This window comes from Metabacillus bambusae (genome assembly GCF_017497975.1).
Lineage (GTDB): Bacteria > Bacillota > Bacilli > Bacillales > Bacillaceae > Metabacillus > Metabacillus bambusae.
The window spans coordinates 230,686-325,895 of the sequence record NZ_JAGDEL010000005.1; the positions used below are offsets into that span (position 1 = coordinate 230,686).

Consider the following 95,210-nt stretch of genomic DNA (forward strand, 5'->3'; position numbering starts at 1 on the left):
CCTCCTTTGTGAGGCGGTGGTTTGGGTGGAGACATTGGTTTTGGGGACAGTCCCCTTACGTAATTTGGGGACTGTCCCCAAATTACTAATCACTCAAATCACTACTTAAGCTCTGCAGCGGCAGATATCATTTCTTTTGTGAATTGGTCTGTGTTTTGTTGGGTTACAAAGATGTTGATGTTTTGGTTTACTTTTGTTAGGAAGCCTTCGGATGCAGCTGATCCGTGGGCTAGGCTTGGTGCTAGTTTTGCTGCTTTGAAGTCTACCATTGTGTCTTTTCCGTATTGGTCGTATTTTGTTACGTCTGCATCAACACGTGCTGGGATTGAACCTTTTAATGGGTTGAATGCGTCTTGGCCTCCAACAGATGCTAATACGCTTAAGAATTTTTTGACTCCTTCAGGGTTGTCAACGCCTTTTGGTAAGCCGAATGTGTCGGTGATGACCATGAATAGTCCTTCAGTTCCTGGTGTTGGAACATAGCCAAAGTCTTCATTTACTGCTAGTTTTAAGTCATTTACTAAGTAACCTTTTGCCCAGTCGCCCATTACGTTCATTGCTGCTTCACCGTTTGCTACTAATTGCGAAGCGTCCTGCCAATTGCGGGAGCTGTGGTCATCGTTTATATATGACAGCATTTTTTTGAAGGTTTCTGTTGCTTCCACTACTTTTGCATCATCAAATGCTAGTTCACCTGTCCAAAGCTTGCCGTAGTCTTCAGTGCCAAGTACGCCTAAAAGGACTGTTTCATATAGATGTGTTGCTGTCCAAGGCTCTTTGTCACCAAGTGCTAACGGTGTAATGCCTTTTGCTTTTAATGCGTCCGCTACTTCAAAAAACTCATCAAATGTTGTTGGCGCTTCTAAGCCGTTATCTTCAAATACTTTTTTGTTGTACCATAGTACGTTTCCACGGTGAATATTTACTGGTACAGAGTAGATGTCGCCATCTTTACTTACCATGTCAATTAAGTCTTGTGGGAATTTATCGTTTAAGCCTTCTGCTTCATAGAAGTCATTAAGCGTTTCCATTTTTCCTGCTGCTACCCAGCCTTCATTAAGCTCGGCACCACCATGAACTTGGAATGTTGCTGGAGGATCGTCACCTTGCATACGGCTTGCGAGTACTGCCTTTGCATTTGTCCCTGCTCCACCAGCGACTGCTGCGTTTTCGATTGGTACATCTGGGTATTTCTCTTCAAATAATGCCAATAATGCTTTTAGTCCATCTTCTTCACCGGCACCTGTCCACCAGCTAAAGATATCTAATGGTGCTGATGTGTCACCGCCACCTTCTTCGTTGTTACCTTCTGGTTTTTCTTCTGTGCTCGAATTTGAGCTACATGCAGATACGATCAATGTGAAGAATAAAAATAATGATAAAAGGAAACTCTTTTTCATCTTGCATCCCCCTTGTTTATGTTGAAATCGCTTACCTTACCCATTATATAGGGCAATACAACTGTTTTTTCTAGAAAACTTCTGCACTATTTTATTTATTTCTGTATTATTTTGTGGTCGCACCATCGGGCTTGCGATATTGCTTTGGTGTCCGATTTGTCCACTTTTTAAACACACGACTAAAATAATTTGGGTCCTTGTAGCCAACTTCATAGGCGATTTCTTTTAAACTGAGCTTTGTTTGCAGCAATAGCCCCTTTGCTTTTTCGATTCGGTATGCTGTTACATAGTCGATAAAGGTAAGCTTTGTTTGTTCTTTGAACAGCTTTGTAAAATAAGTTGGTGTTAAATCTACGTATGCGGCCACATCCTCAAGGCTGAAGGATTCTTGATAATGGGCATGGATATAGTGTTTTGCCATAGTGATTGAGTCGTTTCCTTCTTTTTGAAGGGTGATTTTTTCACAAAATTGCCTGATGAGCTTAAGAAAGTCCTGCTTTGTTTGCGCTTCCAATATCGGGAGGTCACGTATCTTTATCCCTTGGCTCTCTAATGACTGTTTCAAACGAATTCCCCATTCTCCGAGTATATGGATCATGTTCTTTTCATCTGTTTCTTTGCTTAGAAAGTCGTAATATAAATGAAAATAGTCGTTTGCTTGCTCAAGTCTGCCTGCTTGAATTTCGTTGACTAGGGACTTTTCGAGCTTTATTAATGTCCCGTCCTCGACGTTTTCCTCTGTTAAGGGATAGCCGTAGGATACATTGGCCTCCTTTGTTAGTTGGGCAGAAGCCAATAATGCTTGCTGATAGGATATCGACAATTTTTCTAGCTGGGCAAATGGATTGCCAATGCCAATTGTTGTTAATGTGGGCAGGGCTTGGCTCATTGTGCGGGCTAGTGTAAGCGCATCAGCTTTTACGTGATGCGCTGACTTTTTATCAGTAATAAATAGTACAGCATGCTTGTCTCCTAATTCCTTTTCGATATATGGGAATAGTGCTTTTTCCTTTAGGAGGGTTGTGATGAGCTTAGATTTACTTTTTGTGAAAACTTGAAAAAATGCCAGGGATGCGTTTTGAAAATGGTTTTTGTACATTGTCTCGATTTCTGTTGTTTGTTCATTTTGAATAATCGCTGTGATGATGTGTTGTTTCGCTAGCTTTTGAGATTCAATCAGCAGTAGCTTTTCTTGGTTGATTTCCTTTTCAACTCTTAATATGGCTTCAAGGGTTTCTTGTTTGTTGCTTGGCTTTAGGATGTACTCTTTTACCCCCTGTTTCATTGCTTCCTTTGCGTATTCAAACGAGTTATAGGCAGAGACCATAATGAATTTTGTTTTTGGAAGTTCTTGTAGAATCTGTCTGATGGCTTCAAGACCATCGATTCCTGGCATGTTGATGTCCATGAACATGATGTCTGGTTTATGTGTTTTGGCTTGTTCGATGGCAAGTCTACCGTTTGCTGCTTCACCCACTACTTTGATGTGTGTGAAGCTTTCTTCGATAAATTTTCTCATCGCTTTTCGTTCGATGATTTCATCGTCGACAATGATGATGTTCATTGCTTTTCCCCCTTGTCTGCTTTATGTCTCTATAGTATTTGGAAGTTTGATTCGAATGGTTGTGCCCTTGTTTTTTTCTGAATGAATCTCTAATATGTCTGGTTTTTTGTATACTAGCTCTAGTCGCTTGATGACATTGCGCAGACCGATGCCTGTTGAGTGCCCACTATGTTCTTCATGTAATTCGGGTTGAGTTTTTGATAGGATTTGTTGTTTTCTTTGCTCATCCATTCCGATTCCATTGTCGCCTACCTCTATGATGACCTCGTCGTGCTTGCGGTAGATTGATAGACTGATCACGCCACCCTCTTCCAATTTCTCAACTCCATGTATGAAGGAGTTTTCAACCAATGGCTGTAGCGTTAGGCTTGGTATTTTTACGTCTAAGCAGCTTTCTTCAATTTGTGTTTCGAAGGAAATACGTTCTGCAAATCTGGTTTGTTGGATGTAAAAATACTCTTTGACGACGTTTGTTTCTGCTCTTAAGGTTACGGTTTTATTGATATCGTCTAGGCTTGAGCGTAATAGGGTTGAAACTGATTGAATTAGGCGTGATGTAACTGCTGCATCTTCTAGATACGCGGTTCTTGAGATTGTATTAAGCGTATTGAATAAGAAGTGCGGGTTGATTTGGTTTTGTAGTTGCTTTAGTTCGAGCTCCTTTAGTAATTGATCGAGCTCTGATTTTTCCTTTATTTCATCAATTAGTCGTTTGATATTTTCGCGCATGTGTTGAAAGGAATCACTGAGTACCTTGACCTCGTCATTTGTTTTCACCTTGATCGGCGGGCCATCGAAGTTTCCTTCTGAGATTTCCTTTGCTGCTTTTGATAAACTGCGAAGTGGCCTTGTTAGTCCGCGCGAAAACCAAACGGCTACTAAAAGCGCAAAAAGTAGGGTTGAGCTGAATAGATTGATCGTGAACCATTTGAATGCATGCCTGCGCTCCTCCATTTCCTGATAAAACATTTGATAATCTGCTAGCTCTAGGTTTAAGAGCTGTAGGGTGGATTCGAGTATGTAGGATGAGATGTTGCGCACTTCTTTTGCATGTGTTGTGTATTGGTCAAGGTTGCCAAAGCGCACTGCTGCAATTGTGACGTCACTTTCAAAGATTAGATTTTTAATCATTCGTTGGTATTTTTCGAGCTCTTCCTTATTAATACCTGTCATCGCTTCTTCTGCTAGTTTTTCATTGTTTTTTTGTAGGCGCTTTTTTATATCTTCATATTCATCGATAAACACCTGGTCCTTTTCGACAACATAGGCATTGATTTTTTCATAAATTTGCGTTGATTGCTGAGTGATTTCGTTGAACAGTAAAAAGCGCTCAAAGCTGCCGTGATATTCGGAAACGATTTGTGAGCTGCTTAAGTAAATTGAATAGGATACGATGTTAAATAAAACAACAAATGCGAGAAAGTATAGTAATATTTTGTTTCGAATTCTAGTCATGGCTGTTGTCCTCCGCCTATTGATGCAGGTGAAATTGGTAGATCCTCTTTATGGATTACCTTTGTATCTGTATGCTGGAGTGGTTCAAGTTCCTCTCCTTTGTTGAGTGCGATCATCTTTTCAACTGCCTCATAGCCCATTTGATATGGGAATTGGACAACTGTTGCTTCAATTGTTCCTTCTTCAATGTATTCAAGTGTTTCAGGAAGGATGTCGAAGCCAATGATGTATAGGTCTTTTTCTGCTTTTACGCTTTTCACGACCTGGGCAATGCCGATACCGTCGAGCGCACTTGTGCCGTAGAAGGCGGTAACTGATGGATGTGCTTTGAGTATTTTATGTGCTGCTTCCACAGCCCCGATTTCGGTAATATTTGACTCCTCAACGGTGATGACTTTTATCCGCTTTTCGGTTGCTACCGCGTCTTTGAAGCCTTGGACACGAAGCTTTTGATGTGAGGCATCGAGGCGGCCAGTGATGATGGCAACTTGTTGTGGGCCAGTTGTGTCATCGATGATTGCTTTTCCGGCGAGAAATCCAGAGTAATAATTGTCAGTGCCCACGTAGACAGCGCGGTCACTGTTAGGCGCATCTGTGTCAATCGTTACGACTGGGATGAGCTTTTCCTTTGCCTTTGTGACAAGCATTTCAAATTCCGCTTCTCCCCCTAAGCCTTGAGTGATCACACCATCAACGAGCCCTGCAATGGCCATGTCGATTGTTTTTAAGTGCTCATCATTGTTAGCTTGCTTTGGGCCTAAGTATTCTAAGTACACGTTATGATACTCGGCAGCATCGTGCGCCCCCGCTTCGACCAGACGCCAGTAGTCGTTGTCGAGTTCTTCTGGGATGAGGACGAAGTGGTAGTTTTTGGTGGGGGTGGGGTTGTTGGGGACAGTCCCCAATGCTTGAGTGGGGACTGTCCCCTCAGCAAAATGAAACGTTTCTTTGCCGTAATATAGTGTTAGAAAACCAGTTAGTAAGAATACTAGAAAGGTTGATATGTATAGGAAACGACGGAAATAGTGCATTTTATCCCACCTTTGGATATGAAAGCGTTTTTAGTTATTGTAGTCGATGTTGGTGGGAAATGGTAGAGGAAGTTGTTTGGGGGACAGTCCCTTTGATAGATGTGGGGACTGTCCCCCAAACAAGATTAAAGTTCGATTTCTTCCTTCGTTTCTTCGATGTATTCTTTATATAATTTTATATTTGAGTTTGAAAAGTATGAAAGAGTTTTGCTGGTTGTTACAAGAGGGTTTTTATTTGGGGTGATATATGTAGTGTAGCTACTCCATTTATAATCTTCTGGTTTTTTAACGATGTTTGCTTTGACTGGATTAAGATGGATGTATCGGTTAACTGTCATAAAGTAGGATGCGTTTAGGATTAGCTTTGAACCAAACCTTTCTTGAAACACATGACCTACTAGAGAGTACCTCTTGTTAAAGTACATTGCATATCTCATTTGGATTAGTTTCATAATTTTACTGATAGATTCTTGTGGTGTCTCAATTTGGAGGTGAAGATGATTGGGCATTAAACAATAGGAGTGAAGCAAGAAGGGGTATCTACTATTGGTTTCTTTTACATATTCCAAATACATGTAATAATCTCTCTCGTCATGAAATATTGTGTTTTTATTGTTTCCTCTTGCGGTAATATGGTAAGCGGCGCCAGGGAAACATATTCGATTTTGTCTTGCCATTGTTACACACCTTTCTTCTTTTTGATGGAATGATCTTTATTAGGATAGAGTTCGATACAAATTGAAAAACCCCTTTTTTGGGGGACTGTCCCTCAAATGGGGGTTTTTAAAATTTTATGCTGGATTTTCTATTTTTTAAGTAGGAAAGGTGGGGATTTTTACAAAGTTGGGGACAGTCCCTAATTAAGGTGTCCCCGTCTATGATCTTTCTTTTAACCAACTCGAAAGATAGTCTGGAATTTTTCCAGTGAGGGCGATTGAGGCGTGCCCACCTTCTATGCTTAGGTGGGTTTTGTCTTTGCTTGATACGTGTTTCATGATTGGTTTGATTTGTTCTTCTGGTACGAGTCGGTCATAGGTTGTTGAGATGGATAATAGATTGGCTTTGATATTTTTGAGTGAAGCGTGTTTGTTGTTAATTTTAAGTTTGTTGTTTATGAGCTTGTTTTCTTTTCCTAGGTCGTTTAATAGTTGCTTTAGTGTGGCACCTGGTAGTGGGATGTGCCCCTCTGCCCACATATTGAAGCGACGCCAGCGTTCTACAAAGTTGTCGTCATAGCTTTTTTGTAGCAATGATGCTTGTGGGCTGAAATAGAGCGGTGAGGTCACAAGGCGCATCCCTGCCCATATGACTGAAGCTGGTATGAGACCTAATGCGTCTATTGCAGGTTCAAGGTCTAATGAGCCGTCCTTGAGGGCCTCTGCCCATTTATCAAAGACAGGGACATTGCTAAAATCAACTGGTGTTGTTAGAAGAACAAGGTTCTTAATAGGTTCGTCAGCAATTGCCGCGTAAATCGCTGCGAGGGTTCCACCTAAGCAAAACCCCATAACTGTCAGGGCTTTTGCTTTTGAATGGGATAATGCTCGTTTTGCCCCGGGCTGGATATATCGTGTGAAGTAGTCATCCAATGTCATATCTTTATCTTCATAGCCTGGTATGCCAAAATCAATTAGGTATACGTCATAGCCTTCTTTTCCAAATGCTTCAATCATGCTCATGTTAGGACCGAGGTCAAGGATGTATGGTTCGTTTATGAGAGAGTAGATGAGGTAAAGTGGTGTTTTATATCGTTTATTGGATGAAGGATAGAACCAGAGTGTTGCTTTGTTTTTTCTCCAAATTGCTTCTTTTGGTGTTTGCCCCACTTTTGGCCTTTGATTATCCCATTGGCTTAAAAAGCCTTTCCAGCGTTTTGCTTCTTCTAGTTCTAGTTTGTATTTATCGTGGTTAGCCACGGTTTTTCAATCTCCGCTTTAATGCTGTAATTGGAGCTTCTTGGTTCAGGACATTTCCAACCATTTTTGTTGTACTTTCGTTTAATTTAATTTGTAACTGTTCTTTTAGAAATGCTAGTTTTTCTTCTTTTGAGCTTTTTAACTTTTTAGTTTGTCTTTCTTTTTCAGGCTCTATTTCTCTTAAACGATGTGAGAGACACTCTACTTTTTCGTTTAATTTGTCTAATGTATCTGCTAGAACCTGTGCCTTTTCTGCACAATTATTTCCTAAGGAATTTTGAAGCTTTTGAAATTTCTCTTCTATTAAATCTAGTTTATCTTCTGATTGAAGAACAAGCTTTGCAATATTCGCGATGTCATCTTTTGTTGGGATTTTTAGTGCCGTCGTTACGAGGTCTTGATATTTATGAAGTCGTTTTACGATTTCACCTGTCATGTTTGAGTTTTTCCCTACCAGACGAGTTAGTTCTTCTTGATTGAGCCACTTTTGAATGAATTCATTCAGCAGTGATTCTCCTCCTTGAGCCAGCTTTTTTAAGTCTTTATAAAATTCGTTTGCCTTTTCGTTTGACATGTTGGTTGATCACTCCTTTTAATTGGGGGACTTTTATTGGGGGGACTGTCCCCAATAATGTATTATTTACTCCTTATTTCTAATAGAATCCTTTATGCGTCGAGAGATTGTTGCGTTGGGGACAGTCCCCCAACGCTAGAGGACTCTCCACAATGCACAATGCAGCAGCTTTTTGGGGACTGTCCCCTCTAAGCTAGTGCTGTCATTCCACCATCAATTACTAGAGTATGACCGATAATATAGTTGGATGCTTGGGAGGCGAGGAATAGTGTGGCGCCTTTGATGTCGTTTGCTTCACCGATTCTACCTGCTGGTGTGCGTGCTAGGATGGGTTCGCTGAAGTGGTTGAGTACGGGTTTTGATAGTTGTGTTGGGAAGAAGCCTGGGGCGATTGCGTTGACTTGAATGTTGTTGGGTGCTAGTTTGACGGCTAAGTCCTTTGTGAATGTCATGACTGCGCCTTTACTTGTGTTATAGGCGGTTGTGTTCATGAAGGATTCTAGTGTGCCTCCAAAGCCTGATACGGAGGCAATGTTGATGATTTTTCCTGATTTTTGTTTTGCCATTACTTTTGCTACTGCTTGAGAAAATAAAAAAACACCTTTGACGTTTACAGCCATGACTTTGTCCCATTTGTCTGCTGGCATGTCGAGAATAGGTGAGATCCATGATGTACCGCTATTGTTGATTAGAATATCAATTGTTCCAAAGTGCTTCACTATTTCTTCCACTACATGTTCGATATCTTCTTTTACAGTTACATCACACTCATAGGCAAGCGAGTAAACACCTTTTTTTACCAAGGCATCACTTACAGCTTCACACGCCTTTAAGTCACGTGAGCAAACAACAACATTTGCACCTGCTTCAGCAAGAGCGTGGGCCATTATTTCACCTAAGCCTCTACCTCCACCTGTGACAATTGCTGTTTTATTTGATAAATCGAATAAATCTTTTACTTGCAAAATGTGCATTCCTCCTTGTTTTTATAGATTTTGGTCCGATTCATTAAATCTATTTTTTTGAACCGTAGTATAGTATAAACAGGTTGATAGAAAGATGTGAATGAAAATGGTATTTTTGTTTATGCCTGATTTTTTTGATAGATTTAGTTATAGAATAAAGAAACTTTCTTTAGTGCATTTACAGTGTGGGGGACTGTCCCTACTTTATCACGCTAACGGAGTGGGGGACTGTCCCCAATTCCCCAACTAACAAATAAAGCCAAAAAATGCGAGCACCCAGGGCGCTCGCATTTTTATGATGCATATACTTTTTTTATTTGAGAGATTAGATCCTCTAATAATTCGTTTGTTGTAATATTGTTTGTTTTTTCGCCTTTATCGTGAGCGCGTAACAGAATTTGCAGCAGCTCTTCTTGTTTTAGCTGACTATCTTTCATATTTTACAAATCCCTTTCTTTTTTTTACAATTTCAGACAATATGGGACTATTATACTCGCAAACGAAAAATCTTGCAAGAAAATAATAAATCTAGGTCATGCCTTTTTTAGGTAATACCTACCACTGTAAAATTTAGTATGTTTTTTTGTACGATTCTTACTCATCATTAACTCAACTTCTTCTCACGAACAAACAATTCGATTGTAGCTTCAATTTTATGTCCCCTGTTTAATCTCGCACTAAACCTTTTTGAACAAAACATTATGAGTTATAATAGAAGAATTAGGTTTTTTATTTAAAGAACAGTTTACATTCTTTGTACATAGATTTATGTCTAGCTCTAGCGCCTAGCCTCTCGAGTAAGCTCGAGATGTTTAAGTTCGGCCTGAGCTTTTCATATGAAAGGGGTTCATTGTATATGCTTGGTCGTGAACTTAGTAAAGAGCTTGTGCTTGGTGCCGGTGAACAAATTAAACAATTGCTTTCTCATAAGGATGAGGATGATCGGAATTTAATTAAAAAAGGACTCATCTTATTTCGACAAGGCAGTATTTATAATGTGAGCACAACTAGTCATACTGTTTCAGCAAGGGTTCAGGATGTTACAAGTGTTCAAGTTGAGCTGGATTTAGACGATTTTGTGATGAGTACTTGTACGTGTCCTTCGCATTCTATTTGCAGGCACCAGATAGCTACTTTCCTTTATGTATATGCAAGTGTTGACCGAGTCGGAACATTTGTAGACCTCTGGAAAGAGGATAAACCGGTCGATGATGTGCTTAAATCTGTTCGGAAGGCTAGCTCGTTTTTTAAGCCGGAAAAGGATTATGAAGATTCTTCCTTAGCAAGCTGGATTGCGTTTTTTGATCGTGAGTATGATGAATGGTATGAGCAGGTTCCTTCAGGACACCAGCTTTTTCAAAGTCTTTTTCATCTGTATTATTCTTCGCTTAAAAAGAAGGCACCTAAGTCTCCTGAAATGAAGCAATTTTTTATTGTGCAAGCATCGGTGACTGTGTTTTTAAAAATATTGCATCTTATTAATGAGACGAAGCCAACTGACTATATGTTACAACATATTATTTATCCATTTATTGATCAGCTGATCGATAATGTTCAAGTAGCGATCCGTGAGATGAAGCGTTACGCATTGCCTTTTGCGCTTGATCCACTTTTGGTTGATAGTGTTGAGCGTTTTAGAGAGCTGCTTTATACGAGCAAGCACTACCAGTATGAACGAGGAAACCTTTATCAATTGCTTTGGATTGAGCTATTAAGACGTGATAAGTTTATCTCGATTGAGCGCGAATGGCTTGAGGAGCGTCTTGAACAAGAGCTAAGGCTAGGATCAGAGTTTGCAGTGGAAATGGAAACGGCATTAATGCATATGGACTTTCTTCAATCCCGTGATGAGCAGATTTTCAGCAATTTGGGTAAACTGACTCCAGCTGCATTGCCATTTACATTTAACTGGGTTGAAGACATTTTGAAAAAGAAGAATTGGAAGCGCCTTTCAGGTTGGGTTTCATACATGATGAACAGTTCTACAGAATATATAAATAGTTCATTACATTTTGACGAAAAACGACAAACGATTCGCTATATGTTGCAATTAATTAAGGAGTATGGAAACGCAACAAAGGATGACCCACTTTTTGAAAAGGCATGTCGTAAAATGCTGCCATTTAGCTACGCAGAGTATCATGATTTTCTACTTGATAAAGAGCAGTATAGAACGTGGATTGAGCTCCAAACCTTATTAGGATTTTCGCTGAATGAAATGGATTCCTATGTTTTAAAGGACATTGAAAAAAGTGAGCCAGGTGTGCTTTTGCCGCTTTATGTGAAATCAGTTCAGGATGAAATTGGCATGAAAACACGGGAAAATTATAAAATGGCTGTTCGTTACTTAAAACGCATTAAAGCCCAGTATAAAAAGCTGAAAAAAGAAGAAGCGTGGGAAAATTATATCCAGCATCTTTCAGAGGAGCATAAGCGTCTTCGTGCCTTTAAAGAAGAACTTAAAAAGGGGAAGCTAATTCATGATTAATACGGTTAACATTGTCGTTCATGCGGAGCAAATTGAGGATTATCATTTTTATGTGTATTGTACATCAGAGCATGATGACAGCCCATTAGAAATTGCTGAATTTACCCGCTACCTTTTCACCTGGCATGAGTCCTCCTTTTATGGAACAAATTTAGAAGACATTAGCTATATTGGGATGCCCGCGGTGCAGCTGTCGCCATGGATGATGGTCGAGTTGCTTGGAAAAGAAACGTATAATTCGCTTGCGACAATCACGTTATCAGAGGATGCACAAAAACTAGCGAATGAGGCACACACCATCTATGAGCTGATTGCAAATGGGCAATATGCTCCTGATTTTGCAGGCTGGAAGCAAGGTGTGACGCGCTTTAAGGATACTGAAAACCAATTAGAGGGCTTCGCGTTAGAGTGGTTCTCAGCTGCACTTACTGACTTAATTAACAGGGATCGTGTTCTACATGATGCCTGGTCTGATATTGTCAATGCCTATCCAGTCTTAACAACCTTCCAAGGGCATTTTATTGATGAGACAGATTTCCACGAGAAAATTGGCTGGCATATCGATGATACACCATTTACTGTAGGCCTTCGGTTAAATGAACCAGAATTAGATGGGGATGAGTGGCAGCTTGAAATCCTTATTCGCAGCAAGGCGAATGAGGATGAAATTGTCCACTATCAAGGTGAGCTCCCGAAAAAATGGCTTCCTTATCAACACAAAATTGAACGTGAGCAGGAGCGCTTTTCCGAGATTGTGCCTTGGTTAAGCTTTCAAACCGGGACGACATTTGTTACAGAGGATGAGGCGTGGTTGTTTTTAACAGATGCTAGTGAAACACTCATTAATATGGGAGTGGAAATCTTGCTTCCATCATGGTGGCAGATTGTTAAGGAATCTCAGCTTATGCTTAAAGCAAAGGTCTCGTCTTCTCCACGTGGACAGTCCTTTGTTGGGATGAATTCACTGATTGATTTTAATTGGCGCTTTGCAACAAATGGTGTGGAAATGAGTGAAGAGGAATTTCTAGAGCTTGTTTCACAGCAGCGTCGCCTTGTTAATTTCAGAGGGCAATGGATTAAGCTTGATCCCGCATTTATTAAGCAGGTCCAGGCAATTTTGAAAAAGGCTGACCGGGAAGGCATGCATCTTTCAGATATTTTGCATCAGGAGCTAACTGCAAAGGATGTAAATGCTGATGACGATGAGGTGCTTGATACACGTGCCTTTGCCAATATTCAAATTGAGCTAAATCAGCAAATGAGAGGAATGCTTAAAAAGCTTACAGATACAAGTGAGCTGCCTACCCATGCTATTCCTGACGAATTCCTTGGCACATTACGTCCCTATCAGCAAAACGGTGTTGATTGGCTGTTATTTTTACGGAGTGTTTCCTTTGGAGCTTGTTTAGCAGATGATATGGGTCTTGGGAAAACGATTCAAATGATTGCGTATTTTTCATATGTATTGGATAAAGAGCAGCCTGAACAGCCTGCGCTCATCATTGCGCCAACATCTGTGCTCGGAAACTGGCAGAAGGAATTTGAGAAGTTTGCTCCACATCTACGTGTGAAGCTTCATTATGGAGCAAATCGTGCCAAGGGAGAAAGGTTTAATCCGTCAATCAAGGACGCAGATGTTGTATTAACCTCGTACGGATTGTCACATGCTGATTTTGAGGAGATTTCAGCGATTACATGGAGTACGATTTGTCTAGATGAAGCACAAAATATTAAAAATGCTCATACAAAGCAATCACGGGCAATTCGTAAGCTGCGTGGTCAGCATCATATCGCATTAACTGGTACACCTATGGAAAATCGCTTAACTGAGCTTTGGTCAATTTATGATTTCCTTAATCGCGGTTATTTAGGAAGCTTGCACAGCTTTCATAAACGCTATGTATTACCGATTGAAAAGGAACGTAATGTTGAACAAATTGAACAGCTGCAACGTTATATTAAACCATTTTTGCTTAGAAGAACGAAACGTGATGAACAGGTTGCATTAAATCTCCCTGAGAAGCAAGAGCAAAAGGAATATATCCCATTATCGATCGAGCAAGCCTCACTTTACGAGCAGCTTGTTAAAGATACATTTGAACAAGTAACAGCACTTGCAGGGATGCAGCGAAAGGCATTAATTCTAAAAATGCTTGGAAAGCTAAAGCAAATTTGTAATCACCCTGCATTATATTTAAAAGAGCAGCAGCCTAAGCAGCTTGTTACACGGTCCCATAAAATTGAGAAGCTCGTTGAATTAACGACAAATATTCGTGAACAGCAGGAAAGCTGTCTTATTTTCACTCAATACATTGGCATGGGTGAAATGATGAAAGGCTTGCTTGAAAAGGAATTTGGGGAAAAAGTGTTATTTTTAAACGGAAGTGTGATGAAGGCTGAACGTGATCGTATGGTTGAATCCTTTCAAAATAAGGACTATCCATTCTTAATTCTTTCATTAAAGGCTGGCGGAACCGGATTAAATTTAACAGCCGCTAATCATGTCATTCATTATGATCGCTGGTGGAATCCAGCCGTTGAAAACCAGGCAACAGACCGGGCTTATCGTATTGGTCAAGATCGATTTGTCCACGTCCATAAGCTCATTACAACTGGTACAATTGAAGAAAAAATTGATGAAATGCTAGAAAAAAAGCAATCTTTAAACGATGAAATTATCCAAAGTGAAAATTGGATCACTGAGCTTTCTGCTGATGAACTTGAAGAGCTCTTTACCTTGTCGATTTAGTCTTGTCGGAAAAACCAGAAAAATGTCGAATAGTCGATAAATTCGATAAATCGCAGATAAATTGATCATTATCGTTGATAAATCAGATTGTTTTATTAAAGGGGTACTTGCAATGGCAGCAAAGCAGAAAAAAGTAAAGAAAATAGAGGAAAAAAAAGCCCCACAATGGGAGAAGCTAGTTAAGCTAATTGAAAAGAAGGTTTCGAAGTAGAGCGGCAGTTTTGTAACTGTCGTTTTTTTATACTCTATACTTCGAGACGCTTTTCAATATTGTTAATTTTAGTATCGTGGATCCCTGTTTTCCCGCTTAGGAACTCAACATCTGTTTTGATTTTAAAGGCATCGCGATGCTGTTCAAGTTCTGATTCAATTTTCACGAAATGACTTCTGAATTCAGTAGCATTCTGTTTAACCGTAAGAACTAAGTTTTCTTGATTTTTTTCTAGTTTATCCATTCGTCCCTCTAAGCTATCCATTCGTCTTTCTAGGCTGTCCATTCTTCCATCTAAACTATCCTTTAGCTCGCCAATCCCCTTTGATAAAAGAGCAAATTGTTGGTTCATCTGACTCATAAATGATTCCAATAATTCTTCCATTTATGTCACCTCCTTTTATCTGTATTATATCATTCTCATCAAAAAAAATCGGCTGATTACTCTGGTCGATACGAGCAACCAGCCGCTAAACTGAGGATTTAAGGGGATACCATTGATTTTCTCTTATGCAGAAATAGGTGAAGCTTAACTTTCTTGTTCAACTAGTTCACGGGGTTTTCCACTCATAAAGCGAACGGAATCAGCCACAACTTCAGTAACGTATACACGAGTTCGTTCTGCATTTTCATAGCTTCGCGTCTGAATTCTTCCTGTTACACCTACAATTGAACCTTTACGGCAGTAATTTGCTGTGTTTTCTGCTGTTCGTCGCCAGACAGAGCAATTCACAAAATCTGTATCAATTTCTCCAGCAGCATTGCGAAATTGTCGACTTACAGCAAGGGTGATGTTTGCAACTGGCGCTCCATCTGCTGTATAACGAATTTCCGGATCTTTTGTTAGTCTGCCTACTAATATGACTTGGTTGATCACTTCGTTCCTCCTTTCATTTCATGTACAAGTGTATTGTAGTAGACTTTAATAGATTGGAAAAACGAGTAAAAATTCGTTTTGCATTTCAACTGATTAACGAAACGATTTTTCTTCTTAGCAGTTTTTGCATTTTTAAAAATATTTGCCTATTGTTTCAGCAATTTTCAACCTTTTTCCGTTAATTTTGTATGTCAGTTAATGGCTGAAGAGAATTCACAATGTATGATAAATGATTATCATTAGAGAAGCTTATGCTTTGTAGAATTGCTTGAAAGGATAGAGAATGTATGACCTCATTTTCAAGAGGTGCTTCTATGTAGTGTTGTTCTGTCTCATTCCAAGTATAGTATTGAATTGATAGATTTCTTTGGTTTAATTGAAAGACAATGCGTAAAAGGTTATTGTGATCTGTGGTTTCATATTGGATCTCAACGATCGCATGCAGTGGGACATGGAAATGATGATATTTTGATTTACCATGGTTATAATCACCTATCCTTAAAATGACCAAATCTTGCGTAGCTGTCTCCTTTACTTTAAAAGAATCCATTTTTTTCTGTTTTAAATAAAGACACTTTAGTTTAAATTCAATCATTCTATAACCTCTTTTCAAATAATTTACATTGTAAGTATATTCCATTGTTAAGATTTTCTAAATTTATCCATGTGTGATATTAGGTAGAATTTGACGAATTTTAAGGGAAATTTAACATTCATCTCGTTATTTCTTCATATTTTTCCATTATTCTCTAAATAGGTCTAAATATCTATTCTCGTTCGATTTTTGAACGATTCTAAATATGTTCTCATTCAAAACATTTAGAAATAAGAGAGGTTGGTATTGATTTTATGAAAGAGCTAAAGAAATTCAAAATGAATATGAAATTTTATCGTGAACGCAAGGGCTGGTCACAAGAACAGTTAGCGGAAAAAATCAATGTATCTCGGCCCGTAATAACGCGCCTTGAAACAGGTGAACAAGAGCCTGCCTTATCTTACTTACTACTTTTAAGTAAGGAATTCTCTGTTAGCATTGATCATCTTATTGGCAGAGACCAGGTAACAGATGATTTGCTTTACGAGGTTTATGGTGACTATGGTAACGAACATTCCATTTCACAAATTATCGATTATTTAATTAAGCAACCAAAAGTGTCTACAAGTTTGCAGCAGCTTATATATGCAAAACCAAGGGAGAGGAAGTTAATTGAAGATATTCTGATTACCGTAATTGAAAAGTCAACGAAAAGGTTAGAGTAGCTAGCACTTTTTTGAACCAATTTTCATTGAAGTTTTGTATCATCCTTCATATGGTATAATAAAGAAAAATGAGCTGACGAGGGTGATAATGATGAAGACGTTCAAGCTTGTAGGCTTAAAAATTGAACAAGAGGCTTCGAAGGAGAAAACAATCAAAGAGATTCCGTTAGAGGACGGGCTAGTCCTTAACAGAGAGGATGGCGAAAACTCTTGGTTAATTGAAGCATTAATTTCTAAGGATCTACAACCGTTTTTTGAAAAATTGTTTGACGCCCAGACAAAAATTAGAGCGTTTGTTACTATTTCTAAAAAAAGTAATGCACCCGCTCAAATCATTGCAAAGGTTCGAACATTAACACCACTTGATCAACACTTATCAATTTTATTAGATGGTCGATTACTGACATCAAGACCTATCCATGATCCAGAGGAGCTACTTCGTTCCTTAATGGGACAAGGTTTATCAGGGGATAGCCTAATTGAGGCATTTTCAGGAAATGTTCACCAGCGTAAGGAAACGACGAAGTTATGATGTCTTTAGAGGCTGCACAATGAGGTTTGTTGTGAAGCCTTTTTTTCTATAAAAAAACTCGGAACGCTGTCTTCGCTCCGAGTAAACTCATTAAAATATCTTCTTCTTATCACGTTCATCTTTTAATATTTCCACCGCTTCTCTAAATCGTTGGGAGTGAACAATTTCACGTTCTCTTAAAAAGGCAAGGCTATCATTTAGATCAGGGTCATCTGAGATATTAATGATCCATTGATATGTAGCTCTTGCCTTTTCTTCTGCGGCAATATCCTCATATAGATCAGCAATTGGATCCCCTTTTGCTTGGATATAGGTTGCCGTAAATGGCACACCTGCTGCATTGTGATAAAACAAGGCAGAGTCATGGTCAACATAGTGAGGAGCGAGACCTGCTGCTTTTAATTGCTCTGGTGTTGCATCCTTTGTTAGCTTATAGACCATCGTTGCGATCATTTCTAAATGAGCAAATTCCTCTGTTCCGATATCATTTAATAAGCCGATAACTTTACTTGGAATTGTATAGCGCTGATTTAAATAACGTAATGCTGCAGCTAATTCTCCGTCTGCACCACCATATTGCTCAATTAAATATTTTGCAAGAGTTGGATTACACGTACTCACCTTTACGGGGTATTGGAGCTTTTTTTCGTATACCCACATGTTCATCTCTCCTCTCGTATGAAAAGGATCGGAACATCGCCGATCCTTAATTTGTCTTTACACCTGCCATGGCCATGGAGCAGTTCCCCAGCTCCAATTTGCATCTGCAAAACTACCACCAAACTGCTGAAGCATCCCGAACTTCGCCTCAAACGATTGCTTAAGCTGCTTACTTTGTAAAGCAAACTGATTGAATTGCTGAAGTGCTTGAACATCATGCGGATGTGTATCAAGATAAAGTGTAAGCTCAACAAGGGCAAAATCAACTGCTTGAATCTCCTCAAGTAGCTGGTAATATTCATCAGGTAATTGCTGCACACGTACTACCCCCTTTTTCCCTCATAAGGATTCTCATATGGATCATACAATGCTGGCCAAAGAGTCCCCTTTTTCAACGCAACCTTAGGTGGAAACTGCTGAAGGTTTGGCGGCTGAAACCCCATATATAGTTGTGGCGGTGTTGAATAAAACTTCAATCCGATTGGTCGACAAGGATCAAAACAACTATGAAACGGTCTATAGGCTTTCATTGGGGTGAACGTTGCTTGTTGCACATGAGGAACATTCATATCTTTCACCTTTATCACACCTCTTTTTTATGTGGAAAAGTGGCTATCACTACACTTGTGGTATTTTACCTACCCACTTTAGACCACTATTTTTCATACAGAAGCTATTTATGAGTTTTTTGTACTCTACCACCATCATATTCATGGCAGAATCATACTTATGAGTGTTTTATAGAAAAAGTTTGAAATTTATTTAAGTTGGTTAAGCTTCTTTTTTGGGGTTATTGATTGGGGATGGTTTTTGATGAGAGGTGAGGATGGAAATTGTTTATTTTGATTTTTTCTGGCTTTAATTGAATGTCAATAATCAATATATATGTTGCGGATTGAATCACTTTTTTGATTTATTGAACCACTTTTCTCTGGGATTGAACCACCTACTTGATTTATTGGACCATTTTTCTCTGGGATTGAACCACTTACACATTTTATTGAACAATACCGAATATTCAACCTCTCCTGACGTTGCAGATTGAACCACTTTTTTGAATTATTTAACCACAAATCATTTGAATTGAACCAAATCCGCTTCAACCTTCTCTATCATTGAGCGAATTGTCCCAATGTCCAATCCACAGAACAAAAGCGCAAGCGCCTTGAACAGCCTCGGGCAAATAAGACGCTTAAGAATAGAAGGTGTTCTTTACCTTCAATTCTTAAGTGGCTTATGACCTCGAGGGGCTAGGCGCTGGAGCTGGATGCCAAGCGCTTGTCCACAGTACAAGAATTTTATAATTTCCTAGACGACAAAAAAGGCCAACTAAAAGTTAGCCCTTTCACAACACATTTATTCTTTTTCATTCTCGCCTTCAGCGTTACCTTCTTCTGTTGTACCTTTATCTGTACCTTCTTCTGTTGTACCTTTATCTGTACCTTCTTCTGTTGTACCTTCCTCAGTGCCTTCTTCTTCCATTAGTTCACCAGCATCTTCTCCATTACCTTGTGGGTCCATGTTTTCATCTAGGTTTTCGTCTACTGGAGATTCACCGTTTTCGTCAGGTAGTTGCTCGTTCGTATCTTCTGGTGGTGCAGGGTCTTGGTCATCAGCACATCCAGTTACGATTATTGCTGCAAGAAGTGGACCTGATAAGGCCATTAGCCATTTTTTATTCATTATAATTGCTCCTTTCATTAATACGTTTTTTTGACAGGTACTTTGTTATGTTTCCCTGATTTAATAAATTCATTCTTGCAAGGAACGATATTATCTATATAGACATGCTTCCTTTCGATGAAACCTGTTGAATAAAAAAGGCTATTTTCGCAAACTTTGTTACTATATAACAAGTATTGGGGAATGGTTGATTGCAGCGAGAGATGCTCGCTTTCCGCAGTGCGGGCGGTGAGCCTCCTCGGCGTAAACGCCTGCGGGGTCTCACCTGTCCCGCTGCTCCCGCAGGAGTCTCGCACCTCCGCTCTAATCAACCTGAATTAGTTTTTGTTTGAAAAACAACAATCTCTTAGAAAAGGGACATAAAAAAAAGACAAACGACCTAGTTGTGGTCAATTTGTCTCTTTGCTTATTCTTCCTCTTTTTTCTCACCTAGTGCAAACATGATTTCTGCTTCACATACGATTTCTCCATCAACGGTTGCTGTTGCTTTTCCTTTTCCAAGTGCTCCTCTTGAGCGGATGATTTCGACTTCAAGTCGTAATTGGTCACCTGGCTTAACTTGTTTTTTAAAGCGACAATTGTCGATGCCTGTGAAGAAAGCTAATCTACCACGGTTTTCCTCTTTTTTAAGCATTGCAACTGCACCTACCTGTGCAAGTGCTTCAACAATTAGTACTCCAGGCATAACTGGGTAATCTGGGAAATGGCCATTAAAAAATTCTTCGTTTGCAGTTACATTTTTAATACCTACCGCATGTTTTCCTTCTTCAACCTCTAAAACTCGATCAACTAATAAAAATGGATAACGGTGTGGAATGATTTCTTTAATTTGTTGGATATCTAACATTGTATGTACTCCTTACATGTTTTTTTGATAAATTTCAGCGCCTAGCAACTGGGGCATTTGTAACTTATGATTTTGATAAAAGGTATTCATAAGGTCTTATGCTAGTCAGATGTAACCACGGTATTATGTATACGACAAAAGGAAGGTATTCACCTTCCCTATATGCAAAGTATAATCTTCTGTTTATTCTTTTTCAACCAAATCAATAATATGCTGCCATGTTGATTCATCAAGTGCATCTGCAGGATTACCGTCGCCAATAATACCATAGCCTACAATTAGTCCAACAAGGGTACTAAGCACCATGAAAATTAGCACGAGCAAAATCCTCACCCATATCGGTATTAATCTGATACGAATACGGAGTCGATTTTTATCATTTTGTTCGTTTGTGTTTTGTTCCTTCTTGGCTTTTTTTGCTTTTTTTACTTCTTCTCGGCTAGCTACTTTTGCTACTTCTTTTGCAACCAATAGTCTAAACTCCTATCTTACACCATTTATTAATCCCAACATTTGGTCACCCATTGTGATGGATTTTGCATTCATCTGATAGGAACGTTGTGAGATCATTAAATCGGTCATTTCCTTTGATAAGTCTACATTTGACATTTCAAGCGCACCTTGCTGCATCGATACTTCGTTTCGAAGTTCCCCATCTAAAAAGGTAAGCACATCATTGAGTTGATTATTGCCTAAATCCTTTAAGCTATAGCGATTATTCCCGTTTTGAACAAGCATTTGTGGTCGATCAAATTGTACAACACCTAGGTCGAATATCTGTGGAAGTTCCTCATCATTTCTCGGAACGGCTGTAATTGTCCCGTCCTTTGAAATCACTAGTTCCTTAAAATTATCTTCAAACATAATTGGGTTTTGATTTTCATCAAGGACTTGATTTCCTTCTGCTGTCGCTAGCATTAAACGATTTGTACCATCTGTTGTAGGTGATAGATAAAGTGCACCATCCCTAGTATACTGAGTTTCTCCATTAACATCGATTTGGAAGAACTGATTTGGTACAGTTAACGCTATATCTAATGCTCTCCCGGTTTGTTTCAGACTTCCTTGAGTAAAGACAAGACTGCTTCCGAGCTTGGCACCTGTTCCTTGACTAATCCCTAATTCGCCATAAGTGTTTGTTTCTTCTGGCTCGTTTGTTTGATTAGCATATTGCTGACGAACGAGTTCAGAAAATGATGTTTCTGTTCGTTTATAGCTTTGCGTATCAATATTCGCTAAATTGTGGCCGATGGTATCAAGCTGTTTTTGTAGCTGGCCCATTGTATTAGTCGCTGTAATCATTGAGCGTAACATAATCTGTTCCCCCTATTATCTTAAGCGGCCAATTTCATTCACGGCCTTATCCATACTTTTATCATATGCTTGTAGAACCTTTTGATTTGCTTCGAATGAACGATAAGCTGTCATCATATCTGTATAAGTTCGTCCAACATCAACAGTAGAATTTTCTAAGTAATTTTGTTTTAAGCTGTAGGTTATTTCACCATTATTGAGCGCTGTAGGTAATGCCTGTTCATCAACCGTTCGAAATAAGCCATTGCCTTCTTTTACAAGGTTACGGACATCATCTTCAAAGCGTACATCAATTTGTGCAACGAACTCACCATCTGCAAATATATCGCCATCTGCAGTTATTTGATAGTTGCTTGATTGAAAGGATATCGGCTGACCAGTTGTTGATAAAACTTGGTTTCCATCAGAAAGTAATGTTCCATTTTCATCAAGTGTGAAATGTCCATTTCTCGTGTAGCGCTCTTCCCCTGCTTGATTCTCTACTGCAAAAAGCAGTGCACCTTTTACATTTGTTTCTTGATTTAATGGTACATTTTGTTCGATAAGGGCTACATCACTCTTTAACCCAGTTTCACGTAGCCCCCCTTGAATGTTTTGACTATTTAGCTCTTGTAAATAAACACCTGTGTTTAATGTCCCGACTGTTGCTGGAACAGGGCTATTGTCCATTCTTTTTAATAGCATCTCTGGAAATGCACGAATGGAAGATTGATCTGCTTTGTAGCCAGGTGTGTTGGAGTTTGCCATATTATTAGAAAGCATCTCCGTACGCTTTTGCTGTGTGAGCATCCCTGCAGTTGCTGTATATAAACCTCTTAACATGTTTAACATCCACCTCAGTAATAGATTTCCGCACAATCTGAATTCTTTCGACAGAATTCCCTATCATTAATTATAAAGGAGAACGACTGTTTTCTCATTACATTTTTTTAGGAAATGTATGCTATATTTTTGGGGGATTTATACAAAATTTTAGGAGGAAAGAATCATTTTTCTTTTTTCTATAACAAAAGAGTCTGAAAATCAGACTCTTCATCGTACTTTTTATTAAACTAGTTTTTTGCGTGGGAGACGATCCATATTATCTAGCATAATTCCTGTACCGATTGCAACGCAATCCATAGGTGCTTCTGCAACTAGAACCGGTACCTTTAGCTCCTCGGCTAAAAGTTGATCTAAGCCATTTAAAAGGGCTCCACCACCGGTTAAAATAACACCACGATCAATGATGTCTGCAGAAAGCTCTGGTGGAGTACGCTCTAGGACGCTTTTAGCTGCTTGTACAATAACAGCAACTGATTCGCGAAGTGCATCATGTACTTCTTTGGAATTCACTGTAATTGTTCGAGGTAGACCTGTTACCATATCACGGCCACGTATGCTAATTTCTTCATTACGTCCGCCTGGGAATACTGTTGCAACATTTACTTTAATGTCTTCAGCCGTACGTTCACCAATTAAAAGCTTGTATTCACGTTTAATGTAATTTAAAATTTCGAGGTCAAACTTGTCCCCTGCCATTTTAATTGAAGAGGCGGTGACAATATCGCCCATTGATAAAACAGCGACATCTGTAGTACCACCGCCAATATCAACTACCATATTTCCATAAGGTTGGAAGATGTCCATTCCAGCACCAATTGCTGCTACTTTTGGTTCTTCCTCAAGATAAACATTTTTCCCACCGCTTTTTTCAGCTGCTTCTCTAATTGCCTTTTGTTCAACTGATGTAATATTCGTTGGGCAACAAATCAGCATGCGCGGTTTTGAAAGTAATCCTTTTACATTTAGCTTATTAATAAAGTGTTTTAACATCGCTTCTGTTACTTCAAAATCTGCAATTACACCATCTTTTAAAGGACGAATTGCAACAATATTCCCAGGAGTACGTCCTACCATACGTCTAGCTTCTTCACCAACAGCAAGAACCTTCCCTGAATTCTTGTCTAGCGCAACAACCGATGGCTCATTAAGCACAATGCCTTTACCTTTAACATGTATCAATACATTTGCTGTACCAAGATCTATACCAATATCCCTCGCAAACATTCTATCTATATCCTCCTTGCAAATCTTCATTCCTCTAATTACTAACCTAATTAAGTATTGTATCATAAAATCATAAAAATAGTATGATTTTGTAAAATAAATTAACTAGTTTATGTAGGAATTTGTCGATTTACAAAGAATTAGATAGAAATTTTTATTTAACTGGCTGTTCTTCTAAAATCTCATCCTTTTTGTACTTAAGCTTAGTTGCTTCACCACCCCGAAGATGTCGTATTGATTTATGGTAATCAAGAATTTCCTTTACCTCATTCGCAAGATCAGGATTTATTTCAGGTAGCCTCTCCGTTAAATCTTTATGGACGGTACTTTTGGAAACTCCAAATTCCTTCGCAATCACGCGAACTGTTTTCTTTGTCTCCACGATATACTTCCCAATCTTGATTGTGCGTTCTTTGATGTAATCGTGCACACCACTCGACCTCCCTAATATGGATGTGAGAAGTGTGAAATGAGACTCGCATACCAAGACACTGTGGCTGACTTTCTCTTAGATGAATGTATGATGCCTCTTTTACTGCGATTAGAATGTACACTCACGATCCCTCACCTCAAACACTCTCTTTGATAGGTTTGTAACATTTTATTAGCTTGGGTCAAAGATTATGCAAGAAAAGTCAAGAGGGACAAGGGTTTATTTAAGTTTTTTTAAATTTCATTACATTTTGGTGTGATTTTAGTGGTTTTTGGAGGTTCATTAGATGAGGATTTATTTTTAGAACGACAATTTCGAGTTTTTACTTTTTGCCTTGTGTTTGATTATTTCCCGAGAAATTTGTCGATTGGATATAATTGGGTTTTGTTTTGTTGATGGTTTTTTGAGTTTGAGTTAAATATCGGAAATGTTTTTTATTTTTTCTTCAAAAGAAAAAAGGATAACGATGTGAAATCATCATTATCCCTTTTCAATATTATCAATCCATCCAAACTTCACCATCTTTATAGGTCATTTGCTCAGGGTAACGGAGGTTTAGTACTTCCTCTTGTACTTCAATAGGAGGTTCCTTCGTTGCTAATGACACAATTACGTTGGTTAGGATTGCTGCCACCGCCCCAAAGACTCCGGCTCCTGTGTCAATGATTCCGGCTATTGTGAAGCCGCCGTATTTTGCGGCGAAGATGTAAATAAGTGTTACAGTTAACCCTACCAGCATTCCAGAGATGACGCCTGCTGTGTTTGAGCGCTTCCACCAAACACCAATTAACAGTGCCGGGAAGAACGTTCCTGAGGCGAGCGCAAATGCCCAAGCGACAATTTGAGTGATCGCTCCAGGTGGATTTAACGCAATAAGGCCTGCAAGTAATGTTGCAATAACGATTGACCAGCGTGCTACCGCTAAACGATTCTTTTCTGATGCATTTGGCCTCATCACACGGTAATAAATATCATGTGCAAATGAGGAAGAAATGGCAATCATTAAGCCACCTGCTGTTGAAAGGGCTGCTGCCATTGCTCCTGCAGCAACTAAGCCAATTACGAACATACCGAGGTTTGCAATCTCAGGTGTTGCCATAACCACAATATCATTTGAGATGATTAACTCACTCCATTGGAGGATACCATCGCCATTTCCATCAGCAATTTGGAGTTTGCCTGTATGAACCCAGGATTCGGTCCATGCTGGTAATTCAGAAAGCTTTTTCCCAGCTACATTTGTCATTAAAATAAAACGAGAAAAAGCGGCATAGGCAGGTGCTGATAAATATAATAGTCCGATGAAGAGAAGTGCCCATGCACCAGACCATCTTGCAGCTTTCATCGTTGAAACGGTATAAAAACGAACAATAACATGAGGGAGTCCTGCAGTTCCTGCCATTAATGTAAACATTAACGCTAGGAACTGCCATTTCGTTCCATTTGTAAAGGGAGCAAAATATTCTGAGATACCTAGCTGTCGATCAAGTTCACCCATTTCTTCTATGATTTTACCGTAGGATAGCCATGGGGCTGGGTTATTTGTAATTTGAAGTGACATAAAAATAACAGGAATTAGATATGCAATGATTAAAATTAAGTACTGAGCAACCTGTGTCCAGGTAATCCCCTTCATTCCACCGAAGGCTGCATAAAATGCGATTAGAACAACGCCAATCATTGTGCCAATTTTCGCATCGATTTCAAAAAGACGCCCGATAACAACTCCTGATCCAGATAATTGCCCAATTGAATAGGTGAAGCTAATGATAATTGTACAAATCGCTGCAATAACACGTGCTGCATGGCTATTATAGCGATCCCCAATAAATTCTGGTACAGTATAGCGACCATATTTCCTTAGCTGTGGCGCTAATAGGAAGGTAAGGAGCAAATAGCCACCAGTCCAGCCCATGATATAAGCTAGTCCATCGAACCCTAGCAACATAATTGTTCCAGCCATACCGATAAAGGATGCTGCACTCATCCAGTCTGCACCAATCGCCATTCCATTGAAAATAGGTGGCACACCACGCCCTGCTACATAAAAATCTGAAGTTTCTTTAGCAGTATTATAAATTGCGATACCAATATATAATGCAAATGTTAACAGAATGATAGTTAAAGAAACGATAAATTGTGTGTCCAATCAAGATCCCCCTTATTGTCACAATATTCTTTGACTCTGACAAAAGCGCAAGCGCCTTGATTAGCCTCAGGCAAATAAGACGATTTAGAATAGAAGGCGCTCTTTGCCTTCAATTCTAAATTGGCTTATGACCTCGAGGGGCTAGGCGCTAGAGCTAGATGTCAAAGTATTATCCCACTGTACGAGAGTGTGTCGACCCATTGCTATATAATCCCCTTTTATTTCTTTAATGATCTAATGTTTTACCAGCACTAAGCTGCTCATTTTTACTTTCATCAATTCCGTATTTCCGATCAATTGAATCACTGACTTTTGCATTAACAAATAATAAAAGAATAAAAACAACGACAGCACCTTGTGCTCCCATAAAATAATGAAATGGAAAGCCATTAATACTAAATTTACTGAAAAACTCAGCAAACAAAACAACACCAAAAGAGGAAAGAAATCCAATAATTAAATAAATGACAATATTTCGTGAGCGCTCTTTAAAGTATGCATCCGCCACTTTCTTATCAATTTTCTTCATTAAGCCACCTCCGATTGATTTCCTGAAAAATAAGGTAAAGTAAAGGCATTCTTCGATTACGGATTACTGCCCGTTAAGATAAGCTAAAGATAAATTTAATGGTTTCAAAAAATGGTGCTGGTACAAGTGCTATTTGTACAATGAAGTAGAGTAGTAGTGATAAGATAGGTATTAGTAAAAATTGAGGTTTTCGTTTGCGTAAGCCCATTACTAGGCTAAATCCCGTTATTAATAACATAATCAATAAAATCGTCAATGGTTCTAACCCTCCCTCTTTTGTAAGCGTTAACATTATTATTCGATAAAAAGAACCTCCTCCTATTATCTTGTCCTAAATATTTCGATCAGTATTTATTATGAGACCCATATATCAATCGGTCAACAGAAGTTGGCTAAAAAAGGATATTAGTCATATGTTTTTTTCTCGACATGATTCGAGGATAACGCTTTAAACTAAGGATATTTTGGAATCTCATAGCAAGTTTGCTAGATTTTTGATACCTTTTATAAGGGGGTTAACATGAAAAGCTATAAGCGGTTCTTTTTACTAATTTGCTTTCTAGTATATGTGTGTGTACTCTTTTATTTGTTATTTTTCTCTTCATATAGACAATCTGTAGAGGGTTTACTTACCTATAATGTTAGACCTTTTCAAACAATACTAGGCTATTTCTCTAATTTTGATGGACTATCAATTACGGATCAATTTGTAGGGAATGTCCTGGCATTTGTTCCATTTGGTTTTCTTTTACCGCTTTTAGTTTCTAGGTTAGGATCGTTTATCCGTATGGTATGGGGCACTGTTGCCTTTTCCTTGTTAGTCGAAATCGCTCAGCTAATATTTCGTGTGGGGGCGTTCGATGTAGATGATTTACTATTAAATACTATCGGTGGGGTTATTGGTTTTTTATTAATGACGGTTTTTAACAAAAGGCCCTGTTAAACTTGGTTGTTGATTTCCGCTGCAGGCGTTCGCTTTCCGCGGGCGGTCCGGGAGCCTCCTCGGTGCTTTGCACCTGTGGGGTCTCCCTTGGACTCGCACTCCCGCAGGAGTCTCACGCCTTCCGCTCCAATCAACGTGCAAAATCATCAGTGAGCTTTAACAGACCCTGACAAAAAAAATCGAGGCTGATCTCATCATTTTTGAGTTCAACCTCGTATCGGATTTATCCTTACGAATTTAGTGTGCTATTTGAAGCTTCAGGCTCGTTAGATTGTTCGCTGCCTTCAGTTTCTCCCTTTTCAGCATCTTTATCTGTTTCTGGAGATTCCTCTGCAGACTTGTCATCTGCTTCAGCGTCCTCTTTTGGAGCTTCAGCATCTTCAGTTGGAGCTTCTTCTTGTGTAGCTTCCTCTTGAGCTGATTCTTCTTGTGTAGCTTCTTCTTGAACTGGCTCTTCAATGGATGTTACCGGCTTATCCATATATGTTAGCGGGTTAATTGCTGTACCATTTTGACGAATTTCGAAGTGTAAGTGAATACCATCTTCTTCATTGTAAAGGTTTTTACCAGCTTTACCAATTAGCTCATTTTGTTCAACTTTATCACCAGCTTGTACATTTGCTTCAGCTAATGATTGATAAACTGTTACTACATCGTTTTCATGCTCAATTTCAACAACATAGCCTAAAATTGGATCTTTCGTTGCTTTTGTTACTGTACCACTTAGTGATGCAACAACATCAAATTGTTTTTGATCCTCACTTGCAATGTCGATCCCTTTATTCATTCTATAAGAATTGTTATAGGATACTAGTGCCGCTTCTTGCTCTTCAGTTGAAGCGTTAGGATCATAGAACTTTTTAACGACTGAAACTGCATCTGGATCTAAAGCAGGCATTTTAACGTTTTCTTTAAGTGCGTTTACTTCTACTGCTTCAGGATCATTCATTGCGTTTTCTCCTTGATCAGGAGTTTGCAAATCCTCTGCTACATTGTTGCTAATGCTTTGATACCATAAAACCGCTGTAAGGATAACTGCAGCACTCATTAGGTAAATTGCCGGAAATACCCAACGTTTTCTAAAAAATTGTTGAAATTTTGTGTTTTGAGAAGTACGTTTCTTTTCTTCCTCTCTCATTCTATCATCACCTCAGCAATCATTCTGAACAGATTCGCTGAATTATATACACATCTTAAAAAAATTTTTTTAAATTTAGTATGTGCGTTGTTTATAATAATATGTACCGTTTAGAAAATTTTTTTAAATAAAGGAGTTTATTACATGAAAAAGCTGCTCATTACAATTCTTCCTCTTTTATATATGGTGCTAATTTGGATTTTATCTAGTAATCCAGCTGATGCGTTTGTTAAAACACCATTTTCCTTCGATGCTCTTATGAAGGAATCCTTACACTTAATTGAATTCGCTATCCTTTATTGGCTGATTACATTTGCATTTATGGCACATAAAAAATGGAGTGAACGAGCGAGCTTGGTGGCAGCGATCATAGCAATCCTATATGGCCTGACAGATGAAATTCATCAATCGTTTGTTCCAGCTCGTTCAGCCACAGTGTTTGATTTTGTGAAGGATACGATTGGGGTTACTGTTTCCTATTTGATTGCGAAGCGAAAATTTTTCAGTAAAGATACTTATAGATAAAGAAAAACATCGAGCAAATTACTCGATGTCTTTTCTTTATCAGAGATTTTCTTTTAGTTGTAAAATTTTTTCGGTAATGTCTCTCCGCTCTGTTCCTTTAAATGGAATAAGCTTTGGAGGTGCTGGGAGATCAAACTGAACATGTGAATGAGATAATTCAAAAAGGAACGTACCAATCTGTTCAAGATACTGGTTTTCAATCACAATCCAGAAGACACGCATTTCATGATGCGGATTTCCCCATTTGGCTTTTTCAATTGAGTTTCTAAAGTTTAAGCAACCACCAATAACAAAGTCATCCTCTTTCGTTTGTTCAGCAGATTGAAAACCGTTTTTCTCAAGATCCGTCCAAATCGGTGGAATTAGTTTGTCTAAATACATTCCATATGTTGCATCTTCATATTCAGGAAAGAGTCTTTTCAGTTCTTCGATGTTTTCTAAAAGAATCTGTTTCCATTGGTCTTTAAGATAAGTCGAAACTACCTGACCTAGTTCTTCAATTGACATCTTGGGTTTTATTTCTAACGTTTGCACATAATCCCACCTTCATTAGTATTTCTTACAATTCCATCTTATAACATTAAAGCGAAAACTAAAGTTTGATAAAATAAACATTGATTAAATAGGAAATTCAATTAAAAACCTTATAAATGTGGTGAATCTAGCATGCAAGATAAAATAAGACCGATTGATATTGCAAAGCGGCTTAAGATTAGTACAAGCTCTTTAAGAAATTACGAAGCCCGTGGACTTGTCCCTCCTCCTCAAAGATTATCAACTGGTTATCGTATCTACACAAAAGAACATGTCGCCTATTTTGAATGTATTGCCGCGATGTCACCAGGATTTGGAATGGACATAACAACAGATGTTTTAAAAAAGATTCAATTAAAAGAATTGAACTCCGCTCTCTGGATTTTAAATAAAGCTCAAGTAAACAATTATGAGGACAAAGTATTTACTGAAAAAGCAATGAGGTTAATAGAAAAATCTGCGGACGAACAGATCTTTGAAAAACACTTAACAATTGGGGAGGTATCAGAAGAAACTAAAGTCACTACGACAACTCTGCGCTACTGGGAAAGCGAGGGCTTAGTCCATTCGATAAGAAATGAGGAAAACAACTATCGTCTATATGACATGTTTGAATTGATAAAAATCATGTTAATGAAAACAACTCAAAACTCTGTTTATTCTCATGAAATTATTCAATTAAAACAAGACATTAAAAATTTGAAAAAACACGACTTTCAAGGTTTAAAAATGATTGTTCTTGAGACTCATAAAAATTTGAATAAACGTAATCAGCAACAATTATTTGGTCTGCATAAACTTTATCGATTGTGTGAAACGGTGAATTTGTATTCGTAAAACATAGTTAAAAAGCAGTCAAAATAGGTTTACTATTTTTTGACTGCTTTTTCATCAAGACTATTAATTTTTTGCAGTATATTTCGTTAAAAATGGTTCTGCTGCAGAAATTTTTGTTCCTTGATAATAGTAGGATACAATATCATTATATTTTTTACCGTCTTCGGCCATAAAGTTTGCTCCATACTGACTCATGCCAACTCCATGTCCAAAGCCCTTCGTTTCAATTACCACCGAATCACCTTTCATTTCCCATGTGAAATCAGATGATTTTAACTCAAGCTTTTCTCTCACTTGTTTACCACTAAACTCTTTGCCACCTACCTCAACTGTTGCTACGCGCTTCCCAGGTGTCAGTCCGGTTATTTTTCCAACTGACCCATTATTATTTATATTAACTCCCAATTTGTTTTCAAATTCTTCAATGGAAATAACTTTTTGATCGTAGAATTTTGGTGAATCCTCATCCCACGTACTTTCAACACTTTTTAAATAAGGAATGGCTTCTGTCCAATATGCTTCAGAATTTTCCGTGTATCCATTGCTTGTTGAAAAGAATAGAGCATCGATTGGTTGATTTTCATATGTAAGAACTTTCCCTTGTGTTGCAGCAACGGCTTCTGTTATTTTCTCCAATTTCCATGTATAGTCGTCTCCCCATAGACTTTTTAACTCTTGAGGATTTTTATATACCTGGTGCATTTGTGTATCTGTTACAATAGATCCTTCTGGTGCGCTTAAAGTTTGATCATTCATTAATTGCTTCGTAATATACGTTCTAGCTGCTAACGCTTGAGCCTTCAAAGCTTCTGTTTCAAACTCTGCTGGCATTTCAGAAGCAACTACCCCGATGACATACTCTTCTAACGGAATATTTTCAATTTTTTTCGTTTGACTTCTATAAACAGGAACTGCAACTGGGGATTCCGCCAATACCGGTGCATCACTTTTAGCAACTGAAAGCTCTTTACCTAATTTCCCTTTGGATTGATCCATAAACGGAGTAACTAGTAGAGTTGGAATAAGGAGAATAATAATGAATAATGCGCCAAATGCAAAGAGAACTGGTTTCATTGATTTCATGTTTTAAGGCCTCCAATAAGATTTAGGTTGAGTTGATGACTGTTTATCTATAGTTCATCTTATGGGCATGGACAAGCAATTATGACAGGAAAAAACTTGGACAACACATTATTTTACGGTGGATGGACAAGGGAGTAGGGTGAGATATTTTTTAAGTGTTTAGATTGGGTTTTTTTGTGTTATGTAACCTTTTTGTGAAGGGCTAGGCTTGTAATAGACTTTAGAGGTTGCGTCAAAATATTGGCTTGTTGCGTCAATGCTTTGTCTTGTTTCGTCGTTTTGGTATTATGTCACGTCTTTTTGAAACTTTGTCTCGTCAATTCGGTACTTTGTCTCATCTTTCCTTTTTATTACGTCAATTCTTCGTCCTGTCTCGTCATTTTGGCACTTTGTTCAGTCAATTTGAAACTTTATCTCGTCAATTCGGTACTTTGTCTTGTCTTTTCCTTTTATAACGTCAATTCTTTGAACAATCTTGTCGTTTTGGCACAATGTCTCGTTAATTTGAAACTTTGTCTTTCCCTTTTATTACGTCAATTCTATGCTCTGTCTCGTCGTTTTGGCACTATGTTACGTCAATTTGGCACCTTGTCTCGTCTTTCCCCTTTCACTGCGCAAATTCAATACCTTCCACGTCTTTTGACCTTACGTTGCGCCTTCTCCAAATATCTCAACTTTTTCTCATTTTCATGTATAAACTCCAAGTAATATAGGTATTCTAGTAAAGTCGTGAAAAGAACGTTCCTGAGACAAAATTAAAAGAAGCAGGTTTCCGTTTAAGGCTCCTGCTTCTTTTATGAAGGCATATGATTAGTCTGATACAGCTGCTTGCTGATCAGATGTTGTTGGTATTTCTTCTTTCACACGTTCGATGTCAGCACCGATTGACGCAAGTTTCGTGTGGAAGTCTACATAACCTCTGTCTAGATGTTTAAGCTCTGTTACGCGTGTATGTCCCTCAGCACATAAGCCTGCAAGGATAAGTGCTGCACCTGCACGTAAGTCTGTAGCCGCAACTTCTGCTCCCTGTAATCCAACAGGACCATTGATGATGACAGAACGTCCTTCAATTTTAATATCTCCATTCATGCGACGGAATTCTTCAACATGCATGAAACGATTTTCAAAAACTGTTTCAGTGATCATACTAGTGCCATCTGCTTGTAAAAGGAGTGCCATCATTTGTGATTGCATATCTGTTGGGAATCCAGGATGTGGCATTGTTTTGATGTCGATTGATTTTAACTTTTCTGGTCCAATTACTCGTAGACCATCTTCTTCTTCTAAAATTTTAACTCCCATTTCTTCCATTTTAGCAACAAGAGATGTTAAATGTTCAGGCACTGCTCCTCGAACTAGTACATTTCCTCCAGTAATAGCAGCAGCAACCATAAATGTTCCTGCTTCAATACGGTCAGGAATAATTGTATGGTGTGCACCTTTTAGATATGCAACACCTTCGATACGGATTGTCCCTGTACCTGCACCGCGAATGATTCCACCCATTGCATTGATGTAATTCGCTAAATCTACAATTTCAGGTTCTTTAGCACAGTTTTCAATTACTGTTGTTCCTTCTGCAAGAGCAGCAGCCATAATGATATTTTCAGTAGCTCCAACACTTGGGAAATCAAGGTAAACGCGCGCACCTTTAAGTTTTCCGTTAACTTCTGCTTCTATAAAGCCGTTTCCTACTTTGATCGTTGCTCCCATTGCTTCAAAACCTTTTAAATGCTGATCAATTGGTCGTGAACCAATTGCGCATCCACCTGGTAATGCAACACGTGCACGACCATTACGAGCTAATAGTGCTCCCATTACTAATACTGAAGCACGCATTTTTCTTACATATTCAAATGGTGCTTCTGTCGTAAGCTCCTTTGATGCATCTACAATCACTTGATTATTTTCAAAATGGACATCTGCGCCTAAATATCGCAGAACTTCATTAATTGTATACACATCGGAGAGCGTAGGTACGTCACTGATGATACTTTTTTCTTCACTAGCTAACAAAGATGCAGCGATAACTGGTAAAACGGCGTTTTTTGCTCCTTCAACTTTCACGGTACCGTTTAACTTTTGACCGCCGCGGACGATGATTTTTTCCAAAGTATTCCCCTCCGCGTCCCAATTTCTCTATATTAATATTCAGACGTAATGATTGGTGTTCCTATTACAAGTGTAGTATTATCGCCCATTCCGTCCGTTCTCATTGCAATTTGTATGTTCATTTCATCGTTGTTTGTTGGAATAAAGTCTTCCCATAATGAGGTTTTTCCTGATACAGAAATAAAATCTGGTTCCTGAAGTTTTTCAACAGGACTAGCGTCAAATTCTTTTAACACTTCAATAGATTTTTCGTACAAACTAACTTTCATCTTATCATCAAGTAATCCTTCTACACAAGCAAAAGTTGTAACATTTTCGCGAAAAATGTCGAATGACTGTTTGGTAAAATATTCATTAACCTTGTTCCAGTTTGATTGCTTACCTTCACCAATGACCTCATAGAGGATATACGATTGTGATTGATTGTTTGTGAGGGTTGTTACTAATTGAAGCTTCTCAGTTACGTTTTCCTTTTCATTCACATAAACACCGATTGCTTTAGACACTTCATTGTCTTGCTCATACGCCCAATTATATTGACGATGCTGGTCTACAAATTGTTTCACTTCAGTAATTGACTTTTTATCGACAATCTTTTTGGAATACAAGGACCACTTATCAATTTGTACGTTCTGATTAAGCATTACTTCAGCAATATGTGAAATCTTTGCCTCATTTCCTTCTGCTCCTATATGATTAGTCACCAATGTAAACACAATAAACATTGTTGTAAAAGCCACAATTGCTATTTCTTTTTTTCTCATATACGATCACTTCCTCTCCTTAGTAACATTGTTACCGGATTAGAAGTAGACATACGTGGAAATAGTCGTCAATATTAGACAAAATTTAGCCACGGAATAAGAAAAATTGTTTATCGTATGCAAACACCTTTTTTAGATCTTCACGTTAATACGCTATAGGGTTGTATGTAGCGTGTATACCCTGATCAAAAAGCCTATAAACACTAATAGGAATAGCTTTTGCCATTGTGTTTCAATCGATTGCCTTGATTAAAATAACATAGGCAATGCTTGAGACCATAACAAGTAATCCAGGAAAAAATTACTAACCATAGATCCTATTGCAATTGTTAATAGTATTAAAAGTGCTCTTGCTTGTATTACTTTGCCCGATTTCATCCATTTCTCGATGTTCAATGCTTGTAAAGACCACCAGGTTATAGCCATAAAGCCAAGATTTACAATCATACTTATTAAAGCCATTTGGCCATAGTCGGGCATTCCGTTCATCCCTCCATTTTACAATCATAAAGACACAAAGCAACTTAAATCATACCTCATTTTTTTAAAAAAACAAGCTCATATTTACCTATAAAAAAGGGAAATGAAACCACTTTAACCATTTTTAACCTCGGTATATACCCTTGAACATTATATATAAAAAAAGGTGTAACATGATTGATTTTTTACTTTAACAAAAATTTAATGTATTTAAGTTATAATTTACAATTCATGATTTAAACTGACATTTTGTTCTACTTAATTTTACTATGGTCTGACCTCCAATAAATTCCTTAATTATGAATAAATTGTTACAGAATTATTGACCAACATTCTATGTTATACTTTGCGGGTATAACATTATTGCTTCCTAATCAAGGATACGCAAATAGAAAAGGGATGAGAAAATGGAGCCAATATTTGATAGTCAACGAGATGTGATATTCGAGTATGCAGATCAATTACCATTTTTTGATAACCTTTACGCTGCTCAAGCACACTACTATAATCAACGGAAGGAACAGCTTTTGCTTTTAGAAGAGATATGTAGAGAAGTTAACCTTTTCCTTGATTATTCACCAGATAGCCTAAACTATCTTGAGGAACTATACTTTCATTTTTTTCAAACAAATAAATTCTATGACTTTCAAATAAGCATCGAAGAGTTTGAGCAATTGATTAGTGTTTATTTGTGTGAGATAGTAATCCAAAAAAATAGTGAAAAAGCGGAATGGTTTGTAGAGGAATATTCTCATGTTGATCATAAGTACACAATGGGTATTCGCTATGGTCGCTATCATTTACACTTTCAGAATTTATTTACTCACCATTATTTATCACACAAGGATGCAAGTGGTCAGACGTTCTACAGGCGATTCTTAAGGATGAATAAGCACTGTAAGTAAGTGGATGAGGTAATACTCTTAAAACGCATTCTGACGCATTTAGAGAGGTCTGTTTAAATCTGAATAATGAGTTAGACATATCCCAATTACAAATGTGTGTAAGTGCCTTGATCAGCACCGCTAAGTAATAGATCGCTTATCAAAATGTGTATTTAACCTATAATTCCTTTTCGTCTAGAACCTTAAGATTTTGAAGCCTTGCGCAATTTTAAAAATTTCATTATCTATTAAAAAAAGGATGGTCGTAGAGCAAAAGCTCTATGACCATCCTTTTAATTATTTATTTCGTTACATCTAAACGGTTGATCGCACGTCGAAGTGCTAATTCAGCACGTTTAAAATCGATTTCATCTGTTTTTTGATTTAGACGCTCTTCAGCACGTTTTTTAGCTGCTTGGGCACGAGTTACATCAATCGACTCTGATTTTTCAGCTGCTTGAGCTAAAATCGTAACTTTGTCAGGTCGTACTTCAATAAAGCCGCCACTAACAGCAACGAGTTCAGTGCCGCTCCCTTGCTTTAGACGAACTGCTCCAATTTCAAGTGGAGCAACCATAGGAATATGACCTGGTAAGATACCAAGCTCACCACTTTGAGCTTTTACGCTCACCATTTCTACGTCTGCATCGTAAACTGGGCCATCGGGAGTAACGACATTGACTAATACTGTCTTCATACTCATACCCTCCTAGGTCCCAAAATTAGGCTTCTACACCCATTTGTTTTGCACTTTCGATTACTTCTTCAATACGTCCAACTAAACGGAACGCATCCTCTGGAAGGTGATCATACTTACCTTCAAGAATCTCTTTAAATCCACGAACTGTTTCTTTAACAGGAACATATGAACCAGCTTGACCAGTAAATTGTTCTGCAACGTGGAAGTTTTGAGATAAGAAGAATTGAACACGACGAGCACGAGCAACAGTTTGCTTATCTTCTTCAGAAAGCTCATCCATACCTAAAATGGCGATGATATCTTGAAGCTCTTTATAACGTTGTAATGTTTGTTGTACTTGTCTTGCTACAGCGTAATGCTCATCTCCAACGATTTCAGGTGATAAAGCACGTGAAGTCGAAGCAAGAGGATCCACCGCAGGGTAAATACCCATTTCAGATAATTTACGCTCTAAGTTTGTTGTTGCATCTAAGTGAGCAAATGTCGTTGCAGGAGCCGGATCCGTGTAGTCATCGGCTGGAACGTAAATTGCTTGGATAGATGTAACAGAACCTACATTAGTAGATGTGATACGCTCTTGTAATTGACCCATCTCAGTTGCTAAAGTTGGTTGGTAACCAACAGCAGATGGCATACGTCCAAGTAGGGCAGAAACCTCTGAACCTGCTTGTGTGAAACGGAAAATGTTATCCATGAAGAAAAGAACGTCCTGTCCTTGATCATCACGGAAATATTCAGCCATTGTAAGACCTGTTAAAGCAACACGCATACGTGCTCCAGGTGGCTCATTCATTTGACCGAATACCATTGCTGTTTTCTTAATAACTCCAGAGTCAGTCATCTCATGGTAAAGGTCATTACCTTCACGAGTACGCTCACCAACACCTGCGAATACAGAAATACCACCGTGCTCCTGTGCGATGTTGTTAATTAACTCCTGGATTAATACGGTTTTACCTACACCGGCACCACCGAATAGACCGATCTTACCACCTTTAATATATGGTGCAAGTAAGTCTACAACTTTAATTCCTGTTTCTAAAATTTCAACCTCAGTTGAAAGTTGATCGAATTTAGGAGCTTGTCTATGGATTGGATCACGACGAGATTCTGCAGGAATTGGCTCATCTAAGTCGATGTTATTTCCTAATACGTTAAATACACGACCTAACGTGATGTCTCCAACAGGTACTGAGATTGCTGCTCCTGTATCAGAAACTTCTGTTCCACGAACTAGTCCATCTGTAGATGACATTGCAACAGTACGTACTGTGTCGTCACCTAAATGTAGAGCTACCTCTAAAGTAAGGTCAATAGCGACTTCATTATCATTCGCTTCGGTTTTAATTGTAAGGGCATTATAAATGTCTGGAAGTTGACCACTCTCGAACTTTACGTCAACAACCGGACCCAAAATTTGAGTAATGCGTCCTTTATTCATCGTTTTCCCTCCTATCTTATAAGAAAAGCGCAAGGCCCGCCTATCGGCGACAAGCATAAGGCGAATAGGAATAGAAGGTGTTCTTTACCTTCAATTCCTATTTGACTAGAACCTAGAGCCGATGGCGCCTGGAGCTAGACACTGACACTAATTTCAAGTGTCTTAATGATCACGTATCTATTCTAGCGCTGCTGCTCCGCCTACGATTTCTGTAATTTCTTGTGTAATTGCAGCTTGACGTGCACGGTTGTATGTCAATGTAAGTCCATTAATAAGCTCTTTTGCATTGTCAGTAGCATTTTTCATTGCTGTCATACGAGCTGCATGCTCGGAAGCTTTACTATCGAGTAATGCTCCATAGATGAGACTTTCAGCATATTGTGGTAACAACACTTCTAAAATTTCTTCTTGATTTGGTTCAAACTCATATGATGTTAATTTATTGCTTGAAGAAATATCCGATAGCGGAAGAAGCTTCTTCTCTGTTACATCTTGTTGAATAGGACTTACAAAGTGGTTGTAATACATGTATAACTCATCAAACGTACCATCTGCGAACATGTTTACTGCGTTACTCGCAATATCCTTAATGTTTGCGAAGGATGTTTCATCACCAATACCAGTGATTTCAGAAATAACGTTCATTCCACGCTTTTTAAAGAAATCACGACCCATTTTACCGATTGCGATTACGACAAATTCATCATTCGATTTATGTCGTTTTTGAATCGTTTGGTAAACAGCACGTAAAACACTACTATTAAAAGCTCCTGCTAAGCCACGATCTGACGTAATGACTAAGTAACTAGTACGTTTAACAGGTCTGCTTTCTAGCATTGGATGACTTACATCAGAACTACCATTTGCAATGCTTGCAACAACCTCTTGAATTTTATTCATGTAAGGCCCAAATGCTTTTGCATTATTTTCTGCACGGTTTAGCTTTGCAGCAGAAACCATTTCCATTGCTTTTGTAATCTGACTTGTCTTTTTTGTTGAAGTAATTCTTGATTTTATGTCGCGTAATGATGCCAAAGGTTCTCACCACCTTTTTTAGAAAATCATCGGAATTTATAAAATAGAATGCTGTGTGAAAGCTATATAGCCTTCACACACGCACATGGTTGGTTATTATTCAGAAACAGCAAAAGTCTTTTTGAAACCTTGAATTGCTGCTTGTAGATCTTCATCTTTAGGAAGTCCGCCAGTCGTGCGAATTTCTTCAAGAAGAGCTTTGTTATTTTGATCTAAATATGCATTGAATTCATCTTCAAAGCGAGTGATATCTTCAACTGGGATATCATCTAAGAATCCACGAGTTAATGCATAAAGAATCGTTACTTGTTTTTCAACTGCTAATGGTTTGTTTAAACCTTGTTTAAGTACTTCAACAGTACGCGCACCACGATTTAATTTCGCTTGGGTTGCTTTATCAAGGTCAGAACCGAATTGAGCAAATGCTTCAAGTTCACGATAAGAAGCTAAATCTAGACGTAATGTACCAGCTACCTTCTTCATCGCTTTAATTTGAGCTGAACCACCAACACGAGATACAGATAGGCCTGCATTAATCGCTGGACGTACGCCAGAGAAGAAGAGGTCAGACTGAAGGAAGATTTGTCCATCAGTGATTGAAATAACGTTTGTTGGGATATAAGCCGAAACGTCACCTGCTTGTGTCTCAATGAAAGGTAATGCAGTTAATGAACCTGAGCCTTTTGCATCACTTAATTTTGCTGCACGCTCGAGTAAACGAGAATGCAAGTAGAAAACGTCACCAGGATATGCTTCACGACCTGGAGGACGACGAAGTAATAATGAAAGCTCACGGTATGCCGAAGCTTGTTTTGTAAGATCATCATATACAACAAGAACATGCTTGCCGTTATACATGAATTCTTCACCCATAGTTACCCCAGCATAAGGAGCTAAGAATAACATAGGAGCTGGTTGTGATGCAGAAGCAGTTACAACGATCGTGTAATCTAATGCACCATGCTTACGTAATGTTTCAACAACACCACGAACCGTTGATTCCTTTTGGCCAATTGCAACATAGATACAAACCATATCTTGATCTTTTTGATTCAAGATTGTGTCGATCGCAACAGCCGTTTTACCAGTTTGGCGGTCACCGATGATTAACTCACGTTGTCCACGACCAATTGGTACAAGAGCGTCGATCGCTTTAATACCAGTTTGAAGTGGTTCATGAACAGATTTACGGTCCATAACACCAGGTGCTGGACTTTCAATTGGTCTTGTTTTTGTTGTTTCAATTGGACCAAGTCCATCAACTGGTTGTCCCAATGAGTTTACAACACGACCGATTAATGCTTCACCTACAGGAACCTCCATGATGCGTCCTGTACGACGAACTTCATCACCTTCACGAATGTCTGTGTAAGGTCCTAAAATGATGATACCAACGTTATTTTCCTCTAAGTTCAAAGCCATACCCATAACGCCGTTTGCGAATTCTACAAGCTCTCCAGCCATGACATTGTCGAGGCCATGAGCACGAGCGATACCATCCCCAACTTGGATGACAGTACCAACATCGCTAACTTTTATATCAGACTGATAGTTCTCAATTTGCGCCTTTATCAGCGCGCTAATTTCTTCAGCTTTGATGCTCATGAGTTTCACCCCTATCTACAATCTATTTGCGACTAATTGTCGTTCTATACGTTCAAGCTTACTGCTTATACTGCCATCATAAATACGATTACCAATACGTAGCTTTACGCCACCTATTAGGTTCTTATCAACAACGTTTTGTAAACGAAGAGAAGTCTTGCCAATTTTCTTAGCAAAAGAAGTTGAAATTGATGTCAATTCAACATCTGTAAGTGGACGAACAGAGTATACAGTTGCATCCTCTGTACCACGCGCTTCATTTGCATGTTGCACGAAATAATTGACAACATCTGTTACAATATCTGAACGATGTCGATCAATTAAAATGTAAAGAGTATTTACTACCTGTTGTGTGAGGCTTGCAAATGATTCTTTTACAATTGACTTTTTCGTTTCATTTGTAACTTTAGGATGGTTAAGGACATCTATAAGTTCTTTATTCGCTGTAAATACTTGTTTTACAACGAGCAATTCATTTTCGATTTGATCGATTATGTTTTTTTCCTTTGCAAGTTGAAAAAGAGCTACTGCATAACGTTTCGCAACGATCCCTTTGCTCATCGACCTTCGCCTACCTCATTGATGTAGTCGCTGATCAATTTCTCTTGCTCTTGTTCATTCAACTCTTTTTCTATTACTTTAGAAGCAATTAATACTGATAAAGATGCAACCTGCCCGCGTAATGCCGCAATTGCTTGCTCTTTCTCTTGCTCGATTTCTTGTAATGCTGCATCTTTAAGACGGCCAGCTTCAGAACGAGCTGCTTGGATGATATCTTCCTTTTGTTGCTCACCAAGCTTTTTCGCATTTTCCACTAGAGCTTGAGCTTCCACACGTGCTTGTTTTAATAGATCACGTTGCTCTTCAACTAGCTTTTGTGCTTCAATATTTCTTTCTTCAGAACTATTAATTTCATTAGCAATATGCTCTTCACGTTGCTTCATTATGTTCATAACTGGTCCAAATGCAAATTTACCTAAAAGTGCAAGTAGGATTAAGAACATAACTAGCTGAAATACGATATCACCTGTGTTAAGGCCGCCAGTAGCCGCACCTAATGCTAAATCAAACGTTAACATAGCTCGGTTTCACTCCCTTCAAGAGTTCCATGATGGGTTGATAGTGTTCGGCTTCCGATGAACTTCGTATTTCTTCGTCAGCTCTTTCGTCAGCATCCTCACGTACGGTCGTACGCTGCGGTGCTTCCTCATTCGCTTCCTCGAACTACTCGTTCCTCGAAACCCTTTTATTCTGTATAAAGTTTAAAAGGTAAACTATTACTGTTATTCAAAAGTTTACGTATCTGTGCATAAAGGAAAGGCGAAGGTTCGCTTTGAATGATCTTCGCCATATTAATACTTTTTACTTATCGAATTATTGACCCATAACGATAAATGCGATAACTACCGCGATGATTGGAATCGCCTCTACTAATGCTACCCCGATGAACATTGTTGTTTGTAATACTCCACGCGCTTCAGGTTGACGTGCAATACCCTCTACTGTACGAGATACGATTAGACCGTTACCAATACCAGCACCTAGTGCCGCTAAACCAATTGCAATTGCAGCTGCTAATAAACCCATTGTTAAATTTCCTCCTTTAAATGTATGAAAAATAGTATTACTTTTACATTAGTTCAAATATATTGAACATATATTGATTAATGGTCATGACTCACTTTGTGTGCCAAATATACCATTGTTAACATAGTGAAGATAAATGCTTGGATTGCACCAACAAAGATACTAAATCCTTGCCAAACTAACATTGGAATTGCTGCAACAAGCGTACCAATAAATCCACTTCCAAAACTTTCTACATATCCGCTTGTTGCAAGGCTAACAAGCAAGCCTAATAAAATTTCACCTGCGTAAATATTCCCGTAAAGACGAAGACCAAGCGTTAATGTGTTCGCAAATTCTTCAATAATCTTAAGTGGGAACATGAAAGGCATCGGTTTGAAGAAGTCCTTTCCATACTCAGATACACCTTTCATCTTAACGCCATAATAATGTGATAATGCTACTACAAGAATAGCAAGTGTTAATGTGATGGCAGGATCTGCAGTAGGGGATTTCCACCATAAATCATGACCGACAACAATGGCAAATGGTAGTCCTAACATATTTGCTACAAAAACATACATTAATAATGTCATGCCTAACGTTAAAAACCTTCCACCTGTTTGCCAATCCATCGTACTGCCGATAATATTTTTTACAAAATCGACAACCCATTCAATAAAGTTCTGCATTCCCGTTGGTTTCATCGCTAATTTGCGTGTTGCTGCAAATGCGATTATGAAAACGATCAAACTAGCAATCGAAATCATTAATACGTTGGATAAATTAAAATTTAGTCCTAAAAATTCTACCACAGGAGCTTCGTGACCCAATAGATTCACCTCTCTTCCCAGCTAAGCGCGTGAATGTTGAATTGCATAATCTATCATAATAACGATATACATCGTCATTAATCCAATAATGACACTAACTAGATCGAAATAGTCAGGAAACTTAATAGCAAAAAAGACTGCAACACCAGCTGCTGCCATTCGCGATGTTGTTCCTAACGATCCCGCTTTTCTTCCTTCTTCAATGGCGCGATCAAACTGATTATGTTTTCTCACCATGATCCACAAATTATACAGAGTAATGCAAGTTCCTAGGATTAACCCTAGAAAAACAGACTGATATTCCGTAAAACCCCACCCAATTACATAGAGGGCTAGTAGATAAAATATGTACTTTCGATATCTGCGAAACATCAGATGCATATCAAACATGAAATGTTTATTCTCCTAAAGAATAGTGGTGGACCAATCTAAGCATGCCGTAGACTCCAGTAGCTAGTCCAAGCAGAAGGCCGACGATCAAAAAAAGCGGTTCTGTTTCAAAGTAATTGTCAATCCATTTTCCTCCAAAAATACCAATCAAGACTGAACCTACTAATTGGGAAAGGATTGCTGACATGAGGCCCATCGCATGAAGTGGATGGCGTTGTTTTTGACGCATTTTATAAATCCTCGCTACCAGATTTATAACGGATTTAGAGGTTGTAAACTGGGTTTTTTATTGACATTGTAAACCTTATCATTATACCCTCGTTTAGCATACAATAGCACATATGTGATGTCAATCTGTTTAAAGTTAAAATATTCACAAACTATTTGAAACATCACAAATCGTTCACATTTCAACCCGTCTCCCTCTTGACATTAATGAGTTTTGTGAATTATTCACCTAGTAAAATATCCACCTCAATCTGGTCCTCTTTTCCACTTTTTTTCGCAAAAATAATTGCTTTGTAAATTCCATCTTTTAATTCCAATGTCTCTTTCTTTACCTCTTTGACAAAAACTCCTCTAGGTACATTTCTATTCCAGTCTAAAAATCCAGCAAAGGTCATTGTATCTGGATCATATAAAGCAATTCCCATTTCATCAGCCCCACCCGGTAAATACATTTGGTATTTATATAGATCAGGCTGATCACCATTTGCCAATTCAAATCCCATTACTCGTGGATAATTAGGTTCATCAATCACAAAAATATAAGGAAGTTCTATAAGCCTTTCCTCTTGTTCGATTTGAATCCACCCTTGATGGATTCCTGGATTAATACGGTTTGGTGTTATATCAAGACTAATCGAAACCTCTCTTTTTTCTCCTGGTTTCACTGTTACTTTAGTAGGGAGATTCCATTGGATACCTGGCTTATAGACTGGTGTTTTAAAATAAATGGTTTGTTCATGATCTGATTGATTATCAAATGTAAGACTTTTTACTCCTTTTGTTCGGGTATGATTCGTATAGTATTGCCCAAATGTAAGTGAACCTGGATAAACTAGTACCTCTGCTTCAATTGCAGCTTTTACATTAATTCTACCTGTTCCTTGTTCATTCGGCATAAGCTTCTCATGTTGAGCATTTTCCAATGGTGTTGCTGTATTCATTAAGGATGCCTTAATTTGTTCAGGGCTCCAATCTGGATGTGCTTGTTTTATTAACGCACAGGCACCCGCTACATGTGGCGCTGACATACTTGTTCCTTGCAAGGCTAAATATCCACCGGGAACGGTACTATCTATAGCAACTCCTGGTGCAACAACATCTGGTTTTATCGCCCAAGTATTTGTAACTGGTCCCCTTGAGCTAAAATTAGCTAGTTCATCTTCTTCTTTCTTATATAATGTACGGATACTAGAATTTTGTTTAAGCTGCTTTTCTATCAATAAACCAGCTTCCTTTGAGATCGATACAACGGGAATATCTAATGGTATTTCTAGAGAACCAGAAAAACCTCCTGTTACATTATTATAAATAATAACTGCTTTGGCTCCTTGCTGTTTTGCATTACGAGCTTTTTCTGTAAAGGTCAATTTCCCTCTTTTTATTAAAATGATTTTGTCTCGCATTGTCTCGTTTAAATCTTCCTTTTCCCCCAGGCCGCCAAATACAATCGTATCTAAGCCTTTCAGCTCCCAAGGTTTTGCTCCTTGTAAAGAATTCATTGGGATTAATTCTTTCTCACCAGACATTTTTAAGTAGGGCATTTGCAGGGGCGGTGAGGATGCTCCAACAGAAATTGCCTTTGCTGAAGTACCAGGTGAACCAACCGTCCATACTCCTGGTCCTGAATTCCCACTAGAGGTTACAGCCACAATACCAGATTCTACTGCATGATCAAGGGCCAGGCTTGTTGGCCAATCAGGACCATTTACATTATTACCCAATGAAAGATTTATTATGTCTACTTTATCTTTAATCGCTCTTTCAATTGCGGCTATCACTTGATCAGATGTTCCCATACCACCAGGGCCTAATGCTCTGTATGCAATAATATCTGCCTCTGGAGCAATTCCTTTTAATTTACCATTAGCCGCAATAATACCAGCCACATGTGTGCCATGAATTGTTTCACTACCATTTGCCGCCATTGTTTCCATTGGATCTTTATCACCGTCAATTAAATCATAGCCACCTCGATAATTTCGATACAAATCGGGATGGTTGTAATCGACTCCTGTGTCAATGATAGCTACCTTTACACCTTTACCAGTGAGTCTGTGATCACTTTTGTCAAATAGCCCCCTTACATCATCCCCTCCAATAAATGGAACACTTTCATTTATATGTGGTAAATAGGAGACAACTTCACTTGAATGAAGCACAGCCTTATCATCTTGGATCACTTGCAGCTTTTTGTGAGGACCTTCTATTGAAAATCCATAGAATACATTTTGGTAGGTTTGATGGATCGTTAATTGCGGTTGTTCACTTATTTTCTTTTTAAGTTGATGAAACTGCTCTTTTTTTACGACTATCATTACCCTTTGAGTTTGTTCTTCTATATGATTCTCACTAGGAAGTGGTGGTCGTTTAGGATAGGTTTCACCATTTGTTGTGGCAGTGAAGGATATTAGTAGTAATAAAATTATGTAAGGAATACCTTTCTTGATAATTCCCATCTAATTCCACCTCCCTTTTTAGTGTGTTCCTCATTTAGAAAAACATGTACAAAAAAAGGGAAAACCCTTAAATGAGGTTCTCCCTTTTCTACTATATATTATTTCGTTCCATAAAGTCTGTCACCAGCATCTCCCAATCCAGGGACAATATAGCCGTGATCGTTAAGCTTTTCATCTAAAGCTGCAATATAAATATCAACATCTGGATGTGCTTCCTTTACTACTTCTACGCCTTCAGGAGCGGCAATTAAGCACATGAATTTGATATTTTTTCCACCACGCTTTTTCAAGCTATTAATTGCTTCTACTGCAGATCCGCCTGTTGCGAGCATCGGATCAACAACAATAAAATCGCGCTCTTCAATATCTGAAGGAAGTTTTACATAGTATTCAACTGGTTGTAGTGTTACTGGGTCACGATATAAGCCAATATGTCCAACCTTTGCAGCTGGGATTAGCTTTAGGATTCCGTCAACCATTCCTAAACCTGCACGTAAAATCGGGATAATCCCTAGTTTTTTCCCTGAAAGCACCTTAGATTTTGCCGTACAAACAGGTGTTTCAACATCAACCTCCATTAACGGAAGGTCTCTGGTAATTTCAAACGCCATTAAGCTTGCCACTTCATCAACAAGCTCACGAAATTCCTTTGTTCCTGTACTTGTATCACGAATATATGTAAGTTTATGTTGAATTAATGGATGATCAAACACGTATACTTTCCCCATCAAATCATCTCCTTTTCTTTTAACACTTCAATAGATTTTACAGAAAATCAATTATAGTTTCAAGTGAGTTCTATTTAAATTACCTTTTGAAGTCTTTTTATTCTCACCATTTTCAGAGTGGAGAATGACATATTGTCTGAAAATCCCAGTTTATTGTCCGGTTTAATCATTATATTGTCCAGCTTACTTGTTATATCGACCGAAATTAAAATATATCAGCCGAAACCAAAGAGATATCGACCATTCGACAAAAACTGACAATATTCTACCGCTATTTTAACTTGAAGAGCGAGACTGGATAAAAAAAACAGGGACTGACTTACAAATTGTAAGTCAGTCCCAGTCGATTATATTACAGGTTTCTATATAAAGGGAATTTGCTTGTTAAGTTTTCTACACGTTGTTTTGCTTCAGCAAGCTTTGTTGCGTCCTCATGATTTTTCAATGCAAACGCAATGATGCTTCCGATTTCATCCATTTCCTCTACACCAAAGCCACGGCTTGTTACAGCGGCAGTTCCAATACGAACACCACTTGTTACAAATGGACTTTCTGTTTCAAAAGGAATTGTGTTTTTATTAACTGTAACTCCGATTTCGTCTAATACATGCTCTGCAACTTTACCAGTTAACTGAAGAGAACGTACATCTACTAATAATAGGTGATTATCTGTACCACCAGAAACTAGTGTAAGACCTTCTGATTGTAACTTTTCTGCTAAGCGCTTCGCATTGTCAATGATGTTTTGTGCATATGTTTTAAAATCATCTTGAAGAGCTTCACCAAATGATACTGCTTTTGCTGCAATAACATGCATAAGAGGTCCACCTTGGATACCAGGGAAGATTGATTTGTCAATTTTCTTGCCAAATTCCTCTTTACATAAAATCATACCACCACGTGGTCCACGAAGAGTTTTATGTGTTGTTGTTGTAACAAAATCAGCATATGGTACTGGATTTTGATGTAGTCCAGCAGCAACTAAACCAGCGATATGAGCCATATCCACCATGAAATATGCGCCTACTTCATCAGCAATTTCACGGAATCTTTTAAAGTCAATTGCTCTTGGATAAGCACTAGCACCCGCAACAATTAGCTTTGGCTTATGAGTTCTTGCTTTTTCTAATACATCATCATAATTGATTAGGTGTGTTTTTTCATCAACACCGTACTCAATGAAGTTGTATTGAACTCCACTAAAGTTTACTGGGCTACCATGTGTTAAGTGACCACCATGTGATAAATTCATTCCTAGAACCGTATCACCTTGCTCTAAAATTGTGAAATATACACCCATGTTCGCTTGAGCACCTGAGTGAGGCTGAACATTAACATATTCTGCACCAAAGATTTCTTTCGCACGGTCTCTTGCAATATCCTCTACAACGTCAACATGCTCACAGCCACCATAATAACGGCGTCCTGGATAACCTTCAGCATATTTATTCGTAAGAACTGATCCTTGTGCTTCCATGACTGCTTCACTAACAAAGTTTTCAGAAGCGATTAATTCAATCTTTGCTTCCTGACGAGTACGTTCAAGTTGGATAGCTTCAAATATCTTTGCATCTTGTTCTGGTAAATGTTTCATTTGGTTTGAATCTCCCTTCATTTAAAACACTAGTTATGGTTTTATCTGACACAGCTTTTTCAACGTCTATTTCCATCTATATTGTACACGTTTATTAGCCGCATTGTAAAAGATTTTCTGAAAAATTTTTAATATTTTTGCCTTTTGGGCTGAACAATAGGCTTAAATACGAATATTAATAGTTACTTTAGTTAAAAACATTCGTTTGACTATTAACTCTACCTTTACTATTTCCAAACTATTTTCTTTTAGTATTTTTTTAAAGACAGAAATTGATACAACCTATTGTCGTTACTTTTTCTCACAAAGTCAACCTTAATAAGTGAATATTTGTAATTTTATTTATAGTTTGACGTGTTGTAATTGCATGATTTGGTTCCTTAGCAGGAATTTGACCTCGAAGTTATAAGGACGGAGATAAGTTTGAGTGGTGGTAAGTTTGAGTTGGTTCAATAATTCTGGTTTGTGGTTAAATTATTGAGAGGAGTGGTTCAATTCTTTAGCATTGTGGTTCGATTTCGAGCAGAATGGTTCAATTATTTGGCGTTGTGGTTCGATCCACTCAGATTTGAGCGAAGATTAATATTACCTGGTTTAATAATTCTTGTTTGTGGTTCAATTACCGTGCAGAGTGGTTCAATCCTTTGCCCATAGTGGTTCTACCCACTAGGATTATAGCAAGCGGAAACCTCTTTTCCCCATCAATCGTACAATATTCCTCCAAATAAAAAAGGAACCAACTATCATAAGTTGATCCCTTTACTCTTAGTGACATGAACGATTCTCTTTCGTAGCTTCATACACAGCTCTTGAGCCGCCAATTAGCTTTGGTCGTGATTTTGCCATCGTTACATGCGCTGATCCAATTTGTTTGATTTTGCTGCGCAATGGGACTGCGACATGCTTTAGGTGCATGCCTATGAATGTATCGCCAATATCAATTCCTGCATCCGCCTTTATAAATTCGACGACGACTGGATTTTCCATGTGTTGGTAGGCGAGCGTTGCCATTGCTCCACCAGCTTTTCTAACTGGAATGACTGTGACTTCGTCAAATTTATTTACTTTGGCTACTGGTTTTTCGATCACTAGTGCCCGGTTTAAGTGCTCACAGCATTGGAATGCGAGGTGCACACCTGTTGTTTCTTTAAACTTTGATAGTGATTGAAAAATCATTTCAGCTACTTCTTCTGAGCCTGCTGTACCGATTTTTTCACCAATCACTTCACTTGTACTACAACCAATTACCACGATATCGTCTTTTCCCAGATTAGCTTGGGCATTAAAGTCTACCAAAAGATTAGATAGGTCTTGCTGCCATTTTTCAAGATTTGTCATCGTTTATACGACATCCTTTTTAGTTGTGCTCATTTTCATATTCACTAATTTTTCCAACCCGTGTTGCATGACGCCCACCTTGGTATTCTGTTGTTAACCAGATTTTTGCAATTTCCCTTGCAAGACCAGGCCCTATGACACGTTCGCCCATTGATAATACATTGCTGTCATTATGCTCTCGAGTCGCTTGAGCACTGAACATGTCATGGACTAGTGCGCAGCGGATGCCCTTGACTTTGTTTGCAGCTATGCTCATGCCAATGCCTGTACCACAAATAAGGATTCCACGATCTACTTCGCCATTTGCTACCTTTTCAGCAACTGGTAATGCATAATCGGGATAGTCAACCGAGGTGTCACACTCGCAGCCCATATCATCATATTCAATGTTCAATTCTTCTAGTAACGAGATGATTTCTTTTCGTATATTTATTCCACCGTGATCTGATGCTATTGCTACCTTCATTTTATCCTCCTGTTGGTTGATATGACTTTATTATTTTTTTCTATCTTTATTTTATCGCTTATCTAATAAAACGATCAATTGTTTTCCTTAACTCTTCAGCACTTCCAGCTAAATTCTTGCCTAGTTGGTTTATATGCACGATGTTGTCCGATTGCTCTGTTATAGCTGCCGCAACTTCTTGTGCACCAGCAGACGTTTGTTCAGCAATGGCTGCTACCTCCTGAGACTGTGCACCTGTTTTTTGAAGATAGGTCATTTGTTGATGAACGAGATCACTTATTTGATTTACAGATTTCGCAACTTCCAAAATTGATTGACTTGTTTCCTCTAACATTTTTGTTGATGTTTGTCCTTTATCCGCTTGGAATTTTGCTGTTTTTACTTGTTCACCAATTTGCCCTACGACATTTTGAACTTCTTGTTGAATGTTTTGAATTAATCCTGTTATACCTTTAACCGCCTTAGCGCTTTCGTCAGCTAGTTTTCGTACTTCTTCAGCTACAACCGCAAAGCCTTTCCCATGCTCTCCAGCCCTTGCTGCCTCTATTGAAGCGTTTAATGCTAGTAAATTCGTTTGATTTGCGATATCTCCTACTAGAGATACAATCGTTGAAACCTCGTTTGCGTGCTCTTCTAATCGACGAACTGCTGTCATTGATTCTTCGTTTTCTTCAGCCAATTTTTGAATACCCGTTATTAGGGAATCATATACCTGTTTACTTTCATTTAAAGAAGCAACCATTTCTTTGGACATTCTCTCAGAAGAAGATGCTTTGTCTTCTACCTGTGCAGCAAATTCAATAATATCCTCAACAGAAGCAGCGGTTTCTTGAATCGAACTAGCAGATTGATCGGCTCCCCTTGAAATTTCTTGAACTGTTATTGAAATAGCTTCAGCCTGTATCGAAGCATTGCTTGAGGCAGTTGCCATTTGGTTTACTTGTTCGTTTGTTACATGAAAATTATCGTCAATACTTTGAACCATGCTTCTCATGTTATGCAGCATTTTGTTAAATGCTATACTCAAGCCTCTTATCTCATCGTCACTTTTTGATACGGGAACATCCTCATTAATTTGACCTTCCGCAACCTTATATGCTACACTCTCAAGCTTTTGCAACGCTCTAGTAAGAAATCCTGATCCGAAATATGCTAATACACCAGACCAAAATATACCTAATAAAAGAGTTATCAACGTAAAGATTTGTGGTGATACAATGTGATCAGCATAATTCACTAGGAAATGTATGAAAAATGCACTTGTCGAATATGTAATCAGCGCTAAGACTGTTGTAAAAATAACCAGCTTTAGTCGCAAACTAAATGTATACTTTTTTTCTTTTCTCATATCCTGTTTCTCCTCGTGATTTTATTGCTCAAGCTTGTTTATTAATTTTTTAATCAAATCTTCTAAATCTGCCAATGTTTGGCGATACATATAAAGCGGACCACCGAACGGATCAGTAATATCCCTTTTCTCCACATCGTCCTCTGCGACATATTCTACAAGAGTATAGGTTTTTCGACCTGCATGTGGATAGAGGTCAATGACCGATTGCTTATGATTATTTGTCATTGTTAAGATAATGGTTGCCCATTCGACGAGCTCTTCGCTCAAACTAGCGGATTGATGAGTGCATTGTATTCCTTTTTCACTTAATGCCTCTATTGCATGGGTTGATGCATCATTTCCATCTATTGCAAAAACTCCAGCAGACTTTACATCAAGCTGATCAGAGTTTTTAGCATGTTTTAACAATGCTTCTGCCATAGGACTTCTACATGTATTCCCGGTGCATACGAATAGTACATTTGTCATATGAAAACACTCCTTTCCACTATTATAATGTAAACTTTATGAAGAAAATAGTAAGGTCACTTGAATAATTGGATTATTTCGTCTTATAAAAAGGCTGTTTTCGCAAACTTTGTTGCTATTTAATGTTTAGTAAGAAATTTAAAAAGAAGCTACTACCATTAGCGGTTATGATGACTGTAGCGTTTGGTAGTTAAGGAACAACATTTTCGACTGCTGAAGCGAAAGAAACAAAGTCGAACGATGCGGAAATTAAAAACATCCATCTTTCTAATAGGAGATGGAATGGGTGTTTCTTATACATCTGCCTACCGTTATTTACAAGATAGCACTGACTCAAAATTTGCTGATCGTACTGAGCTAGATAAATATCTCGTTGGTCAGCAAATGGCATATCCAGAAGATCCAGAACAAAACGTAACAGACACTGCATCTGCTGCAACAGCCATGTCTGCTGGGATAAGGACATAAAACAATGCAATTTGTGAATTAGTATATCAGAGCCTCCACCAAGAAGAACTAAATTCTAAGATTGATTATAAATTGATAGTTTTAATCTACTATTAAGGGGGTGTAACGATTGTAAACCGCTTTAAAAGATAGGAAAGGATCGCCATTAGGTAAATTACTCCAAAACAATTGGGGTATAAGAACTATAAAACTTTGGTTTTTTATAAAGTTGTGAGGTTTTTTTGAAAGGTCTAGTAAAATATGAATATAGAGTGATTTACATGAAGTTTACAAATCGGATATCTTCTTTACAAAATAGAGGGTGATAAAACCGGTCATGACTTAACAACCGGTTTTTTAGAATGGAAAGATTAGTTTTATGCCAAACGCTAGTAGAATGCTCCCACCAAGCGCTTCACTATATGAACCTAACCAAGACTGAACACGCTTGCCCACTAATAAACCAATCCAGGTTAATACCATACTTACAATTCCAAAAATAACAACTGTTAGAAATGTTTTCGCCCCATAAATTCCAAGGCTTAATCCTACTGAAAAGCTGTCTAAGCTAACGCTAAGTGCAAAGACAATTAACCCAAAGCCTACTGGTGTAATAAGCGGTTTTTCATCTTTCTTAAAAGAAGCAAAAACCATTTGTACACCTAGTAAAATTAATAGACCCCCACCTAATAAAGTCGCTATTGTTCCAAAGGTGTCACTTAATACTCTGCCAATTAACATTCCTACTAATGGCATCCAGATATGAAAAATACCAATTGTAATACCTATGTATAAAATCTGTCTGGCCCTTAGTCTGATTAATCCCATTCCAAGTCCAACAGAAAATGCATCCATTCCTAAAGCCAGTGCCATTATTAATAATGTAAGTAGTTCTCCTAAGATCGCTTCAACATTCATAAATACCCTCCTCGGACACGCCTACTTAACTTTATGCGTACCCGATTTGGATTAGAACTTAGAATAGAGATAGGAGATTGGGCTTGGTTTTTCAAAGATAAAATGCTATGGAGCGAATAAAATAACTTTAAAAAAGTTGCTTGCAAATAAGTTCATTACTCTTCGATTACCTGATTGCCTGCAGCTTTAAGTAAGCGATTCATAATTGCCTCGCCAACTCCAATCTGGGGAAAACTTTCACTAAAAATGATATCCACTTCTTCATTATCAAATTTTCTTAGTACATCATAAAGCTCTGTAGCAACTGTCTGCAAATTTTCACGTCGTCCACAAGCGATGACTTTATATGCCTGAAGCTGGTTGAAGGCTTCTTCAGTTGTTAACACACCAACCTTCTTTCCTTCGTTTTGATGCTGGTCGATAATCTTCTGCAAAAATTCAAGCCGACCATTTACGATCACGACAGGAGCATTAGGGGCATAATGAGTATATTTCATTCCCGGAGACTTCGGTACTAGCCCTTCCTCAATAAGAGCTTGATCAAGTTGTACTTCTCCGATAACAGATTCTAGTTGCTCTTTCGTAACACCGCCTGGTCGTAAAATTGTTGGAACAGTTGACGAACAATCTAGTACCGTTGATTCAACTCCGACCCCAGTCGCTCCTCCATCAATAATTCCACTTATTTTCCCGTTCAAATCATGATAAACATGTGAGGCATGAGTTGGGCTTGGTTTTCCTGACTGATTCGCACTAGGTGCAGCGATTGGGACATCTGCTTCACGTATAAGCGAGAGAGCAATTGGATGGCTTGGCATTCTAACACCAACTGTATCAAGCCCTGCTGTTACGAGTGTGGATAGATGATCCCCTTTTTTCGGTAAAATTAGTGTTAACGGACCTGGCCAAAATTCATTGATTAATTTGTAAGCATAATCGGGGATATCTTTAACAATTTCATCTAGCTTGTTAACAGAAGCAATGTGGACAATCAGTGGATTATCACTTGGTCGCCCTTTTGCCTGATAAATTTTACGAACAGCTTCGTCTGAACAAGCATTTGCTCCTAAGCCGTAAACTGTTTCAGTTGGAAAAGCAACAACTTCATTTTCTCTCAATAAATGGGCTGCCTGTGTAATATGTGGATAAGTAGTGGATAAGTTAGTGATTTTGTCCACAACCCATAACTTTGTATTCATATATTCTAACTCCCTTGTTTACCGTTCATTTTTACCCATACTTTTCACTATAAGTAGGTGAATAACTCCTTGAAAGTATATAAAAAGAATACCAACAAAACAAGCCTTATCCACAATTTGTGGATAAGGCTGTGGTTTTTGTGGAAAACTATGTGGATATATCCACTTTATGAAGACTTTACCATGATCATGACATTAGATTGTTCAAGCGATCCCTTCATATGCTCTAATGTTAGTAGCTGATTAGGGATAGATGATTGTTCAATCTCTTCAAAGCCCATTAGCGATAAAAACTGAACAGAAGCTTCTTTATTCGTAACTAAAAATAAATGCTTTATTCCTTTCTGCTCTGCTAGCGTTTGAATGCTTTGAAAAAGTGTTAATATATGCGCCTGCTTTAGCTTGTCCGACACAACAAGCGAACGCAATAAACCATATTCATTCACCGGCTCTACACCAATACAAGCAACAACTTCATGATCACCATTTTCCATCATGACAAAACAATCTATTAAACTTTCAAACCCTTCCGAACTAACTCCTGCCTTTTCAACAAAGCCAATTAGCTTCCCAAGGTCCTTTTCTTCGGCTATCTTTAATTGATAAAACATATTTTATTTTCACCCCATTTTATATTCCTACATCAACTCTATGAGGGGGAAAGTAGTTTTATTCTATATTTTTGTGGCTTATTTTGGGGACAGTCCCCAAAACGCTGCATTTTTGCAACTTTCTTCCCAGAAAAAGCTGCTATAAAGGGAAAGTAAAAGGGCGGGGACAGTCCCCCGTCTACTTTCGGGGACTGACCCCGAAACGCTGCATATTCGCAACCTTCATCTCATAAAGGCTGCTAGAAGAGGAAAGAAAAAAGGCGGGGACTGTCCCCCACCTTACTACCTCACCTTAAGAAAATAAACCTTCGAACCATTCTACTAAAAAGAATTTCACTTCTACTTCTTCTTTTTCTTCCTCTTCGTCCACAACGAGTGAGGCTAGGTTTTCATTTGTTTTATCTTTGTCGTTCACTGTTTCAGTTTCTACGTCTTCTGCTTCAGCTGCTTGTACAGCTTCACCATTCGAGAAGTCTAAGAAACATAGCGGTGGGAATAGCACACACCACCAATTTGCACCCTTCGCTTCACCTAGACTAATTAAAATCGCTTCATATTCACCTGCTGGATAAATGAAGTTACCATAAAGCTTTGTTGGAAAGCTTACATTATCAAAATTAACAGAGTATGATTGCTGTTTGTTTTCTCTTTCTAATACACCTTCAACGATTTCTTCAATGTCAGGAAGTCTTGACTGAATTAATTGTCTAGCAGTTTCTACTGAAGTTAACTCTGCAACCCATTGCGTAATTTCTTTGTTTACTTCATCACGAATCATTCTTTTTAACTCTTGATCTTCATCAGAATTACTATTTGCTAGAATACGTAAACGTATCGCCTCATCAGGAATAACGACTGGCTCCTGTGTACTCGCAGCCACCGGTTCTCTATATACGTTCGCAATTGCTCCTATTAATAATAAGAAAATATATATAAATGCTAATTGTTGTTTTTTCATCTTCTCTCACGCTCCCTTGGTAAACAGTATGGACAGCATGAGAGATTCTTAAACTATGTTTACGAAAAAATAGTTTACTAGTTTGGGGACTGTCCCCAAAACGATGTTAATTCGACTTCCCTAAGTCTTCAAATTGCTAATCTATAAATAAATTATTGACTAGGGGACTGTCCCCCAATTTTTGATTTCTCCACCTTGAGAGACATTCCACCTAAGAATGGGGACTGTCCCCATTTACTTGTCCCCATTCACTCTTTTAATGTCGCAAACACCATTCGATCTTTCCCATTTATATCATATACAATTTCAACTTTAGCCATTGGTAGGGCTTGGTTGAGTAGGTTTTTTACGTCTTGGCCTTGTCCAGCACCGATTTCAAAGGCGATGATTGCTGTTGGGTTTAGTAGGGGCTGCATGTCTTTTATGAGCCTTCTGTAAAAGTCTAATCCGTCTTTTCCGCCTGCTAAGGCACGCATTGGTTCATGATCCTTTACGATTGGGGATAGTGTTTCTATTTCCCAATCAGGGATGTAGGGTGGGTTTGATACTAAAATATCGATCTTTTTCATTTTAGAGTCTTTTGAAATAGGCTCTAGTAAATCACCGTGCAACCATTGAACATTTGCTTGTAGTTCATTTGCGTTTTTCTCAGCTACTTGTAAGGATTCATTTGCAATGTCAATTGCACTTACGCGGAATCGTGGATTTTCCAGTGCTAATGTAATGGCTATTGCTCCACTACCTGTCCCAACATCCACTACATGTAGTTCTTCATTTCCTTGAAAATAATTTGTAGCACGCTGAAGGATCCCTTCTACGAGTTCCTCTGTTTCAGGTCGAGGAATGAGCACTTCTTCATTCACGTTAAACCGCCTGCCATAGAATTCTTCATAGCCAATTAAGTATTGAACAGGAGTTCCCTCAGCATGTTTTATGACATCAGACTTAAAAGCTTGTTGTTGTTCGTTTGAGAGGACCATTCTCAAGTTTGAAAGGAGTGTTGCTCGTTCCATGTTTAAATGGTGACGTAGTAGTAGTTCACCCGCATTTTCATCTCTTCCCGCTTCCTTTAAAAAAGAAGAAGCCCATTTGAGGGCTTCAAATACATAATTCATAATGATTACTCTTCCGCTTCTTGAAGTCTGCTTGATTGATCTTCAACAATCAATGTTTCAACAATCTCATCAAGCTTTCCTTCGAGAATTTGATCTAGCTTTTGAATCGTTAAGCCTATTCTATGGTCCGTTACTCGGTTTTGCGGGAAGTTATATGTTCTGATACGTTCTGATCGGTCACCTGTACCAACTGCAAGCTTACGGGTTTGATCATACTCAGCCTGTGCTTCCCGTTGGAACTTATCATATACACGCGCACGTAGTACTTTCATCGCTTTTTCTTTGTTTTTGATCTGCGATTTTTCATCCTGACACGACACAACTGTCCCTGTAGGTAAATGAGTTAATCGTACAGCTGACATTGTCGTATTAACACTTTGTCCGCCTGGACCACTTGATGTAAAGGTATCTACACGTACATCCTTGTCATGAATTTCAACTTCTACCTCTTCTGCCTCAGGCAAAACTGCAACAGTTGCTGTTGACGTATGAATACGTCCACCTGATTCTGTTTCAGGTACACGTTGAACACGATGGGCACCATTTTCGAACTTTAATTTAGAATATGCACCTTTACCATTGATCATAAAGATGATTTCCTTATAACCACCTGTACCTGTATGGCTAGCTTCCATTACTTCTGTTTTCCAGCCTTGCACCTCTGCAAATTTGCTATACATGCGATATAAATTCGCAGCAAATAAAGCAGCCTCTTCTCCACCAGCAGCTCCACGGATCTCCATAATAACGTTTTTATCATCGTTCGGGTCCTTAGGTACAAGAAGGATTTTTAGACGTGCTACTAATTCTTCTTGACGATCCTCTAATTCAGAAAGCTCTTCTTTTGCCATTTCACGCATTTCAGCATCAAGCTTTTCATCAAGCATTGATTTTGTATCAGAAATTTGCTCGCGAACCTCTTTATATTCTCGATATACTTCAACTGTTTCCTGTAAATCAGATTGCTCTTTTGAATATTCGCGCAGCTTTTTAGAATCACTAATAATATCTGGATCCATCAAAAGCTGATTTAATTTTTCATAACGGTCTTCTACCGATTGTAAACGATCTAACACACATGTTCACCTCAATTTTCATGCATAACGTTATAATTATAGTATAGGTCACATAAAGCGTCAAAAGCAAATTGAATATTGAAAAGCCGAAACGCCATGTTCAGCCCGAAAAAGCATTGGGTAATCTGGGATCGGCTTACGACTCGAAAGGCAGGACGCTGGAGCTAAACCAAGAAACTAAGTACAATAAATCCTGATACTAAAACGAAAAGAGGTCACCACATTGAACATCAATAAAATTCATCATGTTGCCATTATCTGCTCCAATTACGATCTTTCAAAAACCTTCTATACGAAGACACTCGGCTTCAAAGTGTTAGCTGAGGTTTTTCGGGAAGAACGAAACTCTTACAAATTAGACTTAATGGTCAATGATACTTATCAAATTGAATTATTTTCTTTTCCAAACCCACCAGAACGACCTAATAAACCCGAAGCCGTTGGACTTAGACATCTTGCTTTTGAGGTTACTAATATTAATGAGGCTGTTCAGGAACTTATTCAAAAAGGTGTAGCTGTTGAACCGATCAGAGTGGATCCACATACAGATAAAAAATTCACATTTTTCCAGGACCCAGACGGCTTACCACTTGAACTTTATGAGGCTTAGGCCAAGTATCGACAAAGGGAATTGGTTATATGTAAAACATCCACTTTCTTTGCCGAATCGATACTTGTTTTGTCTAACGTGAAGGTAACTAGCTTCGGAAGGTCGAAAACGTAAAACAGAAGGTCTCAAGTCTGAATCTGTTCCTTATTTTATTGTTGGCAGTTGGCGTTTTTGGATTGTACTTAAACATTGGGGAGGAATAAAGATATGAGTACAGCAGCCGTTGCAAAGTTACTAGGGGTTTCTAGAAGAACTGTAATGAGATGGGTTAATCAGTTAAATATGGAATTGGATAAAAATGAACTAGGTCACTATCAATTTACTGAAGCAGATATTGAATGCTTAAAAGAAATACAAGAACAAACAAATAATCAATCACTCCCACAACCTACACAAACGAATCACACAACTAGATTAGGTACTTTAAAAAGCGAAGCCTCAGTAGATACAAGCAAAGTCGCGGCACTAAACGAACGAGTTGATGAACTTGAACGGAAAATGCAAAGCAAAGCTGATGATGTTGTTTCCTATCAACTTCTTCAACACCGTAGAGAGATGGAAGAATTAATCAACAAAATCTCCTCTTTAGAGAAAAAAGTTGAAGAGCTTGAAAATTCACAGCAAAAGCGCGAACCAATTAAAGACAATGTATTAGTCTTTGATCAGCCGTCTGCACCGAAAAAACCGCGAAGAAAAAATTTAATCAGCTCAATTTTTAGTTTTTGAGGGGTCATCAAGCCCCTCTTTATTTTAAATCTAAGTCCACATCAATTTGGTATCTTGGTAAAGCACTGGCCATTTTGCTGTGAATTTCCCTTATCTTCTGTTGCTTTTGGTCTTCCGTCAATTCCTCTGTTGTGTATACTTTAACATTTATGTAATGACCGATAATGATCATTGGTCCTAATGATAACTCTTCCTCATTCATAATGGCCTCTTTTAGATGTAATTTTTTGCATTTTCACTTGTTGTTGCTAATAGTATGTCTTTTTTTAGATATTTAGACATCAAAAAAACCTTACTCTCTATTAAACGGAGTAAGGTTTTTGATAACTAAACTAATGTTGAGTCATGCTTGTTCTTTTTCTTTGCGAAAGGACTATTGCTACACCTGTCAAACTAATCAGTAAGCCTATTAGCAGCATATTAACTATATTAGTAGCAGTGCTAGGTAAGTCGAAATGACCAATTAAAGTCGCTGGTTCATAAACAACATCAGTTGAAGAGTTCTCAAATACTGCAAATGTACTGAAATGGTCAGTTTTTGCTGATACCATTCCATTGCTGTATGTTCCACCGACCAATTCCCACTTCTTCTCACCTTCGTTATAGTAAAACACTTTCACGTTTTCAGCCTTATTTACTTTACCAGTTACTCTGAATTCTATTGTCATTTCTTCCTTGAATTGATGATATTCTTTCCCTTCAGAAGAGATTGTAATATCATACACTGAACTTAATGCTTTATTATCATCCTCCAAACGTTCAAGGTGAATGATGACCTCGCCATCTGGTAAGTTTTCTGCAGGGATTAGCACACTTAGCTCATTATTTTGCAGTTTAAAAGTTACGCCTTTTTCTTTGGCAATTTGGATTTGTTCCTTGCTCAAGCTAAGTTCTACATTGTATTCCTTTTTAAAATCAAGGATAAGTGTTGTGTTCTTTTCTAAACCCGCTAAGTCGTTTGTTTCAATTGAAGCTTTGCCATCCTTCAATTTAACTTTTAATTGCTTTGTTAGTTCTGCTTTTCCCGGAGGTGTACTTCCATCTCCTGGATTTTCAGTCCCGTTACCTGGTTCGCCCGTTCCATCTCCTGGGTCATCTGTTCCTTCCCCTGGCTCGTCTGTTCCATTACCTGGGTCACCTGTTCTCCTTCCCCTGGCTCGTCTGTTCCATTACCTGGGTCACCTGTCTCTTCCTCTGGATCTGGTTGTTCGTCTTTCCCTTTTGTAAATGTCCAGATATCAGAAACTGCTTTTCCTGTATAATCGTCTTCTGCAACTGCATACCATGAATACGTATTATTGTTGGAAAGTCCTTTCCACTTTACTTCTGCTTCGGTACCACTTGGAACATTTTCTTGCTCGCCAATTTCTGTATCTGTTTTCACATTTATAGCAAAGTAATCTGTAGCAACTCGTTTTTCATCAACTTGTAAGTCTAAATTAATGACTGACTCATCTTTACCAGGGAATTCACTTGGGTCATAGAAATTGTAATCATCTAAATATGGTGAATACGTATTAACGATAATTCTGTTATTGTCTTGATCAAAATGAAACAATTTCATGTAGCCTTGGCCGCCTTCTGGTCCACCTTGATAGTCCCCAAGCATTTGATAGACTTCGCGGTCTACAACGCCATCACCATCGTCATCAATTTCACTTACAAGAGTTTCAGAATCGTGATAGTGACCACTTAGGACCGCTATTACGTTTTCATTTGCTTCCACAACTTTAGTGTAAATTTTGTCACCAAGTGGACTGCGATTCCCTGAAACTAAGAGATATTCATGAAAATTAAGAATGGCTTTCCGGTCCGGATATTGTTTAAGGATATCGTTTATCCATTCTAAATCTTCATCCTGAACGCCCCATCCCATATAGACCATGATAAAATCATTGCCGTTAGATGAGATTAGGTCATAGTGTCCTCGGTTGTTTTTGTATGTGTCACCATAATACGCTTTGTCTGCAAACCTGTCTGCACCAAAATATTTGCTGTATTCAGTGTAGTCGTTTGATAGTTGATTTACATCATGATTCCCAGCTAAAACACCATATGGGATATTGTTTTGATCAAGTACACCCATGTATTCGTCTGCATATTGCCATTGCTCTACTTTATCAAATTCATCAACAAGATCTCCTGTATGGAATACATATTTAATTTTCAACTCTTCTTGCTTCTCTGCAATCCAATTTGTTTGTCTTTTAAAAATGTATGGATAGCTTTCTGCGTAGTATTGCGTATCAGACATCCAAACAAATGTATAATCATATTCCTCTGGGCTCTTTGGAATCTCATCTTGAATGATTACATTGATTTTCGCGTCTTTTACATACTCATTGACTGCAACATTTCCTTTTAATTCAAAGTCATCGGTTCCAGCTATGTTATATGTTATCAATGTCCACTTGCCGCTCTGGTGATTCCAAGCATACATTGATACTTTTCTGCCTTCAAGTGATTTACCACTCCAAGACAGTTCAACAAGATCATTCTCAACAATTGTTGGATCAACCTTTACATCGAAACGATGATATGGAAATTGTGTACTTGAATCCGTTGTTAGGTAGGTGCCATCCTTTTCTGATACTAGAAAGATATCCTCTGCCGTAAAGGCTGCTTCACCCTCTGGAACCATCATTTGCGGTGGTTCAACATCTGTTGCATTTTTAAATGCTTTTACATCGCTAGTATTGCTTGCATCATATTTATATCCTTTATAGAAGGTTACATCTAGGTCATCACCTGTTGGATCAGTTACCTTGACCTTTAATTTCGGATTACCATTTACAGATGCAGCACCATCAGCTGGTGAAATAAGCTCAGGCTTAGTTGGATTTTCATTATTTACTGAGAATGGAACGGTTAACTCTGCTTTATTTCCAGCCTTATCTTCTGCGACAATGATAAGCTTATGCTCACCAGGAGTTAGCTTTGAAGATGACGTTTCATATGGCACTTTGATTTGCTCATCATCTAGCATGACTTGAACGGAATTGACACCAGCTATTTCGTCAGTAACATCAGTATCAATTGTAAAGGCACCTTTGTATTCTTTCCCTTCAATGATGTTCGTTTTTACAACAGGTGAAGTATTATCAACTAGAACGTTAGAAGTGACTTCATTGTCAGAATCTAAAGCTTTGACAACATGTTCACCATCCTCAACAGTCGTTGTATCCCATATATATGTTTTTGATGGGGTATGTTCTTCTGTAATCGTAAAGGTGAAATCTTCAAATGGTCGGAATGTGCCATCATCACCCATATCATATACTTTCGCTGGATCATTCTTTGCTGGATCTGTTAAAACTGTTCCATCTGCCAAAATTAGACGAACATTTCGCAAGCTATAATCATCGCGATTTTCTTCATCTTCTTCTAACTGGAATGGTGATGCTTTATTTCCAGCACGAACGGTAATGATATTTTCTCCCACCTGGAGACGGTCAGCTTCTACTGGTACAGTGAATGTCTTCCAATGTGACAGCCAATCTTTATCCAATAAGTAAAGGATGTCATCACCCATTGTCACTGCGTTTTGAAAATACGTATTAAGACCATTCACTTCAAAGGCAAAGTAGGCCCCAGTTTCTAACGCTTTATACGTATCTGCCTGCAATTCTGAGTCATCAATGAATAGCTTCACATTATCAGGCGTTTCATCCTTAGATGTACCTTTTAGAATTTTTTCACCTGAAAGAATATCATCATCTTTAACATTTAAACGTAGATCAGATTTGTCAATCTCACTATGAATAGAAATCTTATAAGTGTCACTCTTTACTTCATTTGACCCATCTGAAACGACAAAGAAATATTCTACATATTCTTTTGCGATCAGGTCTGAAGCGTAAATCATATTTTTATACAAATGTGTTTCTGAATCGAGTCCTAAAAGTGTTTCTTTGAAGTCTGCTTGATCATTTGTACGATAATATAATCTAACAGATTTGACCCCTTTATCATCTGATGCTGATGCAGCGATCTCGATATCATCTGTTTGATTAACTTCTGTAACAGCTGTTTTATTTTCAATCGTCGGAGCGACTGTATCTTCTATAATCTGAATCGGTTGTTTTGGAACCTGGAATGCTTCAACAGCACCCGGTGTAGCGTCTTGGATACCTGCGCTTACCTTCATTGATTGGGTTGAACCATCTTCAGGGTACTTGTAAACAATCCCTTTGTTCGGCACAGTATCATCTGTGTTTGCCACTTCGTTATAATAAGAAACTGTGATTTCTTCCTTTGTATTTGTGGCTACAACAAGTCCTCTCGGGCTTCCATTTGCCATACCATCACTATGAATTTTGACGATATCTTTGTTTTCAATTAAGCTTGTACCGAAATTGGCATTAAAATCTGCTACTGTTTGTTCACCATTCATCGAATTGATGATCCAGAATACGAGTGTTCCTTTTGAAGGAATGACAACATCATCTGGTACTGAAGGCCAAACAACATCACTTGCAGGGTCTGTTCCATAGCGATATTGAAGTTTATAATCCTTAAAGTTTAAATCTTTGTCTGTATTATTGTAGATCTCAATAAATTCATAGCCATCAGCTGAACCTACATTCTCTGTATCAGGAACAATTTCTGTTACAAGAAATTTAGGCATTTTACTATAATCTACTTCATCTTTCTTAACAGCAATTACATATTCTTCTGTTTTAACTGTATTTGTTCCATCAGCTGCTTCAATATAGTACGTAATGTTTGAATCAACATTAACTCCAGGGATTTCAGCTATGTAGCTTGCTGGATCAGCACTTGCATTCATTGATAGGGAAATGAATGTATCATCCCCCTCTTTTTTATAATGGAAGGTAGCAAATGGTACAGCCACGTTATCTGTTATATTTGCTTCAATGATGATCGGAGAAAATGCATCAATTTCTGTCATCGGCGTATGCGTGATCACTGGTGCCACCGTATCAACAGGTATTTCATCAAGTTCAACTGGCTTTGTCGGGACTTGAACAGCTTCAATCGTACCAGGTGAAGGTGCTGCTAGTACTTTAAGCTTTTCCATTTCATTTCCTTCGCTTGGGAACATATATTGAATTACAGCGCCTGTATTATCATTGTCAGTTCCTAGATAACTTGCAGAAACAACTTCTGAGCTTGTGTTATCTTTTATGACGATTGCTCGGTTTCCACCATTTGCAAAACCAGGGAAACTATCCTTATATTGGATTATTTGTTCACTTGATAAATTCAATCCAAAATGAGTGTTAAATTCTGCTAGAGTACGATCACCATTATTAAACCAAAAAACGAGTGTTTCTTGAGGCTCAATCGTAGTAGCAGGAACTTGAAAGACTAGTTCGTTACCGGTATCAGTATATTTGTAGACAAAGGAATAATTTATTAATGACAGTGGTTGATTCGTATTATTATAGAGTTCAAAATACTCATAATAATCCGTTCCACCACCTTCTGTGTTTGGTGAAAGCTCGGTAATTAATAGCGTTTGTTCGCTATAGGTTTCTTGAGGAATCTCAACAGAAATTGTATATTCCCCACTAATTGCCTTATTGCTACCATCTGTTGCTTCAATATAGTATGTAATGTTTGAATCCACACTTGCTCCTGGAATTTCTGCTGAAAAACTTGTCCAGTCGTCTGAACTCACATTCATTGTGACAGACGTAAAGTTCTCCTCTTTAGTAGTTTTGTAGTAAAGTGTCAGCGTTGGTATCGCTGCCAAATTATCTGTTACCTTTGCTTCAATCATGACAGAAGAAGCTACCTTACTTTCTATAACAGGTGTGTGAGTGATCATCGGTGCCTTGTTGTCTGCAGGGATCTCTTCTAGTTCCACCGGCTTTGTTGGGACTTGAACAGCTTCATTTGTTCCTGGAGTAGGTGCTGCCAATACTTGATGCTTGTCCATCATAGTTTTTGCTAAAGCATATTTGTATTGAACACCTAATCCGCTATTATCTGTTTCACCTGGTAGATAACCTGCAGATGTTACTTCATTTCCTTCTTTATCTTTAATAACAGCCGCTCTGTTCCCACCATTTGCAAAACCCGGGAATACATCCTTAAATTCGATGACTTGGTCTGATGTTAACTCAAGTCCATAATGTGAATTAAAATCCGCTAAAGAAAGTCCGCCATTATTAAACCAAAATACAAGGGTTTCTTGTGAGCCGATCGTAGTTGGGGGGACTTGAAATACTACTTCTTTTCCAGTATCCGTATAACGATAAATAAATGCATAATTAGTTAAAGATAATGGCTGATTCGCATTATTGTATACTTCAAAAAACTCGTAGTTATCTGTACCATTTGAGTTTGGAGATACTTCAGTAATTAGTAAGTGTGAATTGCTATTAAAATCCTCTTCTACTAAAATTTCTGGAGTTTCTGGGGTTTCTTCTTCATCCTTCACTTCCTCTGATCCCTGATTTTCTTGGGACGTTTGAGCTGACACAGCTTCACTAGGTTGTTCAACTGGTTGAGTAGTACCTTCAGATGATTGTTCTGTTTGTTGAGCAGTATCAATTTCTTTTTCTAGTTGTTCATTTTCTGCCAGAGGTTTTTCAACAACTGTAGGTTGTTCTTCCCCTTCAACAGTCTCTTCTATAGAATCAGTCTTTTCAGTTACTTCTGATTCCTCTTGAACTGGTTCTGTTTCATTTGTTGTTATTTGTCCATTGTCAACTGTACCACTTTTCCCTGTCTGATTTTCATTAGAAGTCGTGTTATCAATCACTTCTTCTGCATAAATCCTTTTCACAGGAATAACCGTAGTAAAATTGGATAGTACAATTGATACCATACAGACAAATAAAAACAATTTTCTTACTCTTAGTCGTACTTTCCGCTTATTCATGGCTTCCTCCTTAAATTTTATTTACATTCATGTCAATAGTAATCGAATTTTGTAAACTAAAATTAAAGGAGGTGTAAATGTTTATAAAAATTCTGAACCATTATTACGTTTTCGTTAATTTTTTATTTTGAGATATTTTAATAAATAAGGATTTAATGCTCATGTACTCTTAAAGGTTTACTACTTTAAATGGTTATTATATCGGTTACCCACCCTCATAATAGGGAAAAATACCCTCTTTTCTCTACCAAAAGAAAGTACCTCTAAAAATTATACTGTTAATCATTTCTTTACACTGAATAAATATTTCTTTAACAAAATTCCAATATTATTTACATAATATGACATACTTTAATTAATATAGCTTTTATATATTAAAGAGGAGATATGGCCTTTTTACATGATTTATTCATCAAAATAATGATTATCATTTCATGATCTTTCAATTATAATACGTAACCTATTTGGATATTTATGTTAATGTAAGGAGAGAGATTGTGAAGTTCTTCAATATTATAGTAGGTACAAAGTTAAAAAAATGAATTTTAAAGGGGTGTTGTTTTAAATAAAGGCTCTTTTCTAAGAGATTGTTGCTTTTAAAACAAAAACTATTTGGTTAATTGGAGCGGAAGTGCGAGACTCCTGCGGGAGTAGCGGGACAGGTGAGACACTCATGCAGGCGTTTACGCCGAGGAGGCTCACCGCCTGCCCCGCGGAAAGCGAGCAACTCGCGCTGCAATCAACCCACACCGCATTACTTGGTAAATGGCAACAAAGTTTACGAAAAAAGCCTAAATAAATGAACTCATATGAAAATATCTTAAATTATTTTATTAGTTTCTTAGAGGAACGTCCTCTTATCACAATAACTCTATCTGTACTGTTGAGTGTAATTTTATTTTTCAGATCAATTGAAGCTGGTCAACATATCGGAGATGCAATATAGGGATGATTTAATATAAAAAAGCTTGCAGGCATTTCGCACAACACAAGCTCTTTTATCGTATGGTTTTTATCACGTAACACGTAACACGTAATTTTCTATTTTCACTGTTAAATAGTATTAATTAAAGGTTCGTCGTGGCACTATTCTCTTTCTTAAAATCCTTCACAGGTGATCCTGGAACCTCATGGTGATGTCTACATCTAGGTTCATACGATTCTGATGCTCCTACAAGAATAATTGGATCATCATATGACGCAGGCTTACCATTAATAAGTCTTTGCGTACGGCTTGCTGGTGATCCACAAACAGAGCAAACAGCTTGAAGCTTTGTGACTAATTCAGCAATTGCCATTAATTGTGGCACTACACTAAAAGGTTCGCCTCTAAAATCTTGATCTAACCCTGCTGCTATTACACGATAGCCTTGATTAGCTAAAAGTGTTAGCACATCACAAATATGTTCATCAAAGAACTGCACTTCGTCAACAGCAATAACGTCTGTTTTCTCAGTAATATATTCTAAAATTTCAATAGACGAAGCCACTGGTTTACTAATAATAGCCGTACCATTATGTGAAACTACCTCTTCTTCGCTATAGCGGTTATCTATACTAGGCTTAAAAACCTTTACTTCTTGTTTCGCAAATTGTGCACGTCGGACTCTGCGAATGAGTTCCTCTGATTTGCCTGAAAACATGCTTCCACAAATAATTTCAAGCCATCCACTTTGTTTCATTACATACATTAAAACGGCCTCTCCCTTCGTCGTCAATGTTTCCGAGTCGATTGACAGTACCGTTTATATTGGTACTTTACCATCTATATAAAACATGAAATTTCATGCGTCGCATACGTTCAAAATCCCTACCAATATATGTAGGATATCCTAAAGTGAAACTTCCACCAGTGGTTTTTTCCCATTCTTACCGGTAGCTTATCGAACCTTTACTAAAGTAATGAATTTCAACCAATTAATATGGGTTAAGACTTAAAAAGAACAAAAGTTGGCGTGAAAAAACAGGCAAGAGCAGTTTCGTCTTGCCTGTTGGATTAAAGCTATTATTGCTGTTGCTTAATGCCGTATTTTTTATTGAATTTATCTACACGTCCACCTGCATCTGCAAATTTTTGACGTCCTGTGTAGAATGGATGGCACTCAGAACAAACCTCAACTTTGATCTCTTTCATAACTGATCCAGTTTCGAATTCGTTACCACAAGCGCAGTTCACCATAACCTTATTAAAGTTTGGATGAATTCCTGTTTTCATTCTTTTCATCTCCTTCCGCCCTGAGTCATTTCGAAACAGAGTTAAATATTCTAATGTGACTCGTCCGATTGACGAACCAACACTAGAAAAGCACATGATGAAATTATAACAAGTGCAAAGTTTAAAAGCAAGCTGAAGTTAAATATTACTAATTAGAAAAGCGTATGTGCCTTTTTCAGCCCCGAGGGGCTAGGCACGGGAGCTAGACAATTTGAAAAGCGCAGGTGCCTCACTAGAAACTACTTAGTTACCTTCCTAGCATTTTTCATTTCAGTATCTAACTGTGCAAAGAATTCCTCATTTGATTTTGTTTGACGAAGCTTTCTTAAGAACTTTTCAACAAAGTCTGGAGAATCTGTCATTGATTTGCGAATTGACCATAATTTATCAAGATGATCTTTCGGAACAAGCAACTCTTCTTTTCTTGTACCAGAACGACGGATATCGATTGCTGGGAAGATACGTTTTTCTGCAAGTGAGCGGTCTAAATGAAGCTCCATATTACCAGTTCCTTTGAATTCCTCATAAATAACGTCATCCATACGAGAACCTGTATCGACTAGTGCTGTTGCAAGGATTGTTAAGCTTCCACCCTCTTCAATGTTACGTGCTGCACCAAAGAAACGTTTAGGACGATGGAAAGCAGCTGGATCAATACCACCAGATAATGTTCGACCACTTGGAGGGATGACCAGATTGTATGCACGTGCTAAACGTGTAATGCTATCCATTAAAATAATAACATCCTTTTTATGTTCAACAAGACGCATCGCGCGCTCAAGCACAAGTTCTGCTACTTTAATATGATTTTCTGGAACTTCATCAAACGTCGAGCTAACAACATCTCCAGCTACAGAGCGCTCAATATCTGTTACTTCCTCAGGTCTCTCGTCAATTAATAAAACGATAAGTTCTGCTTCAGGATTGTTCGTTGTGATGCTGTTCGCAATTTCTTTTAACAGCATTGTCTTCCCTGCCTTAGGAGGGGCAACAATTAATCCACGTTGACCAAAACCAACTGGTGCGATTAGGTCCATAATTCTTGTCGATAAATAGTTTGGTTTTGTTTCTAGGTAAATTTGTCTATCTGGATAGAGAGGAGTTAATGCTGGGAAGTGAACACGTTCCTTTGCCGTCTCTGGATCTTCACCGTTAACCGCTTCTACATGAAGCAAACCGTAATAGCGTTCATTTTCTTTTGGAGGGCGGACCTTACCAGATACTTTGTCCCCATTCCGCAAATCAAAACGTCTAATTTGGGAAGCTGAAATATAAATATCTTCTGAGCTTGGTGAATAATTAATTGGTCTTAAGAAGCCAAAGCCTTCAGACTGGATGATTTCTAAGACACCTTCCATAAATAATAAATCTTCTTGTTCTGCATTTGCTTTTAATATAGCAAAAATTAATTCTTTTTTCGTCAGCTTGCTGTAATAGGATACTTTATAATGACGGGCAAGCTCATATAATTCTTTCAGTTTCATATGTTCTAATGAAGAAATTGAAACTTGATTCATAAAAACACCACTCTTTTTATTTTTCATTTTTATACAATTGTTTTCCATCTATCGATTGTCAAATTCATTTCTACTGGTAATGAAAACGTAATTAGATAGCAAATTTTACATATTAGAAGATTTACCATCAGTTGCACTAATGAAGAAAAAACTATCACGTTTGGATCGAGAAGGAAAATGAAGGTGAGCTTGAAGTAGATTTGCAGTAATTCATTCATGCAGCACTCTTTATTTTTACCCTATTTCACAGATTTAATCAATCATTTTTGGAAAATCTATTTGAAGTTAGAGGTTTTCATAGGAGGAAAGCGAGATTTTGTTCCCTCACTTTCCAAAATGTAGATATCTTTATCTTTTTTTGGCTGTTTACGCAAACTTTGTTGCTATTTACTAAGTAGTGCGGTGGGTTGATTTCCGCGGAGCGGGCGGTGAGCCTCCTCGTCGAAACACCTGCGGGGTCTCACCTGTCCCGCTGCTCCCGCAGGAGTCTCGCAATCCGCTCCAATCAACCTTAAATAGTTTTGGTTTTAAAAGCAACATGCTCTTAGAAACGAGCCTTTTATTACTAAGTTTGGTTTTTCTTTAAGCTATGTGTTCCATCAACTGAACAAGGCATATGCGCTTTTCTTATGAATTTTGCAATTGCTCGATTTCTTTATCCGTTAATTTTTCACGCCAGATTGTAGCTCCTAGTCCTGATAGCTTTTCCTCTAACTGACTATATCCGCGATCGATATGCTCTAAACCAGTTATTTCTGTTACACCATCAGCCATAAGTCCTGCACATACAAGCGCTGCTCCTGCTCGTAAATCACTTGCTTTAACCCTAGCGCCTTGAAGTCTTGTTGGGCCAGAGACAATTGCAGAACGGCCTTCAACCTTTATTTTAGCACCCATTCTTCTTAACTCATCTATATGTTTAAATCTAGCCGAGTAAATTGTATCAGTTACAACACTCGTTCCAGTAGCTTTTGTTAAGAAAGATGTAAAAGGCTGTTGAAGATCAGTTGGGAATCCAGGGTAAACGAGGGTTTTAATATCAACAGCTTTTAGTTCCTTTTGACCACCAATAATTAATATTTGATCATTGCTCGTTTCAATATGAAGACCCATTTCTCTTAGCTTTGCAATAAGTGATTCTAAATGAAGTGGGATGACATTATCGATCATCACTTCTTTTCCCATTGCTGCTCCGATAATCATGTAAGTTCCAGCCTCAATCCGATCAGGAATAATTGAATGACGGCAGCCATGCAGTCTCTCGACTCCATCGATTCGAATGACGTCTGTTCCTGCCCCTTTAATTTTCGCCCCCATGCTCGTAAGCAATGTTGCTACATCAATAATTTCTGGTTCTTTTGCAGCGTTTTCAATAATCGTTCTACCTTTTGCTAAAACAGCAGCAAGCATAATATTAATTGTTGCTCCTACACTTACAACATCTAAATAAATTCGCGCACCACGCAGTTCATCTGCACGCAAATAGATAGCACCTTGTTCATTCGTTATTTGCGCACCTAATGCTTCAAAACCTTTAATATGCTGATCAATTGGTCGCGGTCCTAGATGACAGCCACCAGGAAGGCCAATAACTGCTTTTTTAAAGCGGCCAAGCATTGCTCCCATTAAATAATAGGATGCTCGTAGCTTCTTAACTTTTCCATTCGGCAAAGGCATTGAAATCATCGATGATGGATCAACTATCATTTCATTATTTTTCAATAGCACCTTTCCACCGATTTCCTCCAATAAATCTCCAAGTATATTTACATCAGAAATGTTTGGTAATCCTTCGATTGTGACTGGTGATTCAGCTAATATGGTTGCAGGAATTAAAGCTACTGCACTATTTTTTGCCCCGCTTATATTTACTGTACCTTTCAGTAAATCTCCACCGGCAACTTTTAACTTTTCCATAATAGTCTCCCTTCTTCAGAAGTTGACTTTCCGGAATAAACATGGAGGGTGAGCCTTGCGCAATTTTCGCACATATATGTATTTCACTTCACACGAAACACGCTTAAACATTCATTAGCCATCATGTTTTCCGAATAAAACATCTCTTGTCAACAAATATTTCGGATTTAAAGCTTCGACAAGCTTGAGGTGTCGCCAAGCTCTCATGGCGATAGCCTTTTTTCTTTTACGATCATCCATTTTGATGATAGTAAAAAAATACTAGCTGTTTATCTCTTTTATTTCCTTTTATGCCTTAGTAAATACATCACAATACTAGATAAGTGAAACTTCCTTTTAATGTGGGTTTCTATGATTGCTTTCACCTAAAGTTTAATGATTGACTATTTATAAATAATCTCTCTTATTATTAAACCATCTATTAAGCAGGACAACAATGTTTAACTTAAGAATTCTTCTTGGAATTTGGGATGGGTGATGTATATTACTATCGAAAGGAGGAGGAATTAACAAAACGGACAAGCTTATTCTTGTCCGTTCTCTATAAGTCTATTATCTCTAGTCAGCTAGGTTAAGGTTAGAGAAGGTCTTTACATTACTTGTTAGCGCTTTCTTATTATTCAGAATATAACCGCCTCTTACAAAAGGCGGTTATATGAAAAGCTTATTATGCTTGGTTTGAAGAACCAAATTCGCGCATTTTGCCCATTACTGTTTCTTTAATCGCGTCACGAGCTGGTCCTAAGTATTTACGTGGATCATATTCATCTGGTTTTGCAGCTAACACTTCACGAACCACTTTTGCAGAAGCAATTTGGTTTTCAGTGTTAACGTTGATTTTCGCTGTACCGAAAGAGATTGCTTTTTGAATATCGCTTGTTGGAATACCAGTACCACCGTGAAGTACTAATGGCATATCAGTTAGGTTAGCGATTTCTTCCATCTCTTTGTAACCTAAGTTCGGCTCACCTTTGTATGGTCCATGAACAGAACCAAGTGCTGGTGCTAAGCAATCAATACCAGTACGTTTTACAAGTTCATTACATTCTTGTGGATCTGCATAGATTACGCCTTCTGCTACAACATCATCTTCTTGTCCACCAACAGTTCCTAACTCAGCTTCAACAGAAACACCTTTTGAATGAGCATATTCAACAACTTGTTTCGTTGTTTCAACATTTTCTTCAAACGGGTGATGTGAAGCATCAATCATAACAGATGTAAATCCAGCATCAATTGCTTCTTTACATTTATCATAGCTTGAACCATGGTCAAGGTGAATCGCTACTGGTACAGTAACTTTGTAATCTTCTAGTAGACCTTCAACCATTTTTACAACAGTTTTAAATCCACCCATGTAGCGTGCTGCACCTTCAGAAACACCAAGAATAACTGGTGATTTCTCTTCTTGAGCTGCTTGTAGGATCGCTTGAGTAAACTCAAGATTATTTAAGTTAAATTGACCTACTGCATATCCTTTGTCTTTTGCTGTTTTCAGCATTTCTGTCATTGAAACTAAAGGCATGTCGAAAAATCCTCCTAATGAACCTTATTTTCTGATACAGAAAAGTATATCATACCTAGCTTGACCAGAATATTCACTAATATGTAGAGTCTGCATGATACTTTTCACATCTAATAGCATACCAATTTCTTCGAAAATCAGCAACAATTCGACAGATATTTGGTTAATATAATGTTTTAGTTCGTTTTTAACGGTAAATATTTCTTTACTGCATCACGAATTTCATCGATATCAAAAGGTTTAGCAAAATGCGTCAATGCACCTAAATCCTTCGCTTCTTGAATCATATCTAATTCTCCATAAGCAGTCATAATGATTACACGAATATCTTGGTCAATAACTTTCATTCGTTTTAAAATTTCGATCCCATCCATTCCCGGGATTTTCATATCTAATAATACTAAGTCTGGGGAATGCTTATCGACAATTTCTAGAGCTTGAAAACCGTTTGCTGCCTGAAATGTTTGATATCCCTCTTTTTGAAAAACTTCATTTAATAAAATTCGAATCCCATATTGGTCGTCTACAATTAATATTTTTTCCTTCAACATCATCATTACACCTCTTAGTTTATTTTTCCATACTTAACCCTGATGGCGTTATTTATGCCATCTTAAAAACGAAATAAATTTTGTGTTTTGCTATAAGCCCCAGGTGGAACAAGCTAGCTCATCACAAATTTTATAAACAAATTCTGTTTTTACTTAAACTAGCCGCTACCTTCTAACCAGTGTGGTCCGTTCTTTCCTTAAGACCGGAGATTTTTAACCAACTAACTTGGCTATTCAATAACATTCGCTCACATTGATGATTTAATTATCTATATCATAACTTAAGTAATTCTTTTCTTACTTATTATTTCCTGCAAAATCACTCGAATCATTTGTCGACAATTTCTGCTTATCATTGTCATATTTTGCTTAATCTATTTATTTTTAAGCAATATCCCATTTTCCTTACAAGTCTCACGGAGTTTGGTTTTCTTTTAGATTTTACTACTTTTCGTTATAATACCTTATACATGTGAAATGTGAAAGGAGAACCCGCTACTTATGATGAAAATTTTCACAACACAATTAACTGGTCACTTTAATCGAATACTAGACCAAGAAGAAATTAATATTGAAGATAGTGCAAGACTTCTTGCTCAAGCTTTAATCGGAGAAGGTACCTTATATATTTATGGGGTTAAAGAGCTCCATGGGATTGTCTTGGAGGCTTTAATGAGTAGTGAGCCCTTTAATCGTGCTGAGGCACTTCTAGATCAAGATGGACAAGTAAAAAAGCTTTCTTCAGAAGATCGAGTGCTTCTTTTTACGTACCGATCAACCGATGAAGAAGCAATCTCTATTGCCAAAACTCTTTCAAACCAGGGCGTGCAAACAGTTGGTGTTTCTGCTTTAGTTAAAAATGCGGATTTAGGTTTGGAATCTATTACAGACCTTCATATAGATGCTAAGCTACGTCAGCCATTAATTCCAGGTGATGACGGGGAAAGATACGGATTTCCTGCGTTAATGACATCGTTATATGTATATTATGCGATCAGCTTCACTATTAAAGAGATGTTAAATGAATATGAGGATGAATTCTAAGCAATTGGCGTTAGCCAGTTGCCTTTTTTATTATCTATATTGTAAAAAGTAAATTTTTTTTGCAACTTTCATGTAGTAATTTGCAAATTCAAAGGGGAATCTTGCAACTTTTAACCAAAATCTTGCAATCTCAGAAAACAATTTTGCAATTAACATACAAAAAAAAAGCTAACTTATCCTATTTAGATAAAGTTAGCTAAATTCTTATACTAAAAAAGCTATTTAGTTATTTTTTGTCAGGTAATTGTTAATTTTTACCTGATTCAGATAATGATGCACGAACAAAATCACGGAATAATGGTTGTGGTCTAGTTGGTCTAGATGTGAATTCTGGGTGGAATTGTGATGCCACAAACCAAGGGTGATCTTTAATTTCAATAATTTCAACAAGGCGTCCATCTGGAGTTGTCCCAGAGAAAACAAAGCCTGCTTCTTCCATTGCTTGACGGTATTCATTGTTAAATTCATAACGATGACGATGACGCTCATACACAACTTCTTCTTTATAAGCTTCATATGCAAGTGAATTCTCGATCAACTTACTTGGAGATAGTCCTAGGCGTAATGTTCCACCTAAATCCTCAATATCCTTTTGCTCAGGTAGCAAGTCTATAACTGGGTACTGTGTGTTAGGATCAATTTCAGATGAATTGGCACCTTTTAAACCTACTACATTACGTGCAAATTCAATTGATGCAACCTGCATACCAAGACATATCCCTAAGAATGGAACCTTGTTTACACGTGCATATGTTGTAGCAAGGATTTTCCCTTCTACCCCACGGTCACCAAAGCCGCCAGGAACTAAAATTCCATCGACATCTTCAAGCTCTTCCTTCATATTGTCTTCATTCAATGTTTCTGCATTAATCCATTTAATCTCAATGTCTGAATCATATTCATAACCCGCATGACGAAGTGCTTCTACAACAGAGATATAAGCGTCTTGTAATTCAACATATTTTCCAACAAGACCAATTTTTGTTGTTTTAGAAAGATTTGTCACACGTTGTACTAGTTCCTTCCACTCGGTCATATCTGCTTCATTACATTGAAGCTTCAAGTGTTTACATACGATAGAATCTAAATTTTGATCTTGTAAAGCCAATGGAATTGAATAAAGTGTTTCTGCATCACGGCACTCGATTACAGCATTTGTATCGATGTCACAGAATAAGGCAATTTTATCCTTCATATCCTGAGAAATCGGCATTTCATTACGAACAACGATCACATTTGGTTGAATACCTAAACTACGAAGTTCTTTTACACTATGCTGTGTTGGTTTTGTTTTCATTTCACCTGCTGCTTTAATATATGGAATGAGTGTACAGTGAATGTACATAACATTATCACGGCCGACATCACTCTTAATTTGACGAATTGCTTCTAAAAATGGTAAAGATTCGATATCACCAACAGTTCCACCAATTTCAGTAATAACAACGTCTGCACCTGTTTCTTTTCCAGCACGGAAAACACGATCCTTAATTTCGTTCGTGATGTGAGGAATAACCTGAACAGTTCCGCCAAGATAATCGCCACGGCGCTCTTTCTTTAATACTGTTGAATAAATTCTACCTGTTGTCACATTGTTAAATTTAGTTAGATTAACATCAATAAATCGCTCATAGTGACCTAAATCAAGGTCAGTCTCAGCGCCATCACCAGTTACAAAAACCTCACCATGCTGATATGGACTCATCGTTCCTGGATCCACATTTATGTAAGGATCAAATTTTTGAATTGTCACACTTACACCGCGGTTTTTTAATAATCTACCTAATGAAGCAGCTGTTATTCCTTTTCCTAATGATGATACAACTCCACCTGTTACAAAAATATACTTTGTCATGATTTTCCCCCTAAAGAAGCTATATATGTTTATTTTGTACAAAAACTTAAAAATCTTACTAGAAAAGCGAAAGCGTCTTGCTCAGCTACGTAGAAAAAAGAGCACTTCGCATCCACTAAAAAGGTTAAAAAACCTCTTATTTCTACATAAAAATAGAAAGCCCCCTTCCAAACAAGTTGAAAGGGAGCTGTAAATGTATAATAAATACAAAACGATTGCTTTTTTAAGAGCCCAAAATAGATTCTACCTAGTTGAAAAAAGAAAGTCAAGACGATTTACGCTTATTTTTCTTCCTCTTCATCATCTAGTTCGTCTTCATCTTCATCTTCATCATCTAAATCATAATCTTCATCGTCATCATCAATGAGATCATCATCATCATCGTCATCTAGATCTACATCGTCAATATCATCGAAATCATCATCATCGTCGTCATCGTCACTCGTGTCATCAAAGTCATCGTAATCTAGATCTTCATCAATGACATCGAAGTCATCCTCAAGTTCATCCTCGACACCTTTTTTCGCCTTTTTCTTTTTAGGCTTCGCTACTGGTACAATTTCTTCTTCAATTTGCTCATAAGGGTACCAAGTACGTAATCCCCACATATTTTCTCCTACACAAATAAAACGGCCATCAATATTAATATCTGTATAGAATTGAGCAATTTTTTCTTCTACTTGTTTTTTAGTTAACCCAAGAAGAGAAGAAACTTCCTCTACTAACTCACTAAAAATATACGGTTTTTTACCCTCTACAAAAAGTTCATAGGCAACCTCTACCATTGCCATTTCTTTTATTTGTTCGTCTGTTAATTGCTTTAGACTCAAAGCTCGGCACTCCCTTTCTAGGTAAATCATCTATTTAATACGTAAATATGTATAAATCTAAAGTCAAGTCTGCAAATCATACCATTCATTATAAACAAATTCTAGCAGTTTATGCCACATTTATCACGTAAAAAATATTCAAAAGTACTTTTTGCGGTTTGAATGGTTTTTATTTTTAATAGTAGGTCGCAAAATCTGGACTCTGACCACTGAATTCGGGGTGTTCTTGCAACTTTGAAGTGGAATCTTGCAAATATATGTACTTATTTTGCAACTTTAGTAGAGATTTTTGCAAGTTTGAGTAATAAACTTGCAATTTTTTCATTTTTTTTGCAATCTCCGCAAAACGAGATTAAAAACTCATGATTAGAAGCCTTCTAATCATGAGCGAGATAACAATTATTACATATTCCGCCTATACTGTCCGCCAACTTCGTAGAGTGCTTGTGTTATTTGACCAAGACTTGCTACCTTTACTGTTTCCATAAGCTCTGCAAAGAGATTACCATTTTCAATAGCGGTTTTCTTTAATCTCAGTAATGCCTCATCAACTTTCTTGGCATTTGCTTGTTGGAAAGCACGCAAATTATTAATTTGTGTTTCTTTCTCCTCTTTTGTTGCACGAGCAAGCTCCATATTATCAACAGATTCCTGTGATGGTGGATTAGGATTAAGGTACGTATTGACACCAATAATCGGAAGTTCACCAGTATGTTTTTTCATTTCATAATGCATTGACTCATCCTGGATTTTCCCCCGCTGATATTGGGTTTCCATTGCACCAAGTACACCGCCGCGTTCATTGATGCGATCAAATTCCTGAAGAACTGCTTCCTCTACTAAATCAGTTAATTCCTCGATAATAAAAGAGCCCTGCAGCGGATTTTCATTTTTTGTTAAGCCGTGTTCTTTTGTAATAATCATTTGGATTGCCATTGCTCTACGAACAGATTCTTCTGTCGGAGTTGTAATTGCTTCATCGTATGCATTTGTATGAAGGGAATTACAGTTATCATGTAACGCCATTAGAGCCTGTAATGTCGTACGAATATCATTAAAATCAATTTCTTGAGCATGTAAAGATCGTCCTGAAGTTTGAACATGATATTTAAGCTTTTGACTTCGTTCATTTGCTCCATATTTATCTCTCATAACAGTAGCCCATATTCTTCTTGCGACCCGACCAATCACAGTATATTCTGGATCAAGTCCATTGCTAAAGAAGAATGAAAGGTTTGGTGCAAATGAGTTAATATCCATTCCTCTGCTTAAGTAATATTCCACATACGTGAAACCATTCGATAGCGTAAACGCTAGCTGGGAAATTGGGTTTGCACCAGCTTCTGCGATATGATAGCCAGAAATTGAGACAGAATAATAATTTCTCACCTTTTGATCAATGAAATATTGCTGAATATCACCCATGAGCCTTAATGCGAATTCTGTTGAGAAGATACATGTATTTTGTCCTTGGTCTTCTTTTAGAATATCTGCTTGGACTGTTCCTCTTACAGTTTGTAGGGTTAAGGATTTTACCGCTTCATATTCGTGCTCGGTAAGGGATTGATTAAGCTCTACTTCTTTTTTCTCCACTTGCTGCTCAATTGCCGCATTCATAAACATCGCTAAGATGATTGGTGCCGGACCATTTATCGTCATCGACACTGATGTAGAAGGGGCACAAAGATCAAAGCCACTATATAGCTTTTTCATATCATCTAATGTACAAATACTTACTCCACTCTCACCAATTTTCCCATAAATATCTGGGCGATGTGCTGGATCTTCACCATATAAAGTAACCGAGTCAAAAGCTGTACTTAAACGTTTTGCAGCATCATCCTTTGATAAATAATGGAAGCGGCGATTTGTTCGTTCAGGCGTTCCTTCACCAGCAAATTGTCGTTTTGGATCTTCGCCTTCGCGTTTAAAGGGGAATACTCCAGCAGTGTAAGGGAAAGAACCTGGTACATTTTCTTTATAAAGCCAGGATAAAATATCGCCATCATTCTTATATTTAGGAATTGATACCTTTGGGATGGATAAACCCGATAATGATATTGTCTTTAATTTAGTGACAATCTCTCTGTCTCGAATAACGGTTGTAAACTCATCTTGAGCATATTTCTTTTTCATTTCTTCCCATTGCTTTAGATGTGTTTTAGATTGTGTCGTTAAATTCCCTTCAAGTCTTGCTTGTAATTCCTGTAAAGAGCGAATCACTTCTTCGTTTCCTTCTTGGCCTGTAAGAGTCTCTACGGTTCCTTTTACTTGAAAGAGCTTTGTTGCAGCATTTGCTTGTTCTTCTGATTGCTTGTGGTAATTTCTTACTGTTTCACTAATTTCTCGTAAATAATATCTTCTTTCTGGGGGAATAATTACGTTTTGTTTTTCAACATCATCCGCAACTGGCAAGGACGTTTGCCACTTTTTATTTGCCTTTTCATTAATCAGATCCAAAAGTCTAGCAAATAATGTGTTTGTGCCAAGGTCATTGAATTGACTAGCGATTGTTCCATACACTGGCATAGCATCAAGCGGCTGATCAAATAATTGTCGACTCCGTTGAAATTGCTTCTGTACTTGGCGTTTTGCATCCTCAGAGCCTTTGCGCTCAAATTTATTAATGACGATTAAATCTGCATAGTCGATCATATCAATTTTTTCTAGCTGTGATGGGGCACCGAACTCACTTGTCATGACGTAGAGAGATAGATCACAAATTTCCGCTATTTCAGCATCTCCTTGACCAATTCCACTCGTCTCAACAATAACTAAACCAAAGCCTGCACCTTTCACAACTGATATGGCGTCTTGGATGGCTAAGGAAAGCTCGGTTTTTGATTTCCGAGTCGCTAGGCTTCTCATATACACTCTTGGTGAAAAGATTGCATTCATCCGGATTCGATCCCCTAAAAGTGCCCCACCCGTTTTTTGCTTTGTAGGATCAACGGAAAGTACAGCAATATTCAAGTCAGGTACTTCATTTAGAAATCTTCGGATTAATTCATCAGTTAATGAGCTTTTCCCAGCTCCACCTGTACCTGTTATACCGATAACCGGTGCTTTTGATTCAAGTTGATTAACTTGCTTAAAAAGTGATTCAACACTAGCAGATGCTTCATTATGAAGAACCTTTGCTTCTGCATAAGAAATGAATTTTGCAACTGCTTTAGGCTCTCCTATTTTTAGATTCTCAAGGTCCATGTCACTTTCATTTACGGTTGAAAAGTCACATTCCTTTAACATGTAATTGATCATACCTTGCAGCCCTAATTCCCTACCATTCTCTGGTGAAAAAATCTTTGCAATCCCATACTCATGTAATTCTCTTATTTCCCGAGGAATGATGACGCCACCGCCGCCGCCAAAGAGACGAATATGTCCAGCTCCTCTTTCAGCTAAAAGATCATGCATATATTTAAAAAATTCAACATGTCCCCCTTGATACGAGGAAATGGCAATCCCCTGTGCATCCTCTTGAATAGCTGCGGATACAATTTCTTCTACTGATCTATTATGACCAAGATGAATGACCTCAGCGCCACTCCCTTGTAAAATACGACGCATAATATTTATCGAAGCATCATGTCCATCAAATAAGCTTGATGCCGTGACAAAACGTACTGGATGCTTCGGTTTGTAGATTTCGTTTGTTGTCATCTATATACCCCCCTTTTATTGTTTTCTGATACCTAGTTGTAAACTGAATGACTATTTATTGGCTTTGGATGAATTGTAGCTCTTGATGTGAAAGGCTAGAGATGATATTTGGTGATATCAGCGAACATCGATTTTCTTTTCATAGCATACTGTGAACAATGAGTACTATTTCTCACCAACACCTTGTAAAATCACCTTTGTTTGCAGCTCAATATATTGATCAATCGTATAGATTTTTTGGATCGTCCATCTTCTAAATGCCCACATTTGCCCTTGAACGATTATGTTATGGGAGATTAATTCTGCTTCTAGCTCTGTTAGTGTTAATTCACCATTTTTAATGCAGCTTTCAATAATCTTCTTAAACATTGCTGCCATTTCCGCTTCTTTTTTCAACACATATGGAAGTGCATCTTTTGATAAGGACTTTGCTTCCTGGTACATAACAAGAACTTCATCCTGCATGTCATCGACTACTTTAAAATAGTTTTTAATCGCTAGCTTTAAGCTCTCAATTGTTCCTTGCTTCGTGTCAATATCCTGTTCAAGCCGGATGTGTACTTGATCATAGATCGTATCGCAAACTAAATACAACACATCCTCCTTTTGCCGAATGTATTCATATAATGTCCCGATACTAAAACCTGCAGAGCGAGCAATTTCTCTAGTAGTCGTCCGGTGAAACCCCTTTTCTTTAAACAGGGTTACCGCACCCTTAACCATCTGATCACGTCGCTTTTCTATTAATCTCTCATCCTTGACAGATGCAAGCACCTCACGCTTTTTCATCTACCTTCCACCTATCTTATAGAGGTAAGTGGCGTGACCCGCTTTACCTCTTTTTATAAAGCTAAATTTGTTATACAAACATAGTGTAGTGCTTGCTCGTTTCACCCCTATTTAAAGTGGTGCCTTTGTTTATTTCGTTAACATACGGGAAATAACCAGTCGTTGGATTTCCTGTGTACCTTCATAAATTTGCGTAATCTTCGCATCCCGCATATAACGTTCAACCGGATAATCCTTTGTATAACCATAGCCCCCAAATACTTGGACAGCTTCAGTCGTTACTTTCATTGCAGTATCCCCAGCAAATAGCTTTGACATCGCTGATTCTTTGCCATATGGCAGGCCTTCTGATTCAAGCCATGCAGCTTGGTAGGTTAAGAGCCGTGCCGCTTCGATATTTGTTGCCATATCAGCAAGCTTAAAGCTGATTCCCTGTTGTGCTGCAATTGGTTTTCCGAACTGCTCCCGCTCCTTTGCATAAGCAACAGCTGCATCTAATGCCCCTTGCGCAATTCCGACTGCTTGTGCGGCAATTCCATTTCGGCCGCCATCTAATGTCATCATCGCAATTTTAAAGCCTTCTCCTATTTCACCTAACACATTTTCCTTCGGTACCTTACATTCTTCAAAAATGATCTCTGTTGTTGGTGAAGATCGAATCCCTAGTTTGCGCTCTTTTTTCCCTACAGAGAATCCTTTAAAGTCTTTTTCAATGATAAAAGCTGTTGTTCCTTTATGCTTACTAGACGGATCTGTTACCGCAAATACGATATAAATATCAGCAATACCACCATTTGTAATGAAAATCTTAGAGCCATTTAAGACATAATGGTCTCCTTCTAGTCTAGCATTTGTTCTCATTCCGCCAGCATCAGATCCCGAGCTAGGCTCAGTTAAACCGTATGCGCCAATTTTCTCCCCTAAAGCCATTGGTTTTAAGTATTTTTGCTTTTGCTCTTCTGTTCCGAACTTGAATAAAGGCCAGCCTGCTAAAGATGTGTGAGCAGATAATGTCACACCAGTCGATGCACAGACTCTTGATAGCTCCTCAACAGCAATGACATATGCTAAATAATCACTGCCGATGCCGCCATACTCCTCAGGCCATGGAATCCCTAGCAATCCTAAATCAGCCATTTTTCTGAAAATAACCATATCAAAACGTTCCTGCTCATCACGCTCAGCTGCTGTTGGTTCTACTTCCTTCTTCGCAAAGTCTCTAACCATTTTTCTTAACATTTCATGTTCATCAGATAACTTAAAATACATGTGATCATCCCCCGCATCATCTTACTTTTCCTTTGGTTCTGTTAAACTTGGTTGTTGATTTCCGCTGCAGGCGTTCGCTTTCCGCGGGCGGTCCGGGAGCCTCCCGCAGGAGTCTCACATATCCGCTCCAATCAACAAAGTGCAAAAAACAACAGTGAGCTTTAATTGAGCCTTTCTTTTAGTAGGTGCTTACTGATAACAATTCGTTGTATTTCACTCGTACCTTCATAAATTTCACATACCTTTGCATCGCGAAAATATCGTTCTACCGGATAGTCCTTTGTATAGCCATAGCCACCGAAAATTTGGACAGCTTCAGTCGCTACCTCCATCGCCGTTTTAGAGGCAAATAGCTTGGCCATTGCTGCCTGTTTTCCACATGGAAGGTTATTTCCCTTTAGGTACGCTGCTTGATAGACTAACAGCTTTGCCGCTTCCACATTTGTCGCCATATCTGCTAGTTTAAAAGCTATACCTTGCTTACTTACAATTGGTTTTCCAAATTGATGTCGTTCTTTTGCATATAATGTTGCCTTTTCAAGCGCTGCATCAGCAATTCCTAGCGATTGTGCTGCGATACCGATTCTGCCACCGTCGAGGTTTGCCATCGCAATTTTAAATCCTTGACCTTCTTCACCAAGAAGATTTTCTATAGGTACTTGGGCATTCTCAAAGATCAATTGAACGGTTCTAGAGCCGTTCAAGCCCATTTTGTGTTCATCTTTTCCGATTATTAATCCTTGAGCATCCTTATCAACAATAAATGCGGAAATCCCAGCGCTTCCAGATCCACTTGAAGTTCTTGCAAAAACAATGTACGTATCAGCTTCACCGCCATTTGTGATAAACATTTTTGAGCCATTTAATAAATAATGATTTCCATTTTTAACTGCACGGGTTTTCATGCTAGCGGCATCTGAGCCAGAGCTTGGTTCTGTTAGGCAAAACGCTGCTAATTTCTCACCCTTCGCTAGCTTCGTCACATAGTTTTTCTTTTGCTGCTCTGATCCGAACGCTAAAATCGGGAGGGTTCCAACTGATGTATGAACAGAAAGAATCACTCCTAGTGCCGCACTTACTTTTGAAATTTCATGGATTGCGATCATATATGAAGTAAAGTCCATGCCAGCGCCCTCGTACTCTTGGGGAATAGGGATTCCCATTAGCCCAAGCTCTCCCATTTTTTGTAGGATCACCCGCGGGAATACTCCCTTTTCCATACTTTCAACAAACGGCTCTATCTCAGACTTTGCAAATTCGCGAACCATCTTCCGCATCATGATTTGTTCTTCTGTAAAATGTAATTTCACTTGATGCCACCCCTTTGGAATAGGTCAAACCATATTAAACGAATTCAAAAAGCCAACAAGCTGAAAGCAAGAAGGTCACACAGTTTTGCGGGCATTCAAACCGAAAAAACCTAGCAACCCAGTTCGCTGCTTATCATTTGGTGACTTTTTAAAATAACCTCTAATAGCTATAAAATCCTCTACCTGTCTTCTTCCCTAACCATCCTGCCTTAACGTATTTACGAAGTAATGGGCATGGTCGGTATTTATCATCACCAAAGCCCTCGTGAAGTGTTTCCATAATAAAAAGACATGTATCTAGACCAATAAAGTCGGCTAATGTAAGTGGTCCCATTGGATGATTCATCCCAAGCTTCATGACCTTGTCGACTGCCTCTGGTGAAGCAACCCCTTCATAAACGGTATAAATTGCTTCATTAATCATTGGCATTAAGATTCGATTGGATACAAAGCCTGGAAAATCATTTACTTCAACTGGAACTTTATTTAATTTTTTCGTCAAGTCGTAGATGTTCTGATATACTTCATCAGCTGTTGCAAGGCCGCGAATAATTTCAACTAGCTTCATGACTGGTACTGGATTCATAAAGTGCATACCAATTACCTTTTCTGGGCGTTTTGTTGCCGCAGCAATTTCAGTAATCGGCAATGATGATGTGTTTGTTGCTAAAATGGCATGGTCTGGTGCTAATTGATCAAGCTCATGAAAAAGGGTAGTTTTCACATCCATTTTTTCAACAACTGCTTCGATGACGATGTCGACTAAACGTGCGTTTGAAAGTTCTACAGAGGGTGTAATTCTTTGAAGTGTTTCATCTTTTTCTTGTGTTGATATTCGGCTTTTTTCTACTTGCCTTTGCAACTGTTTTTCAATGGAGTGATAGCCTCTATTTACAAATTCATCTTTTATATCATGTAGAATGACATCGAAGCCCTCACTTGCACATACTTGGGCAATACCAGAGCCCATTTGCCCAGCTCCGATGACCATTATCTTTTGAATGTCCATATCCATCCCCCTCTTGGTTTCAAATGGGGACAGTCCCCACAGAGCTATTGGGGACTGTCCCCCGTCACTAAATTACACTTCAATCATAATTGCGTCGCCTTGACCTCCGCCGCTGCAAATCGCTGCAACACCAACTCCTCCGCCTCTGCGCTTTAGTTCATGAATAAGGGTAATAATGATTCTTGCTCCACTCGCACCAATCGGATGTCCTAATGCTACAGCTCCACCGTTCACATTGACCTTTTCTGGGTCAAGATTTGAAATTTGGTTAGCTGCTAATGCAACTGTCGCAAATGCTTCATTAATTTCAAATAAGTCAATGTCGCTTACAGATTTTCCTGTTTTCTTTAAAAGCTCATTAATGACAAGTCCCGGCGTTTTTGGAAAATCCTTCGCTTCTACTGCAACTGCTGTATGTCCGATGATGGTTGCTAGCGGCTTAAGTCCTTCCATTTGCGCCTTGTCGTCACTCATGAGTACAAGTGCTGCAGCTCCATCATTAATTCCCGGTGCATTACCTGCTGTAATTGTACCGTCATGGTCAAATACAGGTGCAAGACTTGAGAGTCGCTCAATTGATGTATCTTTACGCGGTGCTTCATCTTTTTCAACTACGATTGGTTCACCTTTACGCTGTGGAACCGCTACTGGTACAATCTCTTCACTTAGTAAACCAGACTCTTGTGCATGAACAGCACGCTGATGGCTTCTTAATGCCCATTCATCCTGTTGTTCTCGAGTAAGATTTAATTCAGCAGAGGTACTGTTTCCGTATGTGCCCATATGGACACCTGTGAAACTACAAGTTAGCCCATCATGGATCATTAAATCCTTTACAGTACCATCACCCATTCTTAGTCCAAAGCGCGCCTTTGGCAAAAGGTATGGTGCATTGCTCATCGATTCCATCCCACCAGCTACAATGACTTCCTCATCCCCGGCACGAATGATTTGATCTGCTAAAGTGACACTTCTTAACCCTGACGCACAAACTTTATTAATTGTCTCCGTTTTTACATTCCACGGAAGGCCTGCTTGCCGCGCAGCTTGGCGTGACGGTATTTGTCCTTGCCCACCTTGAAGAACATTTCCAAAAATCACTTCATTTACTTGTTCTCCAGCAACATTCGCACGTTTTAGCGCTTCTTTTATTGCAATGCCACCAAGCTCAGATGCCGTTAAAGTTGATAGTGCTCCTCCAAATTTCCCAACCGGTGTTCTTACCCCACTTAAAATCACTGTTTTTGCCATGTTATCTCTCCCCTTTTGAATTGATGGAATTGTTAGGGACGAATTATTGGGGACTGTCCCCGAACTGTTGATTTATGATTATTGGGGACTGTCCCCGAAATCGTCCCTTTTACTTACCAAACTTGTTAATTAGGATTTTTCTCACCCAACCAGTAACCGCTTACAATCTTAGCCTAGCTGACCGAACGCTCGCTCAACTTGTACTCATTGTCAAAGAGGGGACTGTCCCCCTCTTTTTATCCCTCTTTAAAAGATTGATTTCTCCAATAGTTCTGCTACATCATATGTGCTTACTTGCTCTTCTACTTCTTTAGCTTTTGTTCCGTCGCTTAGCATTGTTAAGCAGTATGGGCATCCTGAGCTGATGACAGTTGGGTTAGCAGCTAGGGCTTGCTCTGTTCTTGCAACGTTAATACGACTTCCTGTGTCTTCCTCCATCCACATTAAGCCACCACCTGCACCACAGCACATTCCTTTTTCACGATTGCGTTCCATTTCAACAAGTTTTACACCAGGAATCGCTTTTAAAATTGTTCGGGGTGCCTCGTATACTTCATTGTATCTTCCTAGATAACAGGAATCGTGGAAGGTAATGGTTTCATTAACAGGCTGTTGTGGATTCAATCTTCCTTCCTCCACTAATTTTGCAAGTAGTTCTGTATGATGATAGACTTCAGCTTCTAGACCAAAGTCAGGGTACTCATTTTTAAAAATGTTATAGGCATGCGGATCGATGGTGACAATCTTTTTCACATCATTTTTCACAAACTCATCGATGTTTTTTGTCGCAAGCTCTTGGAATAAAAACTCATTTCCGAGACGACGTGGTGTATCACCGGAGTTCTTTTCCTTATTACCTAGAATTGCAAATGTCACTCCTGCTTTATTTAGAAGCTTTGCGAATGATAAGGCTATTTTTTGACTACGATTATCATATGAGCCCATTGAGCCGACCCAGAATAGGTATTCAAACTCTTCACCAGCCTTGTTCATTTCTTTTACGGTAGGTACGATAACATCTTCACGAGCCTCACGCCATGTTTCACGCTCTTTACGGTTTAATCCCCATGGGTTGCCTTGACGTTCGATATTTGTCATTGCACGCTTTCCATCTGCATCCATTTTCCCTTCAGTTAACACAAGATATCTGCGCATATCAATGATTTTATCAACATGCTCATTCATCACTGGGCATTGATCTTCACAGTTCCGGCATGTTGTACAGGCCCAAATTTCTTCTTCTGTGATGACATCTCCGATTAAGGATGGATTGTAATCAACAGCGGCTGCTGCAGACTCTTGTGCGCCAGAACCTGCTGCCATCATTGCAATTTGATTCCCTTTTGTATTGTTAAAGGCTACAGCTGGTACCCATGGCTGTTTTTGTGTTACAGCGGCACCTGTAAGGGTTAAATGATCGCGCAGCTTAAGAATCAAGTCCATTGGCGAAAGAATTTTCCCAGTTCCTGTAGCAGGACACATATTTGTACATCGTCCACATTCAACACATGCATACAAATCAATTAATTGTGGCTGAGTAAAGTCTTGAATTTTCCCAACACCAAATGTTTCTTGTGTTTCGTCTTCAAAGTCAATTTTTTCAAGCTTGCCAGGATTTGAAACTCTGTTAAAATACACATTTGCTGGTCCTGCAATTAGATGGGCATGCTTTGATTGTGGCACATATACTAGGAATGTTAATAAGAATAATAAGTGAATCCACCATGCTATGTAGAAGACGACAATTGATCCAGTATCTCCTACAAAGCTAAGTAAAAAGGCTAAGGATGAGGCGATTGGCTCTGACCATGTAAGCTCATGTCCATGCCAGATAATTCCCATTCCATTGCCAAGAAGAACAGATAACATAAGTCCGCCAATAAAAATTAAGACTAATCCTGATTTAAAGCCACGTTTTAGTCGAACAAGTTTTTCAACATAGCGGCGATGAAACGCCCAAACGACCGCTATTAAAATCATGAACGTAATCAACTCTTGGAAAAAAGTGAAAGCCGGATAGAGCGGTCCTAGTGGTAAATGAGCACCAGGTATTAGACCTTTTATGATAAAATCAATCGCTCCAAATTGAACAAGGATAAACCCATAGAAAAACATGACGTGGATGATCCCGCTCTTCTTATCCTTTAACAGCTCTTTCTGTCCAAAAACATTCACCCATATTTTTTGGAGTCTCTCTTTTACCTCGCCATCAAATTCAACTTTTTTCCCTAGCTTAATGTAGGCCATTCTCGTTCGAATTAAGTAGATAAATAAGTGTACTGCGTAAGCGGTTACAATTAAGAATGCAATAAAATTCACCCATAGTAATGCATCCATTCCTTTTCCCCCAATCTCCCAGTTGTTGCAGGCCATTTATTACTTGGTAGTTCTCCCCTTTGTTCATAACACTTCTAAAATTCTGAATTTAACATTATACTACTATGATAATAAATGAATGAGCATTCAGTCAACACTTTTTCATACTGAATGTCTAAATGATTGTTACAAATGTATTCGATTGATTACAAAATATGCGTCGGTTGTACTAATACATAAAAAAAGCACCTCAAGCCAAGACTATTTTAAATATAGCTTGCTACTAGGAGGAATGAAATTTGAATATCTTCATTACCATATGTTTGATTATAGTGGCACTTATTTGTTGGTTCACAATCGATTATCATCTTGGAAGAAGAGATCATCTTTCAAAATCAAAATATACACAATATTCTCAGAAGAAAAGTGATATTAGCCTGTTTATCGACGGGGAAAAGCTATATGAGGACTTTTTTGAGCGAATTAAAAATAGTCAACATAGCATTCATATCTTATTTTTTATTGTAAAAAACGACGAAGTTAGTAACGAATTTCTTTCATTATTAGGTGAAAAGGCAAGCCAAGGAATTGAAGTACGCTTATTACTTGATTATGTAGGAAGCTTTAAGCTTAAAAAGCACAAAATTAACGAACTAAAGAATAAGGGTGTTATCTTTGCCTATTCACACAAGGTGAAATTCCCTTATATTTTTTACACACTTCAAGCTAGAAATCATCGTAAAATAACCGTTATTGATGGAGAATTCGCCTATTTAGGAAGCTTTAATATTGCAAGAGAGTATATTGGGAAGGATCCTAAATTCGGCTATTGGAGAGATTATCATCTTAAAATTACCGGTAAAGGGGTATCTGATTTACAAGAACAATTTTTTAAGGATTGGTATGATGCTACTGAGGAAGATAAACGTAAGGATACTCGTTATTTCCCTAGTCAACCTGAGGGGACACGGTCACATAAGTTTATTTCAACCTATGGAGAGCATTTGAATGAACATTTTATTTCATTCATTAGAGATGCCCAACAGGAAATCATTATTTGCTCCCCCTATTTTATTCCAGGCAAAACGATACTTAATGAACTATTAGCCGCTATCGCAAGAGGAGTAAACGTAAAAATTATGGTGCCGATGAAAGAGGATCATCCACTTGTTCAGGAAGCCTCCTATCCTTACTTTGGTAAGCTTTTACTTGCAGGATGTGAAATTTATCAATTTTACTATGGGTTTTATCATACGAAGTGCATCGTAATCGATGACCACCTTTGTGATATTGGAACAGCGAATTTTGATAAACGAAGCTTATATTTGAACGATGAAATGAATTGTTTAATCTTTGATCAAGAGTTTATCCAACAAGTTAAAAAGCAAATCAGTGAAGATTTTCGTCGATCTGAGCTTTTAACCTATGAGGCTTATAACAAGCGTTCCTATCTAAAACGGAGCAAAGAGGTATTCGCAACGATTATTTCTCATTTTCTATAAAGAGTTTCTTGATTAATATACAAGGAGGAATTGGATGATTATTCGATTTGGATATGTTTCACATGCTCTTTCTCTTTGGGATTGCTCTCCAGCAAAAGCATTAACGTTTACTCGCTGGAAAAAGCTTGATGAAAATGAGAGAAATCAGCAGCTTCTTTTTGTGACGAGAAAAAATCTTGAGCACACGCTACGAATGATTCATTATAATATTGCTCAAGAAATATTTTTGTATCGCTTTTCATCATCGATTGTGCCGTTAGCGACACATCCTGAGGTGCTTTGGGATTACAGAACACCCTTTAAGGATTTACTGGCTGAAATTGGACAACTTGTTAAGAAGTATAAGCTTCGTACTAGTTTTCATCCAAATCAATTTACACTGTTTACGAGTGATAAACCACATATCACTGAAAATGCAGTTGGTGATATGACTTACCATTATGACGTTTTAGACGCAATGGAACTTGCGGATGAAGCGATTATTAATATCCATGTTGGTGGTGCTTACGGAAACAAGCAAGCTGCAACCGAACGTTTTCACACCAATATTAAGAAGCTCCCTGATTATATTAAAAAGCGAATGACACTTGAAAACGATGATAAAACCTATACAGCAACAGAAACGTTAGCTATTTGTCAAAAGGAGAGAATCCCTTTGCTTTTTGACTATCATCATTTCATGGCTAATAAAGAGGATGATGAGGCTATTGAAGACTTGTTACCTGACATTTTTAAAACGTGGTCTTGGATTGGCATCCAGCCAAAGATTCATGTATCCTCACCTAAATCTGATACGGAATATAGAAGTCATGCAGACTATGTCGATGCTGAATTTTTAATGCCTTTAGTAAAGGTGTTGAAGGAAATGAATGTAGATTTAGACTTTATGATAGAAGCAAAGCAGAAGGATAGAGCAGCTCTAAAGCTATGTGAGGATCTTAGCAAAATTAGAGGTGTAAAACGGGTTGGCGGTGCGACGATTCAGTGGTAGCTGCATAGAATTAGGCAGTTGCAAAATTCATCTTCAAACTTGCAAAATTATTGGCTAAGATTGCAAAATTCCATTCAATTTCACATAAAAAAACTCAGATGAGCTTCCCATCTGAGTTTTTTTCATGATTACATTTTTTCAGGCGCCGAAACACCAATCAATGTTAGAGCGTTCTGTAATGTCGTTTGTGTTGCTTTCATCAAGCCGAGTCTTGCACGACTTTTCTCTGTATTTTCAGGATCTAACACCTTTTCAGCATTGTAGAAGCTGTGTAGTGTTGATGCTAAATCGTAAATGTAATTTGTGATGCGATGCGGGATTCGTTTTTGTGCTGCTTCTGCAACTGCTTGAGGGAATTCACCTAGTTTTTTCAAAAGGTCAAATTCCTTTTCAGATGAAATTTCATCAAGTTTCAAGTTGTCGTCATATGTTAAGCCTTGCTCTTCTCCTTGGCGAAGCATGCTGCAAATACGCGCATGTGCATATTGAGCATAGTAAACAGGGTTTTCATTTGATTTTGAAACAGCAAGATCTAGATCAAAATCCATATGTGTGTCAGCACTTCTCATCGCGAAGAAGTAGCGAACTGCGTCAAGACCAACCTCTTCAATTAAATCTCTCATTGTCACTGCTTTACCAGTACGTTTACTCATTTTCATTTTTTCACCGTTTTTATATAGGTGAACAAGTTGAATGATTTCTACTTCAAGTGTTTCCTTGCCGTAACCAAGCGCCTCGATAGCTGCTTTCATACGCGGGATATAGCCGTGGTGGTCTGCTCCCCATACGTTGATAAGCTTTGTAAATCCACGGTCAAGCTTGTCCTTGTGGTAAGCAATATCTGGTGTTAAATACGTATAAGAACCGTCATTTTTGATGAGTACACGGTCTTTGTCATCTCCAAATGTTGTTGAACGGAACCATGTTGCTCCTTCTTCTTCATAGATATGGCCCTTTTCCTTAAGTGCCGCAAGGGCTTCATCAATTTTCCCATTATGGTAAAGGGATGTTTCTGAGTACCATACATCAAATGCAACACGGAACTCTTCTAGGTCTGCTTTTAGCTTGCCCATTTCGTACTTTAACCCATATTCTCTAAAGAAGCCTAATCGTTCCTCACTGTCCTGCTCAGCAAATCTATCGCCAAATTCTTCAGCAATCTTTTTTCCAATTCCAATAATATCTGCACCATGATAGCCATCCTCAGGCATCGCAACTTCCTTACCCAAAGCTTGTAAATAACGCGCTTCAACTGAAAGAGCTAAGTTGTTAATTTGATTTCCAGCGTCATTGATGTAATATTCACGTGATACATCATAGCCTGCTTTTGCTAGAACATTACATAAGGAATCTCCAACTGCCGCACCACGAGCATGACCTAAATGAAGATCACCTGTTGGGTTTGCAGAAACAAATTCAACTTGAACCTTTTCATTGTTTCCAATATTTGTTTCACCATAGCTAGCCCCTGCTTTTAAAATAGATGGGACTAATTCTGTTAAATAGCTATTATTCATATAAAAATTAATAAAGCCTGGTCCAGCGATTTCAATTTTTTCGATCGAGCCTTTTTCTTTATCAAAATTTGCGACAATGTCATCCGCGATCATACGAGGTGCTTTTTTTGCAACACGAGCCAGCTGCATCGCCATATTTGTCGAATAATCCCCATGTGCTTTTTCTTTTGGGATTTCTAAAAGAACGTCCGGTACCTGTGCTTCTTCTGATAGACCTGCTTTGATCACAGCGGCCTTGATTTCATCCTTTAAACGTTCTTTTACTTGTTCAACGATATTCATTTTTGTTCCTCCTTATATGTCAACATTAGTTTATGTACATGCTTCTCTTTTTCATCTATTTGCAAATCATATAAAATAACGAGCTTACCTTCAAGCTCATGTGTTTCAAATGATAGCGATTTTGTATTTGTTTCTAGTTGAAGCTTTCCAAAAGGTGTAGAATAGTTTGTTAAGGTTTGCACATCTTGAATAAAGCGTTGCTTCATAGTAACAGCCCCTGAGCGCATCACAACAACCTCATTTTGCGTTACTTTTACTGTTGTTTTTACAAAACCAAGCTCATGCTCTTCTTCATATCGTAAATAAATGGTCTTTCCCTTTAGGACATACTCTCCTGTTGTGTGGACCTCAATTGTTTCTTTCTCATGATCGTGCTCATTGTGGATTTCCGATATAACATGGATTTGAACAGGTGTGCTTTCTGACATGTAGACACTCCCTTTTCATCATTCTTCTATAACTTTACTATTGTAAAGAACCATTTGCAACAACGCAAGAGATAACTTCATATATACTAGAAAAATATATGTTTATCTCTTCCATTAAGCCACTCAAGTCTTTCTCTTTTAGTGTGGTTCTATAATTATAAAAATTGTTTGAGGTTTAATTCTTTTAATGTGATTCTTCTAATTACCCTCTTCCTTTTACAATTATTACAAAATAGATATGTTATTTTCTTCAGCCCATTATGAAATATCACTAACTATTTATGTTATAAACCGTCCTTTTGAAATCCCAATTGGATGCAATTAGTAGCTATTCTATCTATTGAAAGTATTTAGTAAAAAAATTATACAAAAAAAGACCAGTATCTCTACTGATCCTTTTCTCACTTACCTGGCAACGTCCTACTCTCACAGGGGGAAACCCCCAACTACCATCGGCGCTGAAGAGCTTAACTTCCGTGTTCGGTATGGGAACGGGTGTGGCCTCTTCGCCATCATTACCAGATAAATATTAAATTGAAGGGTTATTCCTTCAAAACTAGATAACGATTCACAATTCAATTCACTTCATTTAACGCCTTTATTAGGTTAAGTCCTCGATCGATTAGTATCTGTCAGCTCCACACGTCACCGCGCTTCCACCTCAGACCTATCAACCTGATCATCTTTCAGGGATCTTACTAGCTTACGCTATGGGAAATCTCATCTTGAGG

General features: G+C 38.2%; 87 protein-coding genes, 2 rRNA genes and 1 pseudogene. 14 read left to right on the plus strand and 76 right to left on the minus strand.

Annotation, left to right across the window (positions count from 1 at the left end; all coding sequences use genetic code 11):
• Positions 1-101: 101 nt before the first annotated feature.
• The 9 genes from I7822_RS09535 to I7822_RS09575 form a co-directional block, all read right to left on the minus strand.
• Positions 102-1,400, minus strand: a complete 1,299-nt coding sequence (locus I7822_RS09535; RefSeq protein ID WP_207977339.1) for an ABC transporter substrate-binding protein — start codon at positions 1,398-1,400, stop codon at positions 102-104.
• 106 nt (positions 1,401-1,506) lie between these two features.
• Entirely contained in the window at positions 1,507-2,964 is a 1,458-nt protein-coding gene (locus I7822_RS09540) for a response regulator (protein WP_207977341.1), read from the minus strand.
• 21 nt (positions 2,965-2,985) lie between these two features.
• On the minus strand, positions 2,986-4,419 hold the full coding sequence (locus I7822_RS09545; RefSeq protein ID WP_207977343.1) for a sensor histidine kinase: 1,434 nt from the start codon (positions 4,417-4,419) through the stop codon (positions 2,986-2,988).
• A complete protein-coding gene (locus I7822_RS09550; RefSeq protein WP_207977345.1) occupies positions 4,416-5,450 on the minus strand; it encodes a sugar-binding protein in 1,035 nt (344 codons plus the stop codon). The genes I7822_RS09545 and I7822_RS09550 overlap by 4 nt, the downstream gene beginning before the upstream one ends.
• Positions 5,451-5,575: 125 nt before the next feature.
• A complete protein-coding gene (locus I7822_RS09555; protein ID WP_207977346.1) occupies positions 5,576-6,127 on the minus strand; it encodes an REP-associated tyrosine transposase in 552 nt (183 codons plus the stop codon).
• 198 nt (positions 6,128-6,325) lie between these two features.
• The gene (locus I7822_RS09560) at positions 6,326-7,366 is read right to left on the minus strand and encodes an alpha/beta fold hydrolase (RefSeq protein WP_207977348.1); all 1,041 of its coding nucleotides are present in this window, start codon (positions 7,364-7,366) and stop codon (positions 6,326-6,328) included.
• Positions 7,359-7,940, minus strand: coding sequence for a hypothetical protein (locus I7822_RS09565; protein ID WP_207977350.1), 582 nt, complete (start codon positions 7,938-7,940; stop codon positions 7,359-7,361). The genes I7822_RS09560 and I7822_RS09565 overlap by 8 nt, the downstream gene beginning before the upstream one ends.
• A 188-nt stretch (positions 7,941-8,128) precedes the next feature.
• Positions 8,129-8,905: an SDR family oxidoreductase gene (locus I7822_RS09570; protein WP_207977352.1), complete on the minus strand. Its 777-nt coding sequence runs from the start codon at positions 8,903-8,905 to the stop codon at positions 8,129-8,131.
• Positions 8,906-9,198: 293 nt separating this feature from the next.
• The gene (locus tag I7822_RS09575) at positions 9,199-9,342 is read right to left on the minus strand and encodes a YwzD family small protein (protein ID WP_207977354.1); all 144 of its coding nucleotides are present in this window, start codon (positions 9,340-9,342) and stop codon (positions 9,199-9,201) included.
• Between the two features lie 419 nt (positions 9,343-9,761).
• Between I7822_RS09575 and I7822_RS09580 the strand changes: the two genes are divergently transcribed.
• Together I7822_RS09580 and I7822_RS09585 are read left to right on the plus strand one after the other, a co-directional pair.
• Positions 9,762-11,393 carry an SWIM zinc finger family protein gene (locus I7822_RS09580; RefSeq protein WP_207977357.1) on the plus strand — a complete coding sequence of 544 codons (1,632 nt, stop codon included), beginning with the start codon at positions 9,762-9,764 and terminating at the stop codon, positions 11,391-11,393.
• Positions 11,386-14,142 (plus strand): DEAD/DEAH box helicase, encoded by a 2,757-nt coding sequence (locus I7822_RS09585; RefSeq protein WP_207977359.1) that lies wholly within the window; start codon positions 11,386-11,388, stop codon positions 14,140-14,142. Before I7822_RS09580 ends, I7822_RS09585 begins: the two co-directional genes overlap by 8 nt.
• Before the next feature lie 245 nt (positions 14,143-14,387).
• Here the strand turns inward: I7822_RS09585 and I7822_RS09590 are convergent, their stop codons facing one another.
• The 3 genes from I7822_RS09590 to I7822_RS09600 form a co-directional block, all read right to left on the minus strand.
• Positions 14,388-14,738 (minus strand): hypothetical protein, encoded by a 351-nt coding sequence (locus tag I7822_RS09590; RefSeq protein WP_207977361.1) that lies wholly within the window; start codon positions 14,736-14,738, stop codon positions 14,388-14,390.
• 144 nt (positions 14,739-14,882) lie between these two features.
• A complete protein-coding gene (locus I7822_RS09595) occupies positions 14,883-15,230 on the minus strand; it encodes a single-stranded DNA-binding protein (RefSeq protein WP_066328728.1) in 348 nt (115 codons plus the stop codon).
• Between the two features lie 178 nt (positions 15,231-15,408).
• Positions 15,409-15,825, minus strand: coding sequence for a hypothetical protein (locus I7822_RS09600; protein ID WP_207977363.1), 417 nt, complete (start codon positions 15,823-15,825; stop codon positions 15,409-15,411).
• 254 nt (positions 15,826-16,079) lie between these two features.
• Between I7822_RS09600 and I7822_RS09605 the strand changes: the two genes are divergently transcribed.
• Together I7822_RS09605 and I7822_RS09610 are read left to right on the plus strand one after the other, a co-directional pair.
• Positions 16,080-16,490 carry a helix-turn-helix domain-containing protein gene (locus tag I7822_RS09605; RefSeq protein ID WP_207977364.1) on the plus strand — a complete coding sequence of 137 codons (411 nt, stop codon included), beginning with the start codon at positions 16,080-16,082 and terminating at the stop codon, positions 16,488-16,490.
• Positions 16,491-16,578: 88 nt separating this feature from the next.
• Entirely contained in the window at positions 16,579-17,022 is a 444-nt protein-coding gene (locus I7822_RS09610) for a YwpF family protein (protein ID WP_207977366.1), read from the plus strand.
• 90 nt (positions 17,023-17,112) lie between these two features.
• Here I7822_RS09610 and cotJC read toward each other — a convergent pair whose 3' ends face one another.
• The 13 genes from cotJC to I7822_RS09675 form a co-directional block, all read right to left on the minus strand.
• A complete protein-coding gene (gene cotJC, locus I7822_RS09615) occupies positions 17,113-17,682 on the minus strand; it encodes a spore coat protein CotJC (protein ID WP_207977368.1) in 570 nt (189 codons plus the stop codon).
• Positions 17,683-17,739: 57 nt separating this feature from the next.
• The gene (locus I7822_RS09620; RefSeq protein ID WP_207977370.1) at positions 17,740-18,000 is read right to left on the minus strand and encodes a spore coat protein CotJB; all 261 of its coding nucleotides are present in this window, start codon (positions 17,998-18,000) and stop codon (positions 17,740-17,742) included.
• 5 nt (positions 18,001-18,005) lie between these two features.
• A complete protein-coding gene (locus I7822_RS09625; protein WP_207977548.1) occupies positions 18,006-18,251 on the minus strand; it encodes a spore coat associated protein CotJA in 246 nt (81 codons plus the stop codon).
• Between the two features lie 787 nt (positions 18,252-19,038).
• On the minus strand, positions 19,039-19,365 hold the full coding sequence (locus I7822_RS09630; RefSeq protein WP_207977372.1) for a hypothetical protein: 327 nt from the start codon (positions 19,363-19,365) through the stop codon (positions 19,039-19,041).
• 406 nt (positions 19,366-19,771) lie between these two features.
• Positions 19,772-20,212 (minus strand): 3-hydroxyacyl-ACP dehydratase FabZ, encoded by a 441-nt coding sequence (fabZ, locus tag I7822_RS09635; protein ID WP_066328692.1) that lies wholly within the window; start codon positions 20,210-20,212, stop codon positions 19,772-19,774.
• A gap of 183 nt (positions 20,213-20,395) precedes the next feature.
• Positions 20,396-20,683, minus strand: coding sequence for a DNA-directed RNA polymerase subunit beta (locus I7822_RS09640; RefSeq protein WP_207977374.1), 288 nt, complete (start codon positions 20,681-20,683; stop codon positions 20,396-20,398).
• A gap of 12 nt (positions 20,684-20,695) precedes the next feature.
• The gene (locus I7822_RS09645; protein ID WP_207977376.1) at positions 20,696-21,526 is read right to left on the minus strand and encodes a flagellar hook-basal body protein; all 831 of its coding nucleotides are present in this window, start codon (positions 21,524-21,526) and stop codon (positions 20,696-20,698) included.
• Positions 21,527-21,541: 15 nt separating this feature from the next.
• Positions 21,542-22,348 (minus strand): flagellar hook-basal body protein, encoded by an 807-nt coding sequence (locus I7822_RS09650; protein WP_207977378.1) that lies wholly within the window; start codon positions 22,346-22,348, stop codon positions 21,542-21,544.
• A gap of 225 nt (positions 22,349-22,573) precedes the next feature.
• The gene (locus I7822_RS09655; protein WP_207977380.1) at positions 22,574-23,575 is read right to left on the minus strand and encodes a rod shape-determining protein; all 1,002 of its coding nucleotides are present in this window, start codon (positions 23,573-23,575) and stop codon (positions 22,574-22,576) included.
• A 154-nt stretch (positions 23,576-23,729) separates the two neighbouring features.
• Entirely contained in the window at positions 23,730-24,005 is a 276-nt protein-coding gene (gene spoIIID, locus I7822_RS09660) for a sporulation transcriptional regulator SpoIIID (RefSeq protein ID WP_046588600.1), read from the minus strand.
• A gap of 502 nt (positions 24,006-24,507) precedes the next feature.
• Positions 24,508-26,157, minus strand: a complete 1,650-nt coding sequence (locus I7822_RS09665) for a sodium:solute symporter family protein (RefSeq protein WP_207977382.1) — start codon at positions 26,155-26,157, stop codon at positions 24,508-24,510.
• A 226-nt stretch (positions 26,158-26,383) separates the two neighbouring features.
• Positions 26,384-26,686, minus strand: a complete 303-nt coding sequence (locus tag I7822_RS09670; protein WP_207977385.1) for a DUF4212 domain-containing protein — start codon at positions 26,684-26,686, stop codon at positions 26,384-26,386.
• A 73-nt stretch (positions 26,687-26,759) separates the two neighbouring features.
• Complete coding sequence (locus I7822_RS09675; protein WP_207977554.1) at positions 26,760-26,942, minus strand: hypothetical protein; 183 nt, start codon at positions 26,940-26,942, stop codon at positions 26,760-26,762.
• 264 nt (positions 26,943-27,206) lie between these two features.
• Between I7822_RS09675 and I7822_RS09680 the strand changes: the two genes are divergently transcribed.
• On the plus strand, positions 27,207-27,629 hold the full coding sequence (locus I7822_RS09680) for a VanZ family protein (protein ID WP_207977387.1): 423 nt from the start codon (positions 27,207-27,209) through the stop codon (positions 27,627-27,629).
• A 229-nt stretch (positions 27,630-27,858) separates the two neighbouring features.
• Here the strand turns inward: I7822_RS09680 and spoIIQ are convergent, their stop codons facing one another.
• A complete protein-coding gene (gene spoIIQ / locus I7822_RS09685; protein ID WP_207977388.1) occupies positions 27,859-28,767 on the minus strand; it encodes a stage II sporulation protein SpoIIQ in 909 nt (302 codons plus the stop codon).
• Positions 28,768-28,911: 144 nt separating this feature from the next.
• Here spoIIQ and I7822_RS09690 point away from each other — a divergent pair, with 144 nt between their 5' ends.
• Entirely contained in the window at positions 28,912-29,292 is a 381-nt protein-coding gene (locus I7822_RS09690; protein WP_207977390.1) for a VanZ family protein, read from the plus strand.
• Between the two features lie 39 nt (positions 29,293-29,331).
• Here the strand turns inward: I7822_RS09690 and I7822_RS09695 are convergent, their stop codons facing one another.
• Entirely contained in the window at positions 29,332-29,826 is a 495-nt protein-coding gene (locus tag I7822_RS09695) for a DUF6022 family protein (RefSeq protein WP_207977392.1), read from the minus strand.
• 132 nt (positions 29,827-29,958) lie between these two features.
• Here I7822_RS09695 and I7822_RS09700 point away from each other — a divergent pair, with 132 nt between their 5' ends.
• Positions 29,959-30,663, plus strand: coding sequence for a MerR family DNA-binding transcriptional regulator (locus tag I7822_RS09700; RefSeq protein ID WP_207977394.1), 705 nt, complete (start codon positions 29,959-29,961; stop codon positions 30,661-30,663).
• Between the two features lie 63 nt (positions 30,664-30,726).
• On the opposite strand, the gene spoIID is transcribed toward I7822_RS09700, so the two are convergent.
• From spoIID to I7822_RS09720, 4 genes are all read right to left on the minus strand, one after another.
• Positions 30,727-31,737, minus strand: a complete 1,011-nt coding sequence (gene spoIID, locus I7822_RS09705) for a stage II sporulation protein D (RefSeq protein WP_372442137.1) — start codon at positions 31,735-31,737, stop codon at positions 30,727-30,729.
• Between the two features lie 819 nt (positions 31,738-32,556).
• Positions 32,557-33,858 carry a UDP-N-acetylglucosamine 1-carboxyvinyltransferase gene (gene murA / locus I7822_RS09710; RefSeq protein ID WP_207977398.1) on the minus strand — a complete coding sequence of 434 codons (1,302 nt, stop codon included), beginning with the start codon at positions 33,856-33,858 and terminating at the stop codon, positions 32,557-32,559.
• 32 nt (positions 33,859-33,890) lie between these two features.
• Positions 33,891-34,622, minus strand: coding sequence for a YwmB family TATA-box binding protein (locus I7822_RS09715; protein WP_207977400.1), 732 nt, complete (start codon positions 34,620-34,622; stop codon positions 33,891-33,893).
• A gap of 249 nt (positions 34,623-34,871) precedes the next feature.
• Positions 34,872-35,102, minus strand: a complete 231-nt coding sequence (locus I7822_RS09720) for a DUF1146 family protein (RefSeq protein ID WP_207977402.1) — start codon at positions 35,100-35,102, stop codon at positions 34,872-34,874.
• Positions 35,103-35,509: 407 nt separating this feature from the next.
• On the opposite strand from I7822_RS09720, the gene I7822_RS09725 reads away from it, so the two are divergent.
• The gene (locus tag I7822_RS09725; protein WP_207977404.1) at positions 35,510-36,007 is read left to right on the plus strand and encodes a YwmA family protein; all 498 of its coding nucleotides are present in this window, start codon (positions 35,510-35,512) and stop codon (positions 36,005-36,007) included.
• 280 nt (positions 36,008-36,287) lie between these two features.
• Here I7822_RS09725 and I7822_RS09730 read toward each other — a convergent pair whose 3' ends face one another.
• The 17 genes from I7822_RS09730 to I7822_RS09810 form a co-directional block, all read right to left on the minus strand.
• A complete protein-coding gene (locus tag I7822_RS09730; RefSeq protein ID WP_207977405.1) occupies positions 36,288-36,683 on the minus strand; it encodes a F0F1 ATP synthase subunit epsilon in 396 nt (131 codons plus the stop codon).
• A 25-nt stretch (positions 36,684-36,708) separates the two neighbouring features.
• Positions 36,709-38,127: a F0F1 ATP synthase subunit beta gene (atpD, locus tag I7822_RS09735; RefSeq protein ID WP_207977407.1), complete on the minus strand. Its 1,419-nt coding sequence runs from the start codon at positions 38,125-38,127 to the stop codon at positions 36,709-36,711.
• A 177-nt stretch (positions 38,128-38,304) separates the two neighbouring features.
• Positions 38,305-39,162 carry a F0F1 ATP synthase subunit gamma gene (locus I7822_RS09740; protein WP_207977409.1) on the minus strand — a complete coding sequence of 286 codons (858 nt, stop codon included), beginning with the start codon at positions 39,160-39,162 and terminating at the stop codon, positions 38,305-38,307.
• Positions 39,163-39,258: 96 nt separating this feature from the next.
• Positions 39,259-40,767, minus strand: a complete 1,509-nt coding sequence (gene atpA / locus I7822_RS09745; protein ID WP_207977411.1) for a F0F1 ATP synthase subunit alpha — start codon at positions 40,765-40,767, stop codon at positions 39,259-39,261.
• A 15-nt stretch (positions 40,768-40,782) separates the two neighbouring features.
• Positions 40,783-41,328: a F0F1 ATP synthase subunit delta gene (locus I7822_RS09750; protein ID WP_207977413.1), complete on the minus strand. Its 546-nt coding sequence runs from the start codon at positions 41,326-41,328 to the stop codon at positions 40,783-40,785.
• Entirely contained in the window at positions 41,325-41,846 is a 522-nt protein-coding gene (atpF, locus tag I7822_RS09755) for a F0F1 ATP synthase subunit B (protein WP_207977415.1), read from the minus strand. The genes I7822_RS09750 and atpF overlap by 4 nt, the downstream gene beginning before the upstream one ends.
• A gap of 295 nt (positions 41,847-42,141) precedes the next feature.
• Complete coding sequence (gene atpE / locus I7822_RS09760; protein ID WP_066230901.1) at positions 42,142-42,354, minus strand: F0F1 ATP synthase subunit C; 213 nt, start codon at positions 42,352-42,354, stop codon at positions 42,142-42,144.
• Between the two features lie 77 nt (positions 42,355-42,431).
• A complete protein-coding gene (atpB, locus tag I7822_RS09765; protein WP_207977417.1) occupies positions 42,432-43,166 on the minus strand; it encodes a F0F1 ATP synthase subunit A in 735 nt (244 codons plus the stop codon).
• Between the two features lie 21 nt (positions 43,167-43,187).
• On the minus strand, positions 43,188-43,556 hold the full coding sequence (locus tag I7822_RS09770) for an ATP synthase subunit I (protein ID WP_207977419.1): 369 nt from the start codon (positions 43,554-43,556) through the stop codon (positions 43,188-43,190).
• 7 nt (positions 43,557-43,563) lie between these two features.
• Positions 43,564-43,785 carry an AtpZ/AtpI family protein gene (locus I7822_RS09775; RefSeq protein ID WP_207977421.1) on the minus strand — a complete coding sequence of 74 codons (222 nt, stop codon included), beginning with the start codon at positions 43,783-43,785 and terminating at the stop codon, positions 43,564-43,566.
• 220 nt (positions 43,786-44,005) lie between these two features.
• Positions 44,006-46,240: a S8 family serine peptidase gene (locus tag I7822_RS30215; protein WP_207977423.1), complete on the minus strand. Its 2,235-nt coding sequence runs from the start codon at positions 46,238-46,240 to the stop codon at positions 44,006-44,008.
• Between the two features lie 98 nt (positions 46,241-46,338).
• A complete protein-coding gene (gene upp / locus I7822_RS09785) occupies positions 46,339-46,968 on the minus strand; it encodes a uracil phosphoribosyltransferase (protein WP_207977426.1) in 630 nt (209 codons plus the stop codon).
• 352 nt (positions 46,969-47,320) lie between these two features.
• Positions 47,321-48,562: a serine hydroxymethyltransferase gene (gene glyA / locus I7822_RS09790; RefSeq protein ID WP_207977427.1), complete on the minus strand. Its 1,242-nt coding sequence runs from the start codon at positions 48,560-48,562 to the stop codon at positions 47,321-47,323.
• 765 nt (positions 48,563-49,327) lie between these two features.
• Complete coding sequence (locus I7822_RS09795) at positions 49,328-49,900, minus strand: TIGR01440 family protein (RefSeq protein ID WP_207977429.1); 573 nt, start codon at positions 49,898-49,900, stop codon at positions 49,328-49,330.
• Between the two features lie 19 nt (positions 49,901-49,919).
• Entirely contained in the window at positions 49,920-50,366 is a 447-nt protein-coding gene (rpiB, locus tag I7822_RS09800; RefSeq protein ID WP_207977431.1) for a ribose 5-phosphate isomerase B, read from the minus strand.
• 58 nt (positions 50,367-50,424) lie between these two features.
• Positions 50,425-51,714, minus strand: coding sequence for a methyl-accepting chemotaxis protein (locus I7822_RS09805; protein WP_207977433.1), 1,290 nt, complete (start codon positions 51,712-51,714; stop codon positions 50,425-50,427).
• Between the two features lie 21 nt (positions 51,715-51,735).
• Positions 51,736-52,185 (minus strand): low molecular weight protein arginine phosphatase, encoded by a 450-nt coding sequence (locus I7822_RS09810; protein ID WP_207977435.1) that lies wholly within the window; start codon positions 52,183-52,185, stop codon positions 51,736-51,738.
• Positions 52,186-52,307: 122 nt separating this feature from the next.
• Here I7822_RS09810 and I7822_RS09815 point away from each other — a divergent pair.
• Positions 52,308-52,650: pseudogene (locus tag I7822_RS09815) on the plus strand (alkaline phosphatase); the annotation flags it as partial.
• Between the two features lie 339 nt (positions 52,651-52,989).
• On the opposite strand, the gene I7822_RS09820 reads toward I7822_RS09815, so the two are convergent.
• The 6 genes from I7822_RS09820 to prfA all read right to left on the minus strand — a co-directional run bounded on the left by I7822_RS09820 (position 52,990) and on the right by prfA (position 58,509).
• Entirely contained in the window at positions 52,990-53,550 is a 561-nt protein-coding gene (locus I7822_RS09820; protein WP_207977437.1) for a manganese efflux pump MntP, read from the minus strand.
• Between the two features lie 155 nt (positions 53,551-53,705).
• Positions 53,706-54,749, minus strand: coding sequence for an L-threonylcarbamoyladenylate synthase (locus tag I7822_RS09825; RefSeq protein WP_207977438.1), 1,044 nt, complete (start codon positions 54,747-54,749; stop codon positions 53,706-53,708).
• A gap of 167 nt (positions 54,750-54,916) precedes the next feature.
• Positions 54,917-55,360: a GNAT family N-acetyltransferase gene (locus I7822_RS09830; protein WP_207977440.1), complete on the minus strand. Its 444-nt coding sequence runs from the start codon at positions 55,358-55,360 to the stop codon at positions 54,917-54,919.
• 292 nt (positions 55,361-55,652) lie between these two features.
• Complete coding sequence (spoIIR, locus tag I7822_RS09835; RefSeq protein ID WP_207977442.1) at positions 55,653-56,318, minus strand: stage II sporulation protein R; 666 nt, start codon at positions 56,316-56,318, stop codon at positions 55,653-55,655.
• Positions 56,319-56,566: 248 nt separating this feature from the next.
• Positions 56,567-57,433, minus strand: coding sequence for a peptide chain release factor N(5)-glutamine methyltransferase (gene prmC / locus I7822_RS09840; protein WP_207977444.1), 867 nt, complete (start codon positions 57,431-57,433; stop codon positions 56,567-56,569).
• Between the two features lie 5 nt (positions 57,434-57,438).
• Entirely contained in the window at positions 57,439-58,509 is a 1,071-nt protein-coding gene (gene prfA, locus I7822_RS09845; protein ID WP_207977446.1) for a peptide chain release factor 1, read from the minus strand.
• A gap of 223 nt (positions 58,510-58,732) precedes the next feature.
• On the opposite strand from prfA, the gene gloA2 reads away from it, so the two are divergent.
• The gene (gene gloA2, locus I7822_RS09850; RefSeq protein WP_207977448.1) at positions 58,733-59,119 is read left to right on the plus strand and encodes an SMU1112c/YaeR family gloxylase I-like metalloprotein; all 387 of its coding nucleotides are present in this window, start codon (positions 58,733-58,735) and stop codon (positions 59,117-59,119) included.
• A gap of 207 nt (positions 59,120-59,326) precedes the next feature.
• On the plus strand, positions 59,327-59,845 hold the full coding sequence (locus I7822_RS09855) for a MerR family transcriptional regulator (RefSeq protein WP_207977463.1): 519 nt from the start codon (positions 59,327-59,329) through the stop codon (positions 59,843-59,845).
• A gap of 19 nt (positions 59,846-59,864) precedes the next feature.
• On the opposite strand, the gene I7822_RS09860 is transcribed toward I7822_RS09855, so the two are convergent.
• From I7822_RS09860 to I7822_RS09895, 9 genes are all read right to left on the minus strand, one after another.
• Positions 59,865-60,047 (minus strand): hypothetical protein, encoded by a 183-nt coding sequence (locus tag I7822_RS09860; protein WP_207977465.1) that lies wholly within the window; start codon positions 60,045-60,047, stop codon positions 59,865-59,867.
• Between the two features lie 130 nt (positions 60,048-60,177).
• Positions 60,178-60,834 carry an LPxTATN C-terminal sorting signal domain gene (locus I7822_RS29880; RefSeq protein ID WP_243459376.1) on the minus strand — a complete coding sequence of 219 codons (657 nt, stop codon included), beginning with the start codon at positions 60,832-60,834 and terminating at the stop codon, positions 60,178-60,180.
• Between the two features lie 20 nt (positions 60,835-60,854).
• Positions 60,855-66,698, minus strand: a complete 5,844-nt coding sequence (locus I7822_RS09865; protein ID WP_243459377.1) for a lamin tail domain-containing metallophosphoesterase family protein — start codon at positions 66,696-66,698, stop codon at positions 60,855-60,857.
• Positions 66,699-67,765: 1,067 nt separating this feature from the next.
• On the minus strand, positions 67,766-68,389 hold the full coding sequence (locus I7822_RS09870) for a thymidine kinase (RefSeq protein WP_207977467.1): 624 nt from the start codon (positions 68,387-68,389) through the stop codon (positions 67,766-67,768).
• Between the two features lie 314 nt (positions 68,390-68,703).
• Entirely contained in the window at positions 68,704-68,913 is a 210-nt protein-coding gene (rpmE, locus tag I7822_RS09875) for a 50S ribosomal protein L31 (protein ID WP_207977474.1), read from the minus strand.
• A 239-nt stretch (positions 68,914-69,152) separates the two neighbouring features.
• Positions 69,153-70,430: a transcription termination factor Rho gene (rho, locus tag I7822_RS09880; RefSeq protein ID WP_207977476.1), complete on the minus strand. Its 1,278-nt coding sequence runs from the start codon at positions 70,428-70,430 to the stop codon at positions 69,153-69,155.
• 627 nt (positions 70,431-71,057) lie between these two features.
• Positions 71,058-72,347, minus strand: coding sequence for a UDP-N-acetylglucosamine 1-carboxyvinyltransferase (gene murA / locus I7822_RS09885; protein WP_207977483.1), 1,290 nt, complete (start codon positions 72,345-72,347; stop codon positions 71,058-71,060).
• 667 nt (positions 72,348-73,014) lie between these two features.
• Complete coding sequence (locus tag I7822_RS09890; protein ID WP_207977485.1) at positions 73,015-73,872, minus strand: class II fructose-bisphosphate aldolase; 858 nt, start codon at positions 73,870-73,872, stop codon at positions 73,015-73,017.
• A gap of 176 nt (positions 73,873-74,048) precedes the next feature.
• Positions 74,049-74,423 carry a response regulator gene (locus I7822_RS09895; RefSeq protein WP_207977550.1) on the minus strand — a complete coding sequence of 125 codons (375 nt, stop codon included), beginning with the start codon at positions 74,421-74,423 and terminating at the stop codon, positions 74,049-74,051.
• 501 nt (positions 74,424-74,924) lie between these two features.
• Here I7822_RS09895 and I7822_RS09900 point away from each other — a divergent pair.
• Positions 74,925-75,467 carry a DUF2529 family protein gene (locus I7822_RS09900; RefSeq protein ID WP_207977487.1) on the plus strand — a complete coding sequence of 181 codons (543 nt, stop codon included), beginning with the start codon at positions 74,925-74,927 and terminating at the stop codon, positions 75,465-75,467.
• A 247-nt stretch (positions 75,468-75,714) separates the two neighbouring features.
• On the opposite strand, the gene pyrG is transcribed toward I7822_RS09900, so the two are convergent.
• The 9 genes from pyrG to I7822_RS09945 all read right to left on the minus strand — a co-directional run bounded on the left by pyrG (position 75,715) and on the right by I7822_RS09945 (position 89,780).
• Positions 75,715-77,322, minus strand: coding sequence for a CTP synthase (gene pyrG / locus I7822_RS09905; RefSeq protein WP_207977489.1), 1,608 nt, complete (start codon positions 77,320-77,322; stop codon positions 75,715-75,717).
• A 281-nt stretch (positions 77,323-77,603) separates the two neighbouring features.
• Positions 77,604-78,152, minus strand: coding sequence for a DNA-directed RNA polymerase subunit delta (gene rpoE, locus I7822_RS09910; RefSeq protein ID WP_207977491.1), 549 nt, complete (start codon positions 78,150-78,152; stop codon positions 77,604-77,606).
• Between the two features lie 402 nt (positions 78,153-78,554).
• Complete coding sequence (gene icmF, locus I7822_RS09915; protein ID WP_207977493.1) at positions 78,555-81,815, minus strand: fused isobutyryl-CoA mutase/GTPase IcmF; 3,261 nt, start codon at positions 81,813-81,815, stop codon at positions 78,555-78,557.
• 165 nt (positions 81,816-81,980) lie between these two features.
• Entirely contained in the window at positions 81,981-82,604 is a 624-nt protein-coding gene (locus tag I7822_RS09920; protein WP_207977495.1) for a TetR/AcrR family transcriptional regulator, read from the minus strand.
• A 129-nt stretch (positions 82,605-82,733) separates the two neighbouring features.
• Positions 82,734-83,873, minus strand: coding sequence for an acyl-CoA dehydrogenase (locus I7822_RS09925; RefSeq protein WP_207977497.1), 1,140 nt, complete (start codon positions 83,871-83,873; stop codon positions 82,734-82,736).
• Positions 83,874-84,034: 161 nt separating this feature from the next.
• Positions 84,035-85,183: an acyl-CoA dehydrogenase gene (locus I7822_RS09930; RefSeq protein WP_207977498.1), complete on the minus strand. Its 1,149-nt coding sequence runs from the start codon at positions 85,181-85,183 to the stop codon at positions 84,035-84,037.
• A gap of 160 nt (positions 85,184-85,343) precedes the next feature.
• Positions 85,344-86,192: a 3-hydroxybutyryl-CoA dehydrogenase gene (locus I7822_RS09935; RefSeq protein WP_207977500.1), complete on the minus strand. Its 849-nt coding sequence runs from the start codon at positions 86,190-86,192 to the stop codon at positions 85,344-85,346.
• A gap of 72 nt (positions 86,193-86,264) precedes the next feature.
• Complete coding sequence (locus I7822_RS09940; RefSeq protein ID WP_207977502.1) at positions 86,265-87,443, minus strand: acetyl-CoA C-acetyltransferase; 1,179 nt, start codon at positions 87,441-87,443, stop codon at positions 86,265-86,267.
• A 246-nt stretch (positions 87,444-87,689) separates the two neighbouring features.
• On the minus strand, positions 87,690-89,780 hold the full coding sequence (locus tag I7822_RS09945; protein WP_207977504.1) for a (Fe-S)-binding protein: 2,091 nt from the start codon (positions 89,778-89,780) through the stop codon (positions 87,690-87,692).
• Positions 89,781-90,064: 284 nt separating this feature from the next.
• Here I7822_RS09945 and cls point away from each other — a divergent pair, with 284 nt between their 5' ends.
• Positions 90,065-91,261, plus strand: a complete 1,197-nt coding sequence (gene cls, locus I7822_RS09950; protein ID WP_372442138.1) for a cardiolipin synthase — start codon at positions 90,065-90,067, stop codon at positions 91,259-91,261.
• Positions 91,262-91,295: 34 nt separating this feature from the next.
• Positions 91,296-92,252, plus strand: coding sequence for a UV DNA damage repair endonuclease UvsE (uvsE, locus tag I7822_RS09955; protein WP_207977506.1), 957 nt, complete (start codon positions 91,296-91,298; stop codon positions 92,250-92,252).
• Between the two features lie 128 nt (positions 92,253-92,380).
• Here the strand turns inward: uvsE and argS are convergent, their stop codons facing one another.
• From argS to I7822_RS09975, 4 genes are all read right to left on the minus strand, one after another.
• Positions 92,381-94,051: an arginine--tRNA ligase gene (gene argS / locus I7822_RS09960; RefSeq protein WP_207977509.1), complete on the minus strand. Its 1,671-nt coding sequence runs from the start codon at positions 94,049-94,051 to the stop codon at positions 92,381-92,383.
• On the minus strand, positions 94,048-94,479 hold the full coding sequence (locus tag I7822_RS09965; protein ID WP_207977511.1) for a YwiB family protein: 432 nt from the start codon (positions 94,477-94,479) through the stop codon (positions 94,048-94,050). Before I7822_RS09965 ends, argS begins: the two co-directional genes overlap by 4 nt.
• Positions 94,480-94,886: 407 nt before the next feature.
• Positions 94,887-95,002: ribosomal RNA gene (gene rrf, locus I7822_RS09970) — 5S ribosomal RNA — on the minus strand.
• A gap of 79 nt (positions 95,003-95,081) precedes the next feature.
• Positions 95,082-95,210, minus strand: a 23S ribosomal RNA gene (locus I7822_RS09975); the annotation flags it as partial.

Excerpts from the sequence above, each read along its gene's own strand:
- I7822_RS09535 (WP_207977339.1), bottom strand. The coding sequence starts at position 1,400 with ATGAAAAAGAGTTTCCTTTTATCATTATTTTTATTCTTCACATTGATC.
- I7822_RS09540 (WP_207977341.1), bottom strand. The coding sequence starts at position 2,964 with ATGAACATCATCATTGTCGACGATGAAATCATCGAACGAAAAGCGATG.
- I7822_RS09545 (WP_207977343.1), bottom strand. The coding sequence starts at position 4,419 with ATGACTAGAATTCGAAACAAAATATTACTATACTTTCTCGCATTTGTT.
- I7822_RS09550 (WP_207977345.1), bottom strand. The coding sequence starts at position 5,450 with ATGCACTATTTCCGTCGTTTCCTATACATATCAACCTTTCTAGTATTC.
- I7822_RS09555 (WP_207977346.1), bottom strand. The coding sequence starts at position 6,127 with ATGGCAAGACAAAATCGAATATGTTTCCCTGGCGCCGCTTACCATATT.
- I7822_RS09565 (WP_207977350.1), bottom strand. The coding sequence starts at position 7,940 with ATGTCAAACGAAAAGGCAAACGAATTTTATAAAGACTTAAAAAAGCTG.
- I7822_RS09575 (WP_207977354.1), bottom strand. The coding sequence starts at position 9,342 with ATGAAAGATAGTCAGCTAAAACAAGAAGAGCTGCTGCAAATTCTGTTA.
- I7822_RS09580 (WP_207977357.1), top strand. The coding sequence starts at position 9,762 with ATGCTTGGTCGTGAACTTAGTAAAGAGCTTGTGCTTGGTGCCGGTGAA.
- I7822_RS09585 (WP_207977359.1), top strand. The coding sequence starts at position 11,386 with ATGATTAATACGGTTAACATTGTCGTTCATGCGGAGCAAATTGAGGAT.
- I7822_RS09590 (WP_207977361.1), bottom strand. The coding sequence starts at position 14,738 with ATGGAAGAATTATTGGAATCATTTATGAGTCAGATGAACCAACAATTT.
- I7822_RS09600 (WP_207977363.1), bottom strand. The coding sequence starts at position 15,825 with ATGATTGAATTTAAACTAAAGTGTCTTTATTTAAAACAGAAAAAAATG.
- I7822_RS09605 (WP_207977364.1), top strand. The coding sequence starts at position 16,080 with ATGAAAGAGCTAAAGAAATTCAAAATGAATATGAAATTTTATCGTGAA.
- I7822_RS09610 (WP_207977366.1), top strand. The coding sequence starts at position 16,579 with ATGATGAAGACGTTCAAGCTTGTAGGCTTAAAAATTGAACAAGAGGCT.
- cotJC (WP_207977368.1), bottom strand. The coding sequence starts at position 17,682 with ATGTGGGTATACGAAAAAAAGCTCCAATACCCCGTAAAGGTGAGTACG.
- I7822_RS09625 (WP_207977548.1), bottom strand. The coding sequence starts at position 18,251 with ATGAATGTTCCTCATGTGCAACAAGCAACGTTCACCCCAATGAAAGCC.
- I7822_RS09630 (WP_207977372.1), bottom strand. The coding sequence starts at position 19,365 with ATGAATAAAAAATGGCTAATGGCCTTATCAGGTCCACTTCTTGCAGCA.
- fabZ (WP_066328692.1), bottom strand. The coding sequence starts at position 20,212 with ATGTTAGATATCCAACAAATTAAAGAAATCATTCCACACCGTTATCCA.
- I7822_RS09645 (WP_207977376.1), bottom strand. The coding sequence starts at position 21,526 with ATGTTACGCTCAATGATTACAGCGACTAATACAATGGGCCAGCTACAA.
- I7822_RS09650 (WP_207977378.1), bottom strand. The coding sequence starts at position 22,348 with ATGTTAAGAGGTTTATATACAGCAACTGCAGGGATGCTCACACAGCAA.
- I7822_RS09655 (WP_207977380.1), bottom strand. The coding sequence starts at position 23,575 with ATGTTTGCGAGGGATATTGGTATAGATCTTGGTACAGCAAATGTATTG.
- I7822_RS09670 (WP_207977385.1), bottom strand. The coding sequence starts at position 26,686 with ATGAAGAAAATTGATAAGAAAGTGGCGGATGCATACTTTAAAGAGCGC.
- I7822_RS09680 (WP_207977387.1), top strand. The coding sequence starts at position 27,207 with ATGAAAAGCTATAAGCGGTTCTTTTTACTAATTTGCTTTCTAGTATAT.
- spoIIQ (WP_207977388.1), bottom strand. The coding sequence starts at position 28,767 with ATGAGAGAGGAAGAAAAGAAACGTACTTCTCAAAACACAAAATTTCAA.
- I7822_RS09690 (WP_207977390.1), top strand. The coding sequence starts at position 28,912 with ATGAAAAAGCTGCTCATTACAATTCTTCCTCTTTTATATATGGTGCTA.
- I7822_RS09700 (WP_207977394.1), top strand. The coding sequence starts at position 29,959 with ATGCAAGATAAAATAAGACCGATTGATATTGCAAAGCGGCTTAAGATT.
- spoIID (WP_372442137.1), bottom strand. The coding sequence starts at position 31,737 with ATGAAACCAGTTCTCTTTGCATTTGGCGCATTATTCATTATTATTCTC.
- I7822_RS09715 (WP_207977400.1), bottom strand. The coding sequence starts at position 34,622 with ATGAGAAAAAAAGAAATAGCAATTGTGGCTTTTACAACAATGTTTATT.
- I7822_RS09720 (WP_207977402.1), bottom strand. The coding sequence starts at position 35,102 with ATGCCCGACTATGGCCAAATGGCTTTAATAAGTATGATTGTAAATCTT.
- I7822_RS09725 (WP_207977404.1), top strand. The coding sequence starts at position 35,510 with ATGGAGCCAATATTTGATAGTCAACGAGATGTGATATTCGAGTATGCA.
- I7822_RS09730 (WP_207977405.1), bottom strand. The coding sequence starts at position 36,683 with ATGAAGACAGTATTAGTCAATGTCGTTACTCCCGATGGCCCAGTTTAC.
- atpD (WP_207977407.1), bottom strand. The coding sequence starts at position 38,127 with ATGAATAAAGGACGCATTACTCAAATTTTGGGTCCGGTTGTTGACGTA.
- atpA (WP_207977411.1), bottom strand. The coding sequence starts at position 40,767 with ATGAGCATCAAAGCTGAAGAAATTAGCGCGCTGATAAAGGCGCAAATT.
- I7822_RS09750 (WP_207977413.1), bottom strand. The coding sequence starts at position 41,328 with ATGAGCAAAGGGATCGTTGCGAAACGTTATGCAGTAGCTCTTTTTCAA.
- atpF (WP_207977415.1), bottom strand. The coding sequence starts at position 41,846 with ATGTTAACGTTTGATTTAGCATTAGGTGCGGCTACTGGCGGCCTTAAC.
- atpE (WP_066230901.1), bottom strand. The coding sequence starts at position 42,354 with ATGGGTTTATTAGCAGCTGCAATTGCAATTGGTTTAGCGGCACTAGGT.
- I7822_RS09770 (WP_207977419.1), bottom strand. The coding sequence starts at position 43,556 with ATGTTTGATATGCATCTGATGTTTCGCAGATATCGAAAGTACATATTT.
- I7822_RS09775 (WP_207977421.1), bottom strand. The coding sequence starts at position 43,785 with ATGCGTCAAAAACAACGCCATCCACTTCATGCGATGGGCCTCATGTCA.
- I7822_RS30215 (WP_207977423.1), bottom strand. The coding sequence starts at position 46,240 with ATGGGAATTATCAAGAAAGGTATTCCTTACATAATTTTATTACTACTA.
- upp (WP_207977426.1), bottom strand. The coding sequence starts at position 46,968 with ATGGGGAAAGTATACGTGTTTGATCATCCATTAATTCAACATAAACTT.
- glyA (WP_207977427.1), bottom strand. The coding sequence starts at position 48,562 with ATGAAACATTTACCAGAACAAGATGCAAAGATATTTGAAGCTATCCAA.
- I7822_RS09795 (WP_207977429.1), bottom strand. The coding sequence starts at position 49,900 with ATGACAAATCTTGAAAAATGGCAGCAAGACCTATCTAATCTTTTGGTA.
- rpiB (WP_207977431.1), bottom strand. The coding sequence starts at position 50,366 with ATGAAGGTAGCAATAGCATCAGATCACGGTGGAATAAATATACGAAAA.
- I7822_RS09805 (WP_207977433.1), bottom strand. The coding sequence starts at position 51,714 with ATGAGAAAAGAAAAAAAGTATACATTTAGTTTGCGACTAAAGCTGGTT.
- I7822_RS09810 (WP_207977435.1), bottom strand. The coding sequence starts at position 52,185 with ATGACAAATGTACTATTCGTATGCACCGGGAATACATGTAGAAGTCCT.
- I7822_RS09820 (WP_207977437.1), bottom strand. The coding sequence starts at position 53,550 with ATGAATGTTGAAGCGATCTTAGGAGAACTACTTACATTATTAATAATG.
- I7822_RS09825 (WP_207977438.1), bottom strand. The coding sequence starts at position 54,749 with ATGAATACAAAGTTATGGGTTGTGGACAAAATCACTAACTTATCCACT.
- I7822_RS09830 (WP_207977440.1), bottom strand. The coding sequence starts at position 55,360 with ATGTTTTATCAATTAAAGATAGCCGAAGAAAAGGACCTTGGGAAGCTA.
- spoIIR (WP_207977442.1), bottom strand. The coding sequence starts at position 56,318 with ATGAAAAAACAACAATTAGCATTTATATATATTTTCTTATTATTAATA.
- prmC (WP_207977444.1), bottom strand. The coding sequence starts at position 57,433 with ATGAATTATGTATTTGAAGCCCTCAAATGGGCTTCTTCTTTTTTAAAG.
- I7822_RS09855 (WP_207977463.1), top strand. The coding sequence starts at position 59,327 with ATGAGTACAGCAGCCGTTGCAAAGTTACTAGGGGTTTCTAGAAGAACT.
- I7822_RS09860 (WP_207977465.1), bottom strand. The coding sequence starts at position 60,047 with ATGAATGAGGAAGAGTTATCATTAGGACCAATGATCATTATCGGTCAT.
- I7822_RS09865 (WP_243459377.1), bottom strand. The coding sequence starts at position 66,698 with ATGAATAAGCGGAAAGTACGACTAAGAGTAAGAAAATTGTTTTTATTT.
- I7822_RS09870 (WP_207977467.1), bottom strand. The coding sequence starts at position 68,389 with ATGTATGTAATGAAACAAAGTGGATGGCTTGAAATTATTTGTGGAAGC.
- rpmE (WP_207977474.1), bottom strand. The coding sequence starts at position 68,913 with ATGAAAACAGGAATTCATCCAAACTTTAATAAGGTTATGGTGAACTGC.
- rho (WP_207977476.1), bottom strand. The coding sequence starts at position 70,430 with ATGAATCAAGTTTCAATTTCTTCATTAGAACATATGAAACTGAAAGAA.
- murA (WP_207977483.1), bottom strand. The coding sequence starts at position 72,347 with ATGGAAAAGTTAAAAGTTGCCGGTGGAGATTTACTGAAAGGTACAGTA.
- I7822_RS09890 (WP_207977485.1), bottom strand. The coding sequence starts at position 73,872 with ATGCCTTTAGTTTCAATGACAGAAATGCTGAAAACAGCAAAAGACAAA.
- I7822_RS09895 (WP_207977550.1), bottom strand. The coding sequence starts at position 74,423 with ATGTTGAAGGAAAAAATATTAATTGTAGACGACCAATATGGGATTCGA.
- I7822_RS09900 (WP_207977487.1), top strand. The coding sequence starts at position 74,925 with ATGATGAAAATTTTCACAACACAATTAACTGGTCACTTTAATCGAATA.
- pyrG (WP_207977489.1), bottom strand. The coding sequence starts at position 77,322 with ATGACAAAGTATATTTTTGTAACAGGTGGAGTTGTATCATCATTAGGA.
- icmF (WP_207977493.1), bottom strand. The coding sequence starts at position 81,815 with ATGACAACAAACGAAATCTACAAACCGAAGCATCCAGTACGTTTTGTC.
- I7822_RS09920 (WP_207977495.1), bottom strand. The coding sequence starts at position 82,604 with ATGAAAAAGCGTGAGGTGCTTGCATCTGTCAAGGATGAGAGATTAATA.
- I7822_RS09925 (WP_207977497.1), bottom strand. The coding sequence starts at position 83,873 with ATGTATTTTAAGTTATCTGATGAACATGAAATGTTAAGAAAAATGGTT.
- I7822_RS09935 (WP_207977500.1), bottom strand. The coding sequence starts at position 86,192 with ATGGACATTCAAAAGATAATGGTCATCGGAGCTGGGCAAATGGGCTCT.
- I7822_RS09940 (WP_207977502.1), bottom strand. The coding sequence starts at position 87,443 with ATGGCAAAAACAGTGATTTTAAGTGGGGTAAGAACACCGGTTGGGAAA.
- I7822_RS09945 (WP_207977504.1), bottom strand. The coding sequence starts at position 89,780 with ATGGATGCATTACTATGGGTGAATTTTATTGCATTCTTAATTGTAACC.
- uvsE (WP_207977506.1), top strand. The coding sequence starts at position 91,296 with ATGATTATTCGATTTGGATATGTTTCACATGCTCTTTCTCTTTGGGAT.
- argS (WP_207977509.1), bottom strand. The coding sequence starts at position 94,051 with ATGAATATCGTTGAACAAGTAAAAGAACGTTTAAAGGATGAAATCAAG.
- I7822_RS09965 (WP_207977511.1), bottom strand. The coding sequence starts at position 94,479 with ATGTCAGAAAGCACACCTGTTCAAATCCATGTTATATCGGAAATCCAC.